The sequence below is a fragment of the Methylobacterium sp. BE186 genome, assembly GCF_031457035.1.
In the GTDB taxonomy this organism is placed as follows: Bacteria; Pseudomonadota; Alphaproteobacteria; order Rhizobiales; family Beijerinckiaceae; genus Methylobacterium; species Methylobacterium segetis.
In genome coordinates, this window is record NZ_JAVDVV010000002.1 from 1 (window position 1) to 112,005 (window position 112,005).

General features: G+C 69.4%; 99 protein-coding genes, 1 tRNA gene, 3 pseudogenes and 2 other annotated features. Of the genes and pseudogenes, 44 read left to right on the forward strand and 59 right to left on the reverse strand.

Features of this window, described 5'->3' with window-relative positions:
• The 3 genes and pseudogenes from J2X36_RS02115 to J2X36_RS02125 form a co-directional block, all read right to left on the reverse strand.
• Nucleotides 1–137 (reverse strand): annotated as a pseudogene (locus J2X36_RS02115) (DNA-binding response regulator); the annotation flags it as partial.
• 137 nt (nt 138–274) lie between these two features.
• Nucleotides 275–490 carry a hypothetical protein gene (locus J2X36_RS02120; RefSeq protein WP_132254891.1) on the reverse strand — a complete coding sequence of 72 codons (216 nt, stop codon included), beginning with the start codon at nt 488–490 and terminating at the stop codon, nt 275–277.
• Between the two features lie 446 nt (nt 491–936).
• Complete coding sequence (locus tag J2X36_RS02125) at nt 937–2,241, reverse strand: DUF3616 domain-containing protein (RefSeq protein WP_310345597.1); 1,305 nt, start codon at nt 2,239–2,241, stop codon at nt 937–939.
• Between the two features lie 48 nt (nt 2,242–2,289).
• Here J2X36_RS02125 and J2X36_RS02130 point away from each other — a divergent pair, with 48 nt between their 5' ends.
• Nucleotides 2,290–2,421: a hypothetical protein gene (locus tag J2X36_RS02130; protein ID WP_281024576.1), complete on the forward strand. Its 132-nt coding sequence runs from the start codon at nt 2,290–2,292 to the stop codon at nt 2,419–2,421.
• Nucleotides 2,422–3,451: 1,030 nt separating this feature from the next.
• Here the strand turns inward: J2X36_RS02130 and J2X36_RS02135 are convergent.
• Both J2X36_RS02135 and J2X36_RS02140 read right to left on the reverse strand, forming a co-directional pair.
• The gene (locus tag J2X36_RS02135; protein ID WP_310346571.1) at nt 3,452–3,793 is read right to left on the reverse strand and encodes a hypothetical protein; all 342 of its coding nucleotides are present in this window, start codon (nt 3,791–3,793) and stop codon (nt 3,452–3,454) included.
• Between the two features lie 97 nt (nt 3,794–3,890).
• Nucleotides 3,891–4,037, reverse strand: a complete 147-nt coding sequence (locus tag J2X36_RS02140) for a hypothetical protein (protein WP_310345602.1) — start codon at nt 4,035–4,037, stop codon at nt 3,891–3,893.
• Between the two features lie 552 nt (nt 4,038–4,589).
• Between J2X36_RS02140 and J2X36_RS02145 the strand changes: the two genes are divergently transcribed.
• The 7 genes from J2X36_RS02145 (at nt 4,590) to J2X36_RS02175 (ending at nt 11,819) form a co-directional block, all read left to right on the forward strand.
• Nucleotides 4,590–5,651 (forward strand): patatin-like phospholipase family protein, encoded by a 1,062-nt coding sequence (locus J2X36_RS02145; protein ID WP_310345605.1) that lies wholly within the window; start codon nt 4,590–4,592, stop codon nt 5,649–5,651.
• 515 nt (nt 5,652–6,166) lie between these two features.
• Entirely contained in the window at nt 6,167–7,939 is a 1,773-nt protein-coding gene (locus J2X36_RS02150) for a type I secretion system permease/ATPase (protein WP_310345607.1), read from the forward strand.
• Nucleotides 7,940–8,388: 449 nt separating this feature from the next.
• Entirely contained in the window at nt 8,389–9,303 is a 915-nt protein-coding gene (locus tag J2X36_RS02155; protein ID WP_132254896.1) for a calcium-binding protein, read from the forward strand.
• Nucleotides 9,304–9,629: 326 nt separating this feature from the next.
• A complete protein-coding gene (locus tag J2X36_RS02160; protein ID WP_310345612.1) occupies nt 9,630–9,755 on the forward strand; it encodes a hypothetical protein in 126 nt (41 codons plus the stop codon).
• A gap of 22 nt (nt 9,756–9,777) precedes the next feature.
• On the forward strand, nt 9,778–9,993 hold the full coding sequence (locus tag J2X36_RS02165; protein ID WP_132254897.1) for a hypothetical protein: 216 nt from the start codon (nt 9,778–9,780) through the stop codon (nt 9,991–9,993).
• A 210-nt stretch (nt 9,994–10,203) separates the two neighbouring features.
• Nucleotides 10,204–11,562, forward strand: a complete 1,359-nt coding sequence (locus J2X36_RS02170; RefSeq protein ID WP_310345615.1) for an HlyD family type I secretion periplasmic adaptor subunit — start codon at nt 10,204–10,206, stop codon at nt 11,560–11,562.
• 86 nt (nt 11,563–11,648) lie between these two features.
• Nucleotides 11,649–11,819: a hypothetical protein gene (locus tag J2X36_RS02175; RefSeq protein WP_310345618.1), complete on the forward strand. Its 171-nt coding sequence runs from the start codon at nt 11,649–11,651 to the stop codon at nt 11,817–11,819.
• Between the two features lie 83 nt (nt 11,820–11,902).
• Here J2X36_RS02175 and J2X36_RS02180 read toward each other — a convergent pair whose 3' ends face one another.
• Nucleotides 11,903–12,412 carry a cyclic nucleotide-binding domain-containing protein gene (locus tag J2X36_RS02180; protein WP_132254899.1) on the reverse strand — a complete coding sequence of 170 codons (510 nt, stop codon included), beginning with the start codon at nt 12,410–12,412 and terminating at the stop codon, nt 11,903–11,905.
• Nucleotides 12,413–12,680: 268 nt separating this feature from the next.
• Between J2X36_RS02180 and J2X36_RS02185 the strand changes: the two are divergent.
• Nucleotides 12,681–13,221: pseudogene (locus tag J2X36_RS02185) on the forward strand (IS5 family transposase); the annotation flags it as partial.
• A gap of 38 nt (nt 13,222–13,259) precedes the next feature.
• Here the strand turns inward: J2X36_RS02185 and J2X36_RS02190 are convergent.
• Nucleotides 13,260–14,488 (reverse strand): IS3 family transposase gene (locus J2X36_RS02190; protein ID WP_310345623.1). Its coding sequence is split into 2 segments (ribosomal slippage): nt 13,260–14,200 and nt 14,200–14,488, totalling 1,230 coding nucleotides; the frame shifts between segments, so codons are not numbered across the junction.
• Nucleotides 14,091–14,207 (reverse strand) — a sequence feature (AL1L pseudoknot). Its footprint overlaps the gene before it by 117 nt.
• 372 nt (nt 14,489–14,860) lie before the next feature.
• On the opposite strand from J2X36_RS02190, the gene J2X36_RS02195 reads away from it, so the two are divergent.
• Genes J2X36_RS02195 through J2X36_RS02205 form a run of 3 tightly spaced genes read left to right on the forward strand, consistent with a single transcriptional unit; the run spans nt 14,861 to nt 17,155 of the window.
• On the forward strand, nt 14,861–16,588 hold the full coding sequence (locus J2X36_RS02195; RefSeq protein WP_310345627.1) for a sensor domain-containing diguanylate cyclase: 1,728 nt from the start codon (nt 14,861–14,863) through the stop codon (nt 16,586–16,588).
• 38 nt (nt 16,589–16,626) lie between these two features.
• A complete protein-coding gene (locus J2X36_RS02200; protein ID WP_310345631.1) occupies nt 16,627–16,896 on the forward strand; it encodes a hypothetical protein in 270 nt (89 codons plus the stop codon).
• A 4-nt stretch (nt 16,897–16,900) separates the two neighbouring features.
• Nucleotides 16,901–17,155: a hypothetical protein gene (locus J2X36_RS02205; RefSeq protein ID WP_310345634.1), complete on the forward strand. Its 255-nt coding sequence runs from the start codon at nt 16,901–16,903 to the stop codon at nt 17,153–17,155.
• Here J2X36_RS02205 and J2X36_RS02210 read toward each other — a convergent pair.
• The 5 genes and pseudogenes from J2X36_RS02210 to J2X36_RS02230 form a co-directional block, all read right to left on the reverse strand.
• Nucleotides 17,137–18,364, reverse strand: a pseudogene (locus J2X36_RS02210) (IS3 family transposase). The gene J2X36_RS02205 and the pseudogene J2X36_RS02210 sit on opposite strands and share 19 nt — an antisense overlap.
• Nucleotides 17,968–18,084, reverse strand: a sequence feature (AL1L pseudoknot). Its footprint overlaps the pseudogene before it by 117 nt.
• 136 nt (nt 18,365–18,500) lie before the next feature.
• Nucleotides 18,501–18,755 carry a DUF6894 family protein gene (locus J2X36_RS02215; protein ID WP_310345637.1) on the reverse strand — a complete coding sequence of 85 codons (255 nt, stop codon included), beginning with the start codon at nt 18,753–18,755 and terminating at the stop codon, nt 18,501–18,503.
• A gap of 1,769 nt (nt 18,756–20,524) precedes the next feature.
• Nucleotides 20,525–21,253, reverse strand: coding sequence for a hypothetical protein (locus J2X36_RS02220; RefSeq protein ID WP_310345640.1), 729 nt, complete (start codon nt 21,251–21,253; stop codon nt 20,525–20,527).
• A gap of 178 nt (nt 21,254–21,431) precedes the next feature.
• The gene (locus tag J2X36_RS02225) at nt 21,432–22,823 is read right to left on the reverse strand and encodes an HlyD family type I secretion periplasmic adaptor subunit (RefSeq protein ID WP_310345643.1); all 1,392 of its coding nucleotides are present in this window, start codon (nt 22,821–22,823) and stop codon (nt 21,432–21,434) included.
• 1,607 nt (nt 22,824–24,430) lie between these two features.
• Nucleotides 24,431–25,405 (reverse strand): homocysteine S-methyltransferase family protein, encoded by a 975-nt coding sequence (locus J2X36_RS02230; protein WP_310345646.1) that lies wholly within the window; start codon nt 25,403–25,405, stop codon nt 24,431–24,433.
• A gap of 389 nt (nt 25,406–25,794) precedes the next feature.
• Between J2X36_RS02230 and J2X36_RS02235 the strand changes: the two genes are divergently transcribed.
• The 4 genes from J2X36_RS02235 to J2X36_RS02250 all read left to right on the forward strand — a co-directional run bounded on the left by J2X36_RS02235 (nt 25,795) and on the right by J2X36_RS02250 (nt 29,126).
• Nucleotides 25,795–26,604 carry a class I SAM-dependent methyltransferase gene (locus tag J2X36_RS02235; protein WP_310345649.1) on the forward strand — a complete coding sequence of 270 codons (810 nt, stop codon included), beginning with the start codon at nt 25,795–25,797 and terminating at the stop codon, nt 26,602–26,604.
• A 119-nt stretch (nt 26,605–26,723) separates the two neighbouring features.
• The gene (locus J2X36_RS02240) at nt 26,724–27,599 is read left to right on the forward strand and encodes an alpha/beta hydrolase (RefSeq protein ID WP_310345651.1); all 876 of its coding nucleotides are present in this window, start codon (nt 26,724–26,726) and stop codon (nt 27,597–27,599) included.
• 21 nt (nt 27,600–27,620) lie between these two features.
• Entirely contained in the window at nt 27,621–28,253 is a 633-nt protein-coding gene (locus tag J2X36_RS02245; RefSeq protein WP_310345655.1) for a hypothetical protein, read from the forward strand.
• Between the two features lie 285 nt (nt 28,254–28,538).
• A complete protein-coding gene (locus tag J2X36_RS02250; protein ID WP_310345656.1) occupies nt 28,539–29,126 on the forward strand; it encodes an MYG1 family protein in 588 nt (195 codons plus the stop codon).
• A 6-nt stretch (nt 29,127–29,132) separates the two neighbouring features.
• Here the strand turns inward: J2X36_RS02250 and J2X36_RS02255 are convergent.
• The 15 genes from J2X36_RS02255 to J2X36_RS02325 all read right to left on the reverse strand — a co-directional run bounded on the left by J2X36_RS02255 (nt 29,133) and on the right by J2X36_RS02325 (nt 42,181).
• Nucleotides 29,133–29,209 (reverse strand) — tRNA-Met (locus J2X36_RS02255).
• A 114-nt stretch (nt 29,210–29,323) separates the two neighbouring features.
• The gene (gene trpB, locus J2X36_RS02260; RefSeq protein WP_310345658.1) at nt 29,324–30,565 is read right to left on the reverse strand and encodes a tryptophan synthase subunit beta; all 1,242 of its coding nucleotides are present in this window, start codon (nt 30,563–30,565) and stop codon (nt 29,324–29,326) included.
• 108 nt (nt 30,566–30,673) lie between these two features.
• Nucleotides 30,674–31,321, reverse strand: coding sequence for a phosphoribosylanthranilate isomerase (locus J2X36_RS02265; RefSeq protein ID WP_132254914.1), 648 nt, complete (start codon nt 31,319–31,321; stop codon nt 30,674–30,676).
• A 16-nt stretch (nt 31,322–31,337) separates the two neighbouring features.
• On the reverse strand, nt 31,338–31,700 hold the full coding sequence (locus J2X36_RS02270; protein WP_132254915.1) for a lipopolysaccharide assembly protein LapA domain-containing protein: 363 nt from the start codon (nt 31,698–31,700) through the stop codon (nt 31,338–31,340).
• A 17-nt stretch (nt 31,701–31,717) separates the two neighbouring features.
• Nucleotides 31,718–32,029, reverse strand: a complete 312-nt coding sequence (gene ihfB / locus J2X36_RS02275) for an integration host factor subunit beta (RefSeq protein WP_132254916.1) — start codon at nt 32,027–32,029, stop codon at nt 31,718–31,720.
• Between the two features lie 48 nt (nt 32,030–32,077).
• The gene (gene sppA / locus J2X36_RS02280) at nt 32,078–33,061 is read right to left on the reverse strand and encodes a signal peptide peptidase SppA (RefSeq protein WP_132254917.1); all 984 of its coding nucleotides are present in this window, start codon (nt 33,059–33,061) and stop codon (nt 32,078–32,080) included.
• A 387-nt stretch (nt 33,062–33,448) separates the two neighbouring features.
• The gene (gene rpsA / locus J2X36_RS02285) at nt 33,449–35,167 is read right to left on the reverse strand and encodes a 30S ribosomal protein S1 (RefSeq protein WP_310345667.1); all 1,719 of its coding nucleotides are present in this window, start codon (nt 35,165–35,167) and stop codon (nt 33,449–33,451) included.
• A 275-nt stretch (nt 35,168–35,442) separates the two neighbouring features.
• Nucleotides 35,443–35,964 (reverse strand): hypothetical protein, encoded by a 522-nt coding sequence (locus J2X36_RS02290; protein WP_310345669.1) that lies wholly within the window; start codon nt 35,962–35,964, stop codon nt 35,443–35,445.
• Nucleotides 35,965–36,092: 128 nt separating this feature from the next.
• A complete protein-coding gene (locus J2X36_RS02295; RefSeq protein ID WP_132256661.1) occupies nt 36,093–36,809 on the reverse strand; it encodes a DUF1013 domain-containing protein in 717 nt (238 codons plus the stop codon).
• 151 nt (nt 36,810–36,960) lie between these two features.
• Nucleotides 36,961–37,869 (reverse strand): hypothetical protein, encoded by a 909-nt coding sequence (locus J2X36_RS02300; protein WP_132256663.1) that lies wholly within the window; start codon nt 37,867–37,869, stop codon nt 36,961–36,963.
• A gap of 115 nt (nt 37,870–37,984) precedes the next feature.
• Nucleotides 37,985–38,929: a ribose-phosphate pyrophosphokinase gene (locus J2X36_RS02305; RefSeq protein ID WP_132256666.1), complete on the reverse strand. Its 945-nt coding sequence runs from the start codon at nt 38,927–38,929 to the stop codon at nt 37,985–37,987.
• A 209-nt stretch (nt 38,930–39,138) separates the two neighbouring features.
• Nucleotides 39,139–39,366 carry a DUF4170 domain-containing protein gene (locus J2X36_RS02310; RefSeq protein WP_109893612.1) on the reverse strand — a complete coding sequence of 76 codons (228 nt, stop codon included), beginning with the start codon at nt 39,364–39,366 and terminating at the stop codon, nt 39,139–39,141.
• Nucleotides 39,367–39,519: 153 nt separating this feature from the next.
• Nucleotides 39,520–39,732 carry a TOBE domain-containing protein gene (locus J2X36_RS02315; protein WP_310345683.1) on the reverse strand — a complete coding sequence of 71 codons (213 nt, stop codon included), beginning with the start codon at nt 39,730–39,732 and terminating at the stop codon, nt 39,520–39,522.
• 106 nt (nt 39,733–39,838) lie between these two features.
• Nucleotides 39,839–41,407, reverse strand: a complete 1,569-nt coding sequence (xseA, locus tag J2X36_RS02320; protein WP_310345685.1) for an exodeoxyribonuclease VII large subunit — start codon at nt 41,405–41,407, stop codon at nt 39,839–39,841.
• 72 nt (nt 41,408–41,479) lie between these two features.
• A complete protein-coding gene (locus tag J2X36_RS02325) occupies nt 41,480–42,181 on the reverse strand; it encodes a hypothetical protein (protein WP_310345689.1) in 702 nt (233 codons plus the stop codon).
• A gap of 123 nt (nt 42,182–42,304) precedes the next feature.
• Here J2X36_RS02325 and purD point away from each other — a divergent pair, with 123 nt between their 5' ends.
• Together purD and J2X36_RS02335 are read left to right on the forward strand one after the other, a co-directional pair.
• Entirely contained in the window at nt 42,305–43,588 is a 1,284-nt protein-coding gene (gene purD, locus J2X36_RS02330) for a phosphoribosylamine--glycine ligase (protein WP_132257208.1), read from the forward strand.
• A 156-nt stretch (nt 43,589–43,744) separates the two neighbouring features.
• The gene (locus tag J2X36_RS02335) at nt 43,745–43,885 is read left to right on the forward strand and encodes a hypothetical protein (RefSeq protein WP_165937969.1); all 141 of its coding nucleotides are present in this window, start codon (nt 43,745–43,747) and stop codon (nt 43,883–43,885) included.
• Nucleotides 43,886–43,950: 65 nt separating this feature from the next.
• Here J2X36_RS02335 and J2X36_RS02340 read toward each other — a convergent pair whose 3' ends face one another.
• Entirely contained in the window at nt 43,951–46,101 is a 2,151-nt protein-coding gene (locus J2X36_RS02340; protein WP_310345695.1) for an EAL domain-containing protein, read from the reverse strand.
• Nucleotides 46,102–46,300: 199 nt separating this feature from the next.
• Between J2X36_RS02340 and J2X36_RS02345 the strand changes: the two genes are divergently transcribed.
• Nucleotides 46,301–47,224 (forward strand): alpha/beta hydrolase, encoded by a 924-nt coding sequence (locus tag J2X36_RS02345; RefSeq protein WP_310345698.1) that lies wholly within the window; start codon nt 46,301–46,303, stop codon nt 47,222–47,224.
• A gap of 54 nt (nt 47,225–47,278) precedes the next feature.
• On the opposite strand, the gene J2X36_RS02350 is transcribed toward J2X36_RS02345, so the two are convergent.
• On the reverse strand, nt 47,279–47,983 hold the full coding sequence (locus J2X36_RS02350) for an SDR family NAD(P)-dependent oxidoreductase (RefSeq protein WP_310345701.1): 705 nt from the start codon (nt 47,981–47,983) through the stop codon (nt 47,279–47,281).
• Nucleotides 47,984–48,032: 49 nt separating this feature from the next.
• Nucleotides 48,033–48,506, reverse strand: a complete 474-nt coding sequence (locus J2X36_RS02355) for a nucleoside deaminase (protein ID WP_132256707.1) — start codon at nt 48,504–48,506, stop codon at nt 48,033–48,035.
• 222 nt (nt 48,507–48,728) lie between these two features.
• Between J2X36_RS02355 and J2X36_RS02360 the strand changes: the two genes are divergently transcribed.
• The 3 genes from J2X36_RS02360 (at nt 48,729) to rsmD (ending at nt 51,869) form a co-directional block, all read left to right on the forward strand.
• Nucleotides 48,729–48,905 (forward strand): DUF1328 domain-containing protein, encoded by a 177-nt coding sequence (locus tag J2X36_RS02360; protein WP_109895258.1) that lies wholly within the window; start codon nt 48,729–48,731, stop codon nt 48,903–48,905.
• 136 nt (nt 48,906–49,041) lie between these two features.
• A complete protein-coding gene (locus J2X36_RS02365; RefSeq protein WP_310345718.1) occupies nt 49,042–51,303 on the forward strand; it encodes a pseudouridine synthase in 2,262 nt (753 codons plus the stop codon).
• Nucleotides 51,300–51,869 (forward strand): 16S rRNA (guanine(966)-N(2))-methyltransferase RsmD, encoded by a 570-nt coding sequence (gene rsmD / locus J2X36_RS02370; RefSeq protein WP_132253909.1) that lies wholly within the window; start codon nt 51,300–51,302, stop codon nt 51,867–51,869. The genes J2X36_RS02365 and rsmD overlap by 4 nt, the downstream gene beginning before the upstream one ends.
• A gap of 15 nt (nt 51,870–51,884) precedes the next feature.
• Here rsmD and mutL read toward each other — a convergent pair whose 3' ends face one another.
• From mutL to J2X36_RS02385, 3 genes are all read right to left on the reverse strand, one after another.
• Complete coding sequence (mutL, locus tag J2X36_RS02375) at nt 51,885–53,843, reverse strand: DNA mismatch repair endonuclease MutL (protein ID WP_310345722.1); 1,959 nt, start codon at nt 53,841–53,843, stop codon at nt 51,885–51,887.
• Between the two features lie 59 nt (nt 53,844–53,902).
• The gene (locus tag J2X36_RS02380; protein ID WP_132253914.1) at nt 53,903–54,229 is read right to left on the reverse strand and encodes a hypothetical protein; all 327 of its coding nucleotides are present in this window, start codon (nt 54,227–54,229) and stop codon (nt 53,903–53,905) included.
• A gap of 125 nt (nt 54,230–54,354) precedes the next feature.
• Nucleotides 54,355–55,371, reverse strand: a complete 1,017-nt coding sequence (locus J2X36_RS02385) for an SIS domain-containing protein (RefSeq protein WP_132253916.1) — start codon at nt 55,369–55,371, stop codon at nt 54,355–54,357.
• A gap of 277 nt (nt 55,372–55,648) precedes the next feature.
• Here J2X36_RS02385 and J2X36_RS02390 point away from each other — a divergent pair, with 277 nt between their 5' ends.
• A complete protein-coding gene (locus J2X36_RS02390; protein WP_310345730.1) occupies nt 55,649–57,379 on the forward strand; it encodes an outer membrane beta-barrel protein in 1,731 nt (576 codons plus the stop codon).
• Nucleotides 57,380–57,403: 24 nt separating this feature from the next.
• On the opposite strand, the gene J2X36_RS02395 is transcribed toward J2X36_RS02390, so the two are convergent.
• The 6 genes from J2X36_RS02395 to J2X36_RS02420 form a co-directional block, all read right to left on the reverse strand.
• Nucleotides 57,404–57,997: an AprI/Inh family metalloprotease inhibitor gene (locus J2X36_RS02395; protein ID WP_132253921.1), complete on the reverse strand. Its 594-nt coding sequence runs from the start codon at nt 57,995–57,997 to the stop codon at nt 57,404–57,406.
• Between the two features lie 167 nt (nt 57,998–58,164).
• Nucleotides 58,165–58,968 (reverse strand): succinate dehydrogenase iron-sulfur subunit, encoded by an 804-nt coding sequence (locus J2X36_RS02400; RefSeq protein ID WP_132253923.1) that lies wholly within the window; start codon nt 58,966–58,968, stop codon nt 58,165–58,167.
• Nucleotides 58,969–59,064: 96 nt separating this feature from the next.
• Complete coding sequence (gene sdhA / locus J2X36_RS02405; RefSeq protein ID WP_132253925.1) at nt 59,065–60,879, reverse strand: succinate dehydrogenase flavoprotein subunit; 1,815 nt, start codon at nt 60,877–60,879, stop codon at nt 59,065–59,067.
• Between the two features lie 31 nt (nt 60,880–60,910).
• Entirely contained in the window at nt 60,911–61,324 is a 414-nt protein-coding gene (sdhD, locus tag J2X36_RS02410) for a succinate dehydrogenase, hydrophobic membrane anchor protein (RefSeq protein ID WP_132253927.1), read from the reverse strand.
• A 13-nt stretch (nt 61,325–61,337) separates the two neighbouring features.
• Entirely contained in the window at nt 61,338–61,739 is a 402-nt protein-coding gene (gene sdhC, locus J2X36_RS02415; protein ID WP_132253929.1) for a succinate dehydrogenase, cytochrome b556 subunit, read from the reverse strand.
• Between the two features lie 134 nt (nt 61,740–61,873).
• Nucleotides 61,874–63,124: an SLC13 family permease gene (locus J2X36_RS02420; RefSeq protein WP_405029718.1), complete on the reverse strand. Its 1,251-nt coding sequence runs from the start codon at nt 63,122–63,124 to the stop codon at nt 61,874–61,876.
• 377 nt (nt 63,125–63,501) lie between these two features.
• On the opposite strand from J2X36_RS02420, the gene J2X36_RS02425 reads away from it, so the two are divergent.
• Nucleotides 63,502–64,386 (forward strand): LysR substrate-binding domain-containing protein, encoded by an 885-nt coding sequence (locus J2X36_RS02425; RefSeq protein ID WP_310345746.1) that lies wholly within the window; start codon nt 63,502–63,504, stop codon nt 64,384–64,386.
• 82 nt (nt 64,387–64,468) lie between these two features.
• Nucleotides 64,469–66,157: a thiamine pyrophosphate-binding protein gene (locus tag J2X36_RS02430; protein ID WP_310345750.1), complete on the forward strand. Its 1,689-nt coding sequence runs from the start codon at nt 64,469–64,471 to the stop codon at nt 66,155–66,157.
• A 3-nt stretch (nt 66,158–66,160) separates the two neighbouring features.
• Here the strand turns inward: J2X36_RS02430 and J2X36_RS02435 are convergent, their stop codons facing one another.
• Nucleotides 66,161–67,498 carry an Nramp family divalent metal transporter gene (locus J2X36_RS02435; RefSeq protein WP_310345753.1) on the reverse strand — a complete coding sequence of 446 codons (1,338 nt, stop codon included), beginning with the start codon at nt 67,496–67,498 and terminating at the stop codon, nt 66,161–66,163.
• Between the two features lie 179 nt (nt 67,499–67,677).
• On the opposite strand from J2X36_RS02435, the gene mntR reads away from it, so the two are divergent.
• Nucleotides 67,678–68,136, forward strand: coding sequence for a manganese-binding transcriptional regulator MntR (mntR, locus tag J2X36_RS02440; protein WP_310345755.1), 459 nt, complete (start codon nt 67,678–67,680; stop codon nt 68,134–68,136).
• Between the two features lie 4 nt (nt 68,137–68,140).
• On the opposite strand, the gene J2X36_RS02445 is transcribed toward mntR, so the two are convergent.
• The 6 genes from J2X36_RS02445 to J2X36_RS02470 form a co-directional block, all read right to left on the reverse strand.
• On the reverse strand, nt 68,141–69,439 hold the full coding sequence (locus J2X36_RS02445) for a type III PLP-dependent enzyme (RefSeq protein ID WP_405029713.1): 1,299 nt from the start codon (nt 69,437–69,439) through the stop codon (nt 68,141–68,143).
• Nucleotides 69,436–70,938, reverse strand: coding sequence for an AMP-binding protein (locus J2X36_RS02450; RefSeq protein ID WP_310345758.1), 1,503 nt, complete (start codon nt 70,936–70,938; stop codon nt 69,436–69,438). The genes J2X36_RS02445 and J2X36_RS02450 overlap by 4 nt, the downstream gene beginning before the upstream one ends.
• 93 nt (nt 70,939–71,031) lie before the next feature.
• Nucleotides 71,032–71,322: an acyl carrier protein gene (locus J2X36_RS02455; protein ID WP_245516550.1), complete on the reverse strand. Its 291-nt coding sequence runs from the start codon at nt 71,320–71,322 to the stop codon at nt 71,032–71,034.
• A 99-nt stretch (nt 71,323–71,421) separates the two neighbouring features.
• The gene (locus tag J2X36_RS02460) at nt 71,422–72,354 is read right to left on the reverse strand and encodes a transglutaminase family protein (RefSeq protein WP_310345763.1); all 933 of its coding nucleotides are present in this window, start codon (nt 72,352–72,354) and stop codon (nt 71,422–71,424) included.
• Complete coding sequence (locus J2X36_RS02465; RefSeq protein WP_310345765.1) at nt 72,351–74,870, reverse strand: circularly permuted type 2 ATP-grasp protein; 2,520 nt, start codon at nt 74,868–74,870, stop codon at nt 72,351–72,353. Before J2X36_RS02465 ends, J2X36_RS02460 begins: the two co-directional genes overlap by 4 nt.
• Nucleotides 74,867–78,136, reverse strand: a complete 3,270-nt coding sequence (locus J2X36_RS02470; RefSeq protein WP_310345768.1) for a transglutaminase family protein — start codon at nt 78,134–78,136, stop codon at nt 74,867–74,869. The genes J2X36_RS02465 and J2X36_RS02470 overlap by 4 nt, the downstream gene beginning before the upstream one ends.
• A 308-nt stretch (nt 78,137–78,444) precedes the next feature.
• Here J2X36_RS02470 and J2X36_RS02475 point away from each other — a divergent pair, with 308 nt between their 5' ends.
• Nucleotides 78,445–79,620, forward strand: coding sequence for a putative zinc-binding peptidase (locus J2X36_RS02475; RefSeq protein WP_310345771.1), 1,176 nt, complete (start codon nt 78,445–78,447; stop codon nt 79,618–79,620).
• Between the two features lie 66 nt (nt 79,621–79,686).
• Nucleotides 79,687–81,258 carry a non-homologous end-joining DNA ligase gene (ligD, locus tag J2X36_RS02480; RefSeq protein WP_310345774.1) on the forward strand — a complete coding sequence of 524 codons (1,572 nt, stop codon included), beginning with the start codon at nt 79,687–79,689 and terminating at the stop codon, nt 81,256–81,258.
• A gap of 177 nt (nt 81,259–81,435) precedes the next feature.
• Here the strand turns inward: ligD and J2X36_RS02485 are convergent, their stop codons facing one another.
• On the reverse strand, nt 81,436–81,897 hold the full coding sequence (locus tag J2X36_RS02485) for a low affinity iron permease family protein (protein ID WP_132253957.1): 462 nt from the start codon (nt 81,895–81,897) through the stop codon (nt 81,436–81,438).
• Between the two features lie 563 nt (nt 81,898–82,460).
• On the opposite strand from J2X36_RS02485, the gene J2X36_RS02490 reads away from it, so the two are divergent.
• The 3 genes from J2X36_RS02490 (at nt 82,461) to J2X36_RS02500 (ending at nt 85,122) form a co-directional block, all read left to right on the forward strand.
• The gene (locus J2X36_RS02490) at nt 82,461–82,799 is read left to right on the forward strand and encodes a VanZ family protein (RefSeq protein WP_310345777.1); all 339 of its coding nucleotides are present in this window, start codon (nt 82,461–82,463) and stop codon (nt 82,797–82,799) included.
• Between the two features lie 762 nt (nt 82,800–83,561).
• A complete protein-coding gene (locus J2X36_RS02495) occupies nt 83,562–84,791 on the forward strand; it encodes an acyl-CoA dehydrogenase family protein (protein ID WP_310345779.1) in 1,230 nt (409 codons plus the stop codon).
• Between the two features lie 67 nt (nt 84,792–84,858).
• On the forward strand, nt 84,859–85,122 hold the full coding sequence (locus tag J2X36_RS02500) for a GNAT family N-acetyltransferase (protein WP_132253963.1): 264 nt from the start codon (nt 84,859–84,861) through the stop codon (nt 85,120–85,122).
• A gap of 63 nt (nt 85,123–85,185) precedes the next feature.
• On the opposite strand, the gene J2X36_RS02505 is transcribed toward J2X36_RS02500, so the two are convergent.
• From J2X36_RS02505 to J2X36_RS02530, 6 genes are all read right to left on the reverse strand, one after another.
• The gene (locus J2X36_RS02505; RefSeq protein ID WP_310345781.1) at nt 85,186–86,085 is read right to left on the reverse strand and encodes a hypothetical protein; all 900 of its coding nucleotides are present in this window, start codon (nt 86,083–86,085) and stop codon (nt 85,186–85,188) included.
• Nucleotides 86,086–86,186: 101 nt separating this feature from the next.
• Entirely contained in the window at nt 86,187–86,933 is a 747-nt protein-coding gene (locus J2X36_RS02510; RefSeq protein WP_310345784.1) for a DUF4336 domain-containing protein, read from the reverse strand.
• Nucleotides 86,934–87,000: 67 nt separating this feature from the next.
• Nucleotides 87,001–87,306, reverse strand: a complete 306-nt coding sequence (locus tag J2X36_RS02515) for a hypothetical protein (RefSeq protein WP_132253970.1) — start codon at nt 87,304–87,306, stop codon at nt 87,001–87,003.
• A gap of 143 nt (nt 87,307–87,449) precedes the next feature.
• On the reverse strand, nt 87,450–88,025 hold the full coding sequence (locus J2X36_RS02520; RefSeq protein ID WP_405029714.1) for a phospholipase A2 family protein: 576 nt from the start codon (nt 88,023–88,025) through the stop codon (nt 87,450–87,452).
• Between the two features lie 101 nt (nt 88,026–88,126).
• Nucleotides 88,127–88,489 (reverse strand): nuclear transport factor 2 family protein, encoded by a 363-nt coding sequence (locus tag J2X36_RS02525; protein WP_132253972.1) that lies wholly within the window; start codon nt 88,487–88,489, stop codon nt 88,127–88,129.
• 62 nt (nt 88,490–88,551) lie between these two features.
• Nucleotides 88,552–88,995, reverse strand: a complete 444-nt coding sequence (locus tag J2X36_RS02530; RefSeq protein ID WP_132253974.1) for an OsmC family protein — start codon at nt 88,993–88,995, stop codon at nt 88,552–88,554.
• 260 nt (nt 88,996–89,255) lie between these two features.
• Between J2X36_RS02530 and J2X36_RS02535 the strand changes: the two genes are divergently transcribed.
• The 3 genes from J2X36_RS02535 (at nt 89,256) to J2X36_RS02545 (ending at nt 91,774) form a co-directional block, all read left to right on the forward strand.
• Nucleotides 89,256–89,684: a PAS domain S-box protein gene (locus J2X36_RS02535; RefSeq protein ID WP_132253977.1), complete on the forward strand. Its 429-nt coding sequence runs from the start codon at nt 89,256–89,258 to the stop codon at nt 89,682–89,684.
• A gap of 118 nt (nt 89,685–89,802) precedes the next feature.
• On the forward strand, nt 89,803–91,053 hold the full coding sequence (gene frc / locus J2X36_RS02540) for a formyl-CoA transferase (protein ID WP_132253980.1): 1,251 nt from the start codon (nt 89,803–89,805) through the stop codon (nt 91,051–91,053).
• Between the two features lie 487 nt (nt 91,054–91,540).
• The gene (locus tag J2X36_RS02545; RefSeq protein WP_310345793.1) at nt 91,541–91,774 is read left to right on the forward strand and encodes a hypothetical protein; all 234 of its coding nucleotides are present in this window, start codon (nt 91,541–91,543) and stop codon (nt 91,772–91,774) included.
• A 59-nt stretch (nt 91,775–91,833) separates the two neighbouring features.
• Here J2X36_RS02545 and J2X36_RS02550 read toward each other — a convergent pair whose 3' ends face one another.
• The gene (locus tag J2X36_RS02550) at nt 91,834–92,526 is read right to left on the reverse strand and encodes an alpha/beta hydrolase (protein ID WP_132253984.1); all 693 of its coding nucleotides are present in this window, start codon (nt 92,524–92,526) and stop codon (nt 91,834–91,836) included.
• Between the two features lie 204 nt (nt 92,527–92,730).
• On the reverse strand, nt 92,731–94,506 hold the full coding sequence (gene oxc / locus J2X36_RS02555; protein WP_310345798.1) for an oxalyl-CoA decarboxylase: 1,776 nt from the start codon (nt 94,504–94,506) through the stop codon (nt 92,731–92,733).
• Nucleotides 94,507–94,967: 461 nt separating this feature from the next.
• Between oxc and J2X36_RS02560 the strand changes: the two genes are divergently transcribed.
• The 4 genes from J2X36_RS02560 (at nt 94,968) to J2X36_RS02575 (ending at nt 99,150) form a co-directional block, all read left to right on the forward strand.
• Complete coding sequence (locus J2X36_RS02560) at nt 94,968–95,813, forward strand: transglutaminase family protein (RefSeq protein WP_310345801.1); 846 nt, start codon at nt 94,968–94,970, stop codon at nt 95,811–95,813.
• Between the two features lie 108 nt (nt 95,814–95,921).
• The gene (locus J2X36_RS02565; protein WP_310345803.1) at nt 95,922–98,570 is read left to right on the forward strand and encodes an MGH1-like glycoside hydrolase domain-containing protein; all 2,649 of its coding nucleotides are present in this window, start codon (nt 95,922–95,924) and stop codon (nt 98,568–98,570) included.
• 78 nt (nt 98,571–98,648) lie between these two features.
• Nucleotides 98,649–98,801, forward strand: coding sequence for a hypothetical protein (locus J2X36_RS02570; protein ID WP_165937845.1), 153 nt, complete (start codon nt 98,649–98,651; stop codon nt 98,799–98,801).
• A 175-nt stretch (nt 98,802–98,976) separates the two neighbouring features.
• Nucleotides 98,977–99,150 carry a hypothetical protein gene (locus J2X36_RS02575; RefSeq protein WP_165937846.1) on the forward strand — a complete coding sequence of 58 codons (174 nt, stop codon included), beginning with the start codon at nt 98,977–98,979 and terminating at the stop codon, nt 99,148–99,150.
• Between the two features lie 7 nt (nt 99,151–99,157).
• On the opposite strand, the gene J2X36_RS02580 is transcribed toward J2X36_RS02575, so the two are convergent.
• Nucleotides 99,158–100,075, reverse strand: coding sequence for a DUF4399 domain-containing protein (locus tag J2X36_RS02580; RefSeq protein ID WP_310345807.1), 918 nt, complete (start codon nt 100,073–100,075; stop codon nt 99,158–99,160).
• Between the two features lie 366 nt (nt 100,076–100,441).
• On the opposite strand from J2X36_RS02580, the gene J2X36_RS02585 reads away from it, so the two are divergent.
• Complete coding sequence (locus tag J2X36_RS02585; protein WP_310345809.1) at nt 100,442–102,163, forward strand: SUMF1/EgtB/PvdO family nonheme iron enzyme; 1,722 nt, start codon at nt 100,442–100,444, stop codon at nt 102,161–102,163.
• Between the two features lie 19 nt (nt 102,164–102,182).
• On the opposite strand, the gene J2X36_RS02590 is transcribed toward J2X36_RS02585, so the two are convergent.
• On the reverse strand, nt 102,183–102,878 hold the full coding sequence (locus J2X36_RS02590) for a Crp/Fnr family transcriptional regulator (protein WP_310345810.1): 696 nt from the start codon (nt 102,876–102,878) through the stop codon (nt 102,183–102,185).
• Between the two features lie 206 nt (nt 102,879–103,084).
• Between J2X36_RS02590 and J2X36_RS02595 the strand changes: the two genes are divergently transcribed.
• From J2X36_RS02595 to J2X36_RS02605, 3 genes are read left to right on the forward strand one after another with little or no spacing between them, the layout of a single operon-like run.
• Nucleotides 103,085–105,397 (forward strand): ATP-binding protein, encoded by a 2,313-nt coding sequence (locus tag J2X36_RS02595; RefSeq protein WP_310345813.1) that lies wholly within the window; start codon nt 103,085–103,087, stop codon nt 105,395–105,397.
• On the forward strand, nt 105,394–105,765 hold the full coding sequence (locus J2X36_RS02600) for a response regulator (RefSeq protein ID WP_132256306.1): 372 nt from the start codon (nt 105,394–105,396) through the stop codon (nt 105,763–105,765). Before J2X36_RS02595 ends, J2X36_RS02600 begins: the two co-directional genes overlap by 4 nt.
• Before the next feature lie 16 nt (nt 105,766–105,781).
• Nucleotides 105,782–106,927 (forward strand): response regulator, encoded by a 1,146-nt coding sequence (locus J2X36_RS02605; RefSeq protein WP_310345816.1) that lies wholly within the window; start codon nt 105,782–105,784, stop codon nt 106,925–106,927.
• 10 nt (nt 106,928–106,937) lie between these two features.
• On the opposite strand, the gene J2X36_RS02610 is transcribed toward J2X36_RS02605, so the two are convergent.
• Together J2X36_RS02610 and J2X36_RS02615 are read right to left on the reverse strand one after the other, a co-directional pair.
• On the reverse strand, nt 106,938–108,296 hold the full coding sequence (locus J2X36_RS02610; RefSeq protein ID WP_310345819.1) for an HlyD family type I secretion periplasmic adaptor subunit: 1,359 nt from the start codon (nt 108,294–108,296) through the stop codon (nt 106,938–106,940).
• Nucleotides 108,297–108,321: 25 nt separating this feature from the next.
• Nucleotides 108,322–110,022 (reverse strand): type I secretion system permease/ATPase, encoded by a 1,701-nt coding sequence (locus tag J2X36_RS02615; RefSeq protein ID WP_310345822.1) that lies wholly within the window; start codon nt 110,020–110,022, stop codon nt 108,322–108,324.
• A gap of 448 nt (nt 110,023–110,470) precedes the next feature.
• On the opposite strand from J2X36_RS02615, the gene J2X36_RS02620 reads away from it, so the two are divergent.
• Nucleotides 110,471–110,683: a hypothetical protein gene (locus tag J2X36_RS02620; RefSeq protein ID WP_132254856.1), complete on the forward strand. Its 213-nt coding sequence runs from the start codon at nt 110,471–110,473 to the stop codon at nt 110,681–110,683.
• Nucleotides 110,684–110,842: 159 nt separating this feature from the next.
• A complete protein-coding gene (locus J2X36_RS02625; protein ID WP_310345825.1) occupies nt 110,843–111,904 on the forward strand; it encodes a M23 family metallopeptidase in 1,062 nt (353 codons plus the stop codon).
• Nucleotides 111,905–112,005 lie beyond the last annotated feature (101 nt).

Consider the following 112,005-nt stretch of genomic DNA (forward strand, 5'->3'; position numbering starts at 1 on the left):
TCGTAATCGTAGAGCTTGCCGAGATCGACGCCCTCCTCACCGAGATCGGTGGTGTAGGTGTTGAAGTTCTCGGACTTGAGCATCAGCTCGATGCTGGCCGCGACGGACGCATCATCTTCGACAAGCAATACGCGCATCACGGCACCTCGGTGAGGCGCTGATCATATTCCGTCATGGATACTGGATTGTTAATGGCAACGAGCGCCGCCCGTTCTCTGCTAGGGACGGCGACGCTCGAGCGGCCGTCACAACGCTGTGAGCAGGTTGATGAGCGTTACCGCAGTGTGCTGATCGTCTTGTAGTGCTCCGCACCGGCCAGGGCCCGCAGCTTGATCGCCTTCACCCGGTGATGCCGAACGTGACGGAGCAGTTCCTGAGCGGTTTCTGGTCCGCCTTCCTGCCGCTGGCGAGCGGCGCTAGCTGCCAGTTCGTTTGCGATCGCCTCAGCAATGCAGGCAGCGGCTATGCGGTTGGGCGGCTTCCGGCTCATGGCGTTCTCGCGTGGCAGCGACGGCCATGATCGTCTGCCGGATCCTCTAACGACTCGTTAACCATGCGCTCTGCATAGGTGCTGTCCGACGACTGGCGAGAGGAAGGGGCGACCGCGGATGTACCGGCGCCCCTTCTTCAAGCGAGAGCCACTCAGGCCTGAGAGACGGTGGTTCGGCAGGGCGGCGTATGGACGTCCTTGAACTCCTCGCCCTCTCAGCGGCTGCCATTGGCTCGCTGTTCAGCATCGGCATGCTCATTGTCGTGATCTGAGTTGCAAGCTCGATCCCGCAGGTCCGCGCGACGGAAGTCGGCCATTGTGAGCCGTTCGTAATGGGGTTGCTGGCCCGGAAGCAGACGCTCCGAGGAGCTGCGTGGATGCGAGGAGATTCTCCGGCGTCGCCGTCCGCATCGCTATAATGTGGGTGTAGCACTGGCAGAAGGCACCTACCTGCGCTCGTAGAGCCGAGGACCGCCATTTCTGAGGCCATCGAACAGAATGAGGAAACGCCTCGCTTCACCATCCAGTGGCAGGATGCCTTCCGCCTTCGCTCGATCGTCCCGGCCCACCGAGACATCCTCCAGCGTGGTCAGAAGCTCCGGGCGAGCCTGAGACTTCAGCTCGATAGCGTAGACCCGGAACGGGATGTCGGGTTGCTGGAGCGTCGGCCCCGACAGGATGAGCAGGCGTCCGTCGTCGAGCGCGGCGAGGTCGCGGATCCCGACACCTTCGCCGAGTTCGATCTCGATGCGCTCGCCCCTCGCGCCGGAGGGCGCATCGCCGGACGCGAAGAGTCCATCCGCCCGGACCGCAAAGACGAAGGCCTTGCCGCTGATTGAGGGCGCCCGCAGGCCGAAGAAGAGGTGATCGCCGATCGCCGCGACGCCCTCGATGTTCAGTCCGTCGTGCTCCTTGTCGAGATCACGTCCGTAATGTGGGCCGACGACCGGATCCCGCCGCAGGATTTCGCTCAGCCGCCACGTGGTCTCGACCGAGCCAAAGTCGTTGCTAGACGGGACGCCATCCGGATCGACGCGCAGGCGGGCCAGCACGAAGGCGGACTTGACCGCGGTGCGGTCCTTGCGGGCGCAGCCGTGCGAGCCCACGACGTAGAAGTAGGGAGCCGCGTAGGCCACGCCCTCGCCGTCGAGATCCTTGAAGCCGCCCTTGCCCTGCGAGCAGCCGAGGCGCTTCGGCTTCCTGCCGTGGATTGTGCGCCTCCTCTCCTTGTCGATGAGAAAGACCAGATCGCCGCCCTGCAGCCGCTCCTCGTCGAGCCTCGCGAGTTGGGCGTAGGTATCCTGGTCGTTGACCACGAGGCAGGAGCGGCGTCCTTGCGCATCTGGCGGCAGGCAGGCGATTCCGCTGACGTCGTGCGCCGGCTCGAGACCGTCCTTGCCGTCGCTCCTGAGCCCCTTGGCCGCGAGCTCCGATCCTGTATAGGTGAGGCTCTCAGAGACGGCGGGCATGGCTGCGAGAAGCCCCAGCAGGGCGAACGCGGTCGCGGACATCGGGCGCAGCGTCATTCGGGCAGTCTCCTCCTGCTGTGCGGCGCCGGCGAGGGCTCCCGCCTGGCTGCATCGTCTGAGGTCGCCGATCAGGATTGAGAACTCGTTCCGCCAACCCGTCAGTTTGTTCGCAATGGTCGCTGCATCGAGGCGTGCTTCTACGTCCCTCATCGCTACTCCAAGGCCTCTTCTTCCCTCCCAGTGAGCGGTGGCTTTCGGTCGGCTTCCAAATTCGCGTGCCATAGCTGGTCAAACCGTGGCATCATGGCCTCGCTACCTTGGAGGTTGGTCATGGCCTCAGAGAAGAAGCGCGGAAACCGCGAGGCTAAGAAGCCGAAGAAGCTGACGCCGAAGACGATTGCGGCTGCACCATCCTCGAAGGACATGGTCAGCGCCGCCGTTAAATCGGCCAGTCGGAAATAGGCAGCGGGTCCACTTCGCGAACCCGACGGCTGCGGCCGACGAGGTGCGCCCCGGCGCCTGTAAAACACAGTCCGGTTTTCGTCTGGCCGTACGGCCAAGTGGCTGGCTGAAAATGCGCGTGTCGACCGAACCGCATCGAAGCCCGGCCGCCGGGGAGATCTCCTCGTGCAACTCAGCTTCAGAGCAACCGCCGGTGCAGTGCGGAGCGGTGCTCCGGTAATCGTTGCGGGTGCCGGAGTTCAGCTGCCCCACGGCGTAGGAGACCACGTTGTACCGGTTGAAGAAGACGAGCCGTCCGCCGACTCGATGCAGCCGAGTCCAGGGTAGGTGCGCTCTATCACTCCCGCGGATGTGAACGCGTTGTCGGGCTCCGCCTCAAAGGCGGCGATAACAGCACGCTGGATCTTGCCGGCCGCGGGGCTCATGAGCGTTTCCTTCTCTGCAGCGCTTCGCTTGGAGAACTCTCCTTGCCCGAGCTGCGGAGGGCACTGCGGGATCAGGGCAAGGCGCAGACCGTTGTCTACCCATCAGCTGGTCGCAAGCCAGCTCGGCCTCAGCCCGCACCACGAGGCGAGGCTGTTGTCTGCGTGTGTCTTCAGCGGCGCCGGCTGCGAGGAGGTCGCATGATGAGGACAGCTGCAATCCTGATCGCGTTCAGCGCAGCCGTCAGCACAGCGCAGGCAGCGCCACTTGGACACCGACAGCCGACGCCTGAGTCACTGGGAGCCGCGGGCGCACCAGCAAGCCCACCCGTGGCGAACGCGCCGGGTCAGGGTGCGAGCAAGGCTGCTCGAGAGACGGCCGAAGCGACAAAGCGCAATGACGCTGCGCGCACAGCACGGGACAAGCGGTGGGACGCTCACACGAAGCGGGCCATGGGCGGCATCTGCCGGGGCTGCTGAGCAGGTGAGGAGTACGACAGGACCACCCGCCGCATCACCATTCTGAGGGCCAGCATTCGGCTCGCGCCGCTCCTATGTGCGCTGTGAACGCTCGCACTCACGCCCGCCTATGCCGCCTCGGTGACGGGTCAACGTCGCTCGCCCCGCAGCACCAGACGCAGCGAGCGGGCAAGCTCGTCACGGCGGTAAGGCTTGTTGAGCACCGGCATCTCACCCTGGGCTATCGCCTGATCTTCGTCGAGGTTCCCGGTGCGCAGGTACCACGCCGCACGGTTAAGGAGGCGATGGGCGTTCACGAACTGCCGCTCGTGCGCGCGGCCCATGATCCGCAGGACGCTGGCTATCGTGAGCCGACCAGGGGCGAGGATCGCGCAGCTCAATAGAACCTGAGCGTGGCGCCACGAGCGGCGGACGAATAGGGGCGCGAACGCCAGGATGATCCCGGCGAAGCGAGTCGGCAGTACCGGCATGGCGGTGTCTCTTGGCGGGGACGCCACCACCCTAACCGTCAGCCTGCTTCGTCACCTTGCCCCGCTTGCCAGCCCGTCGCATTGGCCAAAGTCGAACTCAGACGAAGTGACGGAACACGACCTCAACCACCTCGGTCTTCGGGGTGGTTTCATCGTCGGCACTGATCTCGGGGCGTGCCATGTCGACCGGGATGAGGACGGTGATCAAGGCCAGCAGCCGGCGAATCGAACGAAGAGCGGACATACGAACCTCAGTGGCTTGGTCAGGAGCGGTGTGCCAGATCTGGCAGCAACTGGGCATTGCCGAGCGGCGGCATGCCCCCTCCGCACTCATCAAACTGTGATGTGCCTCACGCACGCCGCAGAGGTCGTGCTACTCCATGGGCGTTCTCCTCGACCGCCCGGACTTGTAGATCCCCGGGTGTCGGTCGGCCGCGTGAGCGTCAGCGAGGGCAGCATCGAGCTTATGCCGCTGCGCTTACGCCCCGTTTCGGGATTTCTGCAGATGTCCCATGATTGCGCTTATGCTACCGCCCCTCGCGGCGCAGCGCCCCTCGTCGCGCTCGCGCTCGATTTCTGAGAGCCGGATCAGCAGCGCCTCGACCTCGGACTGCAAATCTCCGGCGCCAACGGCCATTTCGACGCAATGATCCTGAGCCTCCGCAAGCTGGGGTGTCGCTCGGCGTTCGGGGTCAGGTTGCAATTGCGGTAGCAAGGCACTCGATAGACACTGCGCCTCCGCTGATGTTCCGGTGACGATGCCCCGGTGTCCGATCCCCGAAGAGGAGCTCCTGGCATGGCCGAGCGCTTGGAAGCGGGTCGGCTGGCGGCCAGCAGCGGCAGTGATGGAGTAAAGTCTGTCAATCTCGCCCTTCAGGGCGGTGGAACTCACGGTGCTTTCGCTTGGGGCGTTCTCGACCGCCTGCTCGAAGAAGATGGTCTCGCCATTGAGGGCATCAGTGCAACAAGCGCCGGGGCGATGAATGCTGCGGTTCTCGCATATGGATTGACGGTCGGGGGGCGAAAAGGCGCGCGGCAAGCCCTCGACACGTTCTGGCGAGGGATCGCGCAAGCAGCGCTGTTCAGCCCTCTTCAGCCCTCGCCATGGGACCGGTTCTTCGGCAACTACGGACTTGAGACATCGCTCGCCTTTCCGTTCTTCGATGCCCTGACGCGCATCATCTCGCCGTACCAGTCCAATCCTCTGAATTATAACCCGCTCCGGCAGGTGCTGGAGAACAGCATCGACTTTGCCGAGTTGCGGCGCTGTTCCGCCGTCAAGCTCTTCCTCTCAGCCACCAATGTGCGGACAGGCAAGGTCCGGGTCTTCGGCTCTGGTGAAATCAGCGCCGATGCGGTTCTGGCCTCGGCGTGCCTGCCATTCCTGTTTCAAGCCGTCGAGATCGATGGTGAGCACTATTGGGATGGCGGCTACATGGGCAATCCCGCTGTCTTTCCGCTCATTTACGAGTGCGACTGCACGGATGTCGTCCTTGTGCACATCAATCCGATCTATCGCCCGGAGGTGCCTATCACCGCGCCGGAGATCATGAACCGGATCAACGAGATCAGCTTCAACTCATCGCTGATGCGCGAGATGCGTGCGATCAGCTTCGTCAACAGGCTAATCGAAAATGGTATCCTGCGTGGCAATGAGATGAAGCTGCTGCGCATTCACGCAATCGATGCCGAGGACGTCATGCAGACATTCGGCGTCGCCTCGAAGCTCAACGCGGACTTGGATTTCCTGCTTCACTTGCACGGAGTCGGGCGGGCACGGGCAGAGGCGTGGCTCGCATGCGAGTTCGCGGAGGTTGGTCAGCGTTCGACCGTCGATCTGCAAGCCAAGTACCTCTGATACACGGAAGGTCTCGGGCGTGCCCATCGCCGGCATCAAGTCGCCTCAGTCCGCATCGCCGAAGCGAACTTCCGCCGACTGAACATTATGATCTGCCCTGCACGCGAACGCTCACCACGAGATGAACTCACAGGCGCCGAGTTGCGTCGCATGATGTGCTGCGCAAGGGGTTCCTTGCTCGTCTTGCATTTAGAGCTTGTGCTCTCACTCAGCGAGCCATTCTCCAAAGTGTGATTTGCCTCACATTCACAGGAACCAAGAGCGCGTACAAACAACTCGCCATGACAATCCTACTGAAGCGCTTCAGCTCACCGCTGGAGCGCTTTTTTCTTGCTCAACATTTGGCCCTGCGCGAGCTGAGCGTGAGCCGGATCACAGAAGGTGGCTGCTGGGGCTCTACAAATCCTGATGCTTCCTTGGACTTTCGATCGGCGGGAGGCCGCAGCACAAGCTGAAGAAGCCCTCGCCGACGACGTTCTTCCTGGCTCAACCCACCCAGCATGGAGTGATGCACAATGAAGTCCGCATCTCACGAAATCGGCGCTGTGCTCTCCAGCTGTCGCTCCGGATTTATCAGCGTGGCTGTCACCAGCGGTTTGGTGAACGTGCTCTATCTGACCGGCTCTCTCTTCATGCTGGTCGTCTACGACCGCGTCCTCCCCAGCCGGTCAATCCCCTCCCTGGTTGGCCTCGTGCTGCTGGCTCTGATGCTCTACGCCTTTCAGGGCATGCTGGAGGCTATGCGCGGCCGGATGCTCGCCCGGATCGCCGCCGCTCTCGACGATTTCCTGAGCCCGCATGTCTTCAAGCAGATGGTGTACGGCCCACGCGAGGGCGCGCCTGCAGGCAGCCGATATCTGCCCATGCAGGACCTCGATCAGTTGCGCGCCTTCCTTTCAGGCTCTGCGCCGGCCGCACTCTGCGATCTGCCCTGGATGCCGATCTACTTCGGCGTCTGTTTTCTCTTCCATCCCCTTATCGGAGTGACGGCAGTCGGCGGCGCTCTGTTCCTCTTCCTGATCACCATGCTGGCTGACCGGCTCACGCGCCGCCCCCTGAAGGTGGTGAGCGAGCACGCCATGCAGCGTAGCGCTGTGACAGAGGCCGGTTGCCGCAACTCCGACCTCCTCATTGCCATGGGCATGCAGACGCACTTCGCAGCCCGCTGGAACGCGGCGAACCACAACTTCCTCCTCGCTCAACAGCGTGTGTCGGATATCTCCGGCGCCGTTGGTGCTATCTCCAAGGTGTCGCGCATGGCACTCCAGTCCGGTGTGCTCGCCATCAGCGCCTACCTCGTCATCACCGGTGACGGCAGCACGGGTGTTCTCCTCGCCTCGTCCCTTCTCCTGGGACGCGCTCTGGCTCCGCTCGACTCGACCATCGCGAACTGGAAGACCGTTGTAGCCGCGCAGCAGGCCTGGAAGCGCCTGGGCGAGGTTTCTGCCAAGGCAGCTCCGCCGAGCCGAAGCGGGGTGCTGTCTGTGCCATCACGCTTCTTGAAGGTCGCGGGTGTCAGCATCGCTCCGCCTGGTGCACAGCGTCTGACCGTCAAAAACGTGAGCTTCGCTCTCAAAGCTGGGCAAGCGGTCGCAGTCATAGGGCCGAGCGGATGCGGCAAGTCGACGTTGATCCGTGGTCTTCTGGGAGTATGGTCAATTCATCAAGGCGCCATTCAGCTCGATGGCATCCCATTCGAGCAATGGGCCAAGGCCGATATTGGCCGGTATGTTGGATATCTACCCCAGGAAGTCGCCCTCTTCGCTGGAACGATTGCTCAGAACATCGCCCGCTTCTCACCCGACGCAAGTCCAGAGGCGGTCGAGAAGGCAGCGAAGGCTGCCGGTATCCACGAGTTCATCCAGGCAATGCCCGAAGGCTACGAAACCGAGCTTGGTGAAGGCGGAGTCGGGCTGTCCGGCGGACAGCGGCAGCGGGTAGGGCTGGCGCGCGCGCTGTACGGTGAGCCCTTCCTGGTCGTGCTCGATGAGCCGAATGCGAACCTCGACAATGAGGGCGATGCGGCTCTCACACAGGCTATTCTCGGTGTGCGGGCTCGAGGCGGTGTGGTGATCCTCGTGGCGCATCGGATGAGCGCACTCGCTGGGGTGGATCTAGTCCTGAGCATGAACGGCGGCCAAGTTCATTCCTTCGGCCGTAAGGATGAGGTTCTGCAGAAGCTCCGTGGAACGGGCGCCACGAATGGTGTTGCCACCAAGAAGCCAGCTCAGCCGCCGTCCGCTTCAACAGCCAGCCACTCTGCAGAAGCTGTGAAGAAGAGTGCTTAGAACAAATACCACTCTTTCTTTCAATTACAACAAAATTTAATCTAATAACAAGCCTTGTTCCTGAAACATGCAGCCCGCGCAGCACTCACGCTGCGCGGGTTTATTCATATTGACGTGCCTATCTGCGTCTCGGCAGGCTTGCCAGTGCCCTGGGCGTCCGAGTTGATGACGGGTGCGTGTGAGGACGTGCCCACCTGCCCAGCACCTGCAAGGCACTGCCGCAACGCGCTGCTGCGACGAAGTCTGCGCGAGCATGATCAGCACCTCTCCGCACAAAGCAGCAATGGTCAAGCTTATGCTCGCAGCAGCACCGTCTTTTTATCCTTTACCCGGGTTGAGGGCATGTCTGGACCATACGTGATTTAGGTCACAGAAAGATAATCTGGGATGCATCAAAAACAACTCGCCGATCAGAAAGACGGCGACATCAGATTAGAGGGAATACGGATATGGCTACGTTCATCGGAGACAACAACCCCGACATCGTGCGCGTGGGCATCGAGAGCTCGAACGATGCGGACTTCATCGACACCCAGGGCGGAATTGACGTCATTGACGCCGGCGGTGGCGACGACGTCGTGTTCGCTGGTGAAGGCGATGACCGCGTGAAAGCGGGCGCTGGCAATGACTTCGTTCAGGCCGGTGAAGGCAACGACCTTGTTGATGGCGGTGAAGGCGACGATGAGGTGTTTGGTGAGGGCGGCAACGACACCTTGAGCGGTGGCACTGGTAAGGACACCCTTAACGGCGGTGAGGGTAATGACAAGATCGACGGCGGTGACGGCGACGATACCCTCGATGGCGGCGCGGGTGCCGACAACATGCTCGGCGGCGCTGGCAACGACACCATGACCGGTGGCGAGGGCAACGATGAGCTGCGTGGTCAGCAGGGCGATGACGTCATCAGCGGCGGCGCCGGGAATGATGTCCTGCACGGTGGGCCGGGCAACGACAAGCTCGACGGCGGCGAGGGCAACGATGAGCTGGTTGGCGGCCCGGGCGTCGATGAGCTGCGTGGCGGAGCGGGTGCGGACAACTTCTTCGCTGGCGGCGAGACGGGCGACGTCATCCACTTCGGAGCTCAGGATGGGGCGCAGGACGACGCGTTTGTCGACCTGACCCAGCTCACCAACGGTGAGACCCTGGTGATCAAGGATTTCGAAGCTGGCGACCGACTGTTCTTCAATGCGGACAATGCCATCTCCAACACGCAGTTCGCTAACATCCAAGGCGGTGGCGGAGCGGATACGATCCTCACGCTGAACAACGGCGCGCACGTGATCCTCGAAGACTTCGCGGGCGGCCTCGTCGACGGCACCAACGTCATCGATCAGGCTGGCGTGACGTTCGGCAACCTCGCCTAACGATCAGTCCCTGCATCTTGGAAACCTGAGGGGCGGCTTCGGCCGCCCTTCTTTTTTAGGCATGTCGCGAACACCGGCGATGGGCTGCAGAGATCAGCGGAAGTGCTTCCGCTCGGGCGAGGTCATCGAGGAAGGCTCGAGCCGGACCGCCGGAGCACCGCCACAGAACCTCAGGGGGCACTCCGAACGGCCGGACGTCACCCCCACTGCGGCTGAGGAGCGCTCATGTACGAGCACGTAGGCCACGGACACGGCTTCGTGAGGCGCGTCACAGTCACCGTTCTCCAACGGTGAGAAAGTCGGGACCAGAACAGCAGGAGGCCCCGATGACCCTCATCGTTCTCGATCCCCGAACCGGTACGCAGGTGATGATCGTGGTGCCGATCAAGGCGTCAGAGCCGCGGGCAACACCCGCAGCAATCCTCAGCCATCCTCGCTTCGCTCACGCCTAAGCACAGTCAAGGATTGACCCCGATGGAAGTCGAAGCCCTCGATCGCCCCGCCGCTCTCAAGGTGTGGCATGCCGTGGCCGAGCGTTTCTTGCCGGCCGAGCCGGAGCGTTTCGCAAGCCTGCGCGAGGCGATCGCCGCGGCTGCGGCTGCCCTTGTCGAACCCGAACGGCAGCCTTGGATCGTCACGGAAGACGGCGATCTGATGTCTCCGAATTGGATCCGCTCCCGATTGAACTGACCTTACCGGAGGGATCAGGACCGCGGGTACCGTGTCTGTGTGACCGGGCTCACAGAACCCCTCTGGCGCTGATTTAAAAGATCTCTATCCACTCGGAGCAGGCATCTTCCGCTCAAGATCATCTCTGATCTTCCGATACCTCCTCCGCCGCGACCCTGTTCGCCCAGCTGCCAACCGGCGTCATAGCCGCCTCCAGCAGGAGAGTGTCCGATGCCCACCACCATTCCGGCGAATTTCCCGCCTCTCTCAACCGGCGAACGGCATCACCGGAGCGCTTCACCCGGCGCCGCGGTCCGCCACCAGGTTCGCCTGACGGCCCTCATCATTGCCGTCCTCGTGGGGGGCGTGGGCGGGTGGGCGAGCTTCACGAAAATCAGCGGCGCGGTCATCACGAATGGCCAACTCGTCGTCGACAGCGACGTCAAGAAGGTTCAGCACCCAGTCGGCGGCATCGTCGGCGAGCTGCGGGTGAAGGAGGGCCAGCGCGTCAAGGCGGGCGACATCCTGATCCGCCTCGACGAGACACAGCCTCGATCCAGTCTCGACATCGTCCTGCGGGCCCTGGATGTGTTGGCTGCCCGCCGCGCCCGCGAGGAGGCCGAGCGCGACGGTGACATCAGCATAGCATTTCCCTCTGACCTTCAGGCACGGGTTGCTTCCGACCCGGCAGTGGCGATGCTCCTCGACAGCGAGACGCGCCTGTTCCTCTCTCGAGCGAAGGCGCGCAACGGTCAGAAGAGCCAGCTCCGCGAGCGCATTGCACAATTTGAACAGGAGATCGCCGGGCTGACGGAGCAGGTCACGGCGAAGACGAAGGAGATCGCCGCGGTCACGATGGAGCTGAAGGGCATCCGCGAGCTCTGGCAGAAGAACCTCGTCCAGATCTCGCGCCTGACGAATCTGGAGCGCGAGGCGGCGCGCCTCGAGGGCGACCGCGGCAAACTGCTCGCAGGGCTCGCAGGCTCCAGAGTCAAGATCAACGAGGTCGAGCTGCAGATCATGCAGGTCGACCAGGACATGCGGAACGAGGTCAACAAGGACCTCACCGACATTCGCGCCAAATGGTCCGAATACGAGGAGAAGCAGACGGCGGCCCTCGACCTCCTGCGCCGCACGGATCTGCGCGCGCCGCAGGACGGCATCGTCCACCAGATGACAGCGCATACGGTAGGCGGGCTCATCACACCGAGCGAGCCTGCGATGCTGATCGTGCCTGAGGCCGACGAACTCACCGTCGAGGTGAAGATCGAACCGAAGGATATCGATCACGTCCGGGTCGCTCAGGACGCGATCCTGCACTTCACGGCCTTCAGCCAGCGGACTACGCCCGAGATCAACGGTAAGGTGGATCGGGTTGCAGCCGACGTGGCCCAGGATCCGAAGACCGGGGTGTTCTTCTACAAGGCGCGCATCCGAGTTCCGGAGGCTGAGCGCGCGCGGTTAGGCGAAGTCCAACTGGTGCCCGGCATGCCGGTAGAGGCTTTTCTGCAAACCGGCGAGCGCACTGTGCTATCCTACCTCACGAAGCCGCTTGCTGAGCAGGTCGCGAAAGCGTGGCGAGAACATTAGAACGCGTGCTGGCGGGCACACGGGCCGGCAAGTGGGCGAGTCCGCCGTATCGCATAGCGTGCTTCCGGGAATCCTGAGGCGCACGGTTGGCGGTGTCGCTTGCCTACAAGACGGCGTGCGCCGATCTGATGGAGCACACTACCGGGGATCAAGGCTCGCCGCAGCCGTTCGCCCGGCTGGGCGTTGAGGAAGCGCCCGACCTTTATGAGGCGTTCAGCCTTTGCTCGCGTGATGATTGGGATCCCGAGGCAAGCTGAGCTACCTCGACGCAGATTCTTGATCGACAGCAGTCAATGCACCGGCAAAACGGTGCTGCCGCTCTGAAGTCCGTGGCCGGTTCTCACTCCTCACGACGCAGGCAAGTCCGCGTCGTTGAAACGCGTGCAGCGTTGGCAAGCTCGGCAAATCGGTCATCCGCTCGGCGAAGCCGCCGGCAGAGCTCGCGGTTGATATTCTGCATCACCATCGCGTAAGCGTAGATGTCAGCCTTGTAGTACGAGTATAGGCTTCGGGCTGTGAGCTCGTACAGCACGAGCGGGCTCTCTGCGACGAGGGTGGCTGATCGGTTTTGAACTCCGATCAGCGTCATTTCACCGAAAAAATCGCCTGGGCCGAGACGATTGAGATCGATCGCGCACCCAGAAGCTCCCAGCTTGCTCACCACGATCTCTCCGGAATGGACGATATACATAGAACGGCCTGGTTCTCCCTCTGTTACCACAGTAGCGCCTGCCTCGAAGTGGCGTTCGACTAGCATCGAGATCAAGAGGTCGAGACTCGAGCCTGAGAGGCCACCGAAGAAAGGTGTATCGATCAAGAACGCCCTCAGCTCGGGCGAACTGACAGCCATCAGCCTATTACACTCCCGCGCCCGGAACTCGGGCGCCTCGCATCTTTGTAGTCCCTCCGTCCGTGCGCAACTTTTTTTGCACGTGCGGCATGAGCGCGACCGGAACGTTCGGTAGACGACCAATGGTCGTCCAAAATCCACCGTGAGGGGACGATCGGCAGGTGCGGCGTTCCAAAAGGGCTTACCCTAGGTAGGAACTCATACAAACAATTGCTGTTGTTCGCGTTTTCTTCCTGAGTTTGGGGTTTCCCGCGGAGGCAGAGTGGTGATGGCACGGCTGTTCTGGCTCTCCGATGAAGCCTGGGCCCGGATCGAACCTCACTTGCCTCACGGCCAACCGGGCAAGCCGCGTGGATGATCGGCGGGTGATCAGCGGCATCCTGCATGTGCTGAAGATTGGCTGCCGCTGGCAGGACGCGCCTTCTGCCTACGGTCCGCACACCACGATCTACATTCGCTACAATCGATGGTCGCAGCGCGGTATCCGGCAGAGCCTGTTTGCCAAGATTGCTGCCGCAGGCCCTGTCCCAGACGAGCTGATGCTCGACGCTTCCGACGTGAAGGCTCATCGATCGGCCGCAGGCGGAAAGGGGGCCTGGAGCCAAGCAATCGGCCGTTCGCGAGGCGGCTTCACGAGCAAAATCCCTTGCTTGGCCGATGGTCGTGGCGGACCGGTTGCGCTCGCCCTGACCCCGGGCAATGTAGCCGACATCCGCATGGCGTTGCCTCTGCTGCGCGCCATCGTTCCGCCCAAGCGCCTGATCGAGCGCCTATTCGGCCATCTCAAGACCTGGCGGCGCGTCGCAACTGAACCGCTCCGGGTTTTCCGGAGGCCGTTTGGTTTGGGTCAGGCAGCCAAGGCTTGCACCTCGGCTTGTGCATAGTAGCGCGCTTCAGCCTCGGCGGGAGGGATGTGGCCGATGGGTTCAAGCAGCCGACGGTGATTGAACCAGTCGACCCATTCGAGCGTAGCGTACTCGACCGCCTCGAAGGTGCGCCACGGCCCGCGCCGATGGATCACCTCGGCCTTGAACAGCCCGATCACCGTTTCGGCCAGAGCATTATCGTAGCTGTCCCCGACGCCTCCGACGGAAGGCTCTATGCCAGCCTCGGCCAAGCGCTCGGTGTAGCGAATGCTCACGTATTGCGACCCGCGATCCGAGTGACAGACGAGCCCGCTGCCGGCGAAGGGCCGACGTTGATGAAGGGCCTGCTCCAGGGCGTCGAGCACGAAGTCCGCCCGGGCCGAGCGCGACACCCGCCAGCCCACGATCCGGCGGGCGAAGACGTCGATCACGAAAGCCGCGTAGACGAAGCCGCCCCAGGTCGCGACGTAGGTGAAATCCGCCACCCATAGCCTGTTCGGGCATTCGGCCTTGAACTGGCGGTTGACCCGGTCGAGCGGGCAGGAGGCGGCCGGATCGGGAACGGTGGTGCGGACCTTGCGCCCGCGCACCACCCCGGCCAAGCCCATCGTCCGCATCAGGCGCGCGACCGTGCAGCGCGCGACCGCGATCCCCTCGCGGGCCAGTTGCCGCCCCACCTTGCGCACGCCGTAGACGCGGAAGTTCGCCTCGTACACGCGCCGGATCTCGGCCATGAGCACGGCATCCCGCTTGGCTCGAGCCGGCAGTCTGCCGGGATCGGCCCGCCGCGCGGCATGAGCGTGGTACGTCGACGGGGCGATCGGCAGCACCCTGCAGATCGGCTCGACCCCGTAGGTGGCGCGGTGCTCGTCGATGAAGGCGATCATGACCGGGACCGGCGGTCGAGTTCCGCCTGAGCAAAATACGCCGACGCCTTCCTCAGGATCTCGTTGGCCTGCCGGAGCTCGCGGTTCTCCCGCTCCAGCGCCTTGATCCGCTCGCGCTCGTCCGTGGTCGGCCCGGCTCGTACGCCGCCGTCACGTTCGGCTTGGCGAACCCAGTTGCGCAGCGTCTCACCCGAGCAGCCGATCTTGGCCGCGATCGATTGGATCGCCGCCCACTGTGAACCGTGTTCGCTCTCATGCTCTCGAACCAGCCGGACTGCCCGCTCGCGAACCTCAGGGGAGAAGGGTGGAATATGCTTCGTCATGGCTCCAGTCTCTCAAGAGTTGGAGCCTCCGAAAATCCCGGCGCGGTTCACAACACGCTACGACCGCTTGGCGTGCAACTCCTTGGCCGCCGTCGCCCTCGCCGCCTGTGTCCTCGCTTGGACCTGAATGAGTCCCCTACCTAGTGGCCCAAACCCGACACTTGGAACCCACAGCGAGGGGCTGCTTGCGACCCGTTGCAGAAGCGCGGAACGTCCGCTTGTAGGTTGCTTAGTGAGGCAGGGATCTACAGCCGGAACGGGTGGTTATGCGGCTGCCGCCGAATCGTGCAAGGAGCGAGTTGTTTACGTATAAATTTTACGCGCCGTCATGAACTGAGCCGCATAATCCTCCTGGGTCGAGGATCGTTCAAGATGTTCAAGCGGCTCGCGGACCGCGTTTCATTGCGCCGTCAGATCAGTTTGCTCGCCGGCTCCATCGGTCTCGCGATCGTCGGCGTGACCACGATCGGGTCTGCGCTGCTGGCGCGCGGGCAGGCCACCGATATGGCGCATAACGCCCTCCTTCAGGTTGCCCAGTCGATGGCTGATCGGCTCGATCAGGACATGGCCGAGCGTCTACGGGAGATCCGCAACGTCGGGGCGCTTGAGCCGCTGCAGCCCCACTGGCTTGAGAATACCGGCAGCCTTCGCAAAGTGTTGGAAACGATCCAGAGGTCGCTGCCGGATTACGCCTGGATCGGGTTTGCCGATCGCGATGGCCGGGTGCGTGCCGCCACAGGCGGCCTTCTTGAAGGGGCGAGCGTCAGCCAGCGGCCCTGGTTCAACGATGGCATCAAGCAAGCCGCAGTCGAAGACGTGCACGCGGCGGCCTTGCTGGAATCCAAGCTTCCTCCCAACAGCGACGGGATGCCGTTCCGGTTCGTGGATGTAGCGGTCCCGATCGCCGATGCCTCGGGCCACATCGTCGGTGTTCTCGGAGCTCACCTCAGTTGGAGATGGGCCGACATCGTCCGGCGCGAAGTCCTGTCGTCTCGCAGGCCTGAGCTGAAGGAGGATGTCGTCGTCCTCGATCGCGCCGGCCGGGTCCTGCTCGGATCCAACCCTGGAGCGACCCCGTACACCGCCGCGGATCTCGCATCCGGCCATTTCATCGTCCACAGTGCTGAAGGCGATCGGCTCGCCGCGGCCGCCGCCACCCGCGGACGAGGCGACTACCCGGGCCTGGGCTGGATCGTCGTTGCGCTGCAGCCGGTCGACACGGCACTGGCCGGGGCGAACCGTCTGACCGCCTTGATCCTCCTGCTCGGGCTCGCCACGGCTGTACTCGGCGTTGTCGCAATCTGGTGGGCCGCGGCACGGCTGACCCGGCCCTTGGCGCAGCTGACGGGAGCCCTCGACCGCATCGGCCGCGAGCCGAATGCGAGGATGACGCGCCATGTGCACGGCTCGCCCGAGGTTCTGCGCCTGTCTGCCTCGGTGAGATCTCTGCTGAGGCGCATCGGCACCGCCGAGGCGGAGGCGCGCCTCGTCGAAGCGGAGGCCTCACAGGCGGTTCATGCCGCTCAGGATCGCGTCAGACGTCTCGGCGCCGATCTGCACGCGATGCAGGTTCTGGCCGAAACGGACGCGTTGACAGGCCTGCTCAACCGGCGCGCGTTCCTGCCCTTGGCCAACGACGCGATGAGCTACTTCAAGCGCTACCGGCGTTCGATCTGCATCCTGATGATCGACATCGATCACTTCAAAGGCGTCAACGACCTGTACGGCCACGCTGCGGGCGACGAGGTCATCCGCCAGGTTGGACGCATCATCAGCGAGGCGATCCGGACGACCGACAAGGTCGCGCGGTTCGGTGGCGAGGAGTTTGTGGTTCTGCTCCGCGAGACCGATCTGAAAGGCGCGGCCCTCTTCGCGGATCGGATCCGCCAGACGGTGGCAAACACCGTGTTCGAGCCCGAAGGGCCATGCCTCAGGTCGACGATCAGCATTGGCATGGCCGAGGCTGAGTTCACCGATGGTGACATCGACCACACGATCGAACGGGCAGACTGCGCCCTCTATGCGGCCAAGTCCGACGGGCGCAACTGCGTGCGATCGTTTGCGGCGACAGCGTCGCCAAGTCTCCGGGCGGCCGCATAGTTGTCTCTCGGCAGCATGATGCTGATCTGGCTGCGCCTATGACCGACCCCAACCGCTTCGTACCGCCCTGGCGCGTCGTCGAACTTGAGGGCGCCTACCGCATCGAGGATGCGAACGGCCTCGCTATCGGGCACCTGTTCTTCACCGAGGATCCTGACCAGATCGCCCACACCGGTCGCCTGTCGAAAGACGAGGCGCGGCTCGCTGCGGCAAGAGTCGTTGAGATCTCAGACTTCGAGCTTGCCCTGAAACAGCTTCGTGCGGAGCACGGCGCGGTGCAGTCCGCCGCGCGTCAGGCGAAGCGGTGAGGCCATGCGCGCGATCGGCAGAGGTCCGTCGGTCCCGCGCCGCCCCCGCAACCCGCGCCGGAGCTGCGACCTGGAGGGCCTGGAATGCGAGCCGGCCACGGTCGCCAACGCGCGCCAGAACGGAGCCCGCGGCATAACCGTGAAGTGCGCCTGCAATCATGAGGCGTTGATCCTGTTCGAGCGGCTCTGCCCCGACGAGACTGAACCGCACCGGGTTTCCCGGAGGCTGTTTGGTTTGGATCAGGCGGCCAAGGCTTGAACCTCGACCTCTGCATAGTAGCGCGCTTCCGCCTCGGCGGGAGGCACGTTGCCGATCGGTTTGAGCAGCCGTCGGTGATTGAACCAATCGACCCAATCGAGCGTGGCGTACTCGACAGCCTCGAAGGATCACCACGGCCCGCGCCGGTGGATGACCTCGGCCTTGAACAGGCCGATCACCGTCTCGGCCAGAGCATTATCGTACGAGTCCCCGACGCTACCGACAGAAGGCTCGATGCCCGCCTCGGCGACGCGCTCGGTGTAGCGGATGCTCACGTATTGCGATCCGCGATCCGAGTGACAGACGAGGCCGCTGCCGGCGAAGGGGCGGCGCTCGTGCAGGGCCTGCTCCAAGGCATCGAGCACGAAGTCCGCCCGGGCTTGATGCGATACCCGCCACCCGACGATCCGACGGGCGAAGACGTCGATCAAGAAAGCCGCATAGACGAAGCCGCCCGAGGTCGCGATGTAGGTGAAATCCGCCACCCACAGCCTATTCGGGCATTCGGCCTTGAACTGCCGATTGACCCGGTCGAGCGGGCAAGCCGCCTTTGGATCGGGAACGGTGGTGCGGACCCTGCGCCCTCGGACGACGCCGACCAAGCCTGTCGCCCGCATCAGCCGGGCCACCGTGCAGCGCGCCACCGCGATCCCCTCGCGGGCGAGTTGCCGCCACACCTTCCGGACCCCGTAGACGCCGAAATTGGCCGCGTGCACACGCCGGATCTCGGCCGTCAGCGCCGCGTCCCGCTTGGCCCGGGCCGGCAGCCTGCCGGGATCGGCCCGCCGCGCGGCATGGGCGTAATACGTCGACGGGGCGATCGGCAGCACCTTGCAGATCGGCTCGACCCCGTAGGTCTGACGGTGCTCGTCGATGAAGGCGATTATGACCAGAACCGGCGGTCGAGCTCCGCCTGGGCAAAATACGCCGACGCCTTCCTCAGGATCTCGTTGGCTTGCCGGAGCTCACGGTTCTCCCGCTCCAGCGCCTTGATCCGCTCGCGCTCGTCCGTGGCCGGCCCAGCCCGAACGCCCTTGTCGCGCTCGGCCTGTCGGACCCAGTTGCGCAGCGTCTCGCCCGAGTAGCCGATCTTGGCCGCGATCGAGCGGATCGCGCCGTACTGCGAGTCGTGCTCACCCTGATGCCCAGCACCATCCGCACCGCACGCTCGCGGAACTCAGGGGAAAACGGTGGGGTTCGCTTCGTCATGGCTCCATCCTCGCAAGAGTTAGGGCCTCCGGGAAACCCGGTGCGGTTCAGTAGGCGACCCAGAACCGGCTTGGACTGGCGGACAGGCTGTGCTGACGAAGAGCGCGCGGAAGCCTGAGGCCGGCAACGCCACGCATTAGCCCATCGCGGGAGGTCTACCATCTGGGCCGGTCGGCATCGGCACAAGAGCCAGCACGGTCCCATGCACGTCTAGGACGGCAACGTTCCAGTGCTGGGGATCGCGGCCACCAGCATCCCGTTCGCTGATGATCCTGTGCCAGATCCCGATCGCGTGGGTCCGGGCCGCATCCATGTCGGGAAGATCGACGCCCTTGTGATCCCGAGTGACGTCATCACCGTCGTGCAGCACGTCGAAGAAGTACCAGGGCATGGGCGTTCTCGTCGGCAGAGATGTTCTGCCGGCGTCAACGCATGATCTGGCGTGGAGTGCTCGCTCGATTACCGCGGCTTCCTCAACCTCGGCCGCGCAGGCGGTGACGTGGGAGACGCAGTCCGGAAAGCGCCTAAGAGGAGACAATCTGAAGAGCACGGCGGCCTCTCTCGTGGTCGCCGCAGTCCCAGTCGGGATACGTGGGGTGAGTCATGGGAAAGTTATTACCGAGAGGCAAGACCCTCATCCACCTGCATGTCAACGTCACCAATGCCACACAAAACTGGCGCGCTTGATCGAAAAGCAATAATGAATCATCTCAAATACTTTTTCGATAAATCTCATTTGTCTATGTTCATAATATAAATACAGAAATATAATTGTTCGACATCCGACGCATCAATCTATATCATTGTACATCAAATCTAATCAGAAGCTTGTCATAGATGATTTTGAAAATATTTACAGCTGGTCTAATTCTGTCGACAAGCGCAGTATATGCACAGACGCTCGGAGAAACACGGTCGGGTGGCCGAACTGTCCAAGATCCAGGAGGCAGAACCGGGACATATTATCCTTCTCGCCCGAACTATGGGCCACCCATGAATACAACCAGTGGATACGATCCGCACCGGAGCAGCATCTCGGGCAAAGCAGACGAGAGCAGCGGCGGGCCCAAGCGTGACTTTGGAGTAATGCCGGCAAACTAACTTGGCTCTTTTAGGACCGGGGCGCCCTTTCGAGTTTGGCGCCCGGGCCGACATGATTATCACACCAGCAGCATGTTAGCGCCTCTCTTACGTTGCTCGCTGGAGTTATTTGCAGGTGCAATCTCCAATCTTCTTTCCTGCCTCCTGGCTTTCACATAGGCCTGCGCAAAACTCGCGATTAATTTGCGTGTCCATTTCGTCCAAAGCCATGCCAGGACCGGGTCCAGCGCCAGGTCGATAGTTCGTCACCGGCTGAGTCGCAACACATTTTAGGTACGAGACTATGCCTTGTGATTTTTTAAGCTCATCACATGTTGATAGAGACTCAGCTTGCGCCCTGCTGGCAATCAGAATTGAGATGATAATCAGTAATGAAGAGAGTCGCATGGCTACATTCATCTAACGGGAAATTTGCTCAAGCCCGCATTTGCTGCCGCGCTGCAATCTCCTCCAAAATTGCTGAGGTTAGCGAGAGCATAAGCATATGCTAGGGTCGCACACACGTAGGTTCGCGAGCATTCGTTGAACGCGCTCAGTTGGCTGGTTACTGCCCGCCCTCGAGAGCAGGAGGAGGCAAGTTCCGCCATATCGGCGCGTCCTGAGCCACCGCTCTGGATGGAACTCAATAGATCTGCAGACTCGCCGCATTGAATAGCATTGGCGGCCATTTGCGACATATTTGCACGCATGCTTGACGCACAAGATTGTGCGTGTGCTGAGTTCGAAAAAGACAGCACACACACAATTGCAGCCGAAATCAATACTCGCATTTTGGTCTCCGCGTTGAAGATTCAAACACTAGTATTTTAATTGGTTTTAGACAAGTGGCGCTCGCAAGATATGTATTTATTTGCTCAAAAACGCAATTCTGCGGCGACTTGCGTCGTAAGGAAATTATAAAATTTACTCGCAGCGTATTCAAAAGACTTCTATCTTAGATTTATATCCATTCTCTATTAGTTTATAAAGAATACCTAACTGGGTCATGAGCTAATGACAATCTTTTGTGCTGGCGCCTACCTGCGGCCAAACTCTCTCGTTGCTTGAAGCAAGCGCGAATCAGAGGCTTCGCCACGGCTTGGCTTCAGTGGGACGGTCCGCCAGCAGGTCCAGAAGAGCGGCGACGATGAGGGTGGCGATCGAACCACCAGTGACCCAGTCGAGTTGCTCATCACCGCGCTCAAGCCGAACCCGAACTTCCTCACGCGTCACTTGAGCAGTAAACCCCCAATCTGGAAGCACATTATTGAGAAGGCGGACAGCTTCCTCGTAGGAAGTGAGGAATGCGCCAAGGCGAAGGCTATGCACGGTTATGTAATAGTATTTCTTGAACTCTTCCGGTTGCGGCCTTTGACGAGAATCGGGGCTATGCCCTTCGTCATTCAAAAATATTACTTGAGTTGTTAAAGCCATTCGCGCGCCTCTGGATTCAATCAGAGGCTCAAATAGAGCATCGACGATCTCATCGGCCGCTTCAACCTGCCGCCAGCGATAGTGATATTTGTCGAGGAGACGTCCGCGTAGTGCTTTCAGGCGAGATGGATCTATGATTCTGGGATCCGGCGGCCTTTCTGGATAGTGGTGACCCCAATATGGGGCGAGCTTCGCATCGACCGCGGCCTGATCACGCTCGAAATCTTTGTCGGCAATGCGCTCAGATCTGCGGCTCACGTCGAGGAGTTGAGTCAGCCATTCTGGTAAAGGCATCGAGCCTGGGCTCCCTTTGCGATCAATTCCTAAAGCGCTCGTCCAAGCATAGCCGCGTTGCATCAAAATATGAGTGGTCAAGCTGTCGTGTGGCCTCGGTCGGGCATGGGCGCCCTTCGCATTCAACAGCGCAACTGCTTCTGGCCACGACCGCTTGGTCGCCGCGATCGTTTTGACGTTCTCCGCCTAGAAATAAAAGCGATAAGCCCCGCGAGCCGAAGGGCTGCGGGGCTTATGAGCCAGCTTCGCCGCGCTCCGATCAGTTTGTCGTCAACTGATCGACCGTTGGAATATGATGGATCGGATCTTCAGTAACGAGCCCCATCCTCCGCTCGATCTGCTCGGCGAGCGGCTTCACCAAGTAGCTGATGATCGTTCGATCGCCGATGCTCATGTGCGCCTCGACAGGCAGGCCGGGCAGCAGGACAGATTTGCCGAGAAGCGCTTCCTGGCCCTCGGACGGACGGATCCGGACGGTGTAGTACGGGGCACCCGTCTTCTGATCCTGACTGACATCCGCAGCGATCCGCATCACGCTGCCGCCGATCTCAGGTGTCCGTGTCTGGTTCAGGGTGGGGAAGCGCAGCGAGGCGAGCTGACCAACCTTCACGTAGGCGATGTCCTGCGGATTGACTTGGACCTCGACCACCCGCTGGTCAGCTGAGGGTACGATCAGCATCGCCGGCTCGCTCGGCACTACCAGCCCGCCGATCGTATGAACCTTCAGCTCCTGCACGAAGCCGTCCTGCGGCGCCCGAATGTCAATGCGCTTGAGCCGGTCCTCAGCCGCCACCCGCTTCTCGACGAGCTCTGACCAGCGCCCCCGGATCTCGGACAACGATTTGCCGACCTCCGTGCGCATGTCCCCGTCCACCTGCAGGATCTGCAGTTCCGTCTCGGCTACCTTGCCCTTCGTCTGCGCGATCGAGGCCACGACCCTGCCTCGCTCTCCGGACAACCCGGCCGAATTGCGCTCCAAAGCGTTGAGCTTCGCGAACTGCACCAGGTTCTGGGCGAAGAGGTCACGCACCCCCCTCAACTCATCGTTGATCAAGGAGATCTCGCGCGCCTTGGCCACGACCTGTCTCTCCAGACCGCCGATCTCTTCGCCGAGCTGCGTGACCCGTTCGCGCAGCTGCGCCTTCTGGCCCTCGCGTGCGGAGAGCCGCGCCTTGAACAGACGCGTCTCACTCTCGATCAGGTGCCGCACCGTTGAATCGCTGACTGCGCGCGTCAGAAGATCGTCTGGGAACGTGATGCTGGACGCACCATCCCGCTCTGCCTCCTGTCGGGCTTGTTGCGCCGCCAACTCGTCCAGCGCTTTGCGCACGATGTCGAGTTCGGCCCGCGTCTGCGTCTCGTCGAGCCGGATCAGCACCTGACCGACCGTTACGCGCGCGCCCTCCCGCACGAAGAGCTGCCCGACGACCCCACCGGTCGGGTGCTGGACCTTCTTCACGTCGGACTCGACGACGATGCGGCCTGGGGCGATCACGGCGCCCGAGAGGGTAGAGACAGAGGCGATGCTGGCGGTCGCGACGAGGAAGGCGCACGCACCCAACCCGACCATCAGGTGCCGGCGGATTGAGCCTTGGGTGGAGGGACGCTGACGCGCCACCGAATCAACGCCGCTAGATTGTTCGTTGGCCATGATTTATCCGCGCAGTCGCTGGAGTTCACCGTAAGGCAAATCCGGTCTGCATCAAACGGCATCCAAACGGGGCAGCCCTTGTGCATCTGAACAATGCACTGCCTGCGGAGCAGCTAAGCGGAAGTCCTGCAGCCTTTGGCGGGTGAAAGCCCGACGAACTATGAGTTGCAAGGCGAACTGCGCGTACACTGCCCAGACACGACTGAGCCCGCCATAGGACGAGCGCAAACGCCCGCTCGAAGTTGGCGGCAGCCATAGTGAACTCTCAAGCTTAGAGAAATAAAGGATAAGTTGTGCAACCTACGTGCGCTTGCAGACGTAAGAGCGGAACGACCGCGAGCGAGTGCGGGCAAGATCCGGGACTGGGGGAGCGCCGAGCTCTACGGTCGAGGTAATGGCTCAGCTCTTGCGGTGGCCGATGAGGCCGACGAGAGCATTGAGCGAGATGTTCCAGAAAGATACGAGCCGCCGACGCATTTTGAGGCCTGCTGAGACCCTTACGGTCCTGATTGGCACCGTCCTTCTGTTCGCGGTGGCGGCCACAGGGACAGTGATGCTGGCGCTCGACGTTGTTGCCCTCTTCCGACACTGAAGGGAGCGCGGGCTCGTCCTCGCGCTTTGCAAGGCCGCAGGCCAGAACGAAAACCCGAACTGCCGAGTTTAAAGGCGGCGACCTTCGGAGGCGGCCATGCTCAGCGGTCTCATCTCAGCAGTTTCGAAGAAGAAGCAGCCTGAGGCCTCACCGAGCGCCGCGATTGCTGCGGTGCCAGCCGATCAGCTCGCGCTCGCCCCGATGGAGCCGGGCTCTTTAGGAGAGCTCTCGCCCGCTCCAGCAGATGTGCTGCCTGCACTCACCGCGCCCGCAGGGAGGCTGAGATGGTCGCCAACAGCTTCAAGAAGCGCTTCGCCGTGCCGATCCTCACCGGCAGGAGGGCGCAGACAGTGCGCGCGATCGGAAGGGTTACAGTCTGGCGCTAGGTGGGGCATGGAAGCCGGTGGGCCGTCACGTGCGCCCACGGAGTGGATGGGGATGGCGGCCTCTCCGTCTCAAGTATCGGCAATGAAAGGTAGATCCCGGCGGAGTGAACGCTCGGCGCCGCGTTCGCAGGATCGAGTTCCTCGGGGACGCCTCCGCATGCCGCCTAGGAGGGCAGCGCCCACGAAAAACGCAGTTTCAGCAGTGGGTTGACGCCGACAATGGACGCGGACCCGTTGATTGGGGTGTTGTTTTCGAAAATAGTGGACGCAGGAAAGAAGAAGGCCAGCCCTAACGCACTGGCCTGATTGATGAATCCCGATGTAGTGGACGCCGAATGTTTGCTTGGGGTTCAGAACGCGGCGCAGGCGAGCGCGCTACCTGATGGCGCCGACCTCCTTCCGCGGTCGCGTTGCCATGCAGATGGGTGGCAAGAACATGACCATGACCGAGGTCTAAGCGGGACACCGGACTGGAGCCTGCGGCGTCGGCAAAACACCGGTTCTGTGCGCCCGCTCGTCGTCTGACGGCCAACTTGGACAACGTTCATTACGGGGCGCCCGACGTGACGACCGTAATATCCATCGGCCCTCTTACGATGACGTCCACTCCCGCCTAACCGTCGGCCCCTTCACTGCCATCGGCTCTCGACGGACGCAGAAGCCTCCTCGATGCAAGCCTCGCAGATCGCGGCGATGTGCCGGTGATCAGTGCCGCAGCAGCCGCCAAGGACCGTGAGGCCAGGCAGGCGCTTTCGGAGGCCGGCATAGCGGCGCGCGAGGTCCACGGGGTCGCCGATATCAAGCTCGGTGGCGGCATCGAGTTCAGCATGGCTCTTCGTCGAGGCGTTGGCCCGCAGGCCTCGGAGCCGTTCGAGCCAAGGCTCCTCTTCCGCTAGCACGGCCTCGAAATGCGCGGGGTGAGCGCAGTTGATCATGTAGTAGGTGGGGTAGGCCTCGGTGGACGCATCGGTCTCCTGGATCGCGGAGCCGAGGGGCTGACCCGAAGGCAGGCGGCCATCGGTCTCAAGCGTGAAGGAAATGACCACCGGCAGACCTGCCGCGCGGGCTGCACGGGCAATGCCGACCGCTTCCGCGACCGAGGTCATTGTGACCGCACTCACCATGTCGGCCTCGCTAGCCGCAATGACCTCGATCTGAGCACGATGGTATTCGGCGGCCTGATCGGCCGACATGGCCTTTTCAGGCTCGTAGCCATCGCCCCGTGGTCCGATCACGCCGTTGAGAACGAGCGGCAGATCGGCCCTCGCATGCCGATGCCGCAGGGCCGAGACGAACTGGATGGCGGTGCGGTTCACCTCGGCGAGGGCGCCCGAGTCAAAGCCGAGCCGCTCACCCCAATCAGCGTTGGCCCGCCAAGTCGGCGTGTCCAGGATCATGCCGGTCCGGTACCGCTGGGCGAGCGCGATGTAGGGATCGAAGAAGCGCAGCAGGCGGCTCCGGCCCTCCTCGCTGCAGAGCAGCGGAAACGCCGCGAAGCAGGGCAGTTCGAGCCCATCCCCGAACACCAGGGTGGTCTCAAGCCCGCCGTCGGTCAGGAACGGTCGACCGCTGAGCTGGGGCAGAGCACTACGAAACAGGGGCATTGCGCGCCTCTGGAGGAAGCCGATGAGCCTCAAAAACGGAGTGGGCGGCTGCCATTCCTGGCTGGGCGGCAATCTCGTCCCGCCGACTGCACGAAGTCAAGATCACGATCGGTCGAGCAAGACGACGAGCCGAATGCGCAGCTTGGCGTCAAGACACCGGAGGTGTTTCCTCGTCGCCTCAACGCTCAGGCAGAATGCATTCGCCGATAGGCGCACGATACCACTGCGTTCCGCAACTCGCTCATCGCCGAACGTGCTGCGGGAGCACTGAACTTCGCTTACGCGGGCTACGCAGCGTACCTTCGGATCTGCGGAGAACACGGCACGATGGACTTTCGTGCGCGAGTGACGGCATCCTGAATGGGGGGTGCCGCGCACCGGATGCGACCATGCACTACGAGATCCAGCCCCACAACGCCCGGCCCGCCGGCATCTGGAATTCCGGCGGGGCGCGCTACAACGAGATCAGTCGCGGCATCGCCGACAGCATCGAGCACTGCGTCCTGCGCCTCGATCCACGGCCGGGCGAGCGGGTGCTCGACCTGGCGACAGGCACCGGCTGGACCTCGCGCGTGGTTGCCAGACGGGGCGCGCAGGTGACCGGCGCCGACATCAGCGCCGATCTCTTGGCGTTCGCCGCCGAGCAGGCCAGGAGCGAGGGCCTCGACGTCACCTACCAGTTGGGAGACGCGGAAGGTCTGCCGTTCGAGGACGACGCGTTCGACGCCGTCATCTCCACCTGCGGCGTGATGTTCGCGAGCCGTCCCGAGACCGCGGCTGCCGAAATGGCACGGGTCTGCCGGAAGGGCGGACGGATCTGTCTCACCACTTGGCTCGCGGAGGGCAGCGTGTTCAAGATGTTCATGGTGATGAAGCCCTACATGCCGCCACCACCCGAACCAGCCCCGCCCTCGCCGTTCGCCTGGGGCCGGACGGAGCGGATCGAGGAACTCCTCGGCCAGAACTTCGAGCTCGCCTTCGAGAAGGGCGTCTCGTTCTACCGCGAGCCGAGCGCCGAGGCGGCTTGGGAGCGGTTCTCCGGCGGCTACGGCCCGACCAAGGCGCTGGCCGCCAGCCTCGACGAGCCTCGCCGGGCCGACCTGCGCCGCGACTTCATCGCCTTCCATGACCAATTTTCGACGTCGCTCGGCATCTGTGTGCCCCGCGAGTACTGGGTTACGCGCGGCATCCGCCACTAGCCTGCGCTTGGCTGAGCCATGCGAAGCAGGGTCAGCACCGATCCTGTCCACGGACTAAAGGGCAACGGCACAATTCATCGCCCCAGTCGAGAGCATCACTCCTGTGCAAGGAGGCTGGCATGACGCGTTGCGCGATCCTCACTTTGGCCATGCTCGCGATCGGTCCGGCATCGGCCGATCCCGTGGAACTCTCCGCCTTTCGTGCCTTGGTGCGACCTGCGCCGACCCTGCAGATCGCCTATGGCGAGGCTTCCTCTCAGGGCATCGATGTGTATTTGCCCGAAGGTCCCGGCCCACACCCAGTCGCGGTCCTCATCCACGGGGGTTGCTGGAGCGTCGCCACCGCCGGGCGCGAGCAGATGCGCCACCTGGGCCCGGAGCTGACGCGTCGCGGCATCGCTGTGTGGAGCATAGGCTACCGCCGCGCCGATGAGGCCGGTGGCGGCTATCCCGGAACTTATCAGGACGTGGGCGCCGCTCTGGGCCGCCTCGCTGAAGAGGCAGGAGGCCGCAACCTGGACCTCTCGCGCGTGGTGTTCGTGGGCCATTCGGCGGGCGGTCATCTGGCCCTTTGGGCGGCCTCGCGCAGCTCACTGCCGTCCACGAGCCCTCTTCACGCAACACCCCAGTTTGCCCCGCGTGCGGTCATCAGTCTGGGCGGCGTGGGCGATCTTGCGGCGTTCGCACGGTTCGTTCCTGTGCTCTGCGGCCCGGGCATTGTCGAGCGACTCGCCCCAGCAGACAAGCTATCGGAAGTCTCGCCCGCAGCCCTCCCGCCAGCAGGTGTGCCGGTCTTTCTGGTCAGCGGCGTGCTGGATCGGCTCACGCCGCCATGGGTCGCGTACGACTATGCCCGCGCGGTGCGAGGAAAGTCCGGAAGTGCGCCGCGGCTCATCAACGTCCCGGATGCCGGGCACTTCGATTTGGTCACACCGCCGGCGCCGGCTTGGCAGGACGTACGTGGTCTGATCGAGGCATCCTTGGAACTCCAGTAAGCTGCCGTCGGGCCGCTCTGCGTGGGCCTGCTCAGTCTCACCCTTACACGGGAGCGGATCGGCAGGCGGTACGTCCTGACCGGGGTGCGAATCCTGGCTGACCCGTCCGACCCGAACGACGTCGCGCATGTCCGAGCCCTGCAGGACGCGATCAGCGTCGAGCAGCCGGGCGAACCGGGCACGTTCGAGGGGCCGTCCTGGGATCCGGCGGCCCAGAAGAAGGTGCGCGACGCGCTATTGATTCTCGCCTCGACGCTCCCCGACACGAACCGCATGTTCGGCACCAAGGATCAGGTCGACCCGGTGCGATGCCTGATTGGGGCCGCCTCGGCCTGGGATGCCAATCCACAGACGGAGACGGTCTACCTCAACGTCGTCCCGGCCATGAACGACGGCAGCACCGTCTACAAGCTCGCTGTAAAGGACGTGCCGGTCGAGGGGTTCTGGTCGGTCAGCCTCTCCAATGCCGAAGGCTACTACCAACCGAAGCCGTACAACGCCTACTCGCTCAACCCACGTGCTGGTGAAGTGGGGGCTGCGACGCGGTCGCCTTCTTCCTCCAGAGCAGACCATCGACGCGGCGGGAGCGAAGGTCCGGAAGGGGTCACTCTGAGGCCTTTACCTGAGCCGCGCAGAGCGTCCGCTGACCTGTAGCTTGGCCCCGAAGCGGACGGACCGCTATCGGCCAACGTCGGTTCGTTTGCAGCCCAAGGTCGGCCTACTTGAAAGCGGACGCTTCGCGAACCTCTCGTAAGCCGATGAACGAATAGTCCGGGCCATCGCCAGCACGGCGGCCCTCAGGTGAGGCGCCCCGAACTGATTCGTGTTGATTGCCTTTCCGGCCAGCTTTGCGCTTCGGCCTAGGAGCGAAGCCGTATTTGGATCAGGACAGGCCGTAAGTTCTGGGTCATTCAGCCGAAGCGCCGAGCGGAGAAGGAAATGTCGCCATCGACTCCCCAATTGGTCACCCCTAGTGGGACCTTCCACCTCGATGAAACCTTCGCCTATGCCGTCCTACGGCTGGCACTCAGCCTACGTGAGGTCGGGCGAGATCATGAGCTTGTGCGAACCCGCGACGAGGCTGAGATCGCGCGGGCCGATCTGGTGTGGGACGTGGGAGCAGCCTGGGAGCCCGCGGCGGGTCGTTTCGACCATCACCAGCGTGGCGCGCCGGTGGGAGAGGATGGCACGCCCTTCAGCGCAGCCGGATTGGTCTGGCGCTACTACGGTGAAGCCGCCGTGCAGAACGTGCCAGGTCCCCCTGATGCGGCGCAGTTCGACGCGCAGGTCGGCCGATCGTTCGGCCTGCATCGACGAAGGTATGGCTCACAAGCGGAACCGATGTTCTCGGCACGGCCCATACCTTCGCGCGTCAGCGGTCGACATCTCCGGTCCGAGGAAACGGGATTCACTCGGCGGCGGCTCTTGATCCCGGCCACCGATGCCGGATCGACCCGTGCGACCCCGTTGCGACCCAGCGCGAACGGAGTTCAAATCTCGGTCGAAGAAAACTGGATAAGTCGTTGAAGTGATTGGTAGCGAGGGAGGGATTTGAACCCCCGACACAAGGATTATGATTCCTCTGCTCTAACCAGCTGAGCTACCCCGCCCCAAGCCGGGCCGCCGATGGGATCGGCGGCCGTCCGGAGACCGGCGGTATAGGGAAAACGGGCTTCCGGTGTCAACGGGCTCACGCTTCCAAACCGCGCGGAAACGCGCCCGCCTCAGAGGCGGGTCCCCAGGATCTCGGCCACCTGCGGGATGTCCTTGTCGCCGCGTCCGGAGAGGTTGAGCACCATCAGGTGGTCGGCCGGCTTGGCGGGGGCGATCTCGAGGAGCTTGGCGAGCGCGTGGGCGGGCTCCAGGGCCGGGATGATGCCCTCGAGCTTCGAGCAGAGCTTGAACGCCTCCAGCGTCTCGCCGTCGGTGGCCGAGAGGTAGGTCACGCGGCCCGCCTCGTGGAGCCAGGCGTGCTCGGGGCCGATGCCGGGATAGTCCAGGCCCGCCGAGATCGAGTGCGCGTCGGCGATCTGCCCGTCCGCGTCCTGCAGCAGGTAGGTGCGGTTGCCGTGCAGCACGCCCGGCTTGCCGCCCGTGAGCGAGGCTGCGTGCAGGCCCGAGGCGACGCCGTGGCCCGCCGCCTCGACGCCGTAGATCTCGACCTCGCGGTCGTCGAGGAAGGGGTGGAACAGGCCCATCGCGTTCGAGCCGCCGCCGATGCAGGCGATCAGCGAATCGGGAAGCCGCCCCTCCTGCGCGAGCATCTGGCTCTTCGTCTCGCGCCCGATGATCGACTGGAAGTCGCGCACCATCGCCGGGTAGGGATGGGGGCCCGCCACCGTGCCGATGCAGTAGAACGTGTCCGCGACGTTCGTCACCCAGTCGCGCAGGGCCTCGTTCATCGCGTCCTTGAGGGTCTTGGTGCCGGACTCGACCGGGACCACCTCGGCGCCGAGCATCTTCATGCGGAAGACGTTGGGCGCTTGGCGGGCCACGTCGACGGCGCCCATGTAGACCACGCATTGCAGGCCGAAGCGGGCGCAGAGGGTCGCGGTGGCGACGCCGTGCTGGCCGGCCCCCGTCTCCGCGATGATCCGCGGCTTGCCCATGCGGCGGGCGAGCAGGATCTGGCCCAGCACGTTGTTCACCTTGTGGGAGCCGGTGTGGTTCAGCTCCTCGCGCTTGAAGAACACGCGGGCGCCGTAGCCGGGCTTGGCGCCCGTGCGCAGGTGCTCGGTCAGGCGCTCGGCGTAGTAGAGCGGGCTCGGCCGGCCGACATAGTGGGTCAGGTAGGAATCCATCTCCGCCTGGAAGGCCGGGTCGGCCTTGGCGGCCTCGTAGGCCGCCTCCAGGTCGAGGATCAGCGGCATCAGGGTCTCGGCCACGAAGCGACCGCCGAAGATGCCGAAGCGGCCGCGCTCGTCGGGGCCGGTGCGGAACGAGTTCGGGGTGGGGGCGATGGTCACGGGCTGCACTTCCTGAGAACGTTCGGCGCGTCGTTCCGCGACCTCTAAACCCGGGGCGGCCGACCTGCAACGCGGCGCGCTGCGGCACCCCCGCCGAGGCTCGGGCGCTCAGGCGCTCCCGCGCGCGGCCGCGACGAAGGCGCGGATCCGGTCCGGGTCCTTGAGGCCGGGGCCGGTCTCGACGCCGGAGGACACGTCGACCGCCTCCGCGCCGCTGCGCCGGAGCGCCTCGGCGACGTTCTCGGGGGTCAGGCCCCCGGAGAGCATGGTGCCGGCGGGCAGCCGCACGCCGGCAAGGAGGTCCCAGTCGAAGGCGACGCCGTTGCCGCCGGGCAGCGCCGACCCGGGGGGCGCCTTGGCGTCGAGGAGGAGCCGGTCGGCGGCGGCCGCGTAGGGGGCGAGGAGCTTCAGGTCTTCGAGGCCCGCCACGCCCACCGCCTTCATCACCGGCCGGCCCGTCCGCGCCCGGATCGCGGCGACGCGCTCCGGGCTCTCGCGGCCGTGGAGTTGGATCAGGTCCGGATCGACCGCCTCCAAAGCCGCCGCGACGAGGGCGTCGTCCGGATCGACGAGGAGGACGACGCGCTCCGCCCGGCCGGCGGCCGCACGGGAGAGGGCGCGCGCCCGCTCCAGCTCGACATGGCGCGGACTCTTCGGGAAGTGGACGAGGCCGATCCAGTCGGCGCCCGCATCGAGGGCAGCCGTCAGCGTCGTCTCGGTGCTGAGGCCGCAGATCTTGACGCGGATGGCGGACATGGGAGCAGCGGAGACCTCAGCGGGGCGCCGGCAGGGCGGCGCGGTCGGAGCCCGTGCCGTAGAGCCCGCCCGTCTCGGAGGACGGCGCGTAGGTCCTCAGGCGCGCGGTCTCCCCTTCGAGCCGGCGGATCTCGCGGCGGCGGTCGCGCGCCTTGCGGCGGGCCTCGCCCTGGCCCGCCCAGGCGCCGATGCCGCCCACCACGATGCCGATCGCCACCGCGACGAACAGGATCGCGTAGAGGGGCAGGCTCAGGCTGAAGACCGGCGCCTCCGAGAAGGGGTCGAAGGAGAGGCGCACCGCCTCGCGGTTCGCGACGGCCAGCAGGATCACGAGGATCGCGACGGGAAGCAGCACCAGACCCTTGAGGAAGCGGATCATCGATCTCTCCGAGGTAATCAGTTCGAGGCGGCGGTGCTCTCGCCGATACCGGCCGCGTTGAGGCGCAGGCGCATCTCCTTGCCGGTCTTGAACACGGGGATCGCCTTCTCGGACACGGCAACGGCCGCGCCCGTGCGCGGGTTGCGCCCGCGCCGCGCGTCGCGCCGTTTCACCGAGAAGGCGCCGAAGCCGCGCAGCTCGACCCGGTCCCCCCGCGCCAGGGCGTCGGCGATCGTGTCGAGGATCGCGTTGACGAGGGTCTCGACGTCGCGCTGGTAGAGATGCGGGTTCTGCTCGGCGATCTTGAGCACAAGCTCTGACTTGATCATGCGGCGGTCTTCTCGAAGGATCCGGGTCGGGTGCGGGTGGCCGGCCTCTCAGCGGGCGGAGGCGCCCTCCGGGCGCCAGACGGCCATGAGGCCGCCCTCGGCGATCTCCCCCGCCTCCCGGCCGACCGCGCGGAGCCGCGCGCCGAGCCCGTCGAGGCCGGCGAGATCCGCGCCGAGGCCGAGCGCCGACCAGAGCTGGAAGCCGCTCTCGGAGCCCGGCTTCCAGTCGCGCACGGGCAGGTTCTTGGCCACCTTCCGCTCGGTCTCGAGCCACGCGATCGCCTGACGCTCGCCGCCGAGCTCGTCCACGAGCTTCAGGGGCACGCTCTGGCGCCCGCTGAAGACGCGCCCGTCGGCGACCTTGGCGAGCTCTGCCTCGCCCATCCTGCGCCGGTCGGCGACGAGGCCCTTGAACCAGCCGTAGGTGTCGCCGACGACGGCGGCGAGCGCCGCCCGTGCCTCCGGCGAGGTCGGGCTGAAGCCCGAGGGCTCCGCCTTGAGCGGCGAGGACTTGATGGACTCGACCTTGACGCCGACCTTGTCGAGCAGGCCCGAGACGTCCGGGTACTGGAACAGCACGCCGATCGAGCCGACGATCGCGGTCTCGCGGGCGACGATGTGGTCGGCGGCGATCGCCGTGATGTAGGCGCCCGACGCGGCCGTGCCGTCGACGAAGGCGACGATCGGCTTCTTCTCGGCGAGCTGGCGCAGGTTGCGGAACAGCTCCTCCGAGCCCGTGGTGGTGCCGCCCGGCGAGTTGATCGAGACGACGACCCCCTGCACGGCCGAGGACTCGCCGATCCGCTTCATCAGCTTCGCCGTGGCCTCGCTGCCGGCGATGAAGCCGGAGACCGAGATGCGCGCGATCTGCGGCTGCACGGCGCCGAAGAGAGCGCCCTCCGTGCCGGCGCGGACGCGGAAGCCCACGGCGCCGGCGGCGACCACGAGGCCGCCGATCCCGAGCACGCGCCACAGGGAGAGCTTGCGGCGCAGGCGCCGGCGGTCGATCAGGAGTTCGGCGTCAGCGGCCATGCGATGGCTGTCTCCCTCGCCTCCGGCGTGCGGCGCCGGACCGTGTCTCGCCCGAGCGACGCGGGGATAGCCCGCGCCCTGCCCGCCCCCGGGCGGCCTGCCCACGCCCCGGGCGGACCGGGGCGCATCGTCGGGCAAGTCATTGGTTTGCCAGGGACTCGCGGGCATTCAGGCCTGCCCGCGTGGCGTGTTCTAGCCTCGTGCGACGCGGACCGGCAAGAGGGCGCGGTGCGGTTCGGCGAGTCCCGTCCGGGACCCGTCTCCCGTTCCGGGAGGGGCGCGCATCCCCGCCGGCGCGGCGGCGCCACGAAAAAGCCCGCGCGGGGGCGGTCCCCGCGCGGGCTGATCGACGATGCCGGGGCCGCCTCTCGGGCGGCCCCGCGCGTCTCACTCCTTGTCGTCGCTCGTGCGGGCCTTCTTGAAGGCCGCGCCGAGGATGTCGCCGAGCGAGGCGCCGGAATCGGCGGAGCCGAACTGGGCCATCGCCTCCTTCTCCTCGGCGACCTCGAGCGCCTTGATCGAGACCTGCACGCGGCGGGCCTTGCGGTCGAACTGCACGACGCGGGCGTCGAACTTCTCGCCGGCCGCGAAGCGCTCGGGGCGCTGGTCGCCGCGGTCGCGGGCGAGCTCGGCCCGGCGCACGAAGGTGGTCAGGTCGGTGTCGATGATCTTCACCTCGACGCCCGAATCCTTGACCTCGGTCACCTCGCAGGTGACGACCTGGCCCTTCTTGATCTCGCCGGCTTCCGCGAAGGGGTCGCCGCCGAGCTGCTTGATGCCGAGCGAGATGCGCTCCTTCTCGACGTCCACGTCGAGAACCTGGGCGCGCACCATGTCGCCCTTCTTGAACTCGTCGATGACCTGCTCGCCCGGGCGGTTCCAGTCGAGGTCGGACAGGTGGACCATGCCGTCCACGTCGCCCTCGAGGCCGATGAACAGGCCGAACTCGGTCTTGTTCTTGACCTCGCCCTCGACCTCGGAGCCGACCGGATGCTGCTCGGAGAAGGCCTCCCAGGGGTTCTGGAGGGTCTGCTTGAGGCCGAGCGAGATGCGACGCTTGACGGGATCGACCTCCAGGATCTGCACCTCAACCTCCTGGGAGGTGGAGACGATCTTGCCCGGATGGACGTTCTTCTTGGTCCAGCTCATCTCGGAGACGTGGATGAGGCCCTCGATCCCCGGCTCCAGCTCCACGAAGGCGCCGTAATCGGTGATGTTGGTGACGCGGCCCTTGAGCTTGGCGTCGACCGGATAGCGCTGGGCGATGCCCTCCCACGGGTCGGCCAGCAGCTGCTTGATGCCGAGCGAGATGCGGTGCGTCTCGTGGTTGATCTTGATGATCTTGACCTTCACCGTCTGGCCGATGGTCACGACCTCGGACGGGTGGTTCACGCGGCGCCACGCCATGTCGGTGACGTGCAGAAGGCCGTCGATGCCGCCGAGATCGACGAAGGCGCCGTACTCGGTGATGTTCTTGACGACGCCGTCGATGACCTGACCTTCCTCGAGGTTGGCCACGAGCTCGGAGCGCTGCTCGGCGCGGCTCTCCTCCAGCACCGTGCGGCGCGAGACGACGATGTTGCCGCGGCGGCGGTCCATCTTGAGGATCTGGAAGGGCTGCGGCGTGCCGAGAAGCGGGGTCACGTCGCGCACCGGGCGGATGTCGACCTGGGAGCGCGGCAGGAAGGCCACGGCGCCGTCGAGATCGACGGTGTAGCCGCCCTTGACCTGGTTGAAGATCGTGCCGGTGACGCGCTCGTTGGCCTCGAAGGCCTTCTCGAGCTTGACCCAGCTCTCCTCGCGGCGCGCCTTGTCGCGCGAGATGACGGCCTCGCCGAGCGCGTTCTCGATGCGGTCGACATAGACCTCGACCTCGTCACCGACGCTGAGCTCGCCGTCGCGGCCGGGGCCCTGGAATTCCTTGAGGGCGACACGGCCTTCCGTCTTGGCGCCGATGTCGATGACGGCGACGTCCTTCTCGATCGCGACGACGCGACCCTTGACGACGGAGCCCTCGGTGATCTCGTGGCTGAGGAAGCTCTCCTCCAGCAGCGCCGCGAAATCCTCGCGGCTCGGTGCGCTCTGCACAGCGGTACCAGCAGTCATTCTGTCTCCTGAATGGCCCTTTCGGGGCCGGCGTCGGCGGCTCGTGTTGCGGGTGCCCTCCGCCATCGCCGCCCGCGGCCGGATCGGGCCTGAACGGGCTTGGCCTCCCCGCGGGAAGGGCCGACGCAGTCTCGAAGCGATGTCGAGGGCGATTCTCCCGGCGGCTGCGGGCCGGGCCGGGAAGGGCCGCGAGCCTCAGACATCCGTCCGGACAATCGGCGCGTTCCTTATCCGATCCGCGCCGCGACGGCAACCGGACCGCCTCGGGCGGTCCCTCAGCTCTCGAGGGGGGAGCGCGGCGCGTTGCGCAGCCAGATCGCGGAGGCCACCGCCAGCGGCTCCAGCGGCAGGGTCACCCGCCCGCAGCGGCGCCCCCAGAGGTCCAGGCCCTCGAAGCTCACCTCGCGGATCGTCAGCCACGCGCCGAAGGGGAAGATCGCCTCCGTCCCCTCCCCCGGCCCGTAGCATTCCTCGAAGGCGACCGGGTCGATCATGATCTGGTCGTACTTCTGCAGGTGCTCCAGCATCGAGACCTTGGAGCGGCGAAACAGCACCCGGTCCCGGTGGAAGGAGGAGAAGCAGGGCTCGTAGTCGGAGAGCGTGACCCGGAGCTTGCCGCCGATCCGCAGGTAGGGCGGGTTCGGGCCCGTCTCCCCGAAATTCGCCGGGCTCCAGCCCGCCTCGACCATCAGGGAATCGGCGAGGGTCACGGGCTCGGAGGGCACGGGCGGCCCGGGCAGGCCGGGCGGCGGCTCGGGGGTGGCGGGACGCACGATGTCGGTGCCGGCGGAGGCCATGGGGCGCTCCTTTCCTGTCGCCGCGCGGGATGCGCGACAGGCATTATCGCGCATGTCGGCCCGCTTGGCGACACGGGCCGGCTAACGATCCGCCCCGCGCCCGGAATGATACCGCCGAGATGCGGGCCTCACGCCTCCTCGTCGTCGTCCTCGTCCGTGCGGCGCATGCCCTTGAGCTTGGCGAAGACCGAATCGGCGTCGAGCCGGTCCTCGCGGCCCGCCGGGCGGCGCTCGTCGTACTCGGCCTCGGGCTCGGCGGTGGAGACCTCGGCCGGCAGGAGGGAGGCGCCCGCCTCGCCCGCCACCGCGGCCGGGCGGTCCTTGGCCGCGCGCTGCACCTCGAAATCGAGGTCGATCTGCGTGCAGAGGCCGAGGGTCACCGGGTCCATCGGCTGCAGCGAGCCCGAGTTCCAGTGGGTGCGCTCGCGGATCTGCTGGATCGTCGACTTCGTGGTGCCGACGAGGCGGATGATCTGCGCGTCCTTGAGCTCGGGATGGTTGCGCAGCAGCCAGAGGATGGCGTTCGGCCGGTCCTGGCGGCGCGACAGCGGGGTGTAGCGCGGCCCCTTCGTGGTGCGCTTGACCTCGGGCAGCTTCACCTTCGAGACCGCGACCTTGAGCCGGTAGTTCGGGGATTTCTGCGCCTTCTCGATCTCGTCGCGGGTGAGCTGGCCCGTGGTGATCGGGTCGAGGCCCTTGATGCCCGCGGCGACCTCGCCGTCGGCGATGCCCTTCACCTCCAGCGGGTGCAGCTTGCAGAAGTCGGCGATCTGCTCGAAGGCCAGCGAGGTGTTCTCGACCAGCCACACGGCGGTCGCCTTCGGCATCAGCGGACCCTGGGACATCGGGCAACTCCAACGAATGCGCGGGGACGGGCGGCGCGCTGCGGACGATGGTCCGCGGGCTCCGGCCCGCCCATCCGAGGGGCCGAAGCATCCCGTCTCACGCTGTAAAAGGGGAACGCCATCTATATAGGTTCCAAGGGGTTCCGCGCAATCACGATGATCGGGCGCGGGCCCCGGGCGCGCCTGAAGCGGCCCGCCCCGTCTCGCCGAGGAAGGCGTGGACGATCTCGGAGAATTCCGGCGTGCGCAGGTAGCCGTAGGATTTGTGGTGGTTCGCCTCCCCGTCCGGGCGGCGATAGGCGTTGATGACGGGCACGTCGACCGGGAGCACGCCGCGTCCGCTCGGGCCGAATTCCGCCCGCAGGTCGGCCGCCACCGTGGCGACGTCGGCCGGGTCGACGAGGTTCGTCCAGGCGAGCACGGTGTCGGGCACGCGGGCATCCCCGTGCTCGGCCTCGATCGCCGCCTTGACCTCGACGAGGCCGAGGGGGGCGCCGAGGGTGACGAGGTGCGCGACGCGGACGTCCTCGCCCGCCCGCTCCAGGATCCGCAGGCAATCGTAGGCGATGATCGCGCCCATCGAGTGGGCCGTGAGGAGGATGCGGCGGCCGGCCTCGCGCCTGAGCCGATCGATCAGGCGCGCCCGGGCGGCATCCCGGAAAGCCGCGTCCTGATGGTAGGTCCAGAGGTCGTCGAGGCGGAACTCGAGGATGGCGTCGTCGAGCGGCGTCAGGCCGATCGCGGCCTGGAGCCGGCCGATCCGGTGGTAGAGGCGCCCGGTGAGGCTGGTGCGGCCGGCATCCCGCTCCGGGTCGTAGCGGGGGAAGGCGCCGAGCCCGTCCGCCGCGTAGTAGGGCTCGCGGTTGCGCGCGTCGTCGAGGGGCGTGTCGTGGCGCAGGTCCGCCCAGTAGACGAACGCGAAGGGGAAATCCGCCGCCGGGACGGCGCAGTTGCGGGCGAGGCCCTCGCAGATCGCCGTCTTCCACCAGCGGGCCTTCTCCGCCTCGGGCGGCTTGTTGGCGAGCCCGTGGATGCCGATGACGACGCCTTCCCCGTTCATCCCCCGCGCGACTCCCGAAATCTCCCGCCCGCGGCGCCGCGCAACGGGCGCGGGGCCGGTTGTGCGCGATGAGATAGGGCGCGACCGCGCAAGGCGTACAGGCCGGGCCCGCGCCTCAGTCGAACAGGCTCGACACGCTCGATTCGGTGGCCGTGCGCCCGATCGCCTCGCCGAGCAGCGGCGCGATCGTGGCGACGCGGATGTTGCGGGCGAGCTTCACGGCCTGGGTCGGCTGGATCGAGTCCGTGATCACGAGTTCCTTCATCCGCGAGGCGGCGATGCGCGAGACGGCGCCGCCCGAGAGCACCCCGTGCGTGATGTAGGCCGAGACGTCCTTGGCGCCGGCATTCAACAGCGCCTCGGCCGCGTTCACGAGGGTGCCGCCCGAATCGACGATGTCGTCGACGAGGATGCAGGAGCGCCCCTCGACCTCGCCGATGATGTTCATGACCTCGGATTCGCCGGGTCGCTCGCGGCGCTTGTCGACGATGGCGAGCTGCGCGTCGATGCGCTTGGCGATGGCGCGCGCGCGCACCACGCCGCCGACGTCCGGCGAGACCACCATGCGGTCGCCGCCCGGTAGCCGCTCCTTGATGTCGCGCACCATCACGGGGGCGGCGAAGAGGTTGTCGGTCGGGATGTCGAAGAAGCCCTGGATCTGGCCGGCATGGAGGTCGAGGGTGAGGACGCGGTCGGCGCCGGCCTCGGTGATCAGGTTCGCCACGAGCTTGGCCGAGATCGGGGTGCGGCCCGAGGTGCGCCGGTCCTGGCGGGCGTAGCCGAAATAGGGGATCACCGCCGTGATGCGCCGCGCCGAGGAGCGCCGCGCGGCGTCGATCATGATGAGCAGCTCCATCAGGTGGTCGTTGGCCGGGAACGAGGTCGACTGGACGATGAAGACGTCCTCGCCGCGCACGTTCTCCTGAAGCTCGACGAAGATCTCCATGTCGGCGAAGCGCCGGACCATGCACTTGGCGAGCGGCAGCTCGAGGTAGGCGGCGATGGCCTCGGCCAATGGCCGGCTGGCATTGCCGGCGATGATCTTGATCGAGGACTTCATGCCGGCACACTCATGTCGCGGATCTGGGGCCAGAGGCGCTGCGGAACCTGGATTATGACGCCGGCCCGGCCGTCGGGACCACCGATCCGGCCGGCCGGGCTCTTATCAGCGGTGGATGGGCGTCACAATGGCTTCATGCCGGCGGCATCCCTGCCCTGCACGGCCGCGCCCCCCCGGAGCCTCCCGACGCGGGGCCGGCCCGACCGGCCTCACGGCTCGAGGAGCCGGTGCAGGTGCACGATGAAATAGCGGGTCTGGGCCGAATCGACCGTGGCCTGGGCCTTCGCCTTCCAGGCGGCCTGCGCGGAGGCGTAGTCGGGGAAGATGCCGACGATGTCGAGGCCCTTGACGTCGCGGAAGCGCACGCCCTCGAGCCGCTCCAGCTCGCCGCCGAACACGAGGTGGAGCTTCTGGTCGCTGTCGATGCTAGTGGTCATGCCCTCTCCTTCGGGACCCTCGCGCCCGGCCGCAAGCAAGGATCGGGCTCGGGCCGGGGCAGCCGAGCGGGTCGCAAACGCCGGCACCCGCGTCAACCATCCCGGCCGGGGGCGGGGGTTGCGGGCGGCGAACGGCGCGGGCGCCGGCCCGCCTCAGGATTTCGTCAGGAGCACGTTCACCGCCTTGGCGACCACGCTGACGCGGTCTCCGAGCTGCAACCCAAGCGCCCGCAGGGAATCGAGGGTCATCACCGAGCTCATGCGATACTCGGTGCCGACGAGCCGCACCTCGACCTGCGCCATCAGCGTGCCGTGCTTGATCTCGACCACCTCGGCCGGGATGTCGTTGCGGGCGCCGTGCTTCATCGGGGTCTCCTCTCGCGGGGTCGCGAGGCCCGATCTGGCGCAGGAGCCCGCGCGCGCCAAGCCGGGCGGGAAGCCGCCCGCCAAGCCGGGCACCGGGCCGGGCGCCTCAGAACAGGCTGCCCTGCCGGGCGGCGGGCGCGTCGGCGGCGGGCTCCCGGCGCTTCGCGGGGCGCCGCGCCGGGCGCGCGGGCGGGGCCTCGGCGACCCCGTCCCGCTGGCGCCCAACCTCTTGCTGGCGCCCACCATCCTGCTGGCGCCCTCCATCCTGCGGGCCGTCCGCCTCCGGCCCCTCGCCCTCCGCCCGCACCGCCGCGCCGCCATCGGCGAATTCGAGCCGCAGCCGGGCGCCCGGCGCGACCTGGGCGGCGGAGCGGACGCTCGCGCCGGTCTCGTCCCGGACGAGGGCGTAGCCGCGGGCGAGGACCGCCCGGTAGCTGAGCGAGCCGAGCAGCCGGTCGAGGCCGGCGAGCGCGTCGGCCCGGCGGCCGATCTGGTGCAGGATCGCGGTGCGCGGGCGGTGGTCGATCGCGGAGAGACGCGCGCGGGCCCGGGCGAGGCCGAGCTCCGGCGGGTGGCGGGCGAGGCGCTCCAGCACGCGGCCGAGCCGGTCGCGGAAGGTGCGGGCATTGTTGGCCAAAGCCGGCCGCAGGCGGGCCTCGGCGAGGTCGAGGCGCTGGCGCTTGCCCGCCAGGAAGGCGTCGGCGCCCGGCATCGCCCGCACGCTGGCGCGCAGGTCGCTCCGGTCCCGGTCGAGCTTGCGCAGGACCGCACCCCGCTGGCGGCGGCCGAGATCGTCGATCTGCGCCGTCAATTCGGCGTGGACGGGCACCGCCATCTCGGCCGCGCCCGTGGGCGTCGGCGCGCGTCGGTCGGCGGCGTAGTCGATCAGGGTGGTGTCGGTCTCGTGGCCCACCGCCGAGATCAGGGGGATCGCGCTCTCGAAGGCGGCGCGGACCACGACCTCCTCGTTGAAGGCCCAGAGATCCTCGATCGAGCCGCCGCCGCGGGCGACGATCAGCACGTCCGGCCGCGGGATCGGGCCGCCGGGGGCGAGGGCGTTGAAGCCCCGGATCGCGGCGGCGACCTCCTCGGCCGCGCCCTCCCCCTGCACCCGCACGGGCCAGACGAGGACGGGGCGGGGAAAGCGGTCCTCCAGCCGGTGCAGGATGTCGCGGATGACGGCGCCGGTCGGCGAGGTGACGACCCCGACCACGCGCGGCAGGTAGGGGATCGGGCGCTTGCGCTCGGGCGCGAACAGGCCCTCCGCCGCGAGCAGGCGCTTGCGCTCCTCCAGGAGCGCCATCCAGGCACCGATCCCGGCAGGCTCCAGGCTCTCGACGACGATCTGGTAGGAGGACTTGCCGGGATAGGTCGTGATCTTGCCGGTGGCGACGACCTCCAGCCCCTCCTTCGGCTTCTGCCGGAGGCGGTTGAGCGTGCCCTTCCAGACGACCGCGTCGATCTTCGCGTTGCCGTCCTTGAGCGAGAAATAGGCGTGGCCCGAGCCGTGCGGCCCGCGATAGCCCGAGATCTCGCCCCGCAGGCGCACGTGGCCGAAGGCGTCCTCCAGCGTCCGGCGGAGCGCCGCGGCGAGGTCGCCGACGCTCCACTCGGTCTGGTTCGTCGCGGCGGACTGGCTCGGCTGCGGCTGCGTCAGGGCGGCGAGGATGGACATGGGGCGGGAGGCTAGCGCCGCCCGGGGCGATGGTCGAGGGCGCCGGGGCCACGGTGGGCCGCCGCCTGCGATTCACCAGAGGGAAAACTCGGTGGCGAAGTCCGTCGCCTTCAGGCGCCGGCAGGTCCCGGGCTCCGCCCGGCAATCGGCCCGCGGCTGAAGCGACAGGCGACCGCCCGGCCCCGTCTCGAAGCGCAGGGGCACGGGCGGCTCGTCGCTCTTGGCGTAGGCGAGGCTCACCTCGACGCGCAGGAAATCGAACTGCGTGCGGTCGGCGTAGAGGATGAGGTCGCGCGAGACCGTCTCGCCCGGATTGAGGTCGGAGGGCTCGGCCGGCCCCTCCGTCGCGCCCTCGAACAGGGTGCCGTGGCGCAGGATCACGCTGCCCGGCTCCCCGAGCGCGTAGTCGCGCGCCGCGCCGACGCTGGCCGAGCCCGCAAGGCTCGCCGCGAAGGCCCCCTCCCGGCCGGGATCCGTGCCGAAGCGGGCGCTGATCCCGACCACGTTGTAGGTGAGGCCGAGGATGCGCACGCCGGTATGCCCGACATTGGTGCGGGTGAGGGTGGAGCGGATCGCGATCCGGTCGCCGCGCTCGCCGGCCTTCACGAGGTCGGTCTTCACCGAGACGGCGGGCGGCTCCAGGCCCGGCTTGATCCGGGCCTCGTAGATGAAGGTGTAGACCGCCCAGGCCCCGGCCGCGACGATGGCGAGCGTCTGGGTGAGGCTCGCGGCCCGCTCGATCGTGAGCGGCCCTCGCCCGCCTGCCTGCTCCATGGGCGCCCTCCATCCCCAGGCGGGGAAACCGCGGCCCCGGAGTGCCGTTCCCGTGCACGACCTCGCGCGCCGTGTCGGATTCTCCTTTCCTCCGGGCCGGTTTTTGAGGAAAACCCCGGTCCCATGAACATCCTTCTGATCGGTTCGGGCGGGCGCGAGCACGCCCTCTCCTTCGCGCTCGCCAAGAGCCCGCTCTGCACCCGCCTGTTCACCGCGCCCGGCAATCCCGGCACGGCCCAGCACGGCGAGAACCGGCCCGATCTCGCGGTCTCGGACCACGCGGCGGTCCGCGCCTTCTGCGAGCAGGAGGGGATCGGCCTCGTGGTGGTGGGGCCCGAGGCGCCCCTCGTCGCGGGCCTCGTGGACGATCTGACGGAGGCCGGCATCCGGGCCTTCGGGCCGACGAGGGCCGCCGCCCGGCTCGAAGGCTCCAAGGGCTTCACCAAGGATCTCTGCGCCGCCTACGGCATTCCCACCGCCGCCTTCGCCCGCTTCTCCGCGCTCGATCCGGCCCTCGCCTACCTGCGCGAGCGGGGCGCGCCGATCGTCGTCAAGGCGGACGGGCTCGCCGCCGGCAAGGGCGTCACCGTGGCCGACACCCTCGACCAGGCGGAGGCCGCCCTGCGCGCCCTGCTCTCCGAGCCCGGCGCCGAGGTCGTGATCGAGGAATGCCTCGTCGGCGAGGAGGCGAGCTTCTTCGCCCTCTGCGACGGCACCCGCGCCATTCCGGTCGGCACCGCCCAGGACCACAAGCGCGTCTTCGACGGGGACCGGGGGCCGAATACCGGCGGCATGGGCGCCTACTCGCCCGCCGCCATCGTGACGCCGGAGATCGAGCGCGCCGTGATGGACACGATCATCGCGCCGACCCTCAGGGGCATGCGCGAGCGAGGCACCCCCTTCACCGGCATCCTCTATGCCGGGCTGATGCTGACCGAGGAGGGGCCGAAGCTCATCGAGTACAACACCCGCTTCGGCGATCCCGAGGCCCAGGTGCTGATGCCGCGCCTCGCCTCGGACCTCGTCCCCGCCCTGCTCTCGGCCTGCGACGGCGATCTCTCCGGCGTCGCCCTCGAATTCGACCCGCACCGGGCCGCGCTCACCGTGGTGATGGCGGCGGCGGGCTATCCGGGCACGGTGGTGCGGGGATCGGAGATCCGCGGGGTCGCGGAGGCGGCGGCGAGCGACGCCGCCTTCGTCTTCCAGGCCGGCACCCGCGCCGAGGGCGACCGGCTGCTCGCCGACGGGGGCCGCGTCCTCGCCGTCACCGCCCTCGGCGAGAGCGTGGCCGAGGCGCAGGCCCGCGCCTACGCGGCGGTCGCGCGGATCGACTGGCCGGAGGGGTTCTGCCGCCGCGACATCGGCCAGCGCGCCGTCGCCCGCGAGGCCGCGGGCCGGGGCGTCTAGGGCCGTCCGGCGGAGCGTGGCATCCGGGGCGCACCGGCCCGGGAAAACGCTCCGCCGGCCCTCCGGTTACCCCGCGTTCACCCTGTTCCGATTGAATCGTGTCGGCAGTGCCCGGCAGAACGGGTGCGCCTCAGCCGAATCACGAGAGCCCGGTCGATGTCCCACGCGCTGGCCCAGTTCCTCCTCACGGTCGCCTCCGTCATGGCCGGCATCCTGTTCCTGGACGCGGTCGACGCGCCCGCGCGCAAGGCCGCCCGACGCCTCGCCGGCGTCGCGAAGGCGCTCCAGGGCAAGTAGCAGGGCCAGCAGCGGGGCAAAGAGCGGGGCAAGTCGCAGGGGACGTCGCAGGGGACGTCCGGGGCTCAGGCGGCCGCGGCCTCCTGGGCAGCCTCCTGGGCGCCCTCCTGGGCAGCCTCCTGCGCGGCCCGCCGGCGCAGGCCCGCCAGCATCTCGCCGACCTCGCGGGCCGGCCGCGGCGGGCTGAACAGGAAGCCCTGGATCTCGTCGCAGCCCTCGGCCCGCACGGCGGCGAGCTGGTCCGGCGTCTCGATGCCCTCGATCACCGTGGTGATGCCGAGATTGGCGCCGAGCCCGACCAGCGCCCGGATGATCGGCCCCGATTCGGCGAGGTGGCCCGCGTCGCGCACGAAGGAGCGGTCGATCTTGATCTTGTCGAAGGGGAAGCGGCGCAGGTAGCTCAGGCTCGAGTAGCCGGTGCCGAAATCGTCCATCGAGATGCGGATGCCGGTCCGGCGCAGCAGGTGCAGCGTCTCCAGGTTCGCCTCGGTGTCGTCGAGGAGGACGCTCTCGGTGATCTCGAGCTCCAAACGCTCGGGCCGCAGGCCGCTCGCGGCGAGCGCCAGCAGCACCGTCTGCGCGAAGGCGCGGTGGCGCAGCTGCACCGCGGAGACGTTGACGGCGAGGCCGACCTCGGCGGGCCAGGTCGCCGCGTCCCGGCAGGCCTGGTTCAGCACCCACTCGCCGAGCGGCACGATCAGCCCGGTCTCCTCCGCGATGGGGATGAAGGTCGCCGGGCTGATCAGCCCCTGCTCCGGGTGGCGCCAGCGCATCAGCGCCTCCAGCGTCCTGACGCCGCCGCTGCCGGCCTCGACCAGGGGCTGGTAATGCAGCTCGAAGGCGTCGCTGACGAGGGCCGCGCGCAGGTCCCGCTCCAGGGTGCGGCGCGCCTCGGCGGTCTCGTCCATCGCCGCCGCGAACAGGCAGGCCTGCCCGCGCCCCGCGCCCTTGGCGTGGTAGAGGGCGGTGTCGGCGTTCTTCAGGAGGCGCTCGACATCCTCGGTCTCGGCCCCGGCCAGGGCGAGGCCGACGCTCATGCCGATCTCGACCGAGTAGTCGCCGAGCTCGTAGGGCGCGCTCACCACGGCGATCAGGCGCTCGGCGAGCGTCAGGGCCCCCTGCGCGTCGGCGACCCGGTGCATCACCGCGAACTCGTCGCCGCCGAGGCGGGCCACGAGGTCGCCGCCGCGCACGTTGGCGCAGAGCCGCTCGGCCACCGCCCGAAGGAGCGCGTCGCCGACGCCGTGGCCATGCGTGTCGTTGACCACCTTGAACCGGTCGAGGTCGAGGGCGAGCATGGCGAGGCGCTGCCCGCCCTCATGGCGCCCCTCGGCCATCAGGTCGGTGCCGCACTCGCGCAGGGCCGTGCGGTTCGGAAGGTCCGTCAGCGCGTCGTGGCGCGCCATGTGGGCGATGCGCGCCTCGTTGCGGCGGCGCTCGGTGATGTCCTCGAAGGTCGAGACCCAGCCCCCGCCCTCGATCGGGCGGTAGCACACGGCGAGGATGCGCCCGTCGGCGAGCTCCCGGTGGATCGGCGCGGCCTCGTCCGCGGTGATGGCCAGCCGCGTCCCCTCGCACAGGCTGTCGACCGTGACCTCGCGCCGGTAGCAGCCCCGCGCCACCAGGATCGTGCAGAGGTCGCGCTGGCTCATCCCGAACTGGACCGCCTCGGGTGGCAGGCCGAAGATCTCCCGATAGCGGTGGTTGCAGACGACGAGCCGCGCCGCGGCGTCGAACATGCACAGGCCCTGGACCATGTTGCTCAGCGCCGCCTCGAACAGGCGGTTCTGCTCGGCGAGCCGCAGGTTCGAGGCCCGCAGGTCGCCGAGCGCCGTCGAGAGGGCGCTGCGCGCCGCCCGCTCGGCGCTCACGTCGGTGCCGACGCCCCGGTAGCCCTCGAAGGCGCCGTCCCGCCCGAAGCGGGGCTCGCCGCTGATGCGCAGCCAGCGCGTGCCGCCGTCGGGATGGGAATAGGGATAGTCGAAGTCGCGAAAGCCCTCGCGCCGCGCCATCGCCTCGCGATAGGGTCTCCAGTGGTTCTCGTCCTCGCCGTTCACCGAGATCGCGTGGCGGGACCGGCCCATCAGCTCGGCCACGTCCCGCCCGAGGAAGCGGCCGATGCCCGGGCTCAGGTAGGTGAAGCACGCATCCGCCCCGGTCTCCCAGAACCAGTCCGAGGCCACCTGCGCGTAATCTTCCAAGAGTTGTAGGGGCATCGAACCACCGTCGCGGAACGTGCCGATGTTGCTGGGTATGTCTTAACAATTGTTCTCGGATCAATTCTACGCACACTGCACACTATTCGGGCTGCAACGCGAAGAATCTATGCAGGAGCCGGAGCCGAATCGGCCCGGACGGGTTCAACACGCGCCGGATTTCATCGGGCGCCGGCCATGGGGCAGGGGGAGACGATCGATGACGGACGATGCCGGGAGCGTGGATCTCTTCCCGGGCTTCGAGTCGCTCTGGCTCGAGGGGCTGGGCGGGCGCGCCTTCGCGCGTGCCGGCGGCCCGGCGGAGGCGCCCCCGCTCCTCCTCCTGCACGGCTTTCCTCAGACGCACGCGATGTGGCACCGCCTCGCCCCCGATCTCGCGCGCGACCATCGGGTGATCTGCCTCGACCTGAAGGGCTACGGCTGGTCGGCGGCGCCCGCGGGAGGCCCCGGCCACGAGGCCTACGCCAAGCGCGAGCTCGGGCGCGAGATCGTCGCGCTGATGGAGCGGATCGGCCACGTCCATTTCGCGCTCTGCGGGCACGACCGCGGCGCCCGCGTCGCCTACCGGCTCGCCCTCGACGAGCCGGGCCGGGTCGCCCGCCTCGCCCTCCTCGACATCGTGCCGACTCTCGTCCAGTGGGAGCGGATCGAGGCGCATCCCGGCATGAACCCGCACTGGCCGTTCCTGGCCGGCCCGGCACCGGGGCCGGAGGACGAGATCCTCGCCCGCGGCCCGGACGCCTATTACGAGGGCCTGCTGCGCGACTGGTCCCGCGCGAAGGACCTCTCCGCCTTCGCGCCGGGGGCGCTCGCCCTCTACCGGCAATCCTGGAACGTGCCCGAGCGCATCCACGCGATGTGCGAGGATTACCGGGCCGGGGCGGGGCCGGACCGCGCGGCCGACGCGGCCGACCTCGCGGCCGGGCGCACCCTGCCGATGCCGGTCCTCGTCCTGTCGAGCGACGCCTATCTCGAGCGGGGCAAGCCCGAGACGGCCCTCGCCACCTGGCGGCGCACCTTCGCGCCGCAGGCGACCGGGGAGGTCGTCGTCTCCGGCCATTTCCTCGCCGAGGAGAACCCGTCCGCCACGCTCAAGGCCCTGCGGGCGTTCCTGGCCGGGTGACGTCTCCGAACGGCCCTCCCTCTCCCGAACGGGAGAGGGAGGGCGGCGCGAGGGTCAGAACCGCTCGACCCAGGGGCGGAGCGCGACCTCGGAGGTCCAGGCGCTGCGGTCCTGGCGCAGGAGGTCGAGATAGGCCCGGGCGATGGCGTCGGGGTCGAGGGTGCTGTCCGGCGCGTCCGGCGGCTCGCCGCCGCGGGCCGGGTTCCGGATGGCGCCGTCGATGACGACGTGCGCGACGTGGATGCCCTGCGGCTGCAACTCGCGGGCGAGGCTCTCCGAGAGGCCGCGCAGGGCGAACTTGCCCATGGCGAAGGGGCTCGACCCCGCAAATCCCTTCACGCTGGCCGAGGCGCCGGTGAACAGCAGCGCCCCGTGCCGGGCGGGCAGCATCCGGCGGGCGGCCGCCTGCGCCACGAGGAAGGCGCCGTAGGCCGTCACCGCGAGCGCGCGCTCGACCGCCTCGGGATCGAGGCCGACGAGGGGGCCGCGCAGGCGCCCGCTCGCATTGTAGACCACCACGTCCGGATGGCCGCCGAGCGCCGGTTCCAGCCGGGCGAACAGGGCCTCGACCTCCGCGGGCCGGCTGGCGTCGCAGGCATGGATCGCGGCGCCCGTCTCCGCGGCGAGGTCGCCGAGCTTGGCGACGTTGCGCGCGGCGAGCCCCACCCGCATCCCCTGCCCCGCGAGGAGCCGGGCGAGCGACGCGCTCAGGCCGGACCCGGCGCCCACGATCAGGGCGCGCTCGTAAGGGGGTGTCATCTCGCTCCTCCTGTCTCGCGCGGCCTGCTGCCGGGATCCTGCACGCCCCTCAGCCCCGCCTGTCCGCGAAGAAGGCGCGCAGCAGGGCCGCGGCCTCCGCCTCGCGCAGGCCCCCGTAGACCTCCGGCGCGTGGTGGCAGGTCGCTTGGTTGAACACCCGCGGCCCGTGCTCGACGCCGCCGCCCTTCGGGTCGGGGGCCGCGAAGTAGAGCCGCCGGATCCGCGCGAACGAGATCGCGCCCGCGCACATCGGGCAGGGCTCCAGCGTCACGTAGAGGTCGCAGCCGCTCAGCCGCTCGTCGCCGAGGCGGGCGCAGGCGGCGCGGATCGCCAGGATCTCCGCGTGGGCGGTCGGGTCGCGCAGCGCCCGCGGGCGGTTGTGGGCGACGGCGAGGACGGCGCCGTCCCGCACGACCACCGCGCCGACGGGCACCTCGCCCTCGCCGGCGGCCCGGCGGGCAGCGTCCAGGGCGAGGCTCAGCGGGTCCGGGGAGCGATGGTCGGGATCGGGCACGGGCCGCATTCTAGGGGCGGGCCGGCGGCGGGGGAAGCGCCGCCGGAGGCCCCGCCCGGACAACGCCCGGCTGCATCACGCCCCGAGGCCCGAGGAACTGAAGGGCGCCCCCGGCGTAAAGTCGGGGCGTGAAAGACGCCGCCGGACGCACGGAGCCGGCGGCGTCGGCATCCGGAACCGAGGGCCTAGCTTGGCCGTTGAGCCGGCAACATCGAAGTCACGGAGAGCACCATGATCGGTTGGGCAGTCACCTTCCTCGTCGTCGCCGTCATCGCGGCCCTGCTCGGGTTCGGCGGCATCGCGGGCACCGCCATGGAGGCGGCCAAGATCGTCTTCTTCGTCGCGATCGCCCTGTTCCTCATCTCCGCCGTGTTCGGCGTGATGCGCGGCCGTTCGCCGAGGCTCTGAGGCGCCCCGGACCCCGAAGACGGACATGCGTGACGAGGCGGCCCTTGCGGCCGCCTCTTCCATTTCCGGGGCGCTGCGCGGGCGCGGTTGACGCATCGGCCTCGCGCGGCCCGCCCGCCTCTGTTATGGGGCGCCCATGAACGCGACCCCGCCCGACGACACCCCCGACATCCCCGAGACCGACCCGCCCGCCGCGCGGCCGGAGGAGCCTGCCGCCTGGGCCCCCGCCACCGACGCGGGCGTGCCCGGCCCCGATTCCGAGGCGCCGCGGCCGCGCCGCAAGGAGAAGGCGGCCAAGCCCCTCGCCGTGCGCCGGAGCGAGCCGCGGGCCAAGGCGCAGGCGCGGGAGGCGCAGGGAAGCGAGACAGAGGGGGGCGAGGCGCCCGCCTCGCCGGACCAGGGCACCCCGGAGGGCGAGCGCATCGCCAAGGCGATCGCGCGGGCCGGCGTCGCCTCCCGCCGCGACGCGGAGGCGATGATCGCGGAGGGGCGAGTGCTCCTCAACGGCGAGGTCCTGGCCTCGCCCGCGATCAACGTGACGGAGGCCGACCGGATCGTCGTCGACGGCGAGCCCCTGCCCGCCCGCGAGCGCACCCGGCTCTGGCTGTTCCACAAGCCCCGCGGCCTCGTCACCACGGCCCGCGACCCGGAGGGGCGCCAGACCGTGTTCGAGACGCTGCCGGAGGATCTGCCCCGCGTCGTCGCGGTGGGCCGGCTCGACATCAACACCGAGGGGCTCCTGCTCCTCACCAATGACGGCGGCCTCGCCAAGGTGATCGCCCATCCCGACACGGGCTGGCTGCGCCGCTACCGGGTGCGTGCGCACGGCGAGACGACCCAGGCCGAGCTCGACCGGCTGCGCAAGGGCGTCACCATCGACGGCATGGAATACGGCCCGATCGAGGCCAGCCTCGACCGGATGCAGGGCGACAACCTCTGGCTGACGCTCGGCCTGCGCGAGGGCAAGAACCGGGAGGTCAAGCGCATCCTCGAGCATCTGGGATTGGCCGTGAACCGGCTGATCCGCCTCTCGTTCGGGCCCTTCCAGCTCGGCGACCTGGAGGCCGGCCTCGTCGAGGAGGTGCGCACCAAGGTGCTGAAGGAGCAGCTCGGCCCCGGCCTCTCGGCGCAGGCCGAGGTCGATTTCGAGAGCCCGGTGCGCGAGCCCGTGACCCCGTTCGGCTCGCCGAAGGGGGCGGCGCGCGAGGCGGCCGCCGCCGCGCGCGGAGCCGCCCGCACCGACAGCCGCCGCGAGGCGCCGGGCCGGCGCGGCGCCGAGGCGCCGCGGACCGGGCGCGGCGGGCCGGCGGCCTCGCCGGTCCGGCCGCCCGCGCGCGTGCCCACCGGCGGCATGGGCCCCGGCCCCCGCCGCTCCGTCTGGCGGGCCGACGAGACGGACGGCCCCGCCCCCTTGCGCGCCGCCAAGGTGCCCCGGCGCGGCGCCGACCCGAAGGCGGAGCGGGCGGCCGCCGCCGAGCGGGGGCGCGAGCGCGTCGGCTCGATCCGCACCGGCGAGCGCCGCGTGGTGGTCGAGCGCCTGCAGGCGAGCCCGCCGGAGCCGGCCCCCGAGCCGCACCGCCGCACCCGGTTCGCCACGATCGACCCCGCGACCGGCACCCGGAAGTTCCGCCGCGCGGACGGCACTGAGGGTGGCTCCCGCGAGGGCGCGTCCCGAGAGCGCCCCTCCCGCGAGGGCGTCAGCGACCGCGCGCCGCCCGAGCGGCGCGGGCCGTCCGGGGAGGCGCGCCTGACCCGCAGCGGCCCGCGCGCCGAGCGCCCGGACAGGGAGCGTTCGGACCGCGAACGTCCTGCGCGGGAGCATTCTGCCCGGGAGCGTCCTGCCCGCGAGCGTTCGGACCGGGAACGCCCGTCTCAGGATCGCCCGTTCCGCGAGCGTCCGCCCCGCGGCGAGGCTTCCCGCGGCCAGTCTTCGCGCGGCGAGTCTTCGCGCGGCGGCCCCCGGGCCGAGACCGGTGCCCGCTGGCGCCAGGAGGGCGGCGAGGGCGAGGCGCGCCGGTCGAGCGGTCCCCGCTCCGGCCCCCGGGGTGAGGGCAAGCCCGGCGGCTTCGGGGCCAAGCCCGGCGGCTTCGGAGCTAAGCCTGGCGGCTTCGGAGGCAAGCCGGGAGGCCGGTTCGGCGACAAGCCCGGCGGCGGCTTCCGCGGCAAGGCGGAGGGCCGGTCCGACGCGGCGTCCGGCGGGCCGCGGTCCGGTGCCCGCTCCGGCGCCCGGGGCGAGGGCAAGCCCGGCGGCTTCGGGGCCAAGCCCGGCGGCGGGTCGGGCCCGCGGGCCGGCGGCAAGCCGGGTGGGGGCAAGCCCGGCGGCTTCGGAGGCAAGCCCGGCGGCTTCGGGGGCAAGCCGGGCGGCAGGCCCGGCGGCAAGCCCCGCGGCGGCCGGTGAGGATCGTCGGCGGCGCGCTCCGCGGCCGACGCCTCGCCTCCCCCCGCACCGAGGCGATCCGGCCGACCTCGGACCGCCTGCGCGAGGCCCTGTTCAACGTCCTCGCCCACGCCTACGCGGACGCGGTCTCGGGGGCGCGGGTGCTCGACCTCTTCGCCGGCACCGGCGCGCTCGGCTTCGAGGCGCTCTCGCGCGGGGCGTCCTACGCGCTCCTCGTCGACGAGGGCGCGGAGGCGCGCTCCCTCATCCGCCAGAACATCGAGGCGCTGGGGCTCGAGGGCGTCACCCGCCTGTTCCGCCGCGACGCGACGAAGCTCGGCCCGGCCGGTCCGGCCGGGCGCTTCGGCCTCGTCTTCTGCGACCCGCCCTACGGCCGCGACCTCGCCCCGAGGGCCCTCGCCTCGGCGGCGCAAGGGGGGTGGCTGGAGCCCGGCGCACTCGCCGTCATCGAGGAGGCGGCGGAGGCCGCGCTCACCCTGCCGCCGGCCTTCGAGAGCCTGGAACGGCGGGTCTACGGGGACACGGCGGTGATGATCGCGATCTACGCGGGAGGCCGCGAAACGTGATCGCTTGGGGCCTGCTCAACGGCGCCCGAACAGCTTCTCGATGTCGGCGAGGCTCAGCGTCACGAAGGTCGGGCGGCCGTGGTTGCACGAGCCCGAGAGCGGCGTCGCCTCCATCTCGCGCAGGAGGGCGTTCATCTCCTCCGGCCGCAGGCGCCGGCCCGCCCGGATCGAGCCGTGGCAGCTCATCCGCGAGAGCACGGCGTCGAGCCGCCGCCCCAGCGGGCCGCCGCCTTCCGTGCCCGCCTCGCCCCCCTCCTCCAGCCCGCTCTCGGCCAGCGCGTCGAGGATGTCCGTGACGAGGGCGCGGATCGAGGTCCGGCCCAGGGCGGCGGGCACCTCCCGCACCAGCACGGCGCCGGGGCCGAAGGCCTCGATCGCGAGGCCGAGCCGGTCGAGGTCGGCCGCGGCCGCGACGAGGCGCTCCGCGTCGTGGGGCGCCATCTCCACCACCTCCGGGATCAGCATGCCCTGCCGGGCGATGCCGCCCTCTGCCCGCTCCCGCTTCAGCCGCTCGTAGACGAGGCGCTCGTGGGCGGCGTGCTGGTCGACGAGGACGACGCCCTCGCGGGTCTGGGCCACGATGTAGGTCTCGTGGAGCTGCGCCCGCGCCGCCCCGAGCGGATGGTCGAGGGGCTCGCTCTCGGAGGGCGCCGCGCGCCAATCGGCCGCCGGCGGGGCCAGGGGCGGATCGGACGGGCCGGGTTCGAGGAGGGCCTGCGCCGCCTCGCCGAAACCCTCCGCCTCCGGTCCGGCCTCGGCCGTCTCGCGGCGGAACTCGGCCGGTGCCCCGAAGGAGGGCGCGCGGCCGGGAAAGAAGCTCGGCCGGGTCGGGCGGAACAGGCTCGGGGCACTCGCGCCCGTATGGGTGCGCAGCGGCGCAAGACCACCCTCCGGCAGGGCCGCCCCCACCGGCCGCAGGGCCTCGAGCGCGCGGGCGGCGCCCGTCGTGGCGGAGCGGGCGCCGCCCCGGCGCAGGGCCTCGTGGATCGCGCTGACGATCAGGGCGCGCACGAGGCCGGGGTCGCGGAAGCGCACCTCGGTCTTGGCCGGATGCACGTTCACGTCGACGAAGCCCGCGTCGCAGGTGAGATGGAGCGCCAGGACCGGGTGCCGGTCCGAGGCCATGGTGTCGGCGTAGGCGCCGCGCACGGCCCCGAGGAGCAGCCGGTCGCGCACCGGCCGCCCGTTCACCGTGAAGTGGATGTGGGTGGCCGACCCCCGGTGGAAGGTCGGCAGGCCGACATGGCCCTCGAGCGCGAGGCCCTCCCGCGCCATCGAGAGCGGCAGCGCGTTCGGCCCGAAATCGGGCCCGAGCACCGCCACGAGCCGACGCAGCATCGCGGCCGGTCCCCCCTCCGTCTCGGCGGGGAAGACGATCGGCTGGCCGGATTCGGTGCGGAGCGTGAAGCGGATCCCGGGCTCGGCCACCGCGAGGCGGCGCAGCATGTCGGCGATGGCCGCCGTCTCCGCCCGGTCGGATTTCAGGAATTTGAGGCGGGCGGGCGTCGCCGAGAACAGGTCCGCGACCTCGATGCGGGTGCCGCGGGCGGCCGATGCCGGCCGCACCTCGCCCTTGAGGCCCGCATCGACGGTGAGGCTCGCGCCGGAGGAGGCTTGCGCCGTGCGGGTGGTGATGGTGAGCCGCGCCACGGCGGCGATCGAGGGCAGCGCCTCGCCGCGAAAGCCCAGGGAGGCGATGCGGGTGAGGTCCCCGTCCGGCAGCTTCGATGTGGCGTGGCGCTCCACCGCCAGCGCCAGATCCTCCGGATCCATGCCGATCCCGTCGTCGACGACCCGGATCAGGCGGCGCCCTCCCCCCTCGATCGTGACCTCGACCGAGCGGGCGCCCGCGTCGATCGCGTTCTCTACGAGTTCCTTCACCGCCGAGGCCGGGCGCTCCACCACCTCGCCCGCGGCGATGCGGTCGACGAGGATCGGGTCGAGGCGGCGGACCGGGCGGGCGGGGCTGGGCATGGCCGCGCCATTATAGGGGCCGGCTCGCTCCCGCGCGAGCCGGCCCGCAATCGCGTGCCTCAGCGCGTGTAGGTGAAGGTGCTGATCTGGCAGACGTTGACGTTGTTGCGCACCAGCGAGGCGCCGTTCTCGAACACCGCCTTGAAGTCGTAGCGGCAGGCGCCGGAGCCGTCGTCGATGTTGATGTCGAAGGTCTCGCCGTCATCGATCACGTCGCGGCCGAGGATGTCCTCCTCCCACTCGTTCGTGCCGGTCGTCGAGGCGTAGAAGTGCTTCATCGCCATGCCGGTCCTGTTGACGATGTCGACGTGCCGGTTGGCCGCCGTCGCGGCCTCACCGGCGAGAAGCAGCAGCCCGGCCGCGCCGAGCAGAGACGAAATGCGCATGGTCCAATCCCCCGAATCGACCGTCGTTGCGGCCGAGCTCGGGCGTAGCGCAGTTCAATTGTCGTTCCAAGTATAGGGCGCCGAACGAATTCTGTTCAGATCGGATCGTCCCGAGGCGAAACTGCTCAGGCGACGCCGGAGCGAAGCAGATCGTGGTAATGGACGAGGCCGACCGGGCGGCCGTCCTCCACGACGATCAGCGCCGTGATCTTCATGGATTCCTGGATCTCCAGCGCCTTGGCGAGGAGGGTCTCGGGGTTCACCGTCCGGGGATTCACGCTCATCACCGCCTCGACGGAGACGCTGTCGAGGTCGGCGCGGAACACGTTGCGGCGCAGGTCGCCGTCGGTGACGATGCCGGCGAGCCGCCCGTCGGCCTCGACGACGATCACCGAGCCGAAGCCCTTGGCGTCGATCTCGGCGATGGCCGCCCGCATCGGCGTGCCGCGGGTGACGCGGGGCAGCTGCGCATCCGTGTGCATCACCTCGCGCACCTGCCGCAGCGAGGCGCCGAGGCGTCCGCCCGGATGGTAGATCGAGAACTCGCGGGCCGAGAAGCCGCGCGCCTCCAGGAGCGCCACGGCGAGCGCGTCGCCGAGCGCCAGCTGCATGGCGGTGGAGGTGGTCGGCGCGAGCCCGTTGGGGCACGCTTCCCGCGCCTTCGGCAGGGTGAGACAGACATCGGCCTCGCGCCCGAGCGTCGAGGCGGCGTTCGACGTGATCGCGACGAGCCCGACGCGGTAGCGCTTGGCGTAGCCGATGATGTCGGCGAGCTCCGTCGTCTCGCCGGACCAGGAGAGGGCCACGACCACGTCGTCGGGCTGCACCATGCCGAGATCGCCGTGGCTCGCCTCGGCCGGGTGGACGTAGAGGGCTGGCGTGCCGGTGGAGGCGAGCGTCGCGGCGATCTTGCGCCCGATATGGCCCGACTTGCCCATGCCGGTGAGGATGACCCGGCCGCGCGCCCGGCCGATCCGCTCGACCGCGGCGGTGAAGGGCGCGCCGAGCCCGTCCGCCACCGCCTCCATCAGGCAGGCAAGGCCCTCGCGCTCGGTGCCGATGGTGCGCAGGGCCGAGGCGACCGCCGCCCCGTGCGTGCCCGTCGCCGCGTCGCGCTCGCCGATCCGCTGTGCCAGGGCCATGTCCGGGACGCTCCCCTCGATCCGCCGTCGCGGGTCCCGCGGACCCGGATCCGGCGGATCCATGGCCGGCGAATGTGGTCGCAGCGGGGCCGGGCCGGCCGTGCCCCGAGGGTGCGGCAGCAGCCGTTAAGGCGCCGCTAACCCTGTTCGTTTACCGACGATCAAGATGCGGCCCGCCCGGCACCCGACGGTGCGCGCGGACCGAAGGACATCACGCGACGGCCCCACCCGTGACGGGCGGACCGCCCGCGGGTCACGGGCGGGGGATCAGGGGCCGGTGAAGCGGGGCAGGCCGATCGCGAGGGGAAGCCGGGCGTCGGGCCTCGCGCTGCTGGCCGCCCTCGGCGGCCCCGCGGCTGCCCAGAGCCCGAATTTCACGGCCGCGAGCCCCGTCACGGGCCAGCCCGACAACCCCGGTGCCGGCCTGGTTCCCGGGCAGGACGGCCTGCCGACGCTGCGCCCGAACCGCGACCCCGGCGCGCCCGGGTCCGGCCTCGCCGGTTCCTCCGCCGAGGGCGAGGATTCCTCGGGCAGCGCCACGGGCCGGTCGGCCCCGAGCGCCGGGACCCAGGCCCGGCTCACGGGCCGGAGCAACGCCGTCACCGGCCTTGAGGCGAGCAACCGCGCCCTCTCGACGCTGCTGCGCCAGCGCGCGGCCCCGCCCCGGCGCATCGGCACGGCGACGCGCCGGATCACGCAGCAGGCGACCCAGATCCCGCCGCCGGCGCTCCGCCTCAGTCCCGTCGTGCAGAACGCCGTCGTCGGCGTGCCGCTGCCGACCCTGTCGGCGGCCTTCATTCCGACCCTCGGGCTGCAGACCCCGGGCGCGCTCCTGGCCAATGCCCTGCGCCGGCCGATCGCCACCGACGATGCCTACGCGCCCCTCGGGATCAAGCTCGGCACCTTCACGCTCTTCCCCTCCTTCACGCAGAGCCTCGGCTACGACACCAACCCGGACCAGACCACGAAGCAGCTGGCGCGCGGCTCGGTGGCCCTGAGGAGCGAGGGCGAGCTCAATTTCCGCAGCGATTGGTCGGCGAGCGAGCTCGCGGGCGAGTTGCGCGGCGGGTACTCGAACTTCCCCGAGAACGATGCGGCGAGCCGGCCGAACGGGGCCGGCGCCGTCCGCCTGCGCCTCGACGCCAACCGGGATCTGCGCTTCGACGTGGAGGGCCGCTTCCTCGTCGACACGCAGCGCACGAGCAGCCCCGACCTGCAGGCGGCCGCCGTCTCGCGGCCGATCGTGGCGACCTACGGCACCTCGCTCGGCGCGACCCAGACCTTCAACCGGCTGCAGGTTTCGCTGCGCGGCTCGGTGGACCGCTCGGAATTCGAGGATGCCCGGCTCTCGAACGGCACGGTGCTGCCCCAGTCCGATCGCAACCTGAACCAGTACGGCCTGCGCCTGCGTACGGCCTACGAGATATCGCCGGTCATCACGCCCTTCGTGGATCTCCTGGCGGATACCCGGGTCTACGACCTGCGGCGCGACTCGACGGGTCTGCGGCGCGACTCGGACGGCGTCGGGATCACGGCGGGCGCCACCTTCGCCCTCGGACGCACCGTCACGGGCGAGGTCTCGGCGGGCTTCCAGCACCGCACCTACGTCGACCCGGCCCTGCGCGACATCAACGCGCCGCTCCTCAACGCGGCCCTCGTCTGGAGCGCCAGCCCGCTCACCACCGTGCGCTTCGGCGCCGTGACGGGCGTGACCGAGACGGCGGTGGCGGGCTCCAGCGGCATCCTGACGGAGGCGACGACGCTGGAGGTTCAGCACGACCTCCTGCGCAACCTCTCGATCACGCTGGGCGGCGCGCTCCTCAACAACACCTACGAGGGGACGAGCATCCGCGAGACGGGCTTCTCGGCGACGGCCCGCCTCGATTATCGCTTCAACCGCTGGCTGACGTTCCGCGGAAGCTACATCTACCAGCAGATTGACAGCACGGTCGCCGGCGCGAGCTTCAAAGACAACACCCTGCTGTTCGGCATGCGGGTGAACCCCTGACGGCGCGGGCCGCCGGTGCCCGGCTCAGCGCACGAGGGCCAGCGAGGCGCCGGACTTGGTCAACGCCCCGTCGAGGGCGCCCCCGCCCTGGCGCAGCCGCGCCGCCACGGTGCCGCCGGCCTGGTAGAGGTAGACCTCTCCGTCCCGGTAGTCCCAGGCCGTCACCTTGGCGAGATCCTTGTTGGCGCAAGCTGCTGCCGAGGCCTTGTAGAGGTCGAGGGCCGGCGCGCTCGACAGCGAGACCTTGCAACTCGCGCCCGACGCGTCGCGCGCGGTCCAGCTGCCGACGACGGCCGAGCGGCCGCTCGCCACGACCGGGGGCGGCGGCGGCGGGGGCGCGACGGGCTCCGCGATCACGTTCGAGCCCGGCGCCACGGCCGCGACCTCGCCACCGACCGGCGGGGGCAGCCCGTCGGGTGCCGCCGTCGCGCCGGGCGGGGGCGCGAGCGGGGCCGCCGTCACGGCACCGGATGGCACGGCCGGCACCGTCGATTCCAGCGCGGCCTGCGGCCCGACGCTCGCCCGCGCGCGCGGCCCGTCGAAACGGGAGGTGCCGCAGGCCGCGAGGCTCACGGTGAGGGCGGCGACGGCGAGAGACGACAGCAACTGGCGCGGCATCGATCCACTTCCCTTGGGCGCCTTCCCGGCGCGTTTGCCCGCCTGCCTCACCGGCAAATGCGCTGCCCGCAAGGCGAGGACGGGGGCACCCCTTGGGGATTGCCGGGGTGCCGCCGGTTTTCGGGGAAGTGTGGCGGGCACGCCTCACCGGGCGCCCGCTGGCCGCCTCAGACCTCGCGGGCGATCATCATCTTCTTGATCTCGGCGATCGCCTTGGCCGGGTTCAGGTTCTTCGGGCAGGTGTTGGCGCAGTTCATGATCGTGTGGCAGCGGTAGAGGCGGAATGGGTCGTGCAGCCCGTCGAGGCGCTCGCCCGTGTTCTCGTCGCGCGAGTCGATCAGCCAGCGATAGGCCTGGAGCAGCGCCGCCGGCCCCAGGAAGCGGTCGCCGTTCCACCAGTAGCTCGGGCAGCTCGTGGTGCAGCAGGCGCACAGGATGCACTCGTAGAGCCCGTCGAGGCGGGCGCGGTCCTCCGGCGTCTGCTTCCATTCCGCCTCGGGCGCGGGCGTCTCGGTCTGCAGCCAGGGCTCGATCGCCGCGTGCTGGGCGAAGAAGTTCGTGAGGTCCGGCACGAGGTCCTTCAGGACCGGCATGTGCGGCAGGGGGTAGATCCTCACGGCGGCGGACTTCTTGCCCGCTGCGTGCTCCTTGCAGGCGTCGATGCCCATCGTGCAGGCGAGCGAATTCTGCCCCTCGATGTTCATGGCGCAGGAGCCGCAGATGCCCTCGCGGCAGGAGCGCCGGAAGACCAGCGTCGAGTCGACCTTGTTCTTGATCCACAGGAGGGCGTCGAGGACCATCGGCCCGCAATCGTCGCGGTCGACCTGATAGGTGTCGATCCGCGGGTTGGCGCCGTCGTCCGGGTTCCAGCGATAGACCCGGAACTCGGTGAGGGTCTTCGCCCCCGCCGGTGCCGGCCAGGACTTGCCCTCGCGGAGCTGGGAGTTCTTGGGAAGGGTGAACTGAGCCATGGACTTCTCGCTCTCACGAGCCGGAGACGCAGCGGCGACCCCGGGACGGCGTCTCGCCTCCGCCCATCTCGGATCGCCGCATTCGGGAATGGTTCGTCAGTACACCCGCGCCTTCGGCTCGATGTACTGGATCTCGTTCGACATCGTGTAGGTGTGGACCGGTCGGTAATCGATCGCGACGGTGTGGCTCGACTCGTCGAGCCAGGAGAGGGTGTGCTTCATCCACTCCCGGTCGTCGCGGTCGGGGAAGTCCTCGCGGGCATGCGCGCCGCGGGATTCCTTGCGGTTGGCCGCCGATTCCATCGTGACGACCGCCTGGCCGATCAGATTGTCGAATTCGAGCGTCTCGAGAAGGTCGGTGTTCCAGATCAGCGAGCGATCCGTGATGCGGATGTCCGCGGCCGCGTTCCAGACCTTGTGGATCAGGCCCCTGCCCTCCTCCAGCACCTCGCCGGTGCGGAAGACCGCGCAATTGTTCTGCATGGTCTTCTGCATCTCGAGGCGGAGTTCCGCGGTCGGCGTGCCGCCGTCGGCGTAGCGGAAGCGGTCGAGACGGCCGAGCGCCTTGTCGGCCGAGCCCTTGGGCAGTTCCGGCTGGCGGCCGTTCGGCTCGACGATCTCGGCGCAGCGCAGGCCCGAGGCGCGGCCGAACACGACGAGGTCGATCAGCGAGTTCGAGCCGAGGCGGTTCGCCCCGTGCACCGAGACGCAGGCCGCCTCGCCGATCGCCATCAGCCCGGGCACCACCGTATCGGGGTTGCCGTCCCGCAGGGTCAGCACCTCGCCGTGATAGTTCGTGGGGATGCCGCCCATGTTGTAGTGCACGGTCGGCAGCACGGGGATCGGCTCCTTCGTCACGTCGACGCCCGCGAAGATCTTGGCGCTCTCCGAGATGCCGGGCAGGCGCTCGTGCAGGATCTTCGGGTCGAGATGGTCGAGGTGTAGGAAGATGTGGTCCCCGCCCTTGCCGACGCCGCGGCCGGCGCGGATCTCCATGGTCATCGAGCGCGAGACCACGTCGCGGGAGGCGAGGTCCTTGGCCGAGGGCGCATAGCGCTCCATGAAGCGCTCGCCCTCCGAATTCGTCAGGTAGCCGCCCTCGCCCCTGGCCCCTTCGGTGATCAGGCAGCCCGCGCCGTAGATGCCGGTCGGATGGAACTGCACGAACTCCATGTCTTGCAGCGGCAGGCCGGCGCGCAGCACCATCGCGTTCCCGTCGCCCGTGCAGGTGTGGGCCGACGTCGCCGAGAAGTAGGAGCGGCCATAGCCCCCCGTGGCCAGCACCGTCATCTGGGCGCGGAAGCGGTGGATCTCGCCCGAGGCCTGGTCGATCGCGATGACGCCGCGGCAGCGCCCGTCCTCGTCCATGATCAGGTCGAGGGCGAAGTACTCGATGAAGAAGTTGGTGTGGTTCTTGACCGCCTGCCCGTAGAGGGTGTGGAGCATGGCGTGCCCCGTGCGGTCGGCCGCCGCGCAGGTGCGCTGCGCGGTTCCCTTGCCGTAATCGGTCGTCATGCCGCCGAAGGGCCGCTGGTAGATCTTGCCCTCTTCCGTGCGGGAGAAGGGCACGCCCCAATGCTCCAGCTCGTAGACCGCCGCGGGGGCGTTGCGCACGAGGTACTCGATCGCGTCCTGGTCGCCGAGCCAGTCCGAGCCCTTCACGGTGTCGTACATGTGCCAGCGCCAATCGTCCGGCCCCATATTGCCGAGCGAGGCCGAGATGCCGCCCTGCGCCGCCACGGTGTGCGAGCGGGTCGGGAAGACCTTGGTGATGCAGGCGGTGCGCAGGCCGGCCTGAGAGCAGCCGACCGTTGCGCGCAGGCCCGCGCCGCCGGCGCCGACCACCACCACGTCGAAGCTGTGGTCGTGGATCGTGTAGGCGGGCCGGCTCCCGCTCGTTCCGTTTGCCATCGGCGGCTCCTTGATCTCTCGGGGGCTCAGGTCAGGCGAGGCGGGCGAGGCCCACGCGCAGGATCGCGTAGAGGCAGGCCACCGCGACGACGACCGCGTAGAAGTTGTTGGCGAAGAGCGCCGCGATGCGCAGCGCCTTGTCGTGCACGTAATCCTCGATGATCACCTGCATCCCGAGCCGCATGTGGAGCGTCACGGAAATCACCGCGAGGATCAGGATCAGCGCGACGATCGGGTGGCCCATCAGCGCCACCGCCTCGGGGTAGGGCCGGCCGACCATCAGCGCGACGATCACCACGAAGGCGAGCATCAGGGGCGCGTTCGAGGCTGCGGTCAGCCGCTGCAGCCACCAATGGCTGGCGCCATGGCCGGAGGGGCCGAGGCCGCGGACGCGCGCGCGGGGCGTGCGGATCGAGAGGTTCGTGTTCTGGCGGTTGTCGGCCATCGGGGAGCCTCCCTCAGCGCAGGGTCAGGGCGAGCGCCCAGATGACGACGGTCAGCGCCACCGAGCCGATCAGCGTGCCGCGGGACAGCCACAGGCGCTCGCCGCGCTCCAGGCCGACCCCGAAATCCCACACGAAGTGGCGCAGGCCGCCCAGCATGTGGTGCATCAGCACCCAGGTGTAGGCGAACAGGACGAGGATCCCGATCCACGAGCCGAAGAACCACGCGACCCAGGCATAGGCGCCCGGCCCGGAGGCCAGAGCCACGAGCCAGATCGCGACGAGGGCCGAGCCGCCGTAGAGCGCCGTTCCGGTGATGCGGTGGAACACCGACATCGCCATGGTCCAGGTCCAGCGATAGATCTGGAGGTGGGGCGAGAGCGGCTGGGCGACCGTAGGTCTGGCGGTGGGGGCCATGCGGATCCTCGGGTGCTCTTCGAAACTGGACTGTCTCTAAACTCACGTATCGCTAGTGCGGTGCAGCGCAACCCGCAATGCGACAAGGGGCGGAGGCGCTTCGGCGTGAGACCGGCTGTGATCTGTCACGGGGCTCACGGCATCTGCCCCACGATACGCCACCACAAGTAGTCGAGTGGGGCGATCACAATCAGGGACACGAGGCCGAGCGCCAGGGTCAGGCGGGTCGCGTCGGAGAGGTCCACCCGGCCGAGGCCGCTCGCGAAGACGATCGGGGGCGCCTGATAGGGCAGGAACAGGGCGGAGTAGCCCACCACCTGCACCATCACGACGCTCATCAGGTCGAGGCCCGTCGCCCGCGACATCTCCGAGGCGAGCGCGGTGTAGAGCGCGGGCGCCCCGTTCGCCGTGACGACGAGAGCGAGGGCGCTCGCGATCAGGGTCAGCACGCCGAAATTCCGGGCCGGTGCGCCCGGCTCCAGCGGCGCGACGGCCAGCAGCGCGTGGCCGAGGCGCGCTCCGAGACCGGTTTCGTTGACGAGCGCGACGAGGCCGAGCAGGGCCGCGATGTAGAAGCAGGTCCTCAAATTCACGGCGCCGAAGGCCTCGGGCCGCAGGACCCCGATGCGAGGCAGGAGGCAGATCACCGCCGCCGAGAGGCCGACCCAGGCCGGGGCGATGTGATGCAGGCTGTCGGTGACCCAGAGCGCCAGGGTGCCGACGAGGATCAGCGCGAGGCGCCGCTCCTCCCCCGAGAGGGGGGGCAGCGGCGGCAGGCTGCCGGCCTGCGCCTCCAGCCGGTCGGGGAAGATCTTCAACGTCAGCCAGACGAGAAATCCGCCCTTCACGAGGGCGAGCACGGGCGCGTGAAGCCAGAGGTAGGGCAGGTAGGCGAGGTGCAGCCCGTGCTGCACCTCCGCGGTGCCGGCCATCACGAGGTTCGGCACGTTGGCGGGCAGGATCGCCGCCGACAGGATCGGCGTCGCGACCCCGACGGCGAGCACCGCGCCCGTGCGCCCCTTGCGGCCCGCCGCGAGGCCGAAGGCGTCGCAGAGCGCCAGAACCACGGGCACGAGGAGCGCGATGCGCCCGAGATTCGAGGGCATCACGAAGGCGAGGGCGAAGGAGAAGGCCGTCAGCCCGGCGATGAGGCGCGGGTAGGAGCCGCCGAGATGGCCGCTGAGCGAGCGGGCGAGCCGGGCCCCGAGGCCCGTGCGGGTCATGGCAAGGCCCACCACCATGCCGCTGAGGACCAGCCAGAAGGCCGAGGAGGCGAAGCCGGAGAACACGGTCGAGGGCGCACCGAGCCGGAACAGCATGGCGGCGGCGAAGAACAGCATCGCCGTCACCACCTCGGCGACGCTCGCCGTGGCCCAGAGCCCCATGCAGAGCACGAGGAGCCCGGCCGTGATGAGGAGGGCGGTGTCCCCGCCCGTCAGGCCCGCGAGCCAGCCGTGCAGGAAGCCGTCCAGGGGAGCCTGAGCCTGCATCGGCTGTGGAGGATCCTGAGACAGGGGACCGCGGGCACCTGTGCCGGCGCCTCGCGAGCCCGGACTCTTCCCTGGAATGGGACCCGTTCGCAATTCGGGATCGCGCGATGGAGCCTTCGCCGCTGACGAAGGGTCGCCGCTGTAACTCTCCGGCGGCCTCGGTGGTATACCAGGGGAGCGCGGGACTTTCGCGGTCGGCCGCCGGGTTGCAGGATGTCCCAGCCTTCGCCGCTCGCGCAAGCCCGCACGGCCGGCGCCCCCGGAGAGGAGCGATGCTGCGCTTCGATATCGTCGATCTGGGCCTGTTCCGCCACGTGGTCGAGGCGGGCTCGATCACACACGGAGCGGAGCGGGCGAATCTCGCCCTCGCCGCCGCCTCGGCGCGGATCCGGGCGATGGAGGACAGCCTCGGCGCGGCCCTCCTCGTGCGCAACCGGCAGGGGGTCACGCCGACGCCGGCCGGGCGGACGCTCCTCGCCCATGCCCGCACGCTCCTCGCCGACATCGAGCGCATGCGCGAGGAGATGTCGGCCTATTCGGGCGGCACGGCGGGCCAGATCCGCATCCTCTCGAACACCAACGCGCTGACCGAGTTCCTGCCGGAGGTGCTCTCGGCCTACCTCGCGCGCCATCCCGGCGTCAGCGTCGACATCGACGAGCGCACGTCGGACGAGATCGTCGGGCTCGTCGCCGAGGGCACGGCCGATCTCGGCATCGTCTCCGGCACGGTGGATACCGGCGCCCTGCAGACCTTCCCGTTCCGGCAGGACCGCTTCGTCCTCGTGGCGGCCCCGGACCATCCGCTCGCGGAGCGGGACTCGGCGGCCTTCGCGGAGGTTCTCGCCCACGATCTCGTCGGCCTCGACCGGATGAGCGCGATCACCCGCTTCCTCGCCGACAAGGCGGCCCGCATCGGCCGGCCGATGCGGCTCCGCGTGCAATTGCGCAGCTTCGATGCGGTCTGCCGCCTCGTCGAGTGCCGGGTCGGGCTCGGCATCGTGCCCGAGACCACGGCGCAGCGCGCCGCCCGCGGCATGGCGATCCGGATCGTACCCCTCGCCGACGGCTGGGCGAGCCGCGACCTCACCCTGTGCCTGCGCAGCCTGGAGGCGATGCCCGCCTTCGCGCAGGATTTCGTGGCGCATCTGCGGGCGTGAGACGCGTCCGGCACATCCGTTGCCTCGCAGGCCCGAAGGCGTAGCCTGTCCTCCGGCGTACAGGCATGAGGAGACAGGCCCGATGAGCATCGCGACCGTCGAGGGCCTCGGGCGCCGCCGCGGCGCCGCCGTGCTCGTCGAGGTGCTGCGCAGCGAGGGCGTGCGCTACATCTTCGGCAATCCGGGCACCACCGAACTGCCCTTGATCGATGCCCTGACCGATGCGGCCGACATCGCCTACGTGCTGGCGCTCCAAGAGGCGAGCGCGGTGGCGATGGCGGACGGCTACGCGCAGGCGGCGCGGCGGCCCGGCTTCCTCAACCTGCACACGGCGGGCGGACTCGGGCACGGCTTCGGCAACCTGCTCAACGCGCAGATCGCCGGCACGCCGCTTGTGGTGACGGCGGGCCAGCAGGATTCGCGGCACGCCATCACCGACCCGCTGCTGTTCGGCGACCTCGTCACCATCGCGGCACCGACCGTGAAATGGGCCCGCGAGGTCACCCACGCCGACCAGCTGCCGATCCTGCTCCGCCGCGCCTTCCACGACAGCAGCGCGGCACCCTCCGGCCCCGTCTTCCTGTCGCTGCCGATGGACGTGATGGAGGAGATGACGGACGCCTCCCCGGGCGAGATCTCGACCATCGACCGCTGCGCGGTGGCCGGCTCGCTCGACCGGCTCGCCGATCATCTGGCCGGCCTTACACCGGGCCGCCTCGCCATCATCGCGGGCGACGAGATCGAGGCGAGCGACGCCTCGGCCGAGGCCGTGCGCCTCGCCGACGCGCTCGCCGCGCCCGTCTACGGCTCCTCCTGGCCGGCCCACATCCCCTTCCCGACCGCGCACCCGCTCTGGGCGGGCAACCTGCCGACGAAGGCGACAGAAATCGCCGAGATCCTCGGGGCTTACGACGCGGTCTTCGCCCTCGGCGGCAAGTCGCTGATCACGGTGCTCTACACGGAAGGGCCGGCGGTGCCCGCCGGCACGCAAGTGTTCCAGCTCTCGGCGGACGTGCGCGACCTCGGCCGCACCTACTCGACGGCCCTCTCCATGGTCGGCGACATCCGCGCCTCCCTGAGAGCGCTGCAGCCCCTTCTCGAGGCGCGCATCGCGGACGGGGCGGAGACCTACGCGGCGCTGCGCGCGCGCGCGGTGACGCGCTACGAGGAGCGGCGCACCCGGCTCTCGGCGGCGGCGGACGCGGCCTTCGCAGACCCCGTCATCCAGCCCCTCGTCGCCGCCCGCGAGATCGCCCGGGCGGTCGGGGCCGACACCGCGATCGTCGACGAGGCGCCGGCGACGCTCGGCCACCTGCGCACCTTCCTGCACAGCGCCTGGACGCGGCAATATTCCTCGATCCGCGGCGGCGTGCTCGGCTGGGGCATGCCCGCCTCGGTCGGCTTCTCCCTGGGACTCGACCGGGCGCCCGTGGTCTGCGTCGTCGGCGACGGGGCGGCGATGTACTCGCCGCAGGCCCTCTGGAGCGCGGCCCACGAGCGGCTGCCCGTGACCTTCGTCGTCATCAACAACGCCGAGTACAACATCCTGAAGCGCTTCATGCGGGGGCAGGCGCACTACGCCTCGGCGCGGGCGAACCGCTACATCGCCATGGACCTCGTGGACCCCCGCATCGACTTCCCCGCGCTCGCCGCCTCGATGGGCGTGCCGGCCCGCCGGGTGGAGCGGGCCGCCGAAATCGCGCCGGCGGTCGAGGCCGGCATCCGGTCCGGCGTGCCGAACCTCGTGGAGATCGTCGTCAGCCCGACGTGATCCTCAATCCCCCGCGAGCCCCGGCACCGGCACCCCGAAGGCCTGGGCGAGCAGCACGACATTGAGCGCGAGCACGATGGTGGCGCCGGCGACGGAAGCGATCTGCGTGAGGCGCCCGTTGGCGAAGGCCCCCATCAGGTCCGGCCGGCGGGTGAACAGGACGAGCGCGATCATCGGCACGGGGAGAGCCAGCGAGAGCACGACCTGGCTCAGCACGAGGGCCCGGGTCGGGTCGACGCCGATCGCGATCACCGCGAAGGCCGGCAGCATGGTCACGAGGCGGCGCAGCCAGAGCGGGATGCGCCAGCCGACGAAGCCCTGCATCACCAGTTGCCCCGCCATCGTCCCGACGACCGAGGAGGAGAGGCCCGACGCGATCAGCGAGACGAGGAACACGCCCGCCGCCGCCGGACCGAGGAGCGGGGTGAGGGTGTGATAGGCCTGGGAGATCTCCGCCACGTCGCTGTGCCCGAGGTGGAAGGCGGAGGCCGCCATGATCACCATCGACATGTTGACGAGGCCCGCGATGGCGAGCGCGATCACCACCTCGCGGTTCGAGTAACGCAGGAGCCGCCGCCGGTCGGAATCGTCGCGGGCGACCGTGCGGCTCTGGGTCAGGCCCGAATGCAGGAACAGGGCGTGGGGCATCACGGTGGCGCCGATGATGCCGACCGCGATGGTGAGCGCCTCCGCGTCCGGAATGCGCGGCGTGGTGAGCCCCTGCGCCGCCGCGCCCCAGGCGATCGGCGCGATGAACAGCTCAACCGCGTAGCAGAGGCCGATCGTCACGACCATGGTCCCGATCACGATCTCCATCCAGCGGAAGCCGCCCCGCTCCAGGAGGAGGATCCCGTAGGTGACGATCGCGGTCACCACCATGCCGGCGAAGAGCGGCATGCCGGTCAGCAGCGCGAGGCCGATCGCGCCGCCGAGGAACTCCGCGAGGTCGGTCGCCATCGCGGCGAGCTCGCTCACCACCCACATCGTCAGGCGCACGGGTTTCGGGAACTCGTCCCGGCAGACCTCGGCGAGGTTCCGGTTCGTCACGATGCCGAGCTTGGCCGAGAGCGCCTGGAACAGCATGGCCACGAGATTCGCGACCAGCACGACCCAGAGCAGGGTGTAGCCGTACTTGGCGCCGGCCTGGATGTTCGTCGCGAAATTGCCCGGGTCCATGTAGGCGATCGAGGCCATCACGGCGGGGCCGGTGAACAGGAGGAAGCGCCCGCGCCCGCGGTGCCGCCCGTCGAGGACGTCGCGGATCTCGCGCTCGGTGCGGCGGCTCAGCCCCTCTTGGGCCGGCGCCGGAAGCGCCTCTCTGGTCAGGATCTGTGCCGGCATGATTCGCTTGAGCGTCGCGGTTTGTATAGCATCAGCTATAATGATGTGCCCCGGCTCAAGATCAAGGGTCTTGTTCGAACGGGACTCCCCCTCCCCCGCACGGATTTGCTAGAAGGTGGCCAGCGGTCAACGAGGCTCGCGCCGAAGCGGGCTCGGCCAAGCGGGAGACAGCCGGCACCATGCAGGACACCTCACGGCCGGTCCCTGAACCCGCGCTTCTCGACCCGGAGGTCCATGTCGAGAGCTTCCGCCAGGCCCGCGAGGCGCGCCGCCTGGAACTCGTGGAGGATTACGTCGAGCTGATCGCCGACCTGATCGGCGATGGCGGCGAGGCGCGGCAGGTCGACATCGCCGCCCGTCTCGGCGTGGCGCAGCCGACGGTGGCCAAGATGCTGAAGCGGCTGGCCGAGGACGGCTTCGTGCAGCAGCGGCCCTATCGGGGCGTGTTCCTGACGGAGGCCGGTCAGGCGCTCGCCGAGCAGAGCCGCGAGCGCCATCGCATCGTGGAGCGCTTCCTGTGCGCGCTCGGCGTCAGCGCCGAGACCGCGCGCCGCGACGCCGAGGGTATCGAGCACCACGTCAGCGGAGAGACCCTGGAGGCGTTCCGACGCTTCGCGGAGACGCGCTCGGACGCGTGAGGCCCTACCCCGCCCGCGGCCGGATCACCTCCGCCCTCCCGCCATCGACCAGCACCTCGCTCGGGCTCGGGTGGCTGAGGAAGCCGGTCGGGCTCGCCGTGAGGGCGTAGGCGCCCGATTGCAGCACCGCCACGAGGTCGCCCGCCGCGAGGTCCGGCATCGGCGCGGCCCGGGCCAGCAGGTCGAGGGGCGTGCAGAGGGGGCCGACGATCGCCGCCGGCGCCCGCTCCGCGCCCGCCTCCTCCACAACGGCGACGACGGGGTAGTCCCGCTTCACGATCTGGCCGAGATTGCCCGAGGCGGCGAGGTGATGGTGCATGCCTCCATCCGTGATCACGAACCGGCTGCCGCGGGAAACCTTCACGGCGCGCACCCGGGCGACGTAGAGGCCCGCCGGCCCGGCGAGGAAGCGGCCGGGTTCCAGCACGATGCGGGCGGGGGCGAGGAGCGGGTCGGCGGCGACGCGCGCCCGAAGGGGGGCGAGCCCGTCCCGCAGGCCCGCGAGGTCGAGGGCGGAATCGCCCGCGAAATAGGGGATGCCGAGCCCGCCGCCGAGATCGATCGTCTCGAGCGGCCGCTTCGTCCGGGCGCCGAGGCGGGCGGCGAGGTCGAGGCCATAGGCCCATTGCGCGAGGAGCGTGACTGCGCTCAACCCCTGCGTACCCGCGAAGAGATGGAGGCCGCACAGGTGCAGCGGCGGCTCGGCCTCGATCCGGTCGACGATTAACTCCAGTTCCTCCTCGTCGAAGCCGAAGGGCGAGGGCTTGCCGCCCATCCGCATCGCCCCGCCCTGCGCGGCCGCGCCCGGGTTGACCCGGATCGCCACCCGCACGGGCCGGCCCGCCGGGGCGGCGTTCGCCACGCGGGTGATCTCCTCCGCGTTCTCGAGGTGGATCTCGCCGATGCCCCCCGCGACCACGCGGGCGATGTCGGAATCGGACTTTCCCGGCCCCGCGAACAGGATCCTCTCCGGGGGGACGCCCGCCGCGAGCGCCGCCGCGAATTCGGCGCCCGACGCGATCTCGGCGCCGGCCCCCTCCTCCCGGAAGATCCGGATCACGGCGGGGTTGGGATTCGCCTTCACCGAGTAATCGACCTCGGCGAAGCCCTCGACGGCCTTCGCCAGCGCCCGGTAGGACCGGCGCAGGGTCGCGGCGTCGTAGACGAAGAGCGGCGTGCCGTGGGCCTCGACGAGCGCCCGCAGATCGAGCCCCCCCACCTGCAGAGCACCGTTCGTGCGCGAAAAATTCTCCGCGATCAGGCGTGCGGCGAGATCGGGGCCTTCCGTCTCCGGCATCGTCATCGGCGCTCCGCGACGAGGCGCTTGTAATCGACCTTGCCGTTCGGCGTCACGGGCAGCGACGCCACCGTCTCGACGGCCCGGGGCACCATGTGGGGGGCGAGCTTGGCGCGGGCGATCCGCAGCACCTCCGCCTCCGGCAGGGGCGCGCCGGCCGCCACCGCCACCGCGTGCACGCGCTCGCCGATGCTCGGATCCGGCAGGCCGATCACCGCCACCTGCCGGAAGGCGCCCGTCTCCATCAGGGCGGCCTCCACCTCCGTCGGGCTCACGCGGAAGCCCTGCGTCTTGATCATCGCGTCCTCGCGGCCGAGGAAGGTGAAGAAGCCGGCCTCGTCCTCCACGACGATGTCGCCGGAGCGGCAGACGAGCCCGCCCCTGCCGAGCGGGTCGGGCACCAGCACGCGGGCCGTGTCCTCAGGCCGGTTCCAATAGCCCATCGAGACGGTCGGTCCCCGATGCATCAGGATGCCGGGCTCTCCCGGCCGGGTGCGCTTGCCCGTCGCATTCACCGCGAAGATCTCGGTCTCGGGGATGGCGCGGCCGATCGAGCCCGGCCGCGCCTCGATCTCCTCGGGCGGCAGGTAGGTGGAGCGGAAGGCTTCCGTCAGCCCGTACATCAGGACGATGCGCGTCTGCGGCAGGGCGGCGCGCAGGCGGGCCACGGTCTCGACGGGCACGGCGCCGCCGGAATTCGTGATGTAGCGGAGCGAGGACAGGTCGGCCCGGGCGAGGCTCGGCGCCGCGCGGGTGAGAAGCGCCCACAGGGTGGGGACCCCGGCGAGCCCGGTGATGCGATGGCGCTCGACGGCGCGCACCACCTCGTCGCCGAAGCGGAAGCTGAGGAGCACGCAGGTCGCTCCCTGCTCGACCGCGGTGAGGAGCTGATTCAGCCCGTAATCGAACGAGAGCGGCAGCACCGACAGGATGCGCTCCTGCGGCCCGATGCCGAGATAGGTCCGCACGATGCGCGTCCCGGCGATCAGGTTGGCGTGGCTCAGCATCACGCCCTTGGGCAGGCCGGTCGAGCCCGAGGTGTAGAGGATCGCCGCGAGATCACGCGGATCCGCGCGGGGGATCTCCGGCGCCGCGCCGTCGACGGGAACGTCGAGGTCGGGGATGATCCGCAGCCCCGGCAGGTCGTCGAGGGCGCCTTCGAGCCCGTCCCGGAGGGCGTCGTCCGTCAGGAGTGCCGCCGCGCTGCAATCGGCGAGGATGTGGCGCACCTGCGCCGGGCGAAGGCTCGGATGGATCGGCACGAACACGGCGCCGGCCCGGGCGATGGCGAAGATCGCGACGCACTCGGAGATCGATTTCGGCAGCAGGAGGCCGACCCGGTCGCCCGGGTTGATCCCGGAGGCGGCGAGGCGGCCCGCGAGCGCGGCGGCCCGTGCGCGGAAGGCTCCGTAGGTCAGACGACGATCGCCGTCGACGATCGCGACGCGCTCGGGCGCGCAGGCCGCGCCGTCGAGGAGGTCGTGCAGGAGGACGGGCGGTATCATCCCTGCCAGCCCCGAGCCTGAACGGGCCGCGGGAGCGGCCCGCGCCGCGTCAGGGCAGAATTCGGAGCGGCGCGACCCGGTCGTCCGGCCCAATCATGCGGCCGCATGCTCGGGCTGCGCGCGCCCGGCGTCGATCTTGCCGGCGATGTAGCGGGCGAGCGCGTCGACGCTCTCGAAATTCTGGAGGCCGAACGCCTCCTCCTCGATCTCCACGCCGAAGCGCTCGCCGAGATCGAGCACGAGGTCGAGCACGCCGATGGAGTCGAGGGCGTCGCTCGTCACGAGGGAAGTCTGCCCCGTCACGGCTCCCGGCGCGAGGCCGGGATTGCGGCCGGCGATGAAGTCGAGGATCGCCTCCCGCACCGCATTCGTCTGAACCAGCACCTGACTGTCTCCCCCGCGTTCCGGACCGGGACCGCGCGCCATATCGATCCGGCATCGAAAAGTCCATGGCATCTGAATGGCGGCCGAATGCGGGCGCAATCAGGCGACGAAGGCTTCCCGCGCCTCGTGACCAGCGTCCGCCGCCTCCTGCGGCATCGGCTCGTCCTCGGGCACCACGTCGACCTCGACCTTGAGCTTCTGCGAGCCGGAGGCCGAGACGACGCCGTCGATGGGCGAGACGTCGCCGTAGTCGCGACCGCGCGCGACGACGATATGGTGATCGCGCACGCCGACGCCATTGGTCGGGTCGAGGCCGTGCCATCGGCCGCCGCACCAGAGCGCGACCCAGGCGTGGCTCGCATCCGCCCCGCGCAGGCGCGGCCGCCCGGGCGGGGGCGTCGTGCGCAGGTACCCGCCGACATAGGCGGCCGGCAGGCCGAGGCCGCGCAAGGCGGCGATCATGATATGGGCGAAGTCCTGGCAGACGCCGGCCCGCAGGGCGAAGGATTCGGCGAGCGGCGTCGCGACCGTGGTGGCCTTGGAATCGAAGCGGAAATCGCCTCCGATCCGGTGCATCAGCTCGACGGCGCCGCCATAGGCGCTGCGCCCCGGCGGGAAGCTCGCCCGGGCATAGTCCGTCACCGCGGAGACCAGCGGCACCCGCGCGCTCGGGAACAGGAAGTGGGCCGGAGCGTCGGGCCCGAGGCTCGGCTCGGCGAGGGCTGCCGCGCGGACCGTCTCCCAGGAGGGGCCGGATTCCGGCTCCGGCAGGGGCGGCCGCTCCACCCGCACGCGGGAGAGCGCCTCGACCCTGAACTCGGTATGGGGCGCGTCGAGGATGAACGAGACCGTCTCGCTGCCGAAATAGTCCCGGCGCAGGGTGCGGCCGCGCGGCTCCGGGGTGATCGCCACCGCGCTCTCCAGCACGGTCTGCCCCTCCCCGTCCTGCGGGCGCAGGCGCAGCGAGCAGCGGGCGAAGCGGACCGGTCTGCGGTAGCGGTAGGCGGTCAGATGGCGCAGCGTGTAGATCACGCGAGCCCCGCAAGCTTCTCCGGGCGCAGGCCCTGAGGCCCGTTCGGGAAGTAGCGCCCCGCGACCGCGTCGGCCAAGCGTTCCAGTTCGCTCTCGAGCCGGGCCATGGCCACGCCGTCGAGATCGGCCGCCTCGCAGCCCGCGAACTCGGCGCGGATCCGCGCGGCGAGCCGCCGGTGCGGCTCCGGGATGCCGTCGGCCGACAGCGCCGGCAGATCGTCGAGGTGGCGCAGGATCGCCTCCACCTGGAAGGCGACCGAGCGCGGGTTGAAGGGGTCGAGGAGCACCATGTCGCGCACCGGCTCGAGGGCCACGCCCTGCATGTAGCGCGCCCCGTAGGTCACTTGCGAGTCGCACAGGGCGAGCATCACCCCGAGATCGTCCGCGCTCGCCTCGTCGCCCGCGAAGCTCATCGCGAAGGAGCAGGTGTTGATCGCCCGCTCGATCCGGCGCCCGAGATCCACGAAGTGCCAGCCCGCGGCGCGGCTCATGTTCTCCTGGGTCAGGCCCGAGAGCGCGGCGATGTGGCTCAGCGCCCGCTCGGCCCGGCCGAGGAGCTGCGCCTCGGCGAAGTCGCGGCCCTCGTCGAGGGCGAGGAGGTCGGTGAGGTCGGCGAGCACCCGCCACGCCTCGCCGGAGAGGCGGGTGCGCAGGGTCGCGGCGTTGCGGCGCGCCCGCGCGACATGGGCCCGGGCCGAGCCGTGGATCTCGCGCCCGATCAGCGCCTCCTGCGCGAGCGCGGCGGTCGGCAGGTCGGGGGCGCTCACCGCGCCCCACTCGGCCAGCATCGCGCGCAGGCGCAGGGCGGCGGGAGCGCGGACGCTGCCCGTGATGTCGGTGACGACGGCCTCGCCGACGCTGACGAGGTGGGCAAGGACGAGGCGGGTCACCGCCTCGGCGCGCTCGGCGTAGCGGCCGAACCAGAACAGGCCGTCGGCCGCGCGCGACGGCAGGTGGCCGGCGATGCGCCGCACCCGGGGGGCGCCCTGCATGGACAGCGTCGGCGCGTCGACGGGGCGGTCCGACAGGACCCAGACGTCGGCGGCGCGGATCCCGAGCCGCATCTCGGTCGGGTCGACGTCGGGCCGCTCCGAGAGGCGGCAGAAGCCGCCGGGCAGGACGCGCCAGCCCTCGGGCGTCGCCGCCGCGAAGACGCGCAGCGCGAAGGGCCGCGGCACGAAGCGCAGGCCCCTGTCCGCGCGCTCCCAGCCCGGCATGGTCGAGAGGGGGGCGGGTTCCTGCCCCACATAGTCGAAGGGCCGGTCGCGCAGCGCCTCCAGCACCCGCGCGCGCTCGGCCGCGATCGTGGAGGGGGCGAGGATCGCGTCGCGCCCCGCCCCGCGGGTCGGGGTGGCGGCGGGCCGAAGGGTCAGGTCGTCGAGATGGTCTCGGACATGGGCGAGCCCGTCCGGATCGCCGCACCACCACGTGCGCGGGCTGTCGAGCTGGAGCTCCTGGCCGAGCAGCGCCCGGGCGATCCCGGGGAGGTAGGCGGCGAGGGCGCCCGACTCGACCATGCCGGAGCCCGGCATGTTGCCCATCACGAGGCTGCCGTTGCGCAGCGCGTCGAGCACGCCCGGGATGCCGAGGCGGGAGACCGGGTTCAGTTCGAGCGGGTCGAGATAGTCGGCGTCGATGCGCCGCCAGAGCACGTCGGCGCGCTTGAGCCCGGAGACGGTGCGCACGTGAAGGCAGCCGTCCTGCATCACGAGATCGTCGCCCTCGACGAGCATCAGGCCGAGATAGCGGGCGAGCGCCGCCTGCTCGACGTAGGTCGAGGAGAAGGGGCCGGAGGTCAGCAGGCAGATGCGTGGCTCGGCCCGTTCGGCGCCGGCCGCGAGCGCCTGCCGGAAGGCCTGGAAGAAGGCGGGCAATCGCTCGACGTGGAGGTCCTGGTAGAGATCGGGGAAGGCGCGGGTCAGCACCATCCGGTTCTCCAGGGCGTAGCCGAGGCCGGAGGGGGCCTGGGTACGGTCGGCGAGCACCCGCCAGCGCCCGTCGGGGCCGCGCCCGATATCGGCGGCGTAGAGCTTCAGGTAGCGTCCGCCGGGGGGCGCCACGCCGTGGAGCGGGCGCAGGAACTCGGGGCTGCTCGCCACCACCGCGGCCGGCAGCAGGCCCTCCGCCACGAGCCGGCCCGGCCCGTACACGTCGGCAAGGATCGCCTCCATCAGCTCGGCCCGCTGGACGAGCCCCGCGCTCAGGGCCCGCCATTCGGCCGCCTCGATCACGAGCGGCAGGGAGCCGAGGGGCCAGGCATGCTCGCGCTGGTCGCCGTAGATCCGGTAGGAGATGCCGGCGTCCCGGATGTGCCGCTCCGCCGAGACGAAGCGGGCCATGATCTCGTGTTCGGCCAAGCGCCCGAGCCGTTCGAGGAGCCGGGTCCAGGCGCCGCGGGGGTGCCCATCCGGCCCGAGGAACTCGTCGGGAAGTCCGGCTTGCGGACGATAGGCGCCGGTCCAGCGGGCGAGCCGCTCGGACACGCCCTCCCCGTCCGCTGGCCCGGCCGGGCTCATCGGGGCGCCGGCACGCGCAGGTCGAGGGTCAAGGGGAATTCGGGGTTCGCCTCCTCGCGCGGCATCGCGACCCCGCCCGGCGTGTGGCCCTGGGCCTGGAAGCGGGCGAGGCGCCGCCCCTCCGCCTCGTAGGTGTTGACTGGGTAGGTCTCGTAGTTGCGCCCGCCCGGATGCGCGACGTGGTAGCGGCAGCCGCCCAGCGAGCGACCGCTCCACGCGTCGAGGACGTCGAGGGTCAGCGGCGCGTGGGGTGCGATCGTCGGGTGCATCGACGAGGCCGGCTGCCACGCCTTGAAGCGCAGGCCGGCCACCGCCTCGCCCGCCGTACCGGTGCCGGTCATGGGCAGGCGCCGCCCGTTGCAGGCGATGACGTGGCGGCCCGGCACGAAGCCGTTGACCTTGACTTGCAGGCGCTCGACCGAGCTGTCGACGTAGCGCACCGTGCCACCGATCGCCCCCTCCTCACCCAGCACGTGCCAGGGCTCCAGCGCCTGCCGCAGCTCCATCGTGACGCCACCGTGCTCGACCCGGCCGAAGACGGGGAAGCGGAACTCGCGCTGCGCCTCGAAGGCCGTCGGGTCGAACTCGTAGCCGGCCCGGCCGAGGTCCTCCAGCACGCCGAGGAAGTCCGCCCAGAGGAAATGCGGCAGCATGAAGCGATCGTGGAGCGCCGTGCCCCAGCGGACACAGCCGCCCTCCTGCGGCTCGCGCCACAGCCACGCCACGAGCGCCCGCAGCAGGAGCTGCTGGGCGAGGCTCATGCGTGGGTCCGGCGGCATCTCGAAGCCGCGGAACTCGAGGAGGCCGAGGCGGCCGGTCGGCCCGTCCGGCGAGTAGAGCTTGTCGATGCAGATCTCGGCCCGGTGGGTGTTGCCGGTGACGTCGACGAGGATGTTGCGGAAGATCCGGTCGACGAGCCAGCGGGGGATGTTCGGGTCGTCCGGTGCGGGCACCTGCGCGAGGGCGATCTCCAGCTCGTAGAGGCCGTCGTGGCGGGCCTCGTCCATGCGCGGCGCCTGGCTCGTCGGTCCGATGTAGAGGCCCGAGAACAGGTAGGACAGGGATGGGTGGCGCTGCCAGTAGAGGACGAGGCTCTTGAGGAGATCCGGCCGGCGCAGGAAGGGAGAATCATCCGGGCTCGCGGCGCCCATCACCACGTGGTTGCCGCCGCCGGTGCCGGTGTGGCGCCCGTCGATCATGAACTTCTGGGCGCCGAGGCGGGTCTCGCGGGCATCCGTGTAGAGGTCGGTCGTGATGCGCACGGCCTCGCGCCAGGTCGCGGCCGGGTGCACGTTGACCTCGATCACGCCGGGGTCGGGCGTGACCTTGATGACGTTGAGGCGCGGATCGTAGGGCGGCTCGTAGCCCTCGATATGGACCGGCTGGCCGATCTCGGCCGCGGCCGCTTCCAGCAGGGCGAGGAGTTCGAGGTACTCGTCGGCCCGCTGCACGGGCGGCATGAAGACGTGCAGGATGCCGCCCCGCGGCTCGACGGCGAGCGCCGTGCGCACGGCGACGCCCGTGATGCCGGCGCCGTTCCGGGTCGCGCTGCCTGGATGGCCGGCGGGCAGGTTGCCGCGCGGCTCCAGCGGGTCCTGGGGCTGGTAGTAGGGGTAGTGCTCGGGCGGCACGTGGGGCAGCGAGCCCAGCGGCAGGCGGAAGCCGAGGGGCGAATCGCCGGGCGTCAGGAAGGCTTGGCCCCGGCGGAAGTCCCAGGTTTCCGAGATCCAGAGCCTGTCCGCCCCGCCGTCCTTGCCGGTCGGCAGGCTCGCCAGCGGCAGCACGTAGCCTGCCGGCTCGCCGAGACCCCGCTCGAACACGCGGCGCATGCGGGCTTCATCCTCGGCGTTCGGCAGCTTCGGCTGGTCGGCCGTGACGTTCGCGGGCAATTCCGCTTCCCGCTCGGACCAGTAGGTCGGGTCCTCGTAGGCCGGGATCACGTAATCGGGCAGTTCGAGCCGTCGGGCGACCGCATCGATGAGGGCCTTCGCCTGCGGCCCCTTCGCATCCCGCGGGCCGTCCTCGGCGGCGATCAGGGCATCGTCGCGCCAGACCGGCTCCCCGTCCCGCCGCCAGTAGAGGGCGAAGGCCCAGCGGGGCAGGCTCTCGCCGGGGTACCACTTGCCCTGGCCGTAATGGAGCATGCCGCCCGGCGCGAAGCGGGCGCGCAGGCGCCGGATCAGCTTGTCGGCGAGCGCCCGCTTCGTCGGGCCGACGGCGGCGGCGTTCCATTCCGGGCTCTCGAAATCATCGATCGAGACGAAGGTCGGCTCGCCGCCCATGGTCAGGCGCACATCCTGCGCGGAGAGGTCCGCGTCGATCCGGTCGCCGAGCCGGTCCATCGCGGCCCAGACCGCGTCCGAGAAGGGCTTGGTGATGCGCGGCGCCTCGGCCACGCGCGTCACCGTCATCTCGAAGCCGAACTCGACGCCGGCAGGCTCCGCGAGCCCCGAGATCGGAGCGGCGGAGCTGTAATGCGGCGTGGCGGCGAGCGGGATGTGGCCCTCGCCACAGAGGAGGCCCGAGGTGGCATCGAGCCCGACCCAGCCGGCGCCCGGCAGGTAGACCTCGGCCCAGGCATGGAGATCCGTGAAGTCGGTCTTGGTGCCCTCCGGCCCGTCCACCGCCGTCGTGTCCGGCACGAGCTGGATCAGGTAGCCGGAGACGAAGCGGGCGGCGAGACCGATCCGGCGCAGGACCTGAACGAGGAGCCAGGCCGAATCCCGGCAGGACCCGCTCTTGAGCGTCAGCGTCTCGGCCGGCCTCTGCACGCCCGGTTCCATGCGCACGCCGTACACGACCTCCGAGCGCACGAGATCGTTCAGGTCGACGAGGAACGAGACGGTCGCGTTCTCCTTGGGCAGCCGCTTCAGGAGCGCCTCGATCTCCGGGCCATCCGCATCTTCGGGCTGGAGATAGGGCGCGAGCTCGGTGGCGAGCTCTTCGGGGTAGGAGAAGGGCCAAGCCTGGGCGTACTCCTCCAGGAAGAAGTCGAACGGATTGATCACCGAGAGGTCGGCCGTCAGATCGACCTCGATCTTCAACTCGGTGGTCTTCTCCGGGAAGACGAGCCGGGCAAGCCAGTTGCCGTTCGGGTCCTGCTGCCAGTTCACGAAGTGGTTCGCCGGCGTCACCTTCAGGGCGTAGGACGGGATCTTGGTTCGCGTGTGCGGCGCCGGACGCAGGCGCACCACCTGCGGCCCGAGGGCGATCGGCCGGTCGTAGCGGTAATGGGTGACGTGGTGCAGGGCGGCTTTGATCGACACGGGCACTCCGGTCTTCGGGACGATGGCTTCGGGTCGGCCTTGAGCCTGACGGGACTGGATCCCGCCGGGATGCATCCCGCGAGGATAGCACGGGCGGACCCGCCGGGGCGGTCCCGCGCCAGCGGCGGGCCGAGGCCGGGACCATCAAGCAAGTTCCGTGCAGTCGAGCACCCTCGCCGCTATCCGCTCCTTGCCGGGGTAACGGGCCGGGAGCAAGGGCGCACCGGCGGCCGGGGAACTTTGACGGGGGAGCCGCCTTGTCGCTCGATAGGGCGGCCCGCGCTCGCTGCAGGCTCCCGGATTGCGTCATGAAGATCTTTCAGTGCCAAGCCTGCGACCAGCCGGTCTCCTTCGAGAGCACGGCCTGCGAGAGTTGCGAGCGCCGGCTCGGCTACGTCTGCGAGGTGCACGAGGTCTCTGCGCTGGAGCCGTCCGAGCCGTCGGCCTACGGCGTGCAGACCTTCCATGCCTACGCCCACCCGGCCCGCAAGGTCCGGTTCTGCGCGAACGCAGCCTACGGGGCCTGCAACTGGCTCGTGGCCGAGGATTCTCCCGAGATCTACTGCACCGCCTGCCGCCACAACCGGGTGGTGCCCGACCTCACGGTGCCCAGGAACGTGGCGCGCTGGCGCCAGATCGAGGCCGCCAAGCACCGGCTGTTCTACTCGCTGCTGCGCCTCGAACTGCCGCTGCCGACCCGCGCCGAGGACCCGGCCGGCCTTGCCTTCGACTTCCTGGTCGATCCCGCCGAGACCTTCCTGATCGGGCCGCCGATCCTCACCGGCCACCTCGAGGGGCTGATCACGCTCAACATCGCCGAGGCCGACGACGTCGAGCGGGAGCGGCGGCGCCTCCTGTTCGGCGAGTATTACCGGACGCTGCTCGGCCACTTCCGCCACGAGATCGGGCACTATTTCTGGAACGTGCTCGTGCGCGACGATCCGAGCCTGTGGACCTTCCGGTCCCTGTTCGGGGACGAGAGCCAGGATTACGGCGCGGCGCTTCAGCGCCACTATGCCAACGGCGCCCCGGCGGATTGGGAGGAATCCTACGTCTCGGCCTACGCGACGAGCCACCCGTGGGAGGATTTCGCCGAGACCTGGGCGCACTACCTCCACATGGTCGACACGATCGAGACCGCCTCGACCTTCGAACTGCACGTGCGCCCACGCCTGCGCGCCGGGCCGGCGGAGCCCGTGGTGATCGACTTCGACCCTCACCGCACGCCGGACCTCGGCCGGCTGATCGAGGCGTGGCTGCCCCTCACCTACGCGGTGAACTCGTTGAGCCGCAGCATGGGGCAGGCGTCCCTCTACCCCTTCAAGCTGACGCCCGCCGTGATCGCGAAGCTCGCCTTCATCCACGAGCGGATCTACGCCGTGCGGTGGCAGGATCCGGCGCTGCCCGGCGAGGCGGCCGGCGCCGACATCCTGAAGGCGGTGATCGCAGGACTTCGCAACCCGGTCGCGGCGCCGAACGTGTGAGGCGGCTCGGGCGTTGAAGAGTGCCCCCCTTTTCGGCCCGTCGAGCCGCTTGCCCCGTCGCCGCCCATGTCGAGCCTATCCTCAGACCCCGCCCTGTCCGCCTACAACGCGAAGCGCGATTTCGCCCAAACCGCGGAGCCGCCGGGCCGACGCGCAGCGGGCGAGGGCCACCGCTTCCTCGTGCAGAAGCACGCGGCCCGCCGCCTCCACTACGATTTCCGGCTGGAACTCGACGGCGTCCTGCTGAGCTGGGCCGTGACGCGCGGCCCGAGCCTCGATCCTGCCGAGAAACGCCTCGCCGTCCGCACGGAGGACCACCCCGTCTCCTACGCCGATTTCGAAGGCACGATCCCGGCGGGCCAGTACGGGGGCGGCACCGTGATGCTGTGGGACCGGGGCCGTTGGCGGCCCGAGGGGGACCCGCGGGCGGGTCTGCGGGACGGGCGTCTGCGCTTCCGTCTCGATGGGGCGCGCCTGCGCGGGGACTGGATGCTCATCCGGATGCGGGGCAAGGCAGAGGCCCGCGAGAACTGGCTCCTGTGCAAGCTCGACGACGCGGAGGCCCGCACGGATTTCGACCTGACCGAGGCGCATGCCGCGAGCGTCCTGAGCGGCCGCACGATGGAGGAGATCGCCGGGACGGCGGGGCGGGCGGTTACAGCCGCACCGCGGGCAAGGGCTTCCCGCGCAAAGCCTCCGACGCGTGAAGCCCCGAAAGCCCCACGGGCAGTCCGGGAGGCGTCCGGAAGCGTGCTCCTGCGCCACGGCGTGCGCATCACGAGCCCCGATCGCGAACCCTATCCGGACGCGCACGTCTCGAAGCGCGACCTCGTTGCCTATTACGAGCGCGTCGCGGCGCTGATGCTGCCCGAGATCCGGGGGCGGCCCCTCACGCTGATCCGCTGCCCCCGCGGCGTCGGCGAGCGCTGCTTCGTCCAGCAGCATGCGGGGGCCGGGCTGCCCGGGACGGTGCGCCGGGTTCGGCTGCGGGAGGCCACCGGCACCGTGCGGGAGCATGTGGCGGTGGACGATCTGCCCGGCCTCCTCGGTCTCGTCCAGATGGGCGTCCTCGAATTCCACGGCTGGGGCTCGCGGGCGGGATCGGTCGCCTCGCCGGATCGTCTCGTCCTCGACCTCGATCCGGATCCGGCTCTGCCCTTCTCTGCCGTGGTGGAGGCTGCCCGGACGATCCGTGAGCGCCTCGCCGCCGACGGACTCGCCGCCTGGCCGATGCTGTCCGGAGGCAAGGGCATCCACGTCGTCGTGCCCCTCGTGCCGCTCAAGCGCTCGGGCTGGTCGCGTCTCGGCGGCTATGCCGAGGCCGTGGCCCGGGCTCTGGCGCGCGAGGAGCCCGCACGGTTCACGGCGAACGTTGCGAAGGGGGAGCGCGCCGGCCGAATCTACGTCGACTACCTGCGCAACGAGCGGGGCGCGACGGCGGTGATCCCGTTCTCGACGCGCGCCAAGCCCGCGGCGAGCCTCGCGATGCCGTTGTCCTGGGAAGCGCTCACCGGCATCGGCTCGCCGCAGGCCTTCACCCTGCGCCGCGTGCTCGACGGGGGGCTGCCGGATCTGGCGGGCTGGGCGGCCGCGCCGCAGACGCTGCCGCGCGGCACCTCCGGGACGAGGGCGCGGTGAGGCGCGGGGCCGGGAACACTCGCGCGATCCTCGAGGTTTCTCGAGGGCCGGGTGGCATCGGCGTTGCCCCCGGCGGGCCCTCCACGGGCGTTTCCTCCCTAGACTCGGGCCGCTCCTCGGAGCGGCCTTTTTCTTGACCGGGCGAGGTCGACGCCTTTCCGGCTGCCATGCGCGGAGTCAGGCCGGGTAATGCGGCATGCCCCCCGCGCGCCGCGCGGCGTCCCGCGCCTTGGCATCGGCGCGCTGCTCGGCCGCCTGGGCCGCCTCGACCGTCTCGCAGGGCTCGGTCGTCGCACGGGACGCGCAGCGGCTGCGCAAGGCGTCGAGTTCCTCCTCGGTCAGGCTCTCGATGCCGATATAGCGGTTCTGGGCCGCGCTCACCCGGATCAACTCATCGAGCTTGGCCTGAATCGCGGCGCCATCGCGGTTCTGGGTGTTCTGGATCAGGAACACCATCAGGAAGGTCACGATCGTCGTGCCCGTATTGATGATGAGCTGCCATGTATCCGAGTAGTGAAACAGGGGACCCGTCACCGCCCAGGCGAAGATCACCAGGATGCTCAAGGCGAAGGTGATCGGTTTTCCCGCGCCGCGCGCCACGTGCGACGCGAATTCGGTGAAATGTCTACCGGGAGTCATGGGACTGGTCTCGGGCCGCGCACGGAGACGCTTACCGCCTTCTAACGGAATGCGGCTCCAGACGGTTCACCGACGACCGACCGGCGCATCGGGCGCTCACCCGGCGAAGGAGGCTCGTCGCGCGAGGCCCGCGACTGCGCGTCCGCTCAGGAGGCTCGCAGGGCGGCGGGGCCGCGCGAAGCCTTCACCTCGAAAATCTGGTCCCATCGCATGCGACTCAAGATTTCTCGTAAGCGCTGAACGTCGTTGCGGCTGGGATGTGAAGCTTTCGTCTTGATTTCTGCAAGGAACGCACGGTCTTTATCTGTCATCACGACACCGTCTTACTCGAAGGATCGTCAGGGTATCTGCATCGGCGCGGCTGACAAGCCTCCGGCCCCTGACAGCGGTTGGCGCCTGTAAGCGCGCACGGCCAAGCCGTTGTGCGGCCTCGCACACCGCATCTCGGCGAGCCGGCTCACACTTCGCCCTCCCGCCGAGCGCGCGGCCTCAGGGCTTCGACGCTCGCGTTCCACAGGTCCGGAGCGGTCGCATTGCCAAGGATGATCGCGGTCGCGCGCGTCTTGAGCGTTCTCCTGCTCGCGGCCCTCGTCGCCGTGACGGTGGCGCCGATCGGATATCGCCCGATCTCGGGGGCACCGGTCTCCGTCGAACGGTGCGGAGCCTTCGCGCTGCTCGGGTTCCTTCTCGCGGTCGGTTACCCGCGTCGGCGCTGGCAGGTCTTCGTCTTCACGCTCGCCGCGGCGGGCCTGCTCGAGATCCTGCAGATGCTGCAGCCGAGCCGCCACGGCCGCGTCGCGGACTTCGCGGTGAAGGCTGCAGGCTGCGGCTTGGGTGGGCTCTTGGCCCTGGCGCTGACCTCCTGGCCCCGTCCCTCGACCTCGCGGGACGGGCGGAACTGAGCGCGCCTCAGGATCCCGCCTGCGCCATGGGCCGGCTGCCCGACATCACGGGTTCTGCCAGCATGGTCCGGCTGCTGCCGCAGCGCGGGCAATGCTCGAACCGCGAGGATGTCTGGGTGCTCCAGCCACGCGCCCTGAGACGTTCGACGAGTTCCGGCGGCCATTCGGCGGGCTGCCACGCGTGAATACCGAACCAGCAGCGAGGATCATGAGTCATGACTGCCTCCCGATCTTCACCAGAGTCTAATATTTCGACAGCGCAGTAAATTCGCTTTCGCTAATTTCCACCTCGTTCGTCAGCGGACGCTCGTCACAGAACGAAGACAACATTCCACACCATCGATACCGCACGCGGCGAAGAGCTCTCCGGCTGGACACATTCTCCTTTTGCATCGGCGTCGCGGCTTATTTTCTTCTGCGCGGCGGGACCGGGCGGACGGGCCGATACGGCTTGCGCCGTGTGCGCCATGTCACGACGAAACAAACGTGGCCGTGGCACGAAACATCCGCGCAATCGCACGACGCTACGAGAGGCGCCGCAGGCTTGACGGCAGCTCCGGGCTGACGGGGCAGCCGCAGGAGAAGCATCGATGGTCACCGATCTCCAGTTCCGCCGCATGTGCATCGTCGTCTTCGCGATGGGTCTCGTCACGGCGCCGCTTCTCAACGCCCTTCTGCCCTGACAGCGTGGCCGTTCTCCCCGAACGCGTTAAGTAGACCCGGCGCCCTGCCGGAGGAGCGGCAGGCACCCGGGGGACACCCATGCCGAAGCCTGACGATCGTTACGCGCCGCGCCCACCGGAACTCCTCTCGCCGTGGCGGACCGAGGCGCGGCTGCGCCTGCAACAGGAAGCCCGCGCGTTCGCCCGCGACGTGGTCCTGCCCATGGCCGACGAGCTCGACCGGCAGAAGGCCGAGATGCCGCGCTCGCTCATCGACGCGATGGCGGAGAGGGGTTGGTTCGGCATCACGATACCCGCCGAGCATGGCGGCCTCGGCCTCGGCGTCTTCGAATACTGCCTCGTCTCGGAAGAACTCGCCCGGGCCTGGCTGTCGGTGGGCAGCATCCTCGCCCGCGGCCAGGGCCTCGGCACCCAGACCCTCGACGACGCGCGGCGCCTCGACCTGCTTCGGAAATCCGCTCGCGGCGCGTGGATCGGCAGCATCTCGCTGTCCGAGCCGACCGCCGGCTCCGATCTTGCCGGCGTGCAGACCCGCGCCGTCCGCGAGGGCGATGAATGGGTGCTCACCGGGACGAAGCGCTGGGCCGGCTTCGCCCGTGCGGCAGACTTCATCGAGGTGCTGGCGCGGACCCGCGACCCGGAGCCCGGCGAGCCGCGATCGGCAGGCCTCGAACCGTTCCTCGTCGTCAAGGAGCCCGGCACCTTCCCGAAGGGTGTGACAGGCCGCGTCATCGACAAGATCGGCTATCACGGTTTCCTCACCTTCGAACTCGAACTCGACGGCGTGCGGGTGCCCGAGAGCGACCGGCTGACCGGCCTCTACGGGGACGAGGGGGCGGACGCCGATTCCGGCGGGTTCGCGGCCGTGCAGCGGGGCCTCAACATCGCCCGCGTCCACACCGCGGCCCGTGCGGTCGGCGTCGCACGCGCCGCCGTGGAGGACACGCAGGCCTACCTGCAGGAGCGCGAGCAGTTCGGCCACCCGATCGGCGACTTCCAGGCGCTCCGCTTCGCGCTCGCCGATATGGCCGCGGAGGTGGCGCAGGCCCGTGCCTTCTGGTGCCAGGTCGCCCATCTCCTCGACCAGGGCGAGCCCGCCGAGAGCGAGTCGGCGATGGTCAAGCTCCTCGCGACCGAGATGGCGGTGCGGGTGACGAACCAGGCGATGCAGCTCCACGGCGGCAACGGCTACACCACGGAGCGGCGCGTCGAGCGCTACTGGCGCGACGCGCGGCTGACCACGATCTTCGAGGGCACCAGCGAGATCCAGCGGCGCATCATCAGCGACCGGATGCTGCCGCGGCCCTGACGAGCGAGCCTCGCAGCGCACCTCCCGCGTTCCTAGATCCTGCGGGACGATCCGACGCGAGGAATCCATGTACGACAACGCCGAGCGGGGCCGGTTCGAACTCGATATCGAGGGGCAGACCGTCTACGCCGATTACCAGCGCCGGGAGGGCATCCTCGTGATCCGCCACGTCTATGCGCCGCCCCCGCTGCGGGGCACCGGTGCGGCGGACCGGCTCATGCACGCCGTCGCGCGCTCCGCTCGCGCGGAAGGACGCAGGATCGCGGCGCTGTGCGGCTATGCGGGGGCTTGGCTGCGCGCGCAGCCCGAGCACCGCGATCTGCTCGTCTGATCCCGGGAGGCGGATGATGCGAGCGGCGGGAGCCCGCGGCCGGGCCTCTTGCGAGCCGCCGCGCTAGAAGTTGTAGCCGACCCGGAGCCGCATCTGGTGCCGGTCGAAGTTCGTGAGGTCGAGGTCTCTCGGGCCGCCCTGCTCCCGCCCCGCAACCTGGAGGCTCCAGGTTGCGGAAACCCAGGCCTTCGGCGAGAGGCTGGCGTAGAGGGTCGGGCCGATATAGGCCGCCTGGCCGCCCAGCCGACCCAGGACGAGGCCCTGATAGGCCCGGGCGTAGCGCGCCTCACCCCCCAGGAAGAGCCCGGGCCTGACCTGATAGGCGAGCGCGCCGGCGATCTCCAGGCCCGAGCCCCGAGCGGGCGGCGCGGCGTCGCTCAGGGTCGAGGCGAACCCGAAGCTCGCATTGAGCGCGGCCACGAGCCGGCCCGGCACGATCTCCCGGTCGGCGAGCAGGGCCACGTCGGTCCCGAAGCTGCGGGCCGGAAGACCCGAGGCGGAATCGACGCTGCCGTATCCCGGCACGACGCTCAGCGTCAGGCCGAAGGTGGCCGTCCGCCGATCGAGGAGGCGCAGCCGCGTTTCGAGGAAGCCGCCGTTGAGGCCGCCGCTGGTGCGGCCCGGCGTTCCGACGTCGTAGGCGTTGAAGGTCAGGCCGGGAGCGAGGCGGAAGTCGGGCGTGATCGGCATCTTGAGAGCGAGGCTCGAATCCACGGCCCGGAAGCCTCCGCTCCGGCGCCCGAAGCGGCCCGTGGTCTCCCATTCCAACTCCGTTTCCCCGGGAACGCCGAGGTCGCTGCCCTCCGCGAAGCCGAACAGGTGCTCGCTGTCGATGTCGCCGGGACTGAGATTCTCGGCGGCGCTCGGAGCGGACTGGCCCCGCGCGATGCCACCCGAGAGGGCAACGGCCAGCACGACGGCGAGAGAGGCGGTTCCCCCCGGCCGGAACGGCGCTGCCCGCATTGTCTGACCTCATCTTTATAGCTGATGCTATATCTGATAGGTGAGGCTGTGCGGGGGCGTCAAGGCATGTTTTGGGGTCGCGGCGACGGGGAGAAAGGCGCTCAACCCGGCAGCAACCAATCCAGGGAGCGCGCGAGGCGGGCCGTTCCATCGCGTTCGAACCAACGTCCGTGGCTGAAGACCACCCGTTCGGGTGCGAAGGCGACGAGGCGGCGGGCCGCCTCCGCCGCGGGGGCGCCCTTCAGCCTCACGACGGCACGCAGATAGATGGGCGCCCGGCCGTGGGGTGCGCACACGCCCACGAGGCGCGCCAGGGGGCGGATCGGGCCCGGCAGCCGTTCGGGCTCCAGGTTCAGGACGAGGTCCGTCAGCACCAGCGTCCGCGAAGCCGCATGATGGAAGGCGACTTCTCGAAATCCGGCGCGGCCCGGCACGACCACTTGGTCGAGGTCGGCGCTCCATGCGGCCGGGGCGGCCTCGGGCAGGTCCTTATCGACGCGAAGCCCGGATCGGCGGACCTGACCGCGGTCGCGCAGCCCCGGCGCTGCCCAGACCGTTGCCTCGGGACATTGCGTCTGCCAGGCCGCGACGAAGGTCCAGTGGGCGCTGTTCGGCGCGACGAGATGACGGATGGGGCCGAGCCGGCTCAGGGCGTCGTGCAAGTCGGGGTCGTAGCGAGTCGGGGAATGCAACCAAAGGCTGCCGTCGGCGAGGCGCACCACCGTCATCCGGACCGGCAGCGGCATGCCGAGGACGTGCAGGGGACCGCTGTCGACGATCCAGACGCGCTCGGCGACAGGTTTGGGAACGTCGAGGGGCGGGTAGGTCGGCTCGACACGCTGCGGCATCGATTCCTCCTCCGCACGGCGAAGCGGCCGGGGCGGGGCGGCGGTTCCGCCCCGCCCCGGCGAGCGGTCAGTAGCGCTCGTATCGCTCGTAGCGGCGCACGTAGCCGCGGTCGCCGCCGTCGTAGAAGCGCCGGGGGCCGACGTCGCGGGAGGATCCGCAATAATTGAGGCCCTCCTCGTAGCAGACACTCGGCGGCCCGGGGATGTAACGGCCGCCGCGGCGGCACGAATAGCCGCACATCGCGACCGGAATCGCATCGCCCTGCGAGAGCCCGTGCCCGGCCTGCGGCAGCCCCGGCGCGGCCCCGGCGGCGCCGAGGCCCGCGACGAGCAGGCCGGCTGCCACGAGCGTGGTTCTGAGTGAGATGATCATAGGCTTCCTCCTTCGGCTCACCCGGGAGAGGGTGGGACCTGTCGACGCCCGGCATCCTGCAAATGGCCGCGTGAATGGCTCCGGAACGGCGCTGCGAGGAAGAGGGTTCCGACGTCCCCGGCCGGGTCGGATCGCTGCCTGGATCAGGGCGTTTCGCAGGCCATGACCTCTGCGGCCTGGACCACGCTCAGCGCGCGGCGGCGCACTTCCAGGGCGATGCCCGGCCTCTCGGACACGGCGGCCGCCTCGCGCTTGAGGACCGCGTTGCAGGCGCAGGAGCGATGGGCGGCGGCATCGAAGCACGCGTCGTGGCGCTGACAGGCCGAATCGAGATCGTCGATCGGCGGGAGGCCCTCACCCCTTTGCCCGGCTCCGCAATAATTGCCGTGAAAGAGTTCGGCCCCGGTCAGGACGTTGGCGAGATTGCCGCGCGGGCTCGCCGGCCCCTCGCGCTGTCCGCTCGGGTTGAGGTCGTTGGCGGGGCCGCCGGCCTGCGTGCCTGAGCTCCTCAGGGATTTCGGGATGGTCGAGCGCAGGCCGGGCTCGTCCAGGCTCTCGGCGGAGCGTGAGTTCGGCTCGGTCAAGTCGGGCAGGGACGGTGGCGGCCCGGGTACAGGCTCCTCGACCTCGAGGGGGGCGGGCGGCGCGCCCTGGGCCGACGCGGCAGGCGCGAGCGCGATGGTGGCCAGGACGAGGAGGATGCGGACGAGAGAGGTCAAGGGAGCGGTTTCCGATGGTCGTGCGATCAGAAAGTCCGAGCTTGGCCTTCTCGTTCCACCAGCCCCGGAGGCGTGCCCGTGCTTGGGCCGCCGCGGGGGGCTCACCCTTTCGGCTTGATCTTGAGCTGGTCGATCACCCAGCGCCAGCCTCCGTCCGACTGCTCGCGGGCGACCTCCGCGGAGATCGTGCCGTTCGGCAGGCGCGCGAAGGTCATCGCAAGCGCGCCGTTGCGGATCGGGGGCAGAACCTCGGCCGCCGGGAAGTCCGAACGCCGCGACAGGAGATCGGTGTAGAAGGCGCGGATCTCGGCGTGCCCCCGGGCGACGACGTCGCCGGCAGCCAGAACCGCGTCGGGCTCGTAGAGCGCCACAAGACCCTCGACGTCGCCGGCATTGGCGCGGGCGTTGAAGAGCCCGGCGAGGTCCTGAGGCTCGCGAGCCGGCTCATGATCGGGACTGGACATGGGGTTCCTCTCCGCTCTGATCTCACTCGGCCCGGGTTCCGGGCGCTCGCGACGGCCGAGCCTCAGCGCAAGCGCTCGCCCGCGGCGTCCCGGACGGCGACGCTCACCGGAATGCCGGCCTTCACGCTCTCCGAGACCGTGCAGAACCGCTCGAACTGGGCGAGCACCCGGTCGATCCGCGGCAGGTCGGCAGCCCGGTGGCCGAGCGCGATCGCGACGTCGATTCCATAGATCCGCAGACGCCCTTCCGGGTTCCGCTCGACGCTGCAGGTCGCCTCGGCCCGGATGCCGCTCGCGTCCTGGCGATACTTGCCGAGCGCGAAGACCATGCTGGCGCAGAGGCAGTTCGTTACGCTCGCGATCAGCAGCTGCTCGGGAAACGGCCCCTCCCCCGCGCTGATCGGCACCGACTCGTCGACGAGGAGGTGTGGGATCAGCGCGCCGAAATCGACCGTGAATTTGTATCCTTCCACCTGCGTGATCGTGATGCTTGGACCGCTCGCCATCCTGCCTCGCTCTTCCCGCACGCTCCGCTCGGCGGAGACAGGCCGCCCGGAGAACGCTCGCCGACCCTGCCCCGCTCCCGTCCCGCGGAAAATTCCCGCCCCTCGGCGTCGGGACGGGCCTCATTCGCATCGTCCCTTGACATCAGCTGATATGTGGCATACCAAATGCCAATCACGTAACAAGAGCCCGACAGGGCGCAAGCAGTCAGCAACCACGTCGTACCCGCAGCAAGTAACGCGGCGCATTCGTCGGGACATTCATGTCGCAGACCTTCGACTTGGCGCAGATCATTACCGCGGCGGGCGATGCGATCGTCGTATCGGATGTCGAGGGTGCGATCACCGTCTGGAATCCGGCCGCCGAGCGGATCTTCGGGTTCACGCAGGAGGAGGCCCTCGGCCGGTCGCTCGACCTGATCACGCCGGAGCGCCAGCGCCAGCGCCACTGGGACGGGTACCACAAGACCATGGAGACCGGCGTGACCCGCTACGGCACGCAGGTGCTGCGGGTCCCGGCACTGCACAAGGATGGGCGACCGCTGTCGATCGCCTTCACGGTGGCCCTTCTCCGCGGCGCGGACGACGCGGTCATCGGCATCGCGGCGATTATCCGCGACGAGACGAGCCGGTGGAACGACGAGCGCGAGATGCGCCGTCGCCTCGCCGACCTCGAGGCTCGGGTGTCTTGAGAAATTTGCGAGCCAATCCAGAGGGATAACTGGATAGCTCGGCAAGTGTTTCCCGGTCCGGTGCGGACTGGGCTTGGACGAAGTTTAAGCGCGAACCGTCGAAAGGGAGAATGCCGAGATGAGCAAGCCGCTCGAGGGAATCAAGATCATCGACTTCACGCACGTCCAGGCGGGTCCCGCCTGCACGCAGCTGCTCGCCTGGTTCGGTGCGGACGTGATCAAGGTCGAGCGTCCGGGCGCCGGCGACGTGACCCGGACCCAGCTCCGCCACGTCGAGGATGCGGACGCGCTCTACTTCACCATGCTGAACTCGAACAAGCGCTCGCTCACGCTCGACACCAAGACTCCGCAGGGCAAGGAAGTCCTGACGAAGCTCATCAAAGAGTCCGACGTCATGGTCGAGAATTTCGGCCCCGGCGCCCTCGACCGCATGGGCTTCTCCTGGGCCAAGATCCAGGAACTCAACCCGGGCATGATCCTCGCCTCGGTGAAGGGCTTCTCGGACGGTCACCACTACGAGGACCTGAAGGTCTACGAGAACGTGGCGCAGTGCGCGGGCGGTGCGGCCTCCACCACTGGCTTCTGGGACGGCCCCCCCACCGTGTCGGCCGCGGCGCTCGGCGACTCGAACACCGGCATGCATCTGGCCATCGGCATCCTCACGGCGCTGCACCAGAAGAACAAGTCCGGCAAGGGCCAGAAGGTCGCCGTCTCGATGCAGGATTCGGTGCTCAACCTCTGCCGCGTCAAGCTGCGCGACCAGCAGCGCCTCGACGCGCTCGGTTACCTCGAGGAGTACCCGCAATACCCGCACGGCCAGTTCTCGGACGTGGTGCCGCGCGGCGGCAACGCGGGCGGCGGCGGCCAGCCGGGCTGGGTGCTGAAGTGCAAGGGCTGGCAGACCGACCCGAACGCCTACATCTACTTCACGATCCAGGGCCATGCCTGGGCCCCGATCTGCAAGGCGCTCGGCAAGGAGGAGTGGATCGACGATCCGGCCTACAACACGGCCCGCGCCCGTCAGGACAAGATCTTCGAGATCTTCGCCCTGATCGAGGACTGGCTCGCCGACAAGACGAAGTTCGAGGCCGTCGACATCCTGCGCAAGTTCGACATCCCCTGCTCGCCGGTGCTGTCGATGAAGGAGATCGCCAACGACCCGTCGCTGCGCGCCAGCGGCACGGTGGTGGAGGTCCCGCACCCGAAGCTCGGCTCGTACCTGACCGTCGGAAGCCCGATCAAGTTCTCCGACATGGCGGTCGAGGTGAAGCCCTCGCCGCTGCTCGGCGAGCACACGGACGAGGTGCTGAAGGACCTCGGCTACTCGGCCGAGCAGATCGCCGCCCTCCACGAGGCTCGCGCCGTCTGATCTCCTCAAGCCCAGACGCTTGAACATCCTGGGGCGGCGTACCGGTGGCACGCCGCCCCTTCTCGTATCAGGGATCGGCCGGCATCCCGCCCGCGCCGCGGGCCGCCCCCAGGCCGCGGCCTGTGCCCGAGATCCGGTATCCGAGGCGCGACGGAAGATGCGGCTGCGCCGCTTCAACCCGGTTGGCGCCGATCAGCCCGCGCGAGCGCCTGCGCTCGGCCCCTGGAGCCTTCGCCTGCGTCCTGGCAAAAGGGTTCGTCAGCCACGCCGCCCTGCCGGACGGATCAGCCCTTCCCCGCCCTGATGGCTCCGATGGGCACCTCGGCTGCGCTCCTCTTCGCGCGGTCCCGGCCAGCCCGCTCGCGCAGCCGCGGTCGATCCTCAGACGGCGACCTCGTCGCGAGCCTCGCAGGCATCCCAGTGGCGGCGGCAATCCCAGACCCGTTTCTCGCCCGACGCGGTCGCGATCTCGCTCGCCATCGCGGCCATGATGGCGCTGCACTGCCTTACGACCACGCGCGTGCTGATCGGGCGGCTTGAAGCCCCGATTGCCGACGTGGTGATGCGGATATCGGAACTCGGGCTGCTTCACCGTCCGGTGATCGGGCCGGACGAGCGTCATGTCGACATTCGCTCCCGGACGGACGCGACTGCCGCCTTCGGCGATGCGGCCGGGACGCAGGATCACGCCGTCCCGGCGAGGATGGCGCTCCCCGCCTGAGGGGGGGGTGCGCGGGGCAGGCTCGCCTCGCGGCAATCCGTCCCCGGCGGCGCGGTCCTTTATCCCGCCTCGTTGTCGACGAGGAAGAAGTCGATCGCCATCGCGGCGACCGCCGGCCGGTAGGCGTGGGGGCCGTCATATTCGACCGCGGTCACGTCGTAGCCGGCCTCCCGCAGGCGGGCGACGTGCATCCGCGCGCTGCGATCGATCGGGATCTGCTCGTCCTTGACGCCGTGCGAGATGAAGACCTTCGGCGCGCCCGTCTGCACCTGCACCGACATGAAGCCCGCCGAGGAGACGATGACGTGGGTCACCACATCCCCGTTCGTCAGGCCGACGGAGAGGGCGTAGCTGCCGCCGTCCGAGTGGCCCGCGAAGGCGAGGCGGCCGGGATCGAGCAGGAAACGGGAGGAGACTTCAGTCAGCGCCGCGTCGAGGCGCAGGCGGTCGGGGCCGTTGCCGGCGATCACGATATCCCAGGTCGGGTACTGCGATTGCGGGGCGAGCAGCAGGAAACCGCGCGCCTCGGCATGCCGCTCCAGCATCGGAAGGATCTTCTCCGCGCTGCCGCCGCCGCCGTGGAACAGAACGACGAGGGGCGTCGGCCTGCGCGGCTCGATCGTCGGCGGGACCACGAGCACCGCGTCGCGCTCGTCGAACAGACCGAGCGTGTGGCGTCCGGGACCGAGGGGCGGCTTGACCGGCAGGCGGTGGTGGAAGCCGAGGCGGCCGGCGAGGTGGGGATCGATCATGCGGGCGGTCCTGGAAGGCCGGCTCCGGTCTCGCGAGCGCCGGCTCGAGGAAGCTTTGACGGGGCGATCCGGCAAGAGCCCCCGGCCAGGGGCTCCGGCTCCGAACCGGCTCCGAAGCGGAAAAGGGCTGCGGCGGGCTCGTCCGAGCCTGCCGCAGCCCTTGCATCCTGCCGGATCGCCGGCGATGTCGGATCGGTGAAGAGCTTACTTCTTCTTCTTCACCGTGCTCTGCGGGTTGAGGCTGCCGATGTTGCCGCTCTCGGTCCCGGCATTCGGGTCGATCACGGCGTTGATGAGGGTCGGCTTCCCCGAATCCATCGCCTCGTTGACGGCGCGGGCGAGCTCGTCCGGCGTCGTCGCGTTGACGCCGATGCCGCCGAAGGCTTCCATCATCTTGTCGTAGCGGGAATCCTTCACGAACACCGTCGTGCCGGGATCGCGGCCGGTCGGGTCGGTGTCGGTGCCGCGATAGATGCCGTTGTTGTTGAAGATCACGATGCAGACCGGAAGGTTGTACCGGCAGATCGTCTCGACCTCCATGCCCGAGAAGCCGAAGGCGCTGTCACCCTCGACCGCGAGAACCGGCTTACCGGTCTCGACGGCGGCGGCGATGGCGAAGCCCATGCCGATGCCCATCACGCCCCAGGTGCCGACGTCCAGGCGCTTGCGCGGCTGGTACATGTCGATGACGCTGCGGGCGAGATCGAGGGTGTTGGCGCCCTCGTTGACGAGGATCGCGTCCGGCCGCTCCTTGATGATCGTGCGCAGCGCTCCGAGCGCGCCGTGGAAATCCATCGGCGTCGAGTTCTTGAGGAGCTTGGCCGACATCTTGGACAGGTTCGCGTCCTTGCGAGCCTTGATGCCGTCCGTCCACTCGGCGGGCGGAGCCTTCCAGTCGTCACCCATGCCCTCGAGCAGCGCCGAGACGCAGGAGCCGATGTCGCCGACGAGCGGGGCGACGATCTCGACGTTCGAGTCCATCTCCTTCGGCTCGATGTCGATCTGGATGAACTTCTTCGAGCCCGGCTCGCCCCAGGTCTTGCCCTTGCCGTGCGACAGAAGCCAGTTGAGGCGGGCGCCGACCAGAACGACGACGTCGGCATCCTTGAGCACCATCGAGCGGGCGGCGCCGGCCGACTGCTCGTGCGTGTCGGGCAGGAGACCCTTGGCCATGCTCATCGGCACGTAGGGGATGCCGCTCCGCTCGACGAGGGCGCGGACCTCCTCGTCGGCCTGCGCGTAGGCCGCGCCCTTGCCGAGCACGATGAGGGGGCGCTTGGCGCCCTTGAGCACGTCGAGGGCGCGCTTGACGGCGGCGGGAGCGGGAAGCTGGGCCGGGGCCGGATCGATCACCTTGACGAGGGACTTGGCGCCGGTCTCGGCGTCGATCACCTGCGAGAAGAGCTTGGCCGGGAGATCGAGGTAGACGCCGCCCGGACGGCCCGAGCAGGCCGCGCGGATGGCGCGTGCCACGCCGATGCCGATGTCGGCGGCGTGGAGCACACGGAACGCCGCCTTGCAGAGGGGCTTGGCGATGGCGAGCTGGTCCATCTCCTCGTAGTCGCCCTGCTGAAGGTCGACGATCTCACGCTCGGAGGAGCCCGAGATGAGGATCATCGGGAAGCAGTTCGTGGTGGCGTTGGCGAGCGCGGTCAAGCCGTTGAGGAAGCCCGGCGCCGACACGGTGAGGCAGATGCCGGGCTTCTTGGTGAGAAAGCCCGCGATCGCGGCCGCATTGCCCGCGTTCTGCTCGTGACGGAACGAGATCACGCGCATGCCCTCGGCCTGGGCCATGCGGCCGAGATCGGTGATCGGGATGCCGGGGACGCCGTAGATCGTATCGATACCGTTGAGCTTCAGCGCGTCGATGACGAGGTGAAAGCCGTCGGTTTGCTCCGGCCCGGTATCCTCAGCATTGGTCACGCTCTCGGCGTTGAACTCCGACTCGGTGAACGACTGGTCCGTGGTGTTCCTGTCCATGACCGCTTCCTCCGACTTCCCTAGGCTTTGTTTCAGTTTCGGTTCGCGGCTGCCCTTCGGGGCCGTTGCCGCCATCTCGCCGAGCGCGCCCGCACGTGGCGTTCGGCCCGTCGGGCCCGATGGCGGCCGGCCTTGCCGGAAATCCGCCCCAGTCCCGGATCAATCCTGCCCGTATCAGCCACGCTGAACCGGGTTCTTCTCGTTCGTTACGGCAGGGCTGGCATACCAAATACCAAATTGGCTGTCAAACACGGATCGACTGCCCTCGGCCCTCTTCGGGAAACGCGGTCAGAAGCTTTCGGGCACCGGTTATCGGCCGGTCCGGGCGAGCGTGGAGCAGGGCGGGTCGAATCGATTGCCCGCAATTCGTGCAGGTTCAACCAATATCTGGGCAGTTACGGCGGGAACGTTCGCGCGTCCGGATGTTTAAGGGCTTAACATGAATTGATGAAGCAACGATCATGCGCATCCGCACCGGCTACACCATCGCCTTTGACACATTCGGCCCGACGCCGAAGCTGCTCCTTCTCAACGTGCGGCCCGAGCGTCGCCGGGACCTCGTGACGCCGGAGCGGATCACGTTCGACCCGCCGGTCGAAGCGCGCCAGCACCTCGATGAGTTCGGCAACGTGCGCACGCGCATTCTCGCCCCCGCCGGGCGCATCACGATGTCGGCCGATTTTCTAATCGACGATTGCGGCGAGCCCGATATCGTCGCCGCCGATGCGAGGCAGATCCCGGTGCAGGACCTGCCGGACGACGTGCTGGTGTACCTGCTCGGCTCCCGCTACTGTGATACGGACAAGCTGTCGAACACGGCTTGGCAACTCTTCGGGAACGCGCCCGAGGGCTGGGGCCGGGTCCAGGCCATCGTCGATTACGCGCACGAGCGCATCCGGTTCGACTATCAGCAGGCCGACTCGACCCGCTCGGCCCATGATGGCCACAGCCAACAGGTCGGCGTCTGCCGCGACTTTGCGCATCTCGCGATCACGCTCTGCCGCTGCATGAACATCCCGGCGCGCTACGCGACGGGCTATCTCGGAGACATCGGCATTCCGCCCGTGCCGGACCCGATGGATTTCTCCGCGTGGTTCGAGGTCTATCTGAACGGTCCGCAGGGCCCGCGCTGGTACACGTTCGATGCCCGCCACAACACGCCGCGCATCGGGCGCATCGTGATGGCCTACGGACGGGACGCCACGGATTGCGCCATCACCACGAGCTTCGGCCCCGCGCCGCTTGCGACCTTCGAGGTCCATACCGACGAGGTCGATGCGGCGTTCCTTCTCGGGCAGGCTGCCTGAACGCCCGACCGGACCGGGGCGGCTCGACTATCCCGCTGACCGCCGCCGGACCGGCTTGGCGCTGAAGATGCATTGCCCTGAGGCCCGGCAACGGCTGAAGGGATCATCGTGGACGAGGTGGATCGTTGGGCCGAGCGGCGGCGCATCGCCGAGCAGGGGCGGGGCGAGCGGCCGTGGTGGCTCTGGGGGCCGTATCTCAGCGAGCGGCAATGGGGCACTGTCCGCGAGGATTACAGCGGCGACGGCAATGCGTGGCGCTCCGTCTCCCACGAGGCGGCGCGCTCCCGCGCCTATCGCTGGGGCGAGGACGGAATCGCAGGTCTGAGCGACGACCACGGCCTGATGTGCCTGTCGCTCGCCCTCTGGAACGGGCAGGACCGCATCCTGAAGGAGCGCCTGTTCGGGCTCACGAACGAGGAGGGCAACCACGGCGAGGACGTCAAGGAGATCTATCACTACCTCGACGCGGTCCCGAGCCACGCCTACCTCAAGGTCCTCTATCGCTACCCGCAAACCCCCTTTCCCTATGCGGAGATCGTGGAGGAGAGCTGGCGGCGGGGCCGCCGCGAGCCGGAATACGAGATCGAGGACACCGGCGCCTTCGCGGAGAGCCGATTCTTCGACGTCGTCGTCGAGTACGCCAAGGAGGATGTCGACGACATCCATATGGTGGTCACGGCCCTGAACCGGGGCCCGGAGGCGGCCGACCTCCACCTCGTGCCCCAGATCTGGTTTCGCAACACGTGGTCCTGGCGCGATGGTGAGGATGCGTCCCGCCCGGTTCTGCGGCGCGAGCACGACCATGTCGCCTGCGAGCATCCGCGGCTCGGCTCCTATCGCCTGACCTTCGCCGGTGACCCAACCCTGCTGTTCTGCGAGAACGAGACGAACCGGCGCCTGCACGGGGGCGATCCCGACGCTGCGGGCCCCTTCAAGGACGGGATCAACGCGCATCTCGTCGAGGGTGCGCGGGACGCCGTCGCGGAGGATTCCGGCACCAAGCTCGGCTTGCACTACGCCGTCCGCCTCCGCCCCGGCGAGACGGCAACGGTGCGGCTACGCCTCGCCTGCGGGCGGCGGCCGCAACCGGTCGATATGGACGATGCCCTGCTCCGACGCCGGATCGCGGAGGCCGACGCCTTCTACGACCTTCTGCAGGACGGGCTCGCCGATGAGGACCGCCGCCGCATCTTCCGGCAGGCCGCCGCAGGGTTGATCTGGTCGAAGCAGCTCTACCGCTACGATGTTCGCCTCTGGCTCAAGGGCGATCCCCGCATGCCCGCCCCTCCCCGGGAGCGCGAGGGCGGCCGCAACGCGGTCTGGGGCCATTTCGCGGCTGCCGACGTCCTCTCGATGCCGGACAAATGGGAATATCCCTGGTTCGCGGCCTGGGACCTCGCCTTCCACTGCCTGCCGCTCGCGGTGCTCGACCCGGATTTCGCCAAGGCCCAGCTGCTGCTCCTGACCCGCGAATGGTACATGCACCCGAACGGGCAGCTTCCCGCCTACGAGTGGGAATTCGGTGACACGAACCCGCCGGTCCATGCCTGGGCGACCTTCCGGGTCTTCGAGATCGACCGGGCACGCCGCGGCGGGCGGGGCGACCTCGCCTTCCTTGAGGGCGTGTTCCACAAGCTCCTGATCAACTTCACGTGGTGGGTGAACCGCAAGGACGCGACCGGCCGGAACGTCTTCCAGGGCGGCTTCCTCGGCCTCGACAATGTCGGCGTGTTCGACCGCTCGCGGCCCCCGCCCGGCTTCGGCATCGTCCATCAGGCGGACGGCACCGCCTGGATGGCGATGTACGCCCTCAACATGATGCGCATCGCGCTGGAGCTCGCCCTCCACAACGACGTCTACGAGAGCACCGCCTCGAAGTTCTTCGAGCATTTCCTCCTCATCGCCGAGGCGATGACCGACATGGGCGGCGAGGGCTTCGGCCTGTGGGACGAGGAGGACGAGTTCTACTACGACGAGGTCGACATGGCGGACGGCCGGATGATTCCGCTGCGCGTCCGCTCGATGGTCGGCCTCGTGCCCCTCTTCGCCGTCGAGGTGATCGATCCGGGCGTGATGGCCCGCCTGCCCGATTTCGCGCGGCGCCTGCGCTGGGTGCTGGAGAACCGCCCGCACCTCGCCCGCCTCGTCTCCCGCTGGAACGAGGGCGGCGTCGGCGACCGCAAGCTCCTGTCGCTGCTGCGCGGGCACCGGATGAAGGCGCTCCTGCGCCGCGTGCTCGACGAGAGCGAGTTTCTGTCGCCCTTCGGCGTGCGCTCCCTCTCGAAGGCGCATCAGGAGCATCCCTTCGCCCTCAACGAGCTCGGCGCCTCCTTCACCGTGGCCTACGACCCTGCCGATTCGACCTCCAACATGTTCGGCGGCAACTCGAATTGGCGCGGGCCGGTCTGGATGCCGATGAACTACCTCATCATCGAGGCCCTGCGCCGCTTCCACGCCTATTACGGCGACGAGTTCGTGATCGAGTACCCGACCGGCTCCGGCACCCTGCTGACCTTGAACGCGATCGCCGACGCGCTGGAGGATCGGTTGATCGCGCTCTTCACCCGGGACGCGGCGGGCGGGCGCCCGTATCGGGGCGGGCGCCCGCCCATCGACGCAGGCGCCGGGGGCGACGACCCGCTCCTGTTCCACGAATTCTTCGACGGCGAGACCGGGCGCGGCCTCGGCGCCTCGCACCAGACCGGATGGACGGCGCTCGTCATGAACCTTCTTCTCTCGCAGGCGGGGCGCAGCTGACGCCCGGGCCGGGTGTGAGTTCCGTCACGGTTCCGCGGCGCGCGTTGGGGGAAGCTCGCTCCAATCGGAGCGCGTCCCATGTCGCGTCGCATCCTCAGCCTGATGGCCCTCCTCCTCGTCACGGACGCGATCGTCGTGCACGGGCGCGGCCCCCGCCCCTCCCAGATCGTCTCGCCCGATGCGGGCGAGACCGCGCGGCTCGGCCGGCAATACGTCCTCCCGCGCACTTGATCTCAACGGGTCAGGCTGAGGGCTGCGACGTGTCCCATGTATCCATGACGATGATGCGAGCGTGATCTCGATCACGGTTCGCGATCGGCAGGAATCCTACAGGTTCGGCGAGATCCGAGAGCGGATTTCTCTTCGCGGCAGCAGCCTCGAAGATCACGAACCTCAGGATTCCGCCATGATGAAGTGTCTCGTCATCGCCGTCGCCCTGCTGGCGACGATGGTCATCGTCCGCGCGAGCATGCTCGCGGCGCCGGCGCGGGTGCCGGTCAGGGCGACCTCCGGCATCGACATCCGCGAGATGACGGTGCGGTCGAACCTCCCGCCCTCCGACCCGTACGACGCGTTCTGACCGGCGCTCAACGGTCGCGATGGCGCGCCACCCGCGGCCGGCGCCCGTTGCGGGTGACGAGGACCTTGATCGTCTCGGACATCACCGGAGGCACGTGCGGGACGTGGTCGGCATCGGCCAGCACCAGCTGCAGGGTGTGGGTGCCGAGCGGAAGCGTCACCTGTGCCTCCGTCTGCCCGAGACCGAAATGCAGGTGATTGAAATCGTTCGGGATGCGCTCGTCGGGGGAGCGCAGGGGCGCGTCGATCAGCAGGTGGTGATGGCCGGTATTCGCCTTGTCGAACCCGGCCGGGGCGACGCCCATCCCCACGAGGCCGAAGCGGACCGTCACCTTGCGGGGGACCACGGCGCCGTTGCGCGGCTGCACGAAATAGACCCGGGCGCCGGGCGGAGAGGCGTGGCGCGCGGCTGGCGCCGCGGCCTGGGTGCCCGCAGCCGGCGCCTCGACGACCCGCACCTTCACCACCTCCGACAGGACCGGCGGATTGTGGGGGATATGGTCCTTGTCGGCGAGCAGGAGCTGCAGCGTGTGATCGCCCGGCGTCAGCTCGATCTCCGCCTCGGTCTGGCCGGCGCCGAAATGCAGGTGGTTGAAGTCGTTCGGGATGGGCCTGTCGAGGGGCGGTGTAGGCACGTCGACGAGGATGTGGTGGTGGCCTGCGTTCATGCGCTCCGACCCTGCCGGGGCGACGCCCATGTTGCGCAGCCCGAACCGGATCATCGGCTTGCGGGGCAGGATGCTGCCGTCCTTGATGTCGATGAAGTACACGGCCGCACCGGGCGCGGAGGGCGTCGGCCCCCCCTTCCTGTCGCCCTGGGCCGGCTGCGCGGCCACCGCCTGCGTCAGCGCGACGAGCGCGCCGAGCCGGCAGATCCAGGTTTGGTACGCTCGAACCCGGTGGGTCGAGGCCGTTGCGCCGCCCATCGTCGCCCTCCCGTCAGGCATCGCGTCACCGCAGCCGAATAGGCGCACGATCTCCTGCCCGCCGCCGACCCGCAAAAACGAGCTAGAGCGCCTCTAAAAAGGTGATTCGCTAGCCCGAAAGATGCAGCGTGCGGTCAATGACCAAGAGAATACATGCCACAATGATTTGCAACGGCTACGGTTTGCTTTGGCGCTCGCGTGCTATACCGGACAGTAGTCGAGATCGGTCAAGCTCATGATTTTGGATTGACGCCGATGCGCGATTTACTTTTCCGCGACAGACGCGTCCGGCAGGATCTGATGATGCGCGGCAGCCCTTCCGGTCAGATCCGGCGATTGCGTGGCGCTGGCCGGGCGGGACGCGGCGTGCTGCTTCTCGCGTGCCTGGCCGCCATCGTCCTCCCGCTCGTCCCGCTGCCGGCCTGCGCGCAGGCGACGATCGGGGCCGGGCGCCGTTTCGCGCTCCTCATCGCGAATGCGCGCTACCCCGACGCGAAGGCGCCGCTCGCCGCGATCGGCCGGGACGCGCGTCTGCTGGCCGACGAATTGCGGCGGCACGAATTCGACGTGGACTTGCGGGAGAACGTCACCCGCGAGGACATGCAGGCCGTCCTCGACGGCTTCTACGGCAAGATCAACGCCGGCTCCGCCGCCTTCCTCTATTTCGGCGGCTACGGCATTCAGGTGAACCGGCAGACCTTCCTGTTGCCCGTCAACGCGCAGGTCTGGTCCGAGACGGAGGTGCGCAAGGACGGGATCAGCCTCGACGGCGTGCTGGCCGAGATGAACCGGCGCGGGGCCCGGGTGAAGATCGCCGTCGTCGACGCGGCCCGGGAAAACCCCTACGAGCGCCGTTTCCGCGCCTCCTGGGCGGGGCTCGCCCCCGTCGATACGCCGGAGGGCACCCTCGTCCTGCTCGCCGCCCCGCCCGGCAAGCTGGTGCGCGAGCCGACCGCCGAGCCGAGCCTGTTCATGGGCGAGCTCGTGAAGGAACTGCGCACCCCGAACCTCAGCGCCGAGGAGGCCTTCGCACACACGCGAATGGGCGTGTCGCGGGCCTCGAACACCGAACAGGTGCCCTGGGTGTCCTCGTCCCTGATCGAGGAATTCCATGTCGCCAAGCCGAGCGCGGGGGCCGCATCCCAGCCGGATCTCGCGCCCGTGCGGGTCCCGCGCGCCCGGACGACGGCCCTGAACGCCCCTCCGGCCGCCGCGCCCCCACCCGCCCCCGCCCCCCAGCCCGCTCCGGCCCTCCCGCCTCCGGCGGCGGCCGCACCCGTGCCCCCGCCGCCTCCCGCCGCCGCCCCCGCGCCAGCCCCAGTCCAGGCGACGGCGGCGATCTCGCCGCCCGCCGGGCCCGCGAAGGCAGCCCCGCAGCGGGGCGAGACCCTGCGGGATTGCGGCGACTGCCCCGAGATGGTCGTGGTGCCGGCGGGCAGCTTCGAGATGGGCTCCGCCTCCACCCCCTTCGACCGACCGGTCCACAAGGTCACGATCACCAAGCCCTTCGCGATGTCGGCGACCGAGATCACGGTCGACCAGTGGAACCAGTGCGTCGAGGGCGGCGCCTGCAAGTACCGGCCGCCCCCGGGGGGCTCCGGCGCCCGGCCGATCACGAACGTGAGCTGGTACGACGCCAAGGACTATGTCGGCTGGCTCTCGGGCCGGACGCGCCAGGGCTACCGCCTGCCGAGCGAAGCGGAATGGGAATACGCCGCCCGCGGCGGCGCCCGCACCGCCTATGCCTGGGGGGCGCAGGTCGGCGCCGGCAAGGCGAATTGCCGCGAGTGCCGCCCCGGCCAGGACGAGCAGCTCCTCGACGCGGCCCGCTTCGCGCCGAACGGGTTCGGCCTGTTCGACATGGCCGGAAACGCGGCCGAATGGGTCGAGGATTGCTGGAACGACGATTACCGGAACGCCCCTGCCGACGGGAGCGCGTGGCTGCGCGGCGGCTGCGGCCAGCGCGTCCTGCGCGGCGGCTCCTTCGACAGTTCCGCGTCCTACGTGAAGCCGAGCGCCCGGTTCCGCTACGACGCGGACGTCCGCTACTACGCGAACGGCTTCCGCGTGGTGCGCGCCCTGCCGTGAGCGCGGGCGGCCCCGCCCCTCACCAGCCCTCCTCGTCCTCGTCGAGGAGGGCGGCCTCGCGCGAGAGCGCAGCCTTGTCGCGCAGCATGATGCGGCCGCGCCGGAGGTCGAGATGACCGGCCCGGCGCCACGCCTGGAGTTGGCGGTTCACGCTCTCGCGGGTGCTGCCCACATAGGCGCCGAGCTGCTCCTGCGAGATCTGGATCTCGCTGCCGAAATCCGCCGCCAGCACCGTCAGGCGTCGGGCGAGCCGGGTCGAGAGCGGCAGCACCGTCATCTCGTTCATCTGGCCCGCGATGTATCGGACCCGGGCGCAGAGGAGTTCGATGAGCTTGATCGCGATGCCGGGCTCCCGGCCGAGATAGGCGAGGAGGTCGGCCCGGCGCAGGACGAAGAGGTCGGTCGGCTCCACCGCGACCGCGTCCGCCGTGCGGGGCCGCCCGTCGAGGAGCGCGATCTCGCCGAACACGTCGCCGGAGCCGAGGGTGTTGAGCACGATCCGCTTGCCCGACGCGGTGCCGGTCTCGATCCGCACCTCGCCCCGGCGGATGCCGTAGAGCGCGTCGCCGGGATCGTGCTCGCGGAACAGCACGTCGCCCGCCCGCAGCGAGCGCGTCGTGCTCATGGCGGCGAGCGTGGCCGCGATCTCGGGCCCGAGATCCGCGAAGAGCGGGTTGAGGCGCAGCAGCACCCCGAAATCCGCACCCTTGCTCATGGCGGTCCGCCCCGCGGGGATCCGGGCGATTCCCGGCGGCCGAGCCTAGGAACGGGATGCCCTCCCCTCCTTCACGAATGTTATTTTTCGGGCGGACCGCCGAGGCCGACAGTCGTGGGACGGCGCGATGGCCGGTACCGGGCGGAGGAGGACATGAGAGGCGCGCGCGCACCCGGCTTGCCGCGCCGCTCCGACGAGGCCTCCGCATGAGCCTGCGCGCCCGCCTCTCAGCGAGATTTCCCGACCGTCTGCCGTGGCATCGCAGCCTGTTCCGGAAATACGTGCTGACCCTCGTCAGCCTCGTCGCCCTCGTGCTCTCGATCAATGCCGGGGTCGAGACCTGGATCCTCTACCGCGAGACGGTGCGGTCCGTGGCACGCGCGCAGGGCGAGTACGCGCAGGAGGCAGAGCGATCGGTCGAGGCGGCCCTCGGCGAGATCGAGCGGCAGGTCAGCTGGGTGACGCGGGCGAGTGCCGTCACGCTGCAGCAGCACCGGGACGATTACGAGCTCCTGCTGCAGCAGGCTCCGGGCGTTCTGACACTGGCCTTCATCGACGCCTCGGGCCGCGTGCAGGTTCGCTCCGGCCGACCCGGCGGCGCGGCGGCCGGCGAGCCGTTGCCGACGCGACCCGGCTTCGCGAAGCCCGTATTCCGGGACGGAAGGTCGCTCGCCGCGCTCGTCGTCTCCCATGCCTGGCCAGAACAGGCCGTCACCGTCGCCGAGGTCGGCCTCGAGCCGCTCGCCGACGCCCTTCCCGCCGCCACGCCCGGCAGCGGGAGCTACGCCTACCTCGTCGACACGGATGGCCGGGTCCTCGGGCGCACGGCGGCGAGCCCCGTCGCGGTCGGCGCGGAGGTTGCGCGTGCGGAGGCGGCCGGGGCGGAGGCCGGCGGGTTCGGCCGGAGCCCCGACGGGCGGGCGGTGCTGCGGACTCTCAGGCCCGTCGCGGCCCTGCCCGCAGGGATCGTGGTGGAGCAGCCCCTGCCGGAGGCGCTCGCGCCGATCCGCGAACTCCTGCTCCGCCTTGCCTGGCTCTTCGCCTTCGGCCTCGTGGTGGCGATCTGCGCGAGCCTCGTGCTGGCCCGCCGCATGGTCGTGCCGATCCGGGCGCTCCACGCGGGTGCCGAGCATCTCGCAGCGAACCGGTTCGACCACCGCATCGCAATCCGGACCGGCGACGAGTTCGAGGCGCTCGCCGACAGCTTCAACCGCATGGCGGACGAGCTGTCCGGCTCCTACGGGCGGCTCGAGGTCGAGATCGAGAAGCGCACCCGCGACCTCGCGCGCTCGGTCAGCGAGCTGCGGGCGCTGGAGGAGACGGGGCGGGCGATCGTCGGGTCGCTGGACCTCGGCGCCGTGACGGCCGCCATCGCCGCCCGCGCCTCCGCCCTCACGGGCGCGCGGACGATTCTCGTCTATCTTCGGGACGAGGCCGGCGGTGTTGACGGCCTCGCCGCCGCGCAGGGCGTCCCCGACGCGGCGCGGGCGGCGGTCGCCGAACTCGCGCCGGCTGCCATGCCGGGTTCGGACGCCGCCACGCGCGGCCCGCTGGCCATTCCCGACCTCTCCGAGGCCGCGTGGTTCCCGGGTCGCGCGGCGATGCGCGAAGCCGGTCTCTCGTCCGGCCTCGCCCTGCCGCTCTCGGATGCCGAGGGGGCCCTCGGCCTCGTCCTCGTGCTCCGAGCCGAGCCCGGCCCACCGGCCTCGCCGGACGTGATGCAGAGCTTCGCTCACCAAGCGGCGCTCGCGATCCGCAACGCCCGGCTGTTCCAGGAGGTCGACGCCAAGAACCGCGAGCTCGCCGCGGCCGACCGGCACAAGACGCATTTCTTCGCCAACATGAGCCACGAGCTGCGCACGCCGCTCAATGCCGTGCTCGGCTACTCGGAGCTTCTCGTCGACGGCCTCTACGGTCCCTTGAGCGACAAGGCGCTCGACGCGCTGGAGCGCATCCAGATCAACGGCCGGCACCTTCTGAGCCTCATCAACGACGTGCTCGACTTCACCAAGATCGAGGCCGGCTCCCTCACCCTCAGCATGCAGGATTACTCGATGCCGGCGATGATCGAGCAGGTCGTCGCGGCGGCCGCCTCCCTCGCTCACGCGAAGAACCTCGCGCTGACGACCGAGGTCGCGGAGGGCCTGCCCGTCGGCCAGGGCGACGAGCGGCGCCTGACCCAGGTGCTGATGAACCTCGTCGGCAACGCCATCAAGTTCACCGAATCAGGCGAAGTCCGCGTCGCCGCCACGGCCGCGGGCGGGTGGTTCACGGTCAGCGTCACCGATACCGGCCCCGGCATCGCGGCCGCCGATCAGGGCCGCATCTTCGACGAATTCCAGCAGATCGACAGTTCCAGCACGCGCAAGCAGGGCGGCACCGGCCTCGGTCTCTCCATCGCCCGTAAGCTCGTCCTGCTGCATGGCGGGCGCATCGACGTCGAGTCGGAACCCGGCCGCGGCGCCGTCTTCCGGGTCCACCTGCCGGTTCGCGCCAGCGAGGAGAGGCAGGCCGCATGACGAAGCGCATCCTCATCGTCGAGGACACCGAGGACAACCGCCGCATCCTGCGCGACCTCCTCACGGTGGCCGGCTACGACCTCCTGGAGGCGACGGACGGCGGCAGCGGCGTGGCCCTCGCCCTCAAGGAACGGCCCGATCTCGTCCTGATGGACATCCAGCTGCCGGTGCTCGACGGCTACGAGGCGACGCGCCGGCTCAAGGCCGACCCCGCGACGCGCCACATCCCCGTGGTGGCGGTGACCTCCTACGCGCTCTCCGGCGACGAGGGTAAGGCGCTCGACGCCGGCTGCGACGGCTACGTCGCCAAGCCCTTCAGCCCCCGCAAGATCCTCGCGCTCGTGCGCGAGATCCTGCAGGATGCGTGACCCCGGGGGAGAGCCCGTGAGCGCCCGCATCCTCGCCGTCGACGACGCGCCGGAGAACCTGGAGATCCTGCGCATCCGCCTGGAGGCGGCGGGCTACGCGGTCGTCACCGCGGAGGACGGCGAGGCGGGCCTTGCCCGCGCCCGCGAGACGGTGCCGGACCTGATCCTCCTCGACGTGATGATGCCGAAGCTCAGCGGCATCGACGTCCTGCGCATCCTCAAGGAGGACGAGCGGCTGCGCTTCGTTCCCGTGATCCTGCTGACCGCCCGCGCCGAGACCCGCGACGTGGTGGCGGGGCTCGACGCGGGCGGCGACGACTACCTCGCCAAGCCCTACGAGCACGCCGCCCTGATGGCGCGGGTGCGCGCGATGCTGCGCCTCAAGGCCCTCACCGACACCGTGCGGCGCCAGGCCGAGGAACTGGAATTCCAGCGGGCGGCGCTCGCTCGCAGCAACGCGGACCTCGAGACCCGCATCGCCGAGCAGGTGGCGGAGATCGAGCGGATCGGGCGTCTGCGCCGGTTCCTCTCGCCACAGATCGCCGATCTCGTCGCCGCGTCGGGCACCGAGGCGACGCTTCTGGAGACCCACCGGCGCGAGATCACGGTGGTGTTCTGCGATCTGCGCGGCTTCACGGCCTTCACGGACACGGCGGCGCCCGAGGACGCGCTCGAGGTTCTGCGCGCCTACCAATCGGTCGTCGGGGCCTGCATCGTCCGGCACGAGGGCACGCTGGAGCATTTCGCGGGCGACGGGATCATGGTCTACTTCAACGATCCCGTGCCCTGCCCCGACCACCCGCACCGCGCGCTCCGGATGGCGCTCGACCTGCGCCAGACCCTCGGGCGCCTCTCGGAAGCCTGGCATCGGCGCGGCTACGAGATCGGCTTCGGCATCGGCATCGCCACAGGCTACGCCACGCTCGGTCAGTTCGGCTTCGAGGGGCGGCGCGAGTACGGGGCGCTCGGCAGCGTCACCAACCTCGCCTCTCGCCTCTGCGACGAGGCGCTTCCGGGCCAGATCCTCATCAGCCAGCGCCTGCAGGCCCTGACCGAGACCGTCGCCGAGACCGAGTGCCTCGGCCCCCTCGCCCTGAAGGGCTTCCACCGCCCCGTGACGGCCTTCGGCCTCCTCGGCTGGCGAGAGGCGGCGGCGGGCTGAGGCGTCCGCCTCACGTCTCCCGCCACGCCTTCGAGATGTGGTCGACGAAGGGCTTCGTCAGGTAGGAGAACACCGTCCGCTCGCCGGTCTGGAGGAAGGCCTCCACCGGCATGCCGGGGATGAGCTGGACCTCGCCGAGGCGCTTGCGCTGCGCCTCGTCGACCCGGATGCGCGCCTTGTAGAAGGACAGACCGGTCTTCTGGTCCTGCGCCACGTCGGCCGCGAGCCGGCTGACGCTGCCCTCGATCTCGGGCGTCGTGTACTGGTTGAGCGCGGAGAAGCGCAGGCGCGCCGGCTGGCCGATCCGCACGGTGTCGATGTCCTTCGGCTGGATCTTCACCTCGACGGTGAGTTCGTCGGCCTCGGGCACGATCAGCATCGCGGGCTCGCTCGGCGTGACGAGGCCGCCCACCGTGTGCACCGTCATCTGGTGGACGATGCCGTCCTGCGGCGCGCGCAGATCCGTGCGGCGCAGGAGGTCGAGGGCTGCCGTCTGCTTCTCCTCGTATTCGGACCATTTGGCGCGAATGTCGGTGAGGTCCTTGTTGACCTCGTTCCGCATGTCCTGGTCGACCTGCATGATCTGCAGCTCGACCTCGTTGATCTTGACTCTGGAGCCTGCGAGCCCTGCGAGCAGTTTGCCGCGGTCGCCCTCGAGGCGCGCCGCCTCGCGCTCCAGATTCGTCAGGCGCGAGATCTGGACGAGGTTCTTCTGCCAGAGCTCGCGGATGCCCTTCAGCTCCATCGTGACCGCGGCGATCTCCTTCGTCTTCGCCGTGATCTGCTCCGTCAGCCCGGCGATCTCCTCGCCGAGCTGGGCGAGGCGCTCGCGGAGCTGGCTCTTCTGGCCGTTGCGGGCCTTCGCGCGGGCGAGGAACAGGCGCGTCTCGCTGTCGATGAGCGTCGCCACCGCCGGGTCGGAGGCGGCGCGGGCCTGAAGGTCGGAGGTGAAGCTGATCGCCATGTCGCCGTCGCGCTCGGCCTCCTCGCGGGCGCGGCGGGCGGCGAGCCTGTCGAGGGCTCTCAGGACGATGTCGAGGCTGGATCGGGCCTGCGTCTCGTCGAGCCGGATCAGGATGTCGCCGGCCTTGACGCGGTCGCCCTCCCGCACCCGCAGCTCGCCGACGATGCCGCCGACCGGGTGCTGAACCTTCTTGACGTCGCTGTCGACGACGAGTTGGCCCGACGTGATCACCGCGCCTCCGATCACGGTCAGGCAGGCCCAGCCGCCCACGCCGCCGACGAGGGCGGTGACGAGGAAGGCGGCTGCGCGGACCTGCCGGCGGATCGCGGCGCGGGCGGCGTTGGCGGCGGGGCGCGCCGGGGTGCGGGCGGGGCCGGTCAGGGTCAGGGTCAGGGTGGTGGGCATCGGTCGCTCTCCTTCGGGGCAGGGGTCAGGCCGAGGCCCGGGCCGGGCGGGCGGACGTCTCGTTGGCGGGGGTGGGTGCCTTCGGCAGATGGCCGGTATGGCGCAGCACGGCCTCCTTCGGACCGAAGGCGACGGAGCGGCCGTCCTCCAGGGCGAGCAGCAGGTCGACGGCTTCGAGCGCGCTCGAGCGATGCGCCACCACCACCACGACGCCGCCCCGCTCGCGCACGCTGCGGATCGCCCGGGTCAGGGCCGCCTCGCCCTCGGCGTCGAGGTTCGCGTTCGGCTCGTCGAGCACGACGAGGAAGGGCGCGCCGTAGAGGGCGCGGGCGAGCCCGATCCGCTGGCGCTGTCCGCCGGAGAGGCCGAGCCCCCCTTCGCCGAGCACCGTCTCGTAGCCCTCCGGCAGGTTCGTCACGAGCTCGTGGATGCCTGCTTCCCGAGCGGCCGCCACGATGTCGGCGCCGCGCGCGTCCGGCTCGAAGCGGGCGATGTTCTGGGCGATCGTGCCGGCGAACAGCGCCACGTCCTGCGGCAGGTAGCCGACGTGGCGACCGAGATCGGCGCTCGCCCACTGGCTGATCGGGGTGCCGTCGAGGCGCACCGCGCCGCGAACCGTCGGCAGCACGCCGACGAGCGCGCGGGACAAGGTCGACTTGCCCGAGCCGCTCGGCCCGATCACGCCGACCGCCTGGCCCGCCCGCAGGGTGAAGCTGACCTCCTTCACGGTGAGCCGGCCCCCGCCCGGGGGCGCCACGCAGACCGCGTCTGCCCTGAGCTGCCGCGAGGGCGCGCCGAGGACGGAACTGCGGCGCTCCTCAGGGACGTTGGCGAGCAGCGCGGTCAGCCGGCCCCAGGCCTGATGGGTGGCGACGACACCCTTCCAGTTCGCGATCATCGAATCGAGGGGAGCGAGCGCACGGCCGAGGAGAATCGATGAGGCGATGACGATGCCGGGCGAGCCCTCGCCGTTGATCACGAGCCAGGCGCCGAGGGCCAGCACGCCCGATTGCAGGGCCATGCGCGTGACCTTCGAGGCGGCGCTGAGGAGCCCCGCCACGTCCGTGACTCGCTGCTGGGACAGGATGTAGCGCTGGTTCGCCTCCTCCCAGCGGGTGGAGAAATGGCCCTGCATGCCCATCGCGACGAGGTTGCGGCCCCGCGCGTGCTCGCTCGCGGCCTTCGACGGACCCCGGGTCAGGCGGTCCGTCGTGACGTTGATGAGGATGAGGAGGACCGAGCCGCCGGCCAGGGCGAGGCCGACGAGGGGATGGAAGAGGAAGCAGACCGCGAAGTAGAGCGGCATGAAGGGCAGGTCGCACAGGGCCGTCGGCCCGGACCCCGAGAGGAAGCCGCGCACCTGGTCGAGGTCGCGCAGGGGCAGGAAGCTCTCGCCCGGCGCTGCGCCCGTGAGCGGCGAGCGCACGACGTACTGGAAGACCCGCGGGCTCAGCGCCTCGTCGATGACCGCGCTGATCCGGGTCAGCATCCGCCCGCGCAGCGATTCGAGTGCGCCCTGGAAGCTGTAGAGGATCAGCGCCAGCAGGAGCAGCGCGACGAGCGAGGGGACGGACCGGCTCGGGATGACGCGGTCGTAGACCTCCAGCATGAAGAACGAGCCCGTGAGGTAGAGCACGTTCACGAGGCCGCTGACGACTGCGAGGCTCGCCAGGGCCGGGCGGCAGCCGGTGAGCGCGGCGGAGAGGTCGGGGGAGAGGGGCTTCATCGTGGACGCTCCCTTGGGCAAGTCGGGACAGGCGTCCTTGGTAGACCTCCGGGCGCCGCCTTCCCTGACGCGGATCACGCTCGGTCCCCGCAGAGAGGGCGGCCGACCCTGCGTGATGCGCCTCACAGTCGGCGCCCCTGAACGGCGCGAGACTGGGGACACAGCAGCAGGAGGCTCCCATGACCCTCGTCGTCCTCGATCCCCGCACCGGCACCTACGCCACCATCGCGATCCCGGTGCGCGCCTCGCTGCCGCGCCCCGCCCCGATCCGCACCCAGCCCGCCCGCCGCTAGCGCGGGCACCCGTCGAACCCTCCGGGAGGATGCCATGCGACGCTCCCACGCCCTCCGCGCCAAGGCTCAGATCCTGCGCGAACTCGACCTCCGGCTCGCCGAGCGCAGCCGCGCCAACGCCGCCTCGGGGCGGCCCTGAACGACGGGAGGCCAGCATGGAGATCGAGGCCCTCGACCGCCCCGCCGACCTGAGGATCTGGCACGTCGCGCCGACCCCGGCCGCGGGCCGCCCGAAGCGCTTCGGCAGCCTGCGCGATGCCATCGCCGCTGCCGCCGAGAGCTTGTCCGCACCCGGCGTCGAGCCCTGGATCGTGACAGACGAGGGCGAGTTGCTCTCCCCGACTTGGATCCAGACCTACCTGAACTGAGCGCGGACGGGACGACCCGTCCGATGCCCGTCGCGCCGGAACCGCACGCTTCCTCCCCCTCCTCTCCCGTTGCCGAACCGCCCGGCCACGCTCGCGTTGATCCGTCGCCGGTCGTCTCGATGACGATGCCGCCGGTGCCGAACCCGCGCGGAGGCGGCCATGACGCGGGTGCGCACCGCCCTTCCCCCTTCTGATCTACCCCCCTTCCCTCTGCCTCTCTTCGTCCTGCCTGTCCTCGGCCTCGCTCTCTGGCCCTCCTCGGCCCGATCCGAGGACTTCCGGCTGCGCCTGCCGCTTGCCTGCGAGCCCGGCGTCACCTGCTTCGTCCAGCATTACGTCGACCGCGATCCCGGATCCGGCGCCCGCGACTACGCTTGCGGCAGCCGGACCTACGACGGCCACGACGGCACGGATTTCCGCCTGCCGACGCTGGCGCAGGAGGCCGGACCCGCCGGCACGGTGCTCGCCGCGGCAGCCGGGCGCGTGCTGCGAACCCGCGACGACGCGCCCGACGTCTCCGTCCGGGAGACCGGCCTTGGGGCGGTCGCGGGTGTCGAGTGCGGCAACGGCCTCGTGATCGGCCATGCCGGCGGCTACGAGACCCAGTACTGCCATCTCGCCCGCGGCAGCCTGACGGTTCGCCCCGGCGACACGGTCGAGGCCGGCCAGCGCCTCGGGCGGGTCGGGCTCTCGGGCGCGAGCGAGTTCCCGCATCTGCACCTCACCCTCCGCCGCGCCGGCCGCACGGTCGATCCGTTCGCGCCGGAGACTGGCTCCGGGGGCTGCAGCCCGGCGGCGGGGCCTTCGGCGGACAGCCTCTGGGAACCGGCGCTGCGCGAGGGACTCGCCTATCGGGCCGGCACGGTGCTCAATGCCGGCTTCTCCAGCGGCCCGGTCCGGATGGAGGTGATCGAGAGCGGAACGGTCGGGGCCGCCGGGCCGGCCGGGCCGGCGCTCGTCGCCTTCGTGCGCGCGATCGGTCTCGATGCGGGCGACGTTCAGAGCCTCGTGCTCAGCGGGCCGGACGGCCGCCCGATCGCGCAGAGCGAGGAGGCGCCGCTCGCGCGGCCGCGAGCGCAGTCTCTGGTCTTCGTCGGGCGCAAGCGTCCGGAGGCGGGCTTCCCGCCCGGGGTCTACACCGCCACCTTCCGCGTCCTGCGCGCCGGCAAACCCGCTCTCGCGCACAGCTTCAGTATGGAGCTGCCTGCCCTGAACCGATGAGCCCCGAAATGGGCGCGAGATACGGCTTACGGCTCAGCCCGCCGCGCGGCCGGAGCGATGCGCGGCGGGCTGGACGAGAGCGGCCGCGCGTCCCGGAGGAG

Excerpts from the sequence above, each read along its gene's own strand:
- J2X36_RS02155 (WP_132254896.1), top strand. The coding sequence starts at position 8,389 with ATGGCTACGTTCATCGGAGACAACAACCCCGACATCGTGCGCGTGGGC.
- J2X36_RS02145 (WP_310345605.1), top strand. The coding sequence starts at position 4,590 with ATGGCCGAGCGCTTGGAAGCGGGTCGGCTGGCGGCCAGCAGCGGCAGT.
- J2X36_RS02180 (WP_132254899.1), bottom strand. The coding sequence starts at position 12,412 with ATGGCTGTCAGTTCGCCCGAGCTGAGGGCGTTCTTGATCGATACACCT.
- xseA (WP_310345685.1), bottom strand. The coding sequence starts at position 41,407 with ATGTCCATCCTCGCCGCCCTGACGCAGCCGCAGCCGAGCCAGTCCGCC.
- J2X36_RS02510 (WP_310345784.1), bottom strand. The coding sequence starts at position 86,933 with ATGCCGCAGCGTGTCGAGCCGACCTACCCGCCCCTCGACGTTCCCAAA.
- J2X36_RS02610 (WP_310345819.1), bottom strand. The coding sequence starts at position 108,296 with ATGCCCACCACCCTGACCCTGACCCTGACCGGCCCCGCCCGCACCCCG.
- J2X36_RS02295 (WP_132256661.1), bottom strand. The coding sequence starts at position 36,809 with ATGTCCCAGGGTCCGCTGATGCCGAAGGCGACCGCCGTGTGGCTGGTC.
- J2X36_RS02150 (WP_310345607.1), top strand. The coding sequence starts at position 6,167 with ATGAAGTCCGCATCTCACGAAATCGGCGCTGTGCTCTCCAGCTGTCGC.
- J2X36_RS02535 (WP_132253977.1), top strand. The coding sequence starts at position 89,256 with ATGTCGCAGACCTTCGACTTGGCGCAGATCATTACCGCGGCGGGCGAT.
- J2X36_RS02380 (WP_132253914.1), bottom strand. The coding sequence starts at position 54,229 with ATGCGCATTTCGTCTCTGCTCGGCGCGGCCGGGCTGCTGCTTCTCGCC.
- mutL (WP_310345722.1), bottom strand. The coding sequence starts at position 53,843 with ATGCCCAGCCCCGCCCGCCCGGTCCGCCGCCTCGACCCGATCCTCGTC.
- J2X36_RS02580 (WP_310345807.1), bottom strand. The coding sequence starts at position 100,075 with ATGGGCGGCGCAACGGCCTCGACCCACCGGGTTCGAGCGTACCAAACC.
- J2X36_RS02445 (WP_405029713.1), bottom strand. The coding sequence starts at position 69,439 with ATGACGATGCCGGAGACGGAAGGCCCCGATCTCGCCGCACGCCTGATC.
- ligD (WP_310345774.1), top strand. The coding sequence starts at position 79,687 with ATGTCGAGCCTATCCTCAGACCCCGCCCTGTCCGCCTACAACGCGAAG.
- ihfB (WP_132254916.1), bottom strand. The coding sequence starts at position 32,029 with ATGATCAAGTCAGAGCTTGTGCTCAAGATCGCCGAGCAGAACCCGCAT.
- J2X36_RS02225 (WP_310345643.1), bottom strand. The coding sequence starts at position 22,823 with ATGGCCAACGAACAATCTAGCGGCGTTGATTCGGTGGCGCGTCAGCGT.
- sppA (WP_132254917.1), bottom strand. The coding sequence starts at position 33,061 with ATGGCCGCTGACGCCGAACTCCTGATCGACCGCCGGCGCCTGCGCCGC.
- J2X36_RS02355 (WP_132256707.1), bottom strand. The coding sequence starts at position 48,506 with ATGCGGCCCGTGCCCGATCCCGACCATCGCTCCCCGGACCCGCTGAGC.
- J2X36_RS02530 (WP_132253974.1), bottom strand. The coding sequence starts at position 88,995 with ATGGCGAGCGGTCCAAGCATCACGATCACGCAGGTGGAAGGATACAAA.
- J2X36_RS02310 (WP_109893612.1), bottom strand. The coding sequence starts at position 39,366 with ATGACCACTAGCATCGACAGCGACCAGAAGCTCCACCTCGTGTTCGGC.
- J2X36_RS02435 (WP_310345753.1), bottom strand. The coding sequence starts at position 67,498 with ATGCCGGCACAGATCCTGACCAGAGAGGCGCTTCCGGCGCCGGCCCAA.
- J2X36_RS02315 (WP_310345683.1), bottom strand. The coding sequence starts at position 39,732 with ATGAAGCACGGCGCCCGCAACGACATCCCGGCCGAGGTGGTCGAGATC.
- J2X36_RS02365 (WP_310345718.1), top strand. The coding sequence starts at position 49,042 with ATGAACGCGACCCCGCCCGACGACACCCCCGACATCCCCGAGACCGAC.
- J2X36_RS02270 (WP_132254915.1), bottom strand. The coding sequence starts at position 31,700 with ATGATCCGCTTCCTCAAGGGTCTGGTGCTGCTTCCCGTCGCGATCCTC.
- J2X36_RS02575 (WP_165937846.1), top strand. The coding sequence starts at position 98,977 with ATGATGAAGTGTCTCGTCATCGCCGTCGCCCTGCTGGCGACGATGGTC.
- J2X36_RS02125 (WP_310345597.1), bottom strand. The coding sequence starts at position 2,241 with ATGGCACGCGAATTTGGAAGCCGACCGAAAGCCACCGCTCACTGGGAG.
- purD (WP_132257208.1), top strand. The coding sequence starts at position 42,305 with ATGAACATCCTTCTGATCGGTTCGGGCGGGCGCGAGCACGCCCTCTCC.
- sdhA (WP_132253925.1), bottom strand. The coding sequence starts at position 60,879 with ATGGCAAACGGAACGAGCGGGAGCCGGCCCGCCTACACGATCCACGAC.
- J2X36_RS02615 (WP_310345822.1), bottom strand. The coding sequence starts at position 110,022 with ATGAAGCCCCTCTCCCCCGACCTCTCCGCCGCGCTCACCGGCTGCCGC.
- J2X36_RS02495 (WP_310345779.1), top strand. The coding sequence starts at position 83,562 with ATGCCGAAGCCTGACGATCGTTACGCGCCGCGCCCACCGGAACTCCTC.
- J2X36_RS02240 (WP_310345651.1), top strand. The coding sequence starts at position 26,724 with ATGACGCGTTGCGCGATCCTCACTTTGGCCATGCTCGCGATCGGTCCG.
- J2X36_RS02505 (WP_310345781.1), bottom strand. The coding sequence starts at position 86,085 with ATGCGGGCAGCGCCGTTCCGGCCGGGGGGAACCGCCTCTCTCGCCGTC.
- J2X36_RS02325 (WP_310345689.1), bottom strand. The coding sequence starts at position 42,181 with ATGGAGCAGGCAGGCGGGCGAGGGCCGCTCACGATCGAGCGGGCCGCG.
- J2X36_RS02290 (WP_310345669.1), bottom strand. The coding sequence starts at position 35,964 with ATGGCCTCCGCCGGCACCGACATCGTGCGTCCCGCCACCCCCGAGCCG.
- J2X36_RS02600 (WP_132256306.1), top strand. The coding sequence starts at position 105,394 with ATGACGAAGCGCATCCTCATCGTCGAGGACACCGAGGACAACCGCCGC.
- J2X36_RS02130 (WP_281024576.1), top strand. The coding sequence starts at position 2,290 with ATGGCCTCAGAGAAGAAGCGCGGAAACCGCGAGGCTAAGAAGCCGAAG.
- J2X36_RS02265 (WP_132254914.1), bottom strand. The coding sequence starts at position 31,321 with ATGTCCGCCATCCGCGTCAAGATCTGCGGCCTCAGCACCGAGACGACG.
- J2X36_RS02205 (WP_310345634.1), top strand. The coding sequence starts at position 16,901 with ATGCGCGCGATCGGCAGAGGTCCGTCGGTCCCGCGCCGCCCCCGCAAC.
- J2X36_RS02525 (WP_132253972.1), bottom strand. The coding sequence starts at position 88,489 with ATGTCCAGTCCCGATCATGAGCCGGCTCGCGAGCCTCAGGACCTCGCC.
- J2X36_RS02135 (WP_310346571.1), bottom strand. The coding sequence starts at position 3,793 with ATGCCGGTACTGCCGACTCGCTTCGCCGGGATCATCCTGGCGTTCGCG.
- J2X36_RS02570 (WP_165937845.1), top strand. The coding sequence starts at position 98,649 with ATGTCGCGTCGCATCCTCAGCCTGATGGCCCTCCTCCTCGTCACGGAC.
- J2X36_RS02235 (WP_310345649.1), top strand. The coding sequence starts at position 25,795 with ATGCACTACGAGATCCAGCCCCACAACGCCCGGCCCGCCGGCATCTGG.
- J2X36_RS02165 (WP_132254897.1), top strand. The coding sequence starts at position 9,778 with ATGGAAGTCGAAGCCCTCGATCGCCCCGCCGCTCTCAAGGTGTGGCAT.
- sdhC (WP_132253929.1), bottom strand. The coding sequence starts at position 61,739 with ATGGCCCCCACCGCCAGACCTACGGTCGCCCAGCCGCTCTCGCCCCAC.
- J2X36_RS02430 (WP_310345750.1), top strand. The coding sequence starts at position 64,469 with ATGAGCATCGCGACCGTCGAGGGCCTCGGGCGCCGCCGCGGCGCCGCC.
- J2X36_RS02450 (WP_310345758.1), bottom strand. The coding sequence starts at position 70,938 with ATGATACCGCCCGTCCTCCTGCACGACCTCCTCGACGGCGCGGCCTGC.
- J2X36_RS02595 (WP_310345813.1), top strand. The coding sequence starts at position 103,085 with ATGAGCCTGCGCGCCCGCCTCTCAGCGAGATTTCCCGACCGTCTGCCG.
- J2X36_RS02250 (WP_310345656.1), top strand. The coding sequence starts at position 28,539 with ATGTCGCCATCGACTCCCCAATTGGTCACCCCTAGTGGGACCTTCCAC.
- J2X36_RS02395 (WP_132253921.1), bottom strand. The coding sequence starts at position 57,997 with ATGCCGCGCCAGTTGCTGTCGTCTCTCGCCGTCGCCGCCCTCACCGTG.
- J2X36_RS02485 (WP_132253957.1), bottom strand. The coding sequence starts at position 81,897 with ATGACTCCCGGTAGACATTTCACCGAATTCGCGTCGCACGTGGCGCGC.
- J2X36_RS02425 (WP_310345746.1), top strand. The coding sequence starts at position 63,502 with ATGCTGCGCTTCGATATCGTCGATCTGGGCCTGTTCCGCCACGTGGTC.
- J2X36_RS02515 (WP_132253970.1), bottom strand. The coding sequence starts at position 87,306 with ATGATCATCTCACTCAGAACCACGCTCGTGGCAGCCGGCCTGCTCGTC.
- J2X36_RS02170 (WP_310345615.1), top strand. The coding sequence starts at position 10,204 with ATGCCCACCACCATTCCGGCGAATTTCCCGCCTCTCTCAACCGGCGAA.
- J2X36_RS02500 (WP_132253963.1), top strand. The coding sequence starts at position 84,859 with ATGTACGACAACGCCGAGCGGGGCCGGTTCGAACTCGATATCGAGGGG.
- J2X36_RS02590 (WP_310345810.1), bottom strand. The coding sequence starts at position 102,878 with ATGAGCAAGGGTGCGGATTTCGGGGTGCTGCTGCGCCTCAACCCGCTC.
- J2X36_RS02545 (WP_310345793.1), top strand. The coding sequence starts at position 91,541 with ATGATGGCGCTGCACTGCCTTACGACCACGCGCGTGCTGATCGGGCGG.
- J2X36_RS02335 (WP_165937969.1), top strand. The coding sequence starts at position 43,745 with ATGTCCCACGCGCTGGCCCAGTTCCTCCTCACGGTCGCCTCCGTCATG.
- J2X36_RS02385 (WP_132253916.1), bottom strand. The coding sequence starts at position 55,371 with ATGGCCCTGGCACAGCGGATCGGCGAGCGCGACGCGGCGACGGGCACG.
- J2X36_RS02300 (WP_132256663.1), bottom strand. The coding sequence starts at position 37,869 with ATGAACGGGGAAGGCGTCGTCATCGGCATCCACGGGCTCGCCAACAAG.
- J2X36_RS02465 (WP_310345765.1), bottom strand. The coding sequence starts at position 74,870 with ATGAGCCCGGCCGGGCCAGCGGACGGGGAGGGCGTGTCCGAGCGGCTC.
- J2X36_RS02360 (WP_109895258.1), top strand. The coding sequence starts at position 48,729 with ATGATCGGTTGGGCAGTCACCTTCCTCGTCGTCGCCGTCATCGCGGCC.
- J2X36_RS02200 (WP_310345631.1), top strand. The coding sequence starts at position 16,627 with ATGACCGACCCCAACCGCTTCGTACCGCCCTGGCGCGTCGTCGAACTT.
- J2X36_RS02350 (WP_310345701.1), bottom strand. The coding sequence starts at position 47,983 with ATGACACCCCCTTACGAGCGCGCCCTGATCGTGGGCGCCGGGTCCGGC.
- J2X36_RS02160 (WP_310345612.1), top strand. The coding sequence starts at position 9,630 with ATGACCCTCATCGTTCTCGATCCCCGAACCGGTACGCAGGTGATGATC.
- rpsA (WP_310345667.1), bottom strand. The coding sequence starts at position 35,167 with ATGACTGCTGGTACCGCTGTGCAGAGCGCACCGAGCCGCGAGGATTTC.
- J2X36_RS02420 (WP_405029718.1), bottom strand. The coding sequence starts at position 63,124 with ATGGGGCTCTGGGCCACGGCGAGCGTCGCCGAGGTGGTGACGGCGATG.
- J2X36_RS02215 (WP_310345637.1), bottom strand. The coding sequence starts at position 18,755 with ATGCCCTGGTACTTCTTCGACGTGCTGCACGACGGTGATGACGTCACT.
- J2X36_RS02400 (WP_132253923.1), bottom strand. The coding sequence starts at position 58,968 with ATGGCTCAGTTCACCCTTCCCAAGAACTCCCAGCTCCGCGAGGGCAAG.
- J2X36_RS02305 (WP_132256666.1), bottom strand. The coding sequence starts at position 38,929 with ATGAAGTCCTCGATCAAGATCATCGCCGGCAATGCCAGCCGGCCATTG.
- J2X36_RS02120 (WP_132254891.1), bottom strand. The coding sequence starts at position 490 with ATGAGCCGGAAGCCGCCCAACCGCATAGCCGCTGCCTGCATTGCTGAG.
- J2X36_RS02230 (WP_310345646.1), bottom strand. The coding sequence starts at position 25,405 with ATGCCCCTGTTTCGTAGTGCTCTGCCCCAGCTCAGCGGTCGACCGTTC.
- J2X36_RS02345 (WP_310345698.1), top strand. The coding sequence starts at position 46,301 with ATGACGGACGATGCCGGGAGCGTGGATCTCTTCCCGGGCTTCGAGTCG.
- oxc (WP_310345798.1), bottom strand. The coding sequence starts at position 94,506 with ATGGACAGGAACACCACGGACCAGTCGTTCACCGAGTCGGAGTTCAAC.
- sdhD (WP_132253927.1), bottom strand. The coding sequence starts at position 61,324 with ATGGCCGACAACCGCCAGAACACGAACCTCTCGATCCGCACGCCCCGC.
- J2X36_RS02475 (WP_310345771.1), top strand. The coding sequence starts at position 78,445 with ATGAAGATCTTTCAGTGCCAAGCCTGCGACCAGCCGGTCTCCTTCGAG.
- mntR (WP_310345755.1), top strand. The coding sequence starts at position 67,678 with ATGCAGGACACCTCACGGCCGGTCCCTGAACCCGCGCTTCTCGACCCG.
- J2X36_RS02550 (WP_132253984.1), bottom strand. The coding sequence starts at position 92,526 with ATGATCGATCCCCACCTCGCCGGCCGCCTCGGCTTCCACCACCGCCTG.
- frc (WP_132253980.1), top strand. The coding sequence starts at position 89,803 with ATGAGCAAGCCGCTCGAGGGAATCAAGATCATCGACTTCACGCACGTC.
- J2X36_RS02140 (WP_310345602.1), bottom strand. The coding sequence starts at position 4,037 with ATGTCCGCTCTTCGTTCGATTCGCCGGCTGCTGGCCTTGATCACCGTC.
- J2X36_RS02340 (WP_310345695.1), bottom strand. The coding sequence starts at position 46,101 with ATGCCCCTACAACTCTTGGAAGATTACGCGCAGGTGGCCTCGGACTGG.
- J2X36_RS02625 (WP_310345825.1), top strand. The coding sequence starts at position 110,843 with ATGACGCGGGTGCGCACCGCCCTTCCCCCTTCTGATCTACCCCCCTTC.
- J2X36_RS02560 (WP_310345801.1), top strand. The coding sequence starts at position 94,968 with ATGCGCATCCGCACCGGCTACACCATCGCCTTTGACACATTCGGCCCG.
- J2X36_RS02620 (WP_132254856.1), top strand. The coding sequence starts at position 110,471 with ATGGAGATCGAGGCCCTCGACCGCCCCGCCGACCTGAGGATCTGGCAC.
- J2X36_RS02195 (WP_310345627.1), top strand. The coding sequence starts at position 14,861 with ATGTTCAAGCGGCTCGCGGACCGCGTTTCATTGCGCCGTCAGATCAGT.